This is a genomic window from Lysinibacillus parviboronicapiens, from assembly GCF_003049605.2.
Classification (GTDB): domain Bacteria; phylum Bacillota; class Bacilli; order Bacillales_A; family Planococcaceae; genus Lysinibacillus; species Lysinibacillus parviboronicapiens.
In genome coordinates this window covers 12,501-127,843 of record NZ_CP073713.1, presented here as the reverse complement: position 1 = coordinate 127,843, position 115,343 = coordinate 12,501, and the positions used below count along the sequence as shown (strand labels likewise).

Below are 115,343 nucleotides of genomic sequence, written 5' to 3'. Positions count from 1 at the left end.
ATATCCTCAATCAATCGGTCAACGCATTCTTTAGTGATTTTTGCGCTATTCATGGGTTTCCTGTTGTTAAGTCTATCATGCTCGTTATTTGGTGTTCTGTTAACGGGATTATTAAAATTCGTTGTAGTATCTTCTCCCATAAAATCACCTCATTAACAAAATAGCACAAAATACATCATTCAGCACTAAAAACTTTAGGTATTATTTCACTCTCAAAAGCAAGTACCGAATAGTCAGGGGAGGAGGAAACTCTGCTCGATACTCACTTTTCAGGGCAAAATAAAAACATCCCGAAGGATGTTATCTAGTTTTCTTCTATTTTTTTCGAATAGTGAAGTATATTCTGTGAAGCATATAGAAAAAGACATCCCCATGCTCCGAAAAGTAATAATACAATTAAAAAGTAAATCCAATTAAAAACTTCACTAGAGAATTGAACTAAATTAATCATAAATATTATCATTGTAGATAAACCGAAACCAGATAAAATAGAGCCAACCTCATGCTTCTTAGCTAAAAGGTACCTATACCTATCTTTATATTCCTGATTATCTTTAAATCGGCTATTTATTTTGTACTCGTTGTCAAAGTAAGTCTCCCAGCTTTTATTAAAAGCTTTCGGGATAACCCAAGTAATTAAGAATTGTAACTGATTTAAAAAGTAACCTACAGGTACCCCTATCAAAGCAACTGTAGTACCTACGACAAAGATGTTTTTCTCTATAAATTCTTGCGGTAATGATTCTGAAAATACTACAGTTAAAAAAGGCACTATAGTTAGTGTGAAAATCCATCCAGGAATTCCCCATCTAATTAAATATTTCGGTTCAAAATTCATATAATCACCTCCGTCTCTCAATAATAAACTAGAAGATGATTAATATGTATATATTTTGCTCTCAAAACCACACCAAACTCGGCCCTCTCATCTCGTAAGGTTTTGGCTGTTTGATGCAGTTTTCAAAATAAAAGTCGCTGGTTCATATTGAACTATCGTTTCCCTAGCTCTGGTGCATGGTGAACCTGACATAATAAAAACCCTCATCCCCGCTCAGGATGAAGGCTCGTCTATTGTGGTAAACCTATTTAGTTGTCGATAGCTCATTTCTCACACACGTTGAGCTGGACGTGTTTATTATTGCAAGCAGAATTGTATTCTAGTTTATAGTGCATTTCCGTGCACTTGTCCCAAAAGGGTAAGTTTTATTTAAGTAAGTTTGACTGAAAAATATTTGGAAAGTGGACGAAGTTCACATATTAATCAGCTCCTTTTGCCCTTTATATTATTTAGATACCTAATCTCTTAAAAAATATGGGCCGGCCGTGTTTGTCATGCCCCGAACGTGTTTATGGGGCGCAGGTCGGTCGTCGGTCTGTCTTTCCCTAATAATTAGGATTTGATAAATACCAAGAGAAGAAACATTTACCTGTCCGACCTCCCCTTCAGTTTACAAGATTAATTTTTAAATACCTAATGTGTAACATATATAACGTTTGTAACATCTATCACATTTGTAACATGCACTCAAAACGTGCAGTAGTTAATCTTCCATTTCTTCTAATTTTTCTTCATATTCATGTTGTAAATCTTCCACAAGCTGACCGATAAACTCCAACTCGTTTTCGTTCTTAGCCAATGAAAATAATTCCTCTTTAAACATATCCCAATAAGCTAAATTTTGTTGTAATACTCCTTTTTCATTTCTTGTAATAAATTTAATCGTCATTTAACCTTCTTCCTTTCCTGTGTATTTTCTTTAATAGGGGCACAAGGCCCCTACATCATGCCATCATCTGTTTTACAATGTTATCCTTAATACGTTTAATGCTCGTTGCTGATAAAGCCATGTGTTGACCTATCCAACGTTGTGACTTGCCGTCTAACATCCAATTAAGCACTTGCATTTCTCTGTCTCCAGCAACTCGATCGACCCGATTTTGAACCTCTAATAGCTTTTTCTCGTACTCTGCAACACGCTTGATGTTCTTTGAGCGTCTAATAGCCTCCTGCATAATTGGATCACCTACGCCGCCTACTGCTTTAGGTAATGTAGCTTCGATGCCGTATTGTGCCGTTTTTGCCCCGACAACCATTTCTGCTCGCATTTCTTTGATGGCGTTAACCATCCAGTGGTAGTCCGTAATCATTGCGTCTAGCTTGTCCTGTGTAAATGTTAATACTTGCCCATGTTTGCCCATATTGGTAGCCTCCTGTTATAATACTAGTAATCAAAGGGCATGAACCAATTCTGGGCTGTAGCGTCGTCATACGCTGCGGCTTTTTTAATGCATAAACAAACAAAATGTGTACAAAATATATATTGTTATAAATTTTTCTCTATTGTTTTAAAGCCACAGTCACTCCCTTTGCTGTGGCTTTTTTATGTTACATTTCCCTCAAATTGCTACGGCTTTTTTAATGTATAGGTAACCTAAATTTGCACACACTAGTATTGAGTGTATCGCACACACTTAGCTGTGGCGCTAGTTGACAGCTGCAGCTTTTCTTCAAAGGAGTGATAGGTTATGAAAATTTCACATAAAGAATTTGATAAATTTTGGAATGAATATCTAATTGAATTTGAAATAAAAAATAATAAATTTACACAGATTCAAAAAGAAACCTTAGGAATCGTTGAAAAAATAATTTCTAATCCAAGCTTATATCATAAGGGAATTGTGAATGAAGCAATAAAATTAAAAGAGAATTTAATGCGGTAGATTTCGATTACCGCATTTTTTTCTGCACAATATCTTTCTGACACTATGCTCATATTGTTCATTAGTGACTTGGTAAAATATCAACCTTATAACAAGCAACCAATCTGATACCGTTTAATTCATATTCCATTATTTCAGGATTACTACTTTTCAAGACTCTTACTGAGTAAACCCAATCACCTATAGTAGTTGGGTCATAATATTTATTCAAAACATCAACTATATCGCCCTTTTGCAATGGATTAGCTGTTTGATTTATACTACCTGTTGATGCTTTTTGATGTTGAACGTGAATATTCTGCATATCTTTCCCACCTTTATTTTTGTTATTTTTATGCTTAAAACAAACAAGTACTGCACTGATTTCTTATGTTTTTTATCATTTTAATGTACGTTTGATAATAGTAAGCTCGATAGCTTAATAGCTGCACATTTTCTTTCTAAAGTTTAGTAGTATTTGCTAAATACCGTAGTTATCAATTTGTTCTTTCAAACATTCTAGGCAGATGTTATCTACTGCTCGGCCATCAGTATTAATTGGTGATAAGTCATAAATCTTAACGTTTAAACAGAATCGCTTCGGCTTTTCGATAATTGGCATTTCGAAATGTGTTACTTCGCAATAATCACAACATAATGAGTTATTACTCATATTCATCTACTCCTTCCTGCAAAATATCTTTCAACTAACCATTTTCTCTTTCCATAACAACCCTGATTCTTTATTCTTTTTAAATCCTTCAAACCAATCATCATAATCACCATCTAACCTCTTACCAATTAACCCGTGCTTCCTTGGCTTTATTACACCTAGCAACTCCAAATCCATAGCGATAAGAGCTGCACTAACCTTATGAATATTCAACTTTCGATAAATCAGATTGATAGAGAAATCAGCTTCCCACATACCAATGAATTTTTCGATTTGTGTATGCGTGAAATCCAGTTGCACCATTTCGTGTTCTTGTTGAGAGAATAAGATGTATCTGCCTTTAACTTTCTTGAGCATTCGATAGTCACCTACCCATTAATTAATTGTTTATTTTTCAGGTCTTTACGTGCTTTCCTAGCCTTTTTAAGTTCATCGTGAGTTATCCAACCACCATCAATCTTTGAGTACGTTAAAAGCTTTAATTCGTGCGGATAACGATATTCAAATAACTTCTTTCGTAATTCGAATTGCTGCGTAACCATTCCCTTAATATCAACCACTTCTGTGTGACCGTCTGCATAATGAACTGTAAAGTCAGCACTATAACCGATTTCTCGAAATTTCTTGCCGTTCTTCTCAAACTTCGGCAATAGTACGAATCTTGGTTGTAATTCAATGGAGGCCACAACTCCTTGTGCTTGTAGGTGTTTCAAGTAATCATAATATTTCGCTTCCATTGCTGAATCAAATTCAATTCCATCACGTATAACCTTTTTGTTGCCGTATTTAGCTTTACTCATGTTTGCCCTCCTGTTAGCACTCTTAGAAGTCTGCTGATAAAACTTGATAGTGTTGTTCTACCAGCAGCGTGTATTTAATCCTCAAGTTTAATGAGTTGTAATCTGTTATTTACTTCGCTTTTCGAACGTCCTTGATAAGCTTTAGATTGGTAAAACCTAATTGTTGATGGTTTTACACCACGGTCTTGAGCTATCTCCCTCACTGTTCCTATAGCAACCATCTGTTCACCTTTGTAAAGTGCGTATTCTTTCACGTTGCACCTCAGTAACCAGTGTCTTGTCTCAAATGATTTATTTTGTTTTTTTCATAATAGCTTTCTTCGATTTGCTCCCATGTGAAACCAAAGCCATTCATACCGATGTTTAAGAACAAAATCCAAGCTGTTCTAAAGCAACATTCGTTATTTAAATATCCAAATGTCTCTTTACACTTAGTTTCTTCTTCCTCTGTAAATTTTCTGATGTATGCCATGCTTAAGAAGTAATCCATTTCCAAGAACCAACTTGTTAAATCACCATCAAATTCATCTGGATCAAGTTGTTCCTCATATACCCAAAGCGTGTCTTCCCAGCCTTTTTGATTAGCGATAGAGACAAAGAAGTGAACAACATCGACGTATTCTTCGAGCGACGGATTTCTTTCACCGATTTCACCCGTACCATTACATTCTTCACATTTCATGAATTCATGTTTAGTGCCCGATTCCGCATCTTCCTGGACCATTTCATAATTCTCATCACCTGTACCTTGGCACATTACACAAAGACAAATGACTGCTGTTCTCGGCTCCTGATCATTACTCCAATGTTTAAACCAACGTCCTTCGTTAGCAAACTCAGCTAATTCAACTTTTAAGGCTAAAAATGTGTTGGCTACTAAATCCTTGCCCTCTAGCCCTTTTTCTTTTATGATTCTCGCATCCAACTCTTTTTGTGCATCGATAATATTTTGCAAACTCATACACTCACCCTGCCTATTTTCATTTTTTGTCTGTATACAAGAACTTGGTACCCGTACTGTTCATCGAAATGTTTTACATCGCTAGCAGCGTACCAACCCTTCGATGCGTCTATGTTAAATAGTTTATTAAGTTCAGCCATTGTTCGAGCTTTGATAATCTTTTTATCAACGTTGCCCATAGCAATCACCTCTATATTCAATTTTTAGAAAGGCAAATCTGATTCATCAACCTCAATTGGTGCCTTCGAATTTGCAAACGGATCTTCATCCACCCTTGTATAACTTAGCGGTTTATTTTGACCGCCATATTGCCCTTGTGAACCGCCTTGATACGTTCCACCTGTATTTGTACTAGATTGATAGTTTGGCGCTCCCTGAGAGCTTCCTGTGCTGTTTTTTGACTCTAAGAATTGGATGCTGTCGGCTACAACATCAGTAGTGTATATACGTTTGCCAGCCTGCCCCTCGTAGCTACCTGTTTGGATTTTGCCCTCCAAACCAATTAAGTTACCTTTCTTCATGAAGTTTGCTAGGTGCTCGGCTTGTTTACGCCAAGCTACACAGCTAATGAAGTCTGCCTGCTTTTCTTCGCCCTCTTTGCTGAATGTGCGATTAACTGCCACTGTAAACCGACATGATGCAATTCCATTGGGGGTATAGCGTAATTCTGGATCTTTTGTAAGTCGGCCAACTAATACGACACGATTGATCATGCTGTTTCCTCCTGAATAAACTTCAATAAATCTTGTTTCATCACATCAAAAGCATTTGTATGTCCAACAACTTGAAAGGCGGCTTGCCATCTAACATTTCATTCATAGAACTTTTGTAATACTGACACTTCTTAATGCCTTCACCTTCTCGTAGTTCAAGACCATTTACGTATCTACCAGAAACACCTAAGTAGATAAAATATTTGATTGATGGATGGCCTGCATAGCGATTGTGTATGATGTCGCCTTTACGAAACTTAATCTCTCTACTCATGCAGCCATCGCCCCTTCCATTTTCATAATGAGATAATCCGTAGCCTCATCAGCATCTTTCAGCCCTATTAAAGCTCTTAACTGATCCAATCGTTTGTACGCCATAATCTCGTTGTATTTGCCACCGAAACGTTGGTGTTGACCAAGGTATAGAATGATTTGATCGATTAGAAATTGTTCATTCATGAGCATCACCGCCTAGTGCCTGACGTGCGATTTCGTAAGTAGATGTTTCCCAACCTTCCATGATTGGTGCTTCGGCTTCCATGATTTTTGTTAGTGCCTCACGTAACCGTTCATTTTCTAAAGCTGTTTCAGCACCGATATTGTGTAACCTGCTATGCTCGTGGTCGTACCATGTAATTGATTTTTGTAGTTGTTCAATTTCTTTTTTCTGTTCACACAATTTACTATCTGTTTCAATTTCAATCACCTGTAAACGTTCGATTTCTTTTTGTAAACTAGACTCACGTTTAAACCATCGGTCTCTATCAGCTTTTAATCGTTCAACCTCTGCAACAAGCGCTTGCACATCTTCTCGTGCATGAGCTATAAATTCGGCATCGTAGTCGAATAAATACGTTGCAATAGGCGGAATAGGATTTTCACCTACAACCACGTAATCGCCATCAAATGAAGCTCGCATTTCCCATGGTCCTTCTGTTGTGTTTTTTGTTCGTTCTTTAATAGCATCAAACTGTTTTTGATCCATCACTCATTCACCCCCACCAATTTTTCAAAAGCCACACGGTCCTTTGTTGCCAAAGCTGTATCGATGGCGTTAGCTATGTTAAATGCTTCGAGTTCACTCATAAGCTTGTCCATTTCAATTTCATGTTGCTCTCTTTCAAGTTTTTTAGCTGCCTCTGTAAAATCGTTAATAAGATTCCTAAGATCCATCCCTTCACCCTCCAATCAAGGGGCTGTGCGCCCCTCTTTATCCAAATAAAATATGTTCCAGTGATTCATTCTCACGTTTTGCTTCTTCGTCACGTATCGATTCTTCTGGCATGATGACCTCATAGCACATCTTTTTCACACGACTTTTCACACGGCCAGCTTTATATAAATTGTCGATGTCATCCTGCATGATGTTCGATGTGATCAAGGTGATATTCTTTTGCTCCATGCGGTAATCAAGAATCTTAGTGAGTAGCTCTTCCATGTAATCTGTATTATTTTCAACTGCAAAGTCATCAATGATTAACACATCAGCTTCTTTAAATGCTCGGAGCACTTCATGTTCAGATGATTCATTCTTTTTGAATGTCTTACGGACCTGTAGTGAAATATCAGCAGCTTTTATAAAAACCACGTTCAAGTCATACAAATTGATTAATGCATTCGCAATACTTGAAGCAATACGTGTTTTACCCGAACCTTTAATTTCGCTGTAGAAGTAAAGGCCTTTGCCTGCGGCTTTCATTTGTTCGTAATTAGCAACATAGTTAGCAGCGCTTTTTCTAGCAAGCTTGGCTGCTGTACGATCTACTTCACTTTGGTATATATCCGTTTTAAAATCGTTTAGCATGACGCCTTTAAAAATGGTTGGAATGCCCGACAAGTCAAGTTTTTTAGCAATCTCTTGTTCTTTTATCTTCTGTTGGTAGCACTCACAAGGTTTTTGCCATTCAGGATTTTTAGTAACTTCTTTGAGTTGTTTGTTCAACTCGTTCGCTTTAGTGTTGTCATCACTTTGTTCTGCTGCATATATCTCCTGTTGCAACCGACGCTTTTCATTAAAGTAATAGTCAGGATTCATCTTTTTGTGGTAGTCAACAAACCAACGGAAGCCACTACCATCACACAGACTTTTAGGACATTTATCGCTAGGTGTTGTAATACAAGTGATATTATCCAAGTCCAGCGAGTTTAGCGCGTCTTTCCTGTTCTGCTCGATTTGCGGATTTTTTTGCATCATCTGTTGTAGTGTTGTGCTGATTGCCTCCAAGTTGCTGCGCCTCCTTTTTAGCTAATAGTTCGATAGATGTTACACCTTCATGTTTCCAGTTGCGTAATGTGCCTAAAGCGTATTTTTCTTTAGCTTTTACACGACCATCTGCTAGTGATCTGTTAAATGCTTCGATAATTAAATCAGCATCGTTGTAAGTTTCTAAGTAGAAATTAATGTCCTCTCTTAATTGCTCACTTGGGAAACGGTTCAATCTTGTTGTAAAGAAAGTAAATAATTTTTGAGATGAAACGGACGACTGACTAACTGTTTGTTGTATGTCTTTCTCTTTATCTATATCTAAGTCTTTATCTAGTCTTGTCTTAGTCTGTTCTGTTTCGTTACTTTGCGTTACTGTAACGTTACATGTATCGTTATCATCGTTTTTTGGTAACGGTAAAGCTTGTTCAGCTTTCTTTTTCTCACGATGTTTCGCAACCCTAGCAGCCGTTTGAAGTCTGATTTTCTCCATTCCATCAACGTTTTGGTGCTTCTCCCAGTTGTGAATACGGATGATTTCATTTTCATCGACTTCTACCATGCCGTATCTCTTAAATGCCTCTAAAGCCAATCTGACAGTATTTAATGGACGGTCAAATATAACGGCCATTTCTTCAACATTCATTGGGATGTTTTCACTTAACATGATGTAACCATTGCAATTTGCTTTGCCCGCAGCTGCCAACAACTTCACCCAAATGACTAAGATTGTATCGCCCTCTGGTAGCTTCTCAATCAAACGGATTTTAGTGTTATCAAACATGTCTGTACGTAGCTTAATCCAAGTGATTTCAGCCATTTGCCCTCGCCCCTCCTAAATGCTATTCCTCAACTTTTTGGTAATCGTATACATCGATGTCATCAACCTCTGCATTACGACTTACTTCATACCAATCAATTGCAGCATCTAAAATTTCATTTTGTTTCCTCTCACTTAGCGCCTCCCATTGTTCTTCTGTATACGGAACCTCAACTGAATAACCAGCTCTCAATGTAGCTATACCTTCAACTTTTAATTTAGACATGTTTCTCATCCTCCTGACCTTTGTATGGTTGTACAATAACCTCGTCAAAATGCTTTAGTTCATATTCGTAATCGTTATAAGAAGCAACTAGTTCTACCACTTCGGCAGTACGGATTATAAGGTTTGTTTTGTCAGGTTCCGCATGTTCTATTTCCATGCAGTGTTTTAAAGTTCTTATCAAATTTTCACGGGTACGTTCTATCCATTTCAGCCTTTCGTATTCTCCTATTGGCATTGTTACTGTTATCGGGTTTTCCATATCTAGCCCTCCATATTCGCAATATTCAAATTTTTAGTCACAGACTTATTCAGGAAATCCACATTAATCGTATTCAGGATTAGATACTTCTAAATCGCAATTCTCTTCATCAATAACAAGTTTTGCACCACTCGCATAAATTTTGAATAATGTTTCTTCCAGCCCACTTAGACCTTTCATAACAGCTTTGATGTCAAATTCATCAATTGAGCGATTTCTTCCAAAATCTTTCTCATTGATTTTGATCGAGTAAACTTTACCACTTTCATCTACATGCAATCTGTATTTGCAATCATATTCACTAATATCTTCTCTTGCGTCTAAAGCAATCCACCATGCTCCGTAAGGCTTGTCTATGTGAAGCGTCATTTCATGGCTTTCTTCATAACCTAGTTCATCTAAATCTTCAATTTCCTCTTTTAACTCTTTAACAATTTCTGATAATTTGTACTCTCGTTTCGAGTCAGATAACAGACCTTCAATTTGATTCTTTATTTTGGCAACGCCTTGGTTTGTAATCTCATCATCTAATTTGTCCTTAATAGCCTGTAAAATTAAATGATTGTATGTTGGTAAATTTAAATCATCAAAATTAATTTGTAGTGCTTCTTTAGCTTTAGATTTAAGGTCTTTAGAAAAGTCACTCCAACTTCCAAATAAGTCTTTAACAACATCATTTACAGTTGATTCTACGTGTTTATCAACAATCTCCTGAACCTTTCCTTCTGATTGCATTTTCGCTAAACTATCCATCACCATTTTATTTAAGTCCATTTAATTCTCCCTCTTTCGTTTTAAGGTATAAAAATCATCTTGCCTGTTGCCTCTGCTACTACTTAGCCAACAGATAATACAAACCATCTCTCGGGTCCCATACCACGCCTGATAACTTCAATTGGTTATAGGAACGTTTGAAAATATAGTCAATGTTCTCTCCAACCTTCAAGGTCCCATCAGCTTCAAGATGTTTATTAGGTATCCAAACGTTCTGATTTGTACCATTCAACGTGAATCTTTTTGCTTTAGCATGTTTATAAGCCCTTTGAATAACTTGTAATGGGATGCCTTTGTAATACTGAACTTTTAAATTTAGTTTTTGATCTTGTCTATATCGGTTCACTGTTGCCCTCCTATAAAAGCCCTTGCTCCCTCTCACAGACCGCGAAACTACCACTAACCTTCAACACCCTATAGTTTGGGTATCTAGTCATGTATCGAAGCACCAAGCGTCTAATTTCGTCGTTATCCTTCGCCTGCTCGAATATCCAAGCAGGCAGAAGGACTTTGTGTGGTACGTTATTCATTTATACCGCCTGTGGTGGCATTTTTTGTTGTGCTTGCTGTTGAGCCGCAGCAACTTGCATCATGCCAATACCTTCTCGAATAGCAACATCAGTTTTTTCACTATCCACCAGCCATTGAATGTAAGACATATCCTCTCGCCATATTTGTCCAAGTGTTTTACCTTTATGCTTACCAAAGGCCAATTGAATAGCTCCGGCCTCTTGTGGGTTTGTCGGCATTTGAATATTGCTACGATATGGTTGTTGATTTTGTTGTTGTGCTTGGCTACTTTGCTGTGAGTGTTCGTCATGAATTGCACCGTTACCATCGTCATCTTCATCTGATGTAATCCCAAATAACGCTGACAACGAGTAACGTTTCAAATAAGTAATAACCGAACCAGCACCCTGTGCATCTTGTTTAGCAGGAGTAGCGAATATTGGTTCTGATTCAATCCACTCACCTGATTCATGCATAAGTAGGGTTGTCACTCCTACACGTCCATTTGGGTCATTTAAAGGGAATTGGATGAACGATAATCCATATTCTCCGGAAGTCGCTGTAATGGCTTCTACGACGTTTTCTAAAGGTACATATTTAGATTTAAAGAAAGGGTTGTCCTTGTCTTTAAGAGGCTGTTTTACCTTTGCTTGAAACTGCGATAACGCTTTAGCTAACGCTGCGATTGATTCCGACTTTTTCATTAGTCATCCACCTCCACTTTAAATGTTGTCGTTCGAGGTTTTACTGTTACCCCTGGTACAACTTGTCCATTTTCATCCACTACAATTTCCTCATTACCTTGTTGGACTACCTTTAATGTTTTTTTGAGTTCGCCCCACTGTAATTTTCGAGAGGTATTTACTTCTACGTAAGGCAATTTATTAGCCACTACATAATTGAATAAAGCTTCATCGTCTAGCCTTTCTGGCTGTGCTTCGTTCGTTATGGATCGCACCTTACCGTATGGAGTCACAATACTTTTTCGTTCAGAATCGTTTGTTAGAACATGTGAATGGTATTCAATTATTTTTTGTTCAAAGATTGTAATATCACTAACCAAACCAGTACTTTCCCTTTTCTCCCAAGCATTAATGCGCTCTCGTTCTGCATCAGCCAATGATTTAATTTCATTCAATTTTGCATTGGCTGCATTGATTTTTCGTAATACCCAATTCAGTCCATCAATATCCTTAATGACGAATATCTGTTTTTCTTGTGGTTGCATTTCATTAAGTTCGTATAATTCGATTTCCTGTAATCGGTTCATTGAAATCCTCCTTTGCATTTGTATTTATGAGGCCCATGCGTTATAATCTAAGAAATATTTAGGTCATGGGCCACAATCAATCCTTTCCGTTGCACCGGATAGGATTATTTTTTTGTATGAGCAAAACCATAATGCTCCTCCACGTAAGCTATAACCTCTGAATCAGACATATCGTAAGTTGAATCATCCCTATATCCAGCAACCAAGTAATCACTGATGTTGTCGATGTGTACTATTGCATCACCGATTTCAAAATAAATTTCACTACAAGCTATGAAACTCCCAAAATCGTCGTACATATCAAATGAAATAGTAGGTTCATATGAAGGTACTGGATACTCAATGCGACCAAGTACAATCGGATTTTCTACAAGTAAGTTCACGCAATCGCCTCCATCTGTTTACGTAATACTTCAGCGTATGAAGCTGTTACATAAGATGTGAAGCGAACATTATCTTCAACTGCTACTAGCGTGAGTATGATTCCGTTAAACTCGCTGATGATGTCGTACTCACTAAATCGTTCTTCAAATACGTCCGTTTCAATACGGATTTCTTTCATCTTGTGCTTAAATGGTGCAACGCTCATGTTCTCACCTTCTTTCTGATGGCATAACCACCAATCTACTTACAACACGTCATGGCGTTGGCTATTGCTGTCGCTCAGGGCTTAAATTTACCCGTCTTGGCGTACTCCGCTCGGTTTATATAAGTAGATTGCTAGTCCCATCAAGCAGCTTGTAAATTCCTTAGAGGAAACGGCTAACCAACCATTTACAAACTGCTTGACGAGAGCGAGTTTCGACTCGCAAACGTCGTAATTTGTGTTATAATAGATTTGTATATGTTGTATCCGCTGTTTAATCGTTGCATCCGATTAAGCAGCTTTTTTATTGCCAACATGTGACAATCACTGGCACTCCGATAACTATCGTTGTTATCAACGCACCGATACAAAATTTCTTGTGTGACTCTGATACATCTTCTTCCGGTAAGTAAAAATAGTTATCAAGCCATTTCCACAACCTTATTCACCACCTTCGCTAATATCCCATCTTTATTAAGAGCTTCAACAGTTGCCCATAACCCTTTTTGTCTATGAAGTGTTTCTAGTTGTATCAACGAATTATGTAGGTCTTGTTCTAGTTGTTTTGCTATGTTGATTTGACCTTTGCGTGTAAGCATTCTGATTTCAGTAGTTAGATCATCGACACAAGTTATTTCTCTACTAATCTGTTGGTTTAATTTTTCTAAAGCATCCAATTGAAAAATCCTCCTATAAACATTGGTACTGTTTGTGATAAGTGTGTAATAACATTTGCTATTTCCATTCCAAACATCATTGCTGTTCCAGCAAGCTCCGAATTGGTAATTTTCAACCATGAAGCGAAGGTGAAAATATCTATTGTCTTTCTGCCACTTTCTAATTTGCTGATAGCTGATTGTGTACTATCTAATCGCTCCGCCATTTCCTCCTGAGTAATATTTGCATCGATGCGGAATTTCTTTAGCATCTTTCCGACTTTCGCAAAATCTGTAACCATATTTCTTTGCCCCTTTATTCCAATTTCGAATATATTCATTAATCGAATACTAATTTCTACCAAGTTAACTTAATATAGTGATAAGAGGTTGATTTGCCCCAACCTCTTACTAGATTGGTAGTTTGACGAGGCCATTTGCCCTGGCCTCTCCTAGCTTGCTCTTAACTTATTAATTGATTGAACCTGATTCGTATTTTGTTCAATCCATTCAAAAACTAAATCTCTTGGATACCTTCCGTGTATGTGTTCAAACTTAGGGAAGGTTTCAATCTTGGTTAATTTATAAATTGCATTACGTTCACACTGAAATATTTCGCAAAGGTGCTCTTGTCTCAACATGTGAGGGTATTTGTTGATCGAAATATTTTTAAAAACTCGTTCAATTTCTTCGCGTATAATTAGTCGTATTTTTTCGAAAATATTAGATATGAAATTTGGGTCAAACATAATAACCCTCCTGTCTTTATTTAAATTGCAAACTCGTTATCACCACGTTTTAGCTGGTCACTTGTATACTGAAGAACGGCGATGATTTCATCTAGTTCCTCGTAATCAAGCGAGATTGTTACACCAGGTTTTTCTTCATAATTATTTTTTGAAGTTTCTTGTACTTCATTTAATTCAACCAGCGCAAGAGCGTTATCTTTATTGATATCAACAGAAATACCAAATGATTCAGTTAATAGTGTTTGTTTTCTTAGTAGCTCTAACATTAAGCTCCCAACCCTTCTGCGTTTATTGAATACTTGATAGCCATTTCTTTAACGACTGCTAGGTAGATTTCAGTTAATCGTGCATCGTCAGCAATAACATCAAGTTTTGTTACTTTATCCAACTTAGATTTAGTAATTCCGTTTAAAGCCATTTCTTTTCTACGGTTACTTAAGCGAATATCGAGCTTGCAACGACCTCGTTCTTCTAAAATTTGATAACTTTCATTGCGAACATTTCGGTATGCCTCGAATCCACCGCGTGAAAGAGCTATCTTATTAATGAGATTCGTAACCTTCTTGCGCCATTCAGTCGGGTTAAGTGCGATAATTTCAGCAATATTGTCTTGCTTTGTTTCTAATTGCAATTGTTTTTCTTCTACAGCATTTAAACGGCGTTCTTGTTCAACACCTTGCTGTGCCATCATGGCTATTAATTCGGCAGTTGTTGGTTGCATTAGTTGCCGTTCCATCTCGTTGAATGCTTGGATATATGCAAGTTTGAATTGGATAGCTTTTTGGCCGGTGAAACCCATTGCTAATAAAGTAAAACCATCACGATTCATATAAAACATGCGATATTGTTGTTTATTTTGTGGATGTTCATAGGTGCCTTCGCGGAAGTAATTATGGGCTTCCTCATTTTTGAGGAGACCCTCAATTTCACGCAAAACATTGTCGTGACGTTTTTCGAATGATTCTGCAACTTGTAACGATGTAGTTACAGCTTGTCTATTTTGAATGATTACTAGATTCATGATAAAACCTCCAGTTTTTGATTTTTTCCAATATCTGATAAATTAGCAGCAGATTGGTGATATAAGGATGTTCAAGCCGTCATTTGTGCATTTTTTGCACAGATTTCACTAAAAAAAATCGTCCAGTCTATGCCTAAAACTTTTCCTATTGCTTGTGCAACTTTTACACTTGGACGTAGACCATTTTCTATTTTTGTATAATATGAACGTTCTATACCGATTAACACAGCTACTTGTTCATGTGATAAATCAAGTATCTTTCGTTGTTTCTTTAAAACTTCAGGAAACATATCAGTACCTCCTTTGTGCATTTCTTACACATAGTATATCGTGCATTTTTTGCACAGTCAATACTTTTTGTGTAGTTTTTTCACAAATTATTTATTGTGCAAAAAATTCACTTATAATATAAACAATAGAAAGGAGCGTACTGCATGAAATATGGCGAGGTATTAAAAAAGCTACGAACAGAAAAAGGTTTATCTCAAAAAGAACTAACTGAACGCCTTATGATAAATAGATCAACATATGCTCGTTATGAAACATCATCTACTCAACCTGACTTTGATACTTTAAGTAAATTAGCTGACTTTTATAATGTATCTGTGGATTACCTTTTAGGTAGAACTGCTAATAGGGAAGCTTTACATACACAAGCTGGCATCTCAGATGATGATTACAACAATCTGAGTGCATACCAAAAGGAAGTTATTGATTTCTTTTTAAATAGAGAAGATTTGTTCTTTAAAAACCAACCTGAAAATTTACTTGATGCATTAGAACAATTTGAAGTTTTCTACGAAGTATTAAAACGACAACAAGAAAATAAGAAGTGATTTTACATTCTTATGTAGACTTTCCAGACATTTTAAAATTCGCCTTTTCAGTGGTGGATTTTTTTGTTACTATAAACAGAACATACGTTTGCAAAAGAGGGATACTATGACTTTTGTTTATACTCACTTAGAAGATTACATTAGAGACCTTTATATAAGTATTGGTGTAACTAGGCCAGAACATTTAGATTTAAAAATAATCGCAACGCGCCTTGGATTTTCTTTATTCTTTTCACCATTTGATTCAACCAATATTGGTAATGTAATTTTTATAGACACTAGATTATCAAGAGAGGAACAGTGGCAGGAGTTTGGTCATGAACTATGTCACGGAACTCAACACTCTGGTAATCAAGCAAAATCCCCTCCTTTGTTTAGGGAGTATCAAGAGTGGAAAGCTAACAATTTTATGTATCACGCATGTGTTCCAACATTTATGCTAAATAAAATTGTTCTACCTTCAAACAAAGAAAAAGCTATTTTCTTAATACAGAAAACTTTTAATGTTGAATACTGGTTTGCTGAAAAACGATTAGACCAGTATTTAAATAACCATTTTCAATCAGCAAATATAAATATAAGAATATACAGTTAGTTAATAATGGAGGAGATTGTATGGCTTCTATTCAAAAATATGAATTACAGAATGGGAAAGAACGGTGGATGTATGTAATTGAAAATGGTACAAATCCCACTACTGGAAAACGAGAACGTATTGTTAAAAGAGGTTTTCTAAAAGAAAAAGATGCTGTTAAAGCTGCTAGAGCTATGGAATACGAAATAGATAAATGGAATTTAGATTTTAAAAATAAAGCAACCTTTCGTAATCTAGGAGAAGAATGGTTTGAACGTTATGTAAAAAGTGGCGTAAAAAACAGTACTATCCGTTCGAAGGATTACCATTTAGATAAACTTTTTGAAGGTTTTGGACATGTTAAAGTTCAAAATCTAACTCAGGACGTTTATCAAAAATTCCTTTTTAAACTGCATGAGGAGTTATCTTATAACACTTTGACAAATGTTCATGGCACCGCTAAACAAGTATTCAAATACGCACGAGAGAAGAAAATCATACTAGATGACCCTACAGAATTTACAATTGTTCCAAAACGTATAAAAACTGTCGAAGAAATTGAAAACGAGGCCATCACCGATACATACTTTGAAAAACATGAATTAAAGGCTTTTTTAGACGTTTGTTATCAGAGTGGTAAAATAGGTGATTATGTATTTTTCAACACGTTAGCATGGACAGGGATGCGCCCAGGAGAGGCGTTAGCATTAAAGTGGTCTGATATAGATTTTGAACAAGGCACCATCAACATCACAAAGACACTTTATAATCCGAAGAATAAATTCGATCAATTCGAACTGACACCACCTAAAACCGAAGGATCCATTCGTAAAATCGATATAGAAGAAGAACTTGTTGCTTTGTTAATTGGTCATCAGTTAAACCAAAAAAAGATTAAAACCATTCACGAAAGACATTATAAAGATTTTGATTTCGTTTTCTCACGTCTTTATGGTGAATTCATGGGGTATCCTTGGTATTTAAGAATCGTTAACAGGCATATGAAGTTGATATTGAATAAAATGCAGAATTTTAATAAACAACTAACACCCCATTCGTTTCGACATACTCATACTTCACTTTTGGCCGAAATTGATGTACCGTTAGAATTAATAATGGATCGATTAGGTCATGATGATGAAGATACAACTAAAAAAATATATCTACATGTTACTCAAGATAGAAAAAAAGAAGCCTCAGAAAAATTTGGCAAATTGATGAGAGAACTTCAAAAAACATGATTTTTTCAGGTTTCGGCATCATTTGGGCATCATTTAGTAAATTTAAAGCCCGAGACCCTTTGATAAATAAGGGGTCTCGGGCTTTTTGTCCGCGTTTACGTCCATAATATTTCTATTGTACACAATTTTAATGCTGTATTCATCTGTTTCGGTTTAATTTCTATAAGAGCCTAAATGATTTAATAATTCAAATAATTGATATTCTCGATAAGTCTAGTGAGCTTAACTCTAAAAGTTTACATTAATTTTTTGAAAGAAGCACCTATCAGTCTTCTTTTATCACTGTCATTTAAAAAGGAGGCATCTCAAATAGAGGTGCCTCCTTTTACTTTTATAGAATCATTTCTTTCGCTGTTGGTATTAGAAGATTAGACTCGCGTTCCTCATATTCCTGCACCAGTTCGTTTAATAGGGCACGAAGTGCTACAGCTGTTTCTGTTTGGTTAATAGCATTACGTGCTTTACCGTTACCACGAATACCTTTCAAGTACCATGATGCATGCTTGCGCATTTCACGTACGGCTACACTTTCACCTTTTAATTGCATAAGACGTTCGAAGTGCAGTAGACACACATCAATTTTTTCTCGTACACCTGGCTCTTCTTTTAATTCACCTGATTCCAGATACTGCACTGTACGATAAATCATCCATGGATTTCCTAAAGCAGCACGACCAATCATTACTGCGTCTACTCCAGTAGTTTCAAGCATACGCTTCGCATCTTGCGGTGTTTCCACATCGCCATTTCCTAGCACGGGAATCGAGACGTTTTCTTTTACCTGGCGAATAATGTCCCAATTCGCTTTACCTTCGTACATTTGAACACGTGTACGACCATGCACTGCTATGGCTGATGCACCAGCACGTTCTACAGCTTGTGCGTTTTCAACAGCAAATATATGTTGGTCATCCCAACCAATTCGCATTTTTACACTAACCGGTTTTTTTACCGCATCTACAACAGCTGCTACCATCTCGTATATTTTATTTGGATCTAAAAGTAATCGAGCACCCGCTTCACATTTAATGATTTTATTAACAGGGCATCCCATATTAATATCAATAATATCCGCTGTTGTATTCTCGTCTACATACTTTGCCGCTTCTACTAATGTTGCTTTATCTCCACCAAAGATTTGCAAAGATAGGGGGTTTTCACGTTCATCGATATATAGCATGCCCAATGTTTTTTCGTTCTTTTGGACAATTCCTTTATCACTAATCATTTCAGCATATACAAGCCCTGCTCCAAATTCCTTAACTGTTAATCGGAAAGCAGAGTTACAAATTCCGGCCATTGGTGCTAAAACGACGCGGTTGTCCATGACAATATCGCCGATTTGGAATGGCTTCTCAGTTGTCTGACTCAACGTTGATTTCCTCCTTCAGTGGGTTCTCGCCCTACAATTCCTAAAATATCTATTATTAATGCTTATGTCATTATGCTTTAAATCCACTGATGGTTCCGTTTATCCTAAGGTTCACCATTGTTATCACACCGTTTATAACAAGTTTATCTTGTAGGTTATGGGATCTACTTAACGGAATACAAGATATTGTGCTCTAGTGATTCTTTCCATAAAGTTACGCCTTCTTTTTCACAATTCAACTGACTCAACGCTTCATGTGCTAGCTGTAATTGTTCACCGATTGGTGTAGGCGTGATTTCTATCAGTGGTACTAACACGAAAGCTCGTTCATACATTCTTGGATGTGGAACAATTAAGCTCTCTGTTTCAATATTTTCGTGATTATAGAGTAAGATGTCAAGGTCAATGATTCGAGGACCCCAACGAAATTCCCGAACACGCCCTAGTTCGTTTTCAACTGACTGGCAAACTTCCAACATTTCAGAAGAAGAATAACTCGTTTTAATATACACAGCAATATTTAAAAAATCTGCTTGATCTGTAAACCCTACAGCTGCTGTTTCATAAATAGAAGAAATACGGACAAGCTCAATTTCCTTTTTATCCATTAAAAGCTGAACTGCATGTTGAAGATTTTCATAACGTTCACCAATATTGGTACCAATTGATAAATAGACATGATTCATCGAAAATCACCTCGCGTCACTTCAACAGATACCTCTTTATAATAGCCATGTATCGGCGGATCCGGCTTAATAAGTTCAACGCGAACACCTTTTACTTTATCTGGGTATGCCTGTAGTATAGTGTTTGCAATTTTTGAGACAAGCGCTTCAATTAACTTAAAAGGTTCACCCTCTACAATATCACGACAAATCGCATATACCTCCGCATAATTCACTGTATATACTAAATCATCCGTTTCACCAGCTCTTGTCATATCAACCGCGAGTGAGACATTAGCACGGAAGCGCTGACCAAGCGTTGTTTCCGCCGCTAACACACCATGATAGCCGTAAAACTGCATGTCCTTTAAATGAATATAATCCATTAAGCTTCCTCCTCGTATAATCGTTTACCAACTAACACGTCAGCCATATACGTAGCACGCGCCATTTCCTTCACATCGTGCACACGGATCATATGACAACCCTTCTCAATGCCGTAAACAACTGTTGCACCGGTACCTTCTAAACGCTGCTCAACTGGAAGCTTCAACACATTACCAATCATTGACTTACGCGATGTAGCCAGTAACACAGGATAACCCATTGCCACTAAATCCACTAAATGTTGCATCATTTTAATATTTTGAGTCGTCGTTTTGGCAAAGCCAATGCCTGGATCTAAAATAATGTGGGCGTCAGGTACACCAGCCTTCTTGGCAATCGTAATACTTTCCTCTAAGTCTGCCTTGGCTGTTGCCCAAAAATCTGTGCCATAGTTCTGGTTTTCACGATTATGCATTAAAATGATAGGCACGTTTAGTTGTGCTGCCACTTGGGCGATCTCAGGCTCTGCCTTAGCACCCCAAATATCGTTAATGATATGTGCACCTGCTTCAATCGCTGCGCGTGCTACATTCGCTTTGTACGTATCCACTGAAATAATTGCTGGTACTTCCGCAAGCAATGCTTGAATAACCGGTACAATGCGTGCAATTTCATCTTCATCGGAAATACGCTCATATCCAGGCCTTGTGGATTCACCACCCACATCAATAATTTTAGCTCCTTCAGCTACCATTTTCTTCGCTTGGGCGACAGCTGATGCGACGTTATTGTACATGCCTCCATCTGAAAAAGAATCAGGCGTGACATTTAAAATCCCCATAACAAACGTTTCCCTAGTATAGTCTAAAGTAATTCCGTTAATCGTTAATGGACTTTTATATTTTTCTAGCATATCGATACTCCTTTTATCCCTGTTCCAATTCCTTTACGAACGCTTCATGTAAACGCAAATAAATAGGTCCTTTGTTACCAAGTAGCTGTGCGTTCTCTATTGCACGAATTGGAACAAGCTCTTGCACGGAATTTGTAACAAAGCATTCAGTTCCTTGCACTAGCTCCTCTTTCGTAAAAAGCCCTACCTGCACTTCTATACCAAGAGACTGTGCTCGCTCTATTACCCATGTCCGTGTAATCCCAGGTAAAATGCCTGTCTCTAAGGAAGGCGTATATAGTATATCATCTTTTACCCAAAAAACATTTGACGTTACACCTTCAGCCACATAGCCAGCATCCGTTAAAAAAAAACCTTCTTGGTCAGCCAAAGATGGCATTTCAAAGCGCCCTAAAATGTTATTGCCATAATGATGTGACTTCACACGAATACCACATTCGGGTGTATTACGACGTGTTTCTAACCACTGGGCTATTTTTTCCGTTCCACGTGAGGTATCCTGTAACTCCTTACGAAAGACGATTACGTTCGGCTTCCTATACTCCGTCGGCTGTAAACCAATTCCATGATCTCCAGCTGACACATTTATACGAAAATAACCATCTTGTCCACCAGCCTGCAAATTCAATTGCTCAATTACTGTGAGTAAATCGTCCTCTGTATAGGACATATAAATACGGTATTGCGCAAGAGTTGCCTGTAACCTTTTTAAATGTGCCTCCCAACAAAATACTTTCCCGTTGTATGTGCGAAACGTCTCAAAAAAACCAAGCCCATATAAAAATCCGTGATCAAGTGGGGAAATTTGTAAGTCCTTTGCAGCAATATAGTCTCCATTCATCCAACACAGCATCTATTTTACTCCCTCTACGTACAGTGCTATAAAATGGCGTAGCAGTTTTTTTCCCTGCTCAGTCATAATAGATTCAGGATGATATTGAACCCCTTCAATTGCATACTCCTTATGACGAATACCCATAATTTCACCTTCTGTTGTCCACGCCGTCACTTCAAAGCATTCTGGTAATGTTTCCTTCTCTACAATAAGCGAGTGATAGCGAGTTGCTTGAAATGGATTCGGCATACCTGTATGAAGGCCAAGCTCAGCATGCAATACAGGAGACGTTTTGCCATGCATTAATCGCTCAGCACGGATAACATTGCCACCAAAAACTTGTGCAATTGCTTGATGACCCAGACAAACCCCTAAAATCGGGATATTTCCCGCGAAATATTTGATGATATTTAAGCTTTCTCCAGCTTCATCTGGACTACATGGTCCCGGGGAAATAACAATCATATCAGGGGCAAGCTGTTCAATATCTTCCACCGTTAACACATCATTTCGCTTGACGATTAGTTCATGCCCAAACTCTCCAAAATACTGTACAAGGTTATACGTAAAAGAATCATAGTTATCAATCATTAAAATCATTTTGCTCGCTCCTCTGCCATCGCCTTTGCCTGCCACATCGCTTTCGCCTTATTTAAAGACTCTTGGTACTCCCTTTCTGGGATAGAATCAATTACTATACCCGCACCTGCTTGAATATGGGCTACACCGTCTTGGATAAAGGCTGTTCGTATCACAATATTAAACTCCATATCACCTGTATAGCCTAGCCAGCCAATCGACCCTGTATATAATCCTCGACGCACCGGCTCTAATTCCTCAATTATTTCCATCGTACGTATTTTAGGTGCCCCTGTAATGGTGCCACCCGGGAACATGGCACGAACTACATCAGCATTAGTTTTGCCATCAGCTATTTCACCCCGAACATTAGAAACAATATGCATAACATGTGAATAGCGTTCAATAACCATGAACTCATCTACCTCAACAGTTCCATAGGCTGCTACTCGTCCTAAATCATTACGTTCTAAATCGACAAGCATCACATGCTCAGCGCGTTCCTTCTCGTTATCAATTAATTCCTGTGCCAATGCTAAGTCTTGCTCTTGTGATTTACCTCTTGGGCGCGTTCCTGCGATTGGGCGCGTTGATAATTCTTTTCCGTGGCGTTTCACTAGCAGCTCTGGTGAACCGGATACAACAGCAAAATCAGCCCCTGCAATGTAAGCCATATAAGGTGAAGGATTAAATGCACGTAATGCCTCATATACATCCATAGCTGTAGCATTTAATTTTTTTGATTGACGTACAGACAAATTCACCTGAAATACATCGCCCTGTGCGATATATGTTTGGATTTTGCTTACCGCCGTTTCAAAATCAGTCCCTGCAAAAGACACCAGTAGTTCACTCTCATCGTTCACAACCTCTACTGCACCGGCCTTTTCAAACTTGCGTGCAGCAAAACCTTCTTGTGCCGCTACCTGCCATGCATGTGCACGCTCCTCCAAATTCACATCACTGCCTTCTAGCTTCATAAGGGTAACACTGTTTGTAGTTACATCATGTACTGCCCAGCAATCAAAAAGATAAAAGTATATGTCTGGCACAGCCAAATCATCTGCCGCTATGTCAGGCAACACTTCGATTTTGCGTGCATAATCATAAGAAACGAAACCAATTGCTCCCCCCTGAAAAACAGGGAGCTTAACATTATAAGGAATTTGATAGCTAGCTACTAATTCTTCTAGTAAAGTAAGAGGTTCACCGTATAAAACTTCGTTATTTCCATTTCTCCATCTTACTTGCAAGCCATTTTCAATCGACTGTACTGTTGCTAATGGTTGCCAAGCAGCGATGCTAAAATGTCCTCCACGCCCACTCTCTAAAAAAACATGTGCCTGCTGTTCTTCCGTTTGCTTTTTATAGCTATAAAAAAATGCGTCTGCATCCATCGTCAATGTTGTCGTATGTAATGTACTCACGTTGCAACTCCCCTTTAAATCATATGATGTGATTCCATCTTAACGTGAAATATGCAAGAGAAGCTAATTTTTTTTGCTAAATGAAAAACGAGACTCCAATTAATGGAGTCTCGTGATAAAAAGTGAGATTAGTCTTCGAATTGATATAAAGGAGTTGATAAGTAACGTTCACCGTTTGAAGGAACGATTGCAAGGACGTTTGAACCTTTTCCTAAACGTTTAGCCGTTTCAACAGCAGCGTAGATAGCTGCACCTGAAGATATACCACATAAGATACCTTCTTCACGAGCTACTTTGCGAGCTACATCAAAAGCAATTTCGTTTTCTACAGGAAATACTGAAGAATAAACATCTGTATCTAATACTTCAGGTACGAAGCCAGCACCAATTCCTTGGATTTTGTGTGGACCCGGTTGTCCGCCTGATAGCACTGGAGAATCCTTTGGTTCAACGGCAATAATTTCGATGTCTGGGTATTTTTCTTTTAATACGTCGCCAGCACCTGTGATTGTACCACCTGTACCAACACCCGCTACAAATGCATCCAATTTTAAACCTTCGAATGCTTCTACGATTTCAGGACCTGTTGTTAAACGGTGAACAACAGCATTTGCTGGGTTTGTGAATTGTTGTGGGAGGAAGTAGCCATGCTCAGCTGATAATTCTTCTGCTTTTGCAATTGCCCCTTTCATTCCTGCTGGTCCTGGTGTTAACACAAGGTCTGCACCATAAGCACGCAATAAATTACGACGCTCTAAACTCATAGTCTCTGGCATAACTAGAATCGCTTTATAGCCTTTTGCCGCAGCGATCATTGCTAAACCAATCCCTGTATTACCTGAAGTTGGTTCAATAATCGTGCCACCAGCTTTTAAAGTACCATCTTTTTCAGCAGCTTCGATCATTGCTAAAGCTAAACGGTCTTTTACTGAACTACCTGGGTTAAAATATTCTAATTTTACGTATACTGTACCTTCATTTTCACTTGTTGCATGATTTAATTTTACGATTGGCGTTTTACCAACTAATTCAGCTATTGAGTTTGCTAATTTACTCATTAATTATTCCACTCCCAATCCCTACTACTTTTATAGGTTTTACTTATTTTGTATTTTATCAAGTTTTCCATTCGATTGTCAATAAATAAAACTTATATTTTCAGAAAATTTGTTAGAAGCCAGAAAGTATGCTCTTTCTGGCTCCTCATCATTTCTTTTCTTCTCCATAGTACCAAGTTGCTTTAAATTCTGACCAAAATGCTTCTGGTGTCATAGACTGTGGTAATTGCTCTAGTGCAAGCTCACGTTCAATATGTTCTTTCACATCGTCATATGTAAAGGATTGACCCTCTATTACTTCCTGCACTTGCACAATCCCATAGTGACCATTATCTAGCTTAAATACCTTACTAACCTCTTTAGCTGATAATGCTTTAGCCGCCTTCAGTATTGCAGGCTCGATATTGTCCTGTTTGTCTGTTAAAAAGCCAATATCTCCACCTAAACTTGCAGATGCACTATCAACTGAAATTTCACGGGCTAGCACTGAAAAGTCAGAACCACTTTTCAGTTCACTTAAGGCTTCCTCAGCTGCTTTTTTGGACTCTACTTCGATAAAATTTGTACGATAGCTTGTGTCAATATTGTAAAGGGCCTTATTTTCCTCATAGTATTTTTCTATACTATCATCTTTAACGACGACATCTTTTGTAAGTACTTTATCTAAAATAAGCTGTGAACGTATTTTTTGTCGTAGTTGTTCCGCTGAGAGGTTTTGCATGGCCGTATCGAATTTATCTTGAGCTGAACGCATTAAAGCAAGCTCTAAATCAATTTCTTTATCAGATACCTTAATTTTAAATTTTTTAGCTGCCTTTTCCATGACGGATTCATTGACTAAATTTTGTAATGTCTCCTTGCCATAACGTTCTTCCATAGCAATCATCCACTCTTGGCGTGTTATAACATCACCATCAATGGTAGCGACTTGTTCGTCGCTACCAATTTCCTGAGCTTTATTGGGAATCATCCATGCAATAAACCATATAATATTTCCTAATAACAAAATAGCTAATACTATTAAAACCGGTTTCGTCTTTAAACGACGTTGCGATAAGGGCGTTTGGTTGGTTGTTGTAGATGCAAGAGGACGTCGATTACGCGTTGAGCTCATCGATGAACCCTTCTAACTCTTCTTTTGAAAAATGATATGTTTCTAAACAGAAATGACATTGTGCTTCTGCCTCGCCATCTTCATCAATCATTTCTCGAATTTCCGCTGACCCTAATCCTAAAATTGCTGCACCAAATCGCTCTTTTGAACATTGACACTTAAATTCAACCGGCATTGAATCTAAAATTTGGACATGATCTTTCCCTAAAACAGCTTCTAAAATTTGTTCGGGTGAGTAGCCTTTTTCAATCATTTTTGAAACAGGCTCTATAGTCGCTAGATGCTGCTCAATTTCATTAATCGTTTCTTCTTCACAGCCTGGCATTAGCTGAAGAATAAAACCACCTGCTGCAAGAATCGTGTTATCTGGATTAACTAATACACCCAAGCCTACTGATGAAGGCACCTGTTCAGAAGTAGCGAAATAGTAAGTAAAGTCTTCAGCAATTTCACCTGAAACGATAGGGGTTTGTCCAGAAAACATATCACGTAGGCCAAGATCTTTTACGACCGTTAATGCACCCTCTGTCCCAACACCTGCACGTACATCTAACTTTCCTTGTTCGTTCAAATCAAAATGCACATGAGGATTTGTCACAAAACCGCGAACTTCACCCTTGGCGTTACTATCAATTACTATAGGACCGATTGGACCATCACCTTCAATTTTAATGGTGATTTTTTCTTCACCTTTTAGCATAGCTCCCATCATTACACCAGCCGTCATGGAACGACCAAGAGCGGCAGATACGACCGGCCATGTATTATGACGACGTTGTGCCTCGCCCACTGTTGCTGTTGTACAGGCTGCAAAGACACGCACCTGCCCATTAAACCCTAAACCTCTAACTAAATAATCTTTCATAGATGATAGTCCCTCATTTCTTAGTAATTGCGTTTATATAGCTTATATAAACCTTTTAATGTTAAAAACGGATCGACTACATCGATAGCTTGCGTCTCCCCAGCAATTAAATTTGCTAAACCACCCGTCGCTATAACAAGCGGCTCTTCCTTACTTTGTGTCTTCATGCGGTTAACGATGCCCTCAACTTGTCCAACAAAGCCATAAAAAATTCCGGCTTGCATGGCAGAAACAGTAGTTTTCCCAACAATATGTGTAGGCTGCATTATTTCAATACGTGGTAATCTTGCTGCCTGCGTATACAACGCTTCTGTGGAAATAGTAATACCTGGGGCTATCGCGCCACCCATATAGTCACCTTTTTCATTCAAATAACAAAAAGTTGTCGCCGTACCGAAATCAACAATAATGAGCGGTGTCTGATAAGTATCCAGTGCTGCAATTGCATTAACAATGCGATCTGAGCCAACCTCTCGTGGATTTTCGTATTTAATATTTAAGCCTGTTTTTACACCTGGGCCAACAACAAGTGGTTTTTTTTGAAAGTACTTTTTGCACATCGCTTCTAATGAAAACATAATAGGCGGCACAACCGAGGATATAATAATGCCCGTAATTTGTTCAAATGAAATGCCTGCATGATTAAAAAAGGCCTGTACTTGCATTGCGTACTCATCTTCAGTTTTATGAAGATCAGTAACCATTCGCCAATGGAATGCTAGTTGTTCGTTGGTATCATAGACACCTAATACTATATTTGAATTTCCTGCATCTAATACTAAAATCATGCCTGAAGCCTCCATATCTACTACACCTTGATGAGAATTCCCTGTCTGCATTCAGTCCAAATAAACAGCTTGTTTGGACATTGTTATGCGCAAAGACAATCAATGCTATTCAAAATCTGCCACATCCGCCAGAAGTGATAACATTATTTAGTAGGCATTTGAATGTCTATTGCATAGACAAATAACAAAAAGTTGAAATATCTCGGCACAATTGAAAAGCGAGATTTCTACTGAATAAAGTTACAACACTTTAGAAAATGATACCATAATTTTAAACGAAGGAAATAGCATTCATGCTCATGTTAAAAGGAGCAAACCTACATGAATGGAAGGTTGCTCCTTGAACATTATTTAAAATCAAATTTTTCTGGGTCTGGACCACAGCGTAAGCCGTCGTTCAATGCATCCAGCTTCGCCATTTCTTCATCAGTAAGTGCAAAATCATAGACACTTAAATTTTCTGTCATACGGCTAGGTGTCATTGTTTTTGGAATTGTCACGATACCATGTTGAATATCATAGCGTAAAACAATTTGCGCAGGTGTTTTACTATATTTTGCAGCTAACGCTTGAATCAAAGCCTCTTCTAACAAGGCACCATTCATCAGCGGTGACCATGCCTCAACTTGAATACCGTGTTCCTTACAATACGATCGCACTTCTTCTTGCGTTAAATGCGGATGGAATTCAATTTGATTGATAACAGGGATAACCGTTGTCTCTTTTAATAAATTTTCTAGATGATGCACATGAAAGTTACTTACACCAATCGAACGCACACGGCCATCTTGATAAATTTTTTCTAGCGCCTTATATGCTTCGACATGGTTTTTATCTATACCTGGCCAATGGATTAAATAAAGGTCCAAATATTCTAACCCTAATTTTTCAAGACTACGATTATAGGCTGTAAGAGTCTCTTCATAGGAAAGCTTGTCATTCCATACCTTTGATGTTACAAATAGTTCTTCGCGTGTTACTAATCCTTCAGCAATCGCTGCACGAATTCCTTGCCCAACACTTTCTTCGTTGCGATAAATTTGCGCCGTATCAATGCTACGGTATCCTCTAGCAATGGCTGTTTTCACGGCCTCCGCCAAATCCTCACCTTCAGGCACACGAAATACTCCATAGCCAATTAACGGCATTTCAAGGCCATTATTCAATGTTACGTTTCCCATGTTCAACACTCCTATCCAATGTATTATGCAAAATGCATAATACATTATCTATATCCTAATGCTTTATGCTAAAAAAAGGCAAAGAAAAAGACTGTTTACGAAATTCGTAAACAGTCCACTACGTCATTAATCACGTTTTTCATCGAAACCTTTTGGTGTATCTTGTCGTTCACCATCGTCTTTAGGTAAATCAGTTATTGTTGGATTCGGTTCATCACTTAGCAGCTCTTTTTTAAGAATTGGTTGTTGACCAACTTTTTCTAGCATCGGCTGAGCCTCAGCTTTTGGTGCGTCAAGTTTCTCTACAACCTCTGGTTCTGGTAAAACGCCGTGGTCACGTAAATGCTCAATTTCTTGCGCGTTCAACGTTTCTTTGTCCATCAATGTTGTCGCAATTAAATCAAGTAAATTACGATTTTCCGTTAAAATACGTTTTGTACGCTCATACTGCGTATCGATAATTTTTTGCATTTCTTTATCAATTTCATAGGCAACCGAATCTGAATAGTTTTGATCAGAATTAAAGTCACGACCTAAGAATACATTGCCACCCTGACTTGAACCAAATTGCATTGCGCCAAGATTCTCACTCATGCCATATTCAGTAACCATAGCACGTGCTATGCTTGTTACTTTTTGGAAGTCATTATGTGCACCCGTAGATACTTCGCCAAGCACAATTTCCTCGGCTACGCGACCACCAAGAAGCCCAGCAATACGATCTAATAGCTCTTGTTTTGTCGTGAAGAAACGTTCTTCCTTCGGTAACATAATTGCATAACCACCCGCTTGACCACGAGGAACAATTGTTACTTTGTGTACTGTATCCGCTTCATCAAGTTCTAGACCAACAACAACATGCCCCGCTTCATGGAAGGAAACAAGTTTTTTCTCTTTAGCAGAGTACACACGGCTCGCTTTCGCTGGACCCGCGATTACGCGGTCAGACGCCTCATCGATATCTGCCATATTTATGGAACGTTTACTTTTACGTGCCGCTACAAGCGCCGCTTCGTTCAGTAAGTTTTCTAAGTCTGCACCTGAGAAACCAGGTGTACGTTGTGCTACAGCACCTAAATCAACTGAATCTGCTAAAGGTTTATTGCGTGCATGCACTTTTAGAATCGCTTCACGACCTTTTACATCAGGGTGTCCTACTGTAATTTGACGGTCAAAACGACCAGGACGTAATAAGGCTTTATCTAAAATATCTGGACGGTTTGTTGCAGCGATAATAATAATACCTTCATTTGCACCGAAGCCATCCATTTCAACTAACAATTGGTTCAATGTTTGTTCACGTTCATCGTGACCGCCACCTAGACCTGCGCCACGTTGGCGACCAACCGCATCAATTTCATCGATGAAAATGATACATGGTGCATTTTTCTTCGCGTTTTCAAATAAGTCACGAACACGTGATGCACCGACACCGACAAACATTTCTACGAAGTCAGAACCTGAAATCGAGAAGAATGGAACACCCGCTTCGCCCGCTACCGCACGAGCAAGTAATGTTTTACCTGTACCTGGAGGACCTACGAGTAAGATACCTTTTGGAATACGTGCGCCGATTTCAGTGAATTTGCGGTGATCTTTTAAGAAATCAACAACCTCTACAAGTTCCGCTTTCTCTTCATCTGCACCCGCTACATCTGTAAAACGAACTTTTTTCTTTTGATCATCATAAAGTTTAGCTTTACTTTTACCAAAGCTCATTACTTTATTGCCTCCACCTTGAGATTGACTCATTAGGAAGAAGAATAAGAAGATGATGATGATGAATGGGATAATTCCTGTGAAAAACTGTACCCATCCACTAGTTTCTGGCGCTTTTAAAAATTCAATATTGCTATTTTTATCTTTCGCAGCAGCATCGATTCGATCCATTAACGATTGATTTTCACGTGGTAGGTTCACTGTAAAACTGTCGCCTTTTTCATAGCCTTTCATTGAACCTTCAACGATATAAACTGATTTATCAGGTTGAATTTTTGCTTCTGTAATTTCATTCTTATCAAGAGCCTCTAAAAACTCTGGATAAGTAATTTCTTTCGTAGGTGATTTTCCACCATTGAAAGTACCAAATATACCGATAATCACTAAGAAAATCAGTAAATAAAATATGGTATATCGAAATATTCGATTCATCTCCAGCCTCCTCATTACAAACAGAAAAATTATAAGTAAAATCTTAACATATCATGATTTCATCATACAACGAAAAGCCTTACTTAAAAAAAGTTTCGTTCGATTTTTGTCAAAATCTAAACATATTTATTTGTAGCAAATTACGTTCCAGCTTAATTGTACCTAGCACTTTTCATTCGGTACAGTTAAACAATGTGTCCAGATTTCGAATTGACTGTACTTGCACAACTCAAAACCTATAACATCCGCTGGAGGCTTTAATTTTATACAGCTAGCAGTTGATATTAAAAAGAGTAGACTGCCGGCTTTAAAATACCGATATACGGTAAGTTTCGATACTTCTCTGCATAGTCTAAACCATAACCAACAACAAATCCATCTGGGACCTTAAAACCAACATAATCAGCAGATAAGTTCACTTTACGACCCGATGGTTTGTCTAGCAGTGTTACGATTTTAATGGATTTTGCCTTACGGTACTTAAATAAGTCAACTAGGTAACTCAAAGTTAAACCGCTATCGATAATGTCTTCGATAATTAATACATCACGTCCCTCAACGCTTGTATTTAAGTCCTTTAAGATTTTCACTTCACCAGATGACACCGTAGCATTACCATAGCTTGAGACATCCATAAAATCTAGCTCGATGAACGAATCGAAGCGCTTCATCAAGTCAGTCATAAATGGCATCGCACCTTTAAGTACACCAACAGCTAACGGGAATGAATCTTGGTATTCCTCTGTCAATTGAGCACCTAACTCAGCAATTCTTTCTTGCAATTGTTCTTCTGTAATCATAATTTTTTCAATGTCATTTTGTAACATATCGATTCCTCCTCGTGTGTATCAAAAATTTTCAACCTTAAAGATAAAGGTGAAATATTTTACAAAGACCATTAGTCTACGATGAGCACTGTATCATCGTTTGGCCGTGCAGTGGTGGAAAAGAAAATCCCCATACGCACACCAATTACCGCTACGACCTCATCAGATTGAGTAATCAGTAACGGCCAGCTATTTCGCTCATTTAAAGGAATCTTTTCATCTATAAAAAGGCGAGATAAGCGTTTTGGCTGATCCATTCCTTTTAACAGCATTCGGTCTCCTTCCTTACGTGCCCTAATATAGAGCGGAAGTGTAAGTTTGCTAGCGTCAAAATAAAAAAGTTGGGCAGTATCCGTCAACAATTCAGTTGATAGTTCAGTCAGCTTAACTAAGCGAAGGCGTACACCCTTTGTCACTGTTATCCATCCATTGGCAGTTGAAATTATTGGATTCTCAGCAGATGTTGGACCTTCGCATAATTCTTTCTTGTGAATCGTCAATTTTCCGTAACTACGAACTGCTATTAGACCTTCTGGCAAGTGAACTTCAGCATAACCCGCTGTCGCATCACATAGCTTTAAAAGCGAAGTTAATAAAGCATAACTTTGTATTGTATTTGAATCTTTGTAAAGATAGTTTAATAGTATTAAAATGAGTCTCCTTTGTAAAGCAACTGGTACCAATTGAAATTCTTCAATTTCCATACTATACAAATTTCTGTTGTTTCTTGTCATAATCTTTGAAAATGTGTCTTGTGCCAGTGTCATTAAGAATGCATCATCTTCTTGTAAATGCTGTGTAAAATGGCTCACCTGCTCTGCTACCCGTGGATTTTCCAGTTCCAATAAGGGTACAACGTGGTGTCTAAAACGATTTCGTACATAATCGTCTTTATTGTTGCTAGCATCTTCCCTATAATCTAAGCCTTGCTTCTGTAAATATTCCCTTATTTCGGTCTTTGTAACCGTTAAAAACGGACGAATTAATGATTTTCCCTCAAAAAAACGCTGTGGGCGAATACCTTGCATACTATTCATCGTTGCATTTTTCGTCAGGCCCATTAATACTGATTCCAGTTGGTCGTCCGCATGATGTGCAGTTACAAGCTTGGTTGCCATCGTTTTTTGTATGATTTCTCCAAAATAACGATATCGCTCTCTGCGACAAATAAGTTGTGAGTTGCCATTTTCCAAAGCCTTTATTTCGGGAATCGGGATGGCAGTTGCGTGCAAGTTAATGCCATATTTGTTGCAATATCGCTGTACAAAAGCTCTATCCTCCGCGGATGCCTCTCCTCTCAGCATGTGATCGACATGCACAGCTTCTATCCGAATTCCCCATTGATCTTTTGTTGTTACAAAATAATGGACCAATGCCATTGAGTCTACTCCGCCCGAAACGGCGACGAGAAGATGGTCGTCTTGCTGTAATAATTGCTCTTCTTCAATAAATTGTTTGACCTTTAATTCAAATGACAAACGCTTCTCCTCCCCTTTTCGTTTTTTATGATGACTTACTCATGGAGTATTGAACTGGTCTAAACACCGCCCAAGTTGGAACAACATGTGTCACTTCTAACATCAAAACTGTACAATCATCCTCTATCTCATAATAAGCTTGGAAAGACTGCATGATTGTTGTTAACTTTTCTTGTATCGATTTATTTGTGCCAGCTACCTGTTGTGCTTGCGCTAAAAATGCCTCTTCCTGTTCATCCCAATCAGCAACACTTGAAAACAAGCCATCTGAATGCATGAGAATAACATCCCCCGCCTTCAGCTTTCTTTTTTCAGCTTCGACCGCTGATATAGACAAGAATCCGACTGGTGCAGCATTACTTTCAACCTTCAACACCTCTTTGCCACGTAAGATATACGTAGACATCCCGCCAGCCTTCCATGACCATAAATCACCATGTTGCAAGTCAACCAGAGCAAAATCAAGAGTAGCATACATATCGTTTTGCTGCTTCAGTGACATTACATAGTGCAAAGTATGCATAGCCGTCTCTGGGTTCATATTGAAATTCAAGCACTCTCGCATCATGTGAATAAGTTTCCTACTCTCATGTTGAGCTTCTTTACTCTGTCCCATACCATCCGACAATAAAATGGCAAAGAGCCCAGGGTGTAATTGAAATAGGGCATGAGAGTCGCCAGAATACAATGTCGCATCTTTTGACATACTATATATATCATACTCTACTTCGAAGCTAATAGCAGACCTAAAGCTAACTTGAATGTGACGAAATGGTACATCACACGCGACTACTTTCTCAATTTCAAAAGGTTCATCGAAAATTTCATATAATATTGGCAAAATCATCCTTTCCGCTAATGTCGTATCATCCTCCCAATTGACTCGCGCAGGAGCTAGCGCACAAACAATTTTTCGCGCACCCGCCTTATTACTTAACACATCTAACTGAAAACACTCGATATGTGCATCCTTCAAACGCTGAACTATATCCTTTTCCACACTGACGAAAGAAATGGTTTCCTCCTTCATTTCCGCAATTAGTTGATTTAGATGATTGCTCATATCCCGTAATTGCAGTGCAATCATCTTCTTGCCGTGAAAATACTGTCCATTTATACGTTCTCTGTACAACTCTGTATCTAGCTCTTCGAAAATTTTCGTCGATTTCACACATCTATAACGTATTTGGTCTTCTACACGGTGAATGGAGGATTCCTTTCCCACACCCTTCATATGAAACCAATCTGTCATAAGCTTGTCCATACCATTATTTTGTGCTCCCCAACACCTATCATAACGAAAACAGCTTAAACATGTATTCATCGGTGCAACCTCTTCTTTCGTAGCCACAGGTGCCGTCATAAACCGCTCAAATACCAGTTCTTTCATGAAATGCACAAAGTGTTGGAAATGCTCTAACTTAAACGTAACATGCTCTGTCAACCAATGCTGACGTGCCAACAATATTTCTTCACGTTGTGGAAACAGCTTGTCCCTCACCTTATCCGAATAGCTTTTCGGAATGACTAAGAAAACAATACTGCCGATAACAATTGATGTAAAATACACGCTATCTAACGGCAATGTTGCATCGTAAAATAAAAAAAACACACTCGGCATAATACTGCCAATGGCCACACCAAATCGCCCTGCTCTTGCTCCCATTCCTGCGCATAGTCCGGTTAATGTTGCAACAGATAGCATACCTGTAAACGAAAGCTTCGCAACACCTATTAGTGTTCCAAGTACCGCGCCGATTACCGTCGCTAATGGCACACTTCCAACCAAGGCCCCGAAGCAAATAAGTAGCTGCAATAAAAAGATTGGCAATGAAAAATAGCTTATAACCACTGCCTGCATCCCTGTAAGCATGGCGGCAAATACCACTAACCCTGAGCCAAGCTTTTCATATGTCCAATGGCTTGTAAACCACTCATAGGAGTTTACAAATAAAACCTGCATAAATAACGTCATAATAAGGGCTAAGGCTGCTTCACACCCCACATAAAACTGGACAAGTACTGGTGGTAAGCCTTGATGCATGACCCCCTGCCACAGAATTTGGACAAGTACTACGGCCAGTGAAACGGCAATACTCTGTGGCAATCGCCAATAGCGAAAACGCATGATGCATTCATACATAACGATTTGCAGTGCCAAAATGACAACCTGTCCAAAACCAAGAAAAAAACAACCTATTAAGCTTCCAACTAACACAAACTTGGCATATTCTTTATACTTACCACGAATAATTGCCCAAAAAGGAACGGAGAAAGGTACAGCTGCTTCAAACACAACAGACTGAGCTAAAAAAAAGGATGTTAAAAAAAATAGAGAGCCTATTAGTAATTGTCTTTTTTTCGCCCCTAATTTTTGGTCTTCTACATTCTCTGTTTCATACCATTCAACACTTGTCATTTCTATATCCCCTTTCTACACTTTTGGTTATTATAAGAAATTATGTGTGGAAAGATTGTCTGACGATGACAGAAAAAAATATAAAAATTTCGACGAATACATGTGCATAAATACGAGAATTGGCAGCAACTACTATAAAAACTGTTAGATTCATACTATCAGTAGCTTTCTGCGCCGCAAGGGCTAGAAAATTTACGAGATAAAAACAAATACCTACAAAAATTGAGCAAATTTTATAAATTTAAAGTGTTCAAATAACAACCATATTACTTATCTTCCCATCTGGTGCGATACAATCTTTTTTCATTATGTAAATCTGTTTCATCATTCATCATCGCATAGTTCTAAATGAATTTAATTATTTTTCATATATCGCTTATTTTTATTAACTTCTTTTACAAATCTTCTTGACACTTATAATAATTGTTTGTATTATTTAACTTGTCCTCTAAAGAGGTATGCGGAAGTAGTTCAGTGGTAGAACACCACCTTGCCAAGGTGGGGGTCGCGAGTTCGAACCTCGTCTTCCGCTCCATCAATATTTTGGCGGCCTAGCTCAGCTGGCTAGAGCGTACGGTTCATACCCGTAAGGTCGGGGGTTCGATCCCCTCGGCCGCCACCATAAGTAGGCCCCTTGGTCAAGCGGTTAAGACACCGCCCTTTCACGGCGGTAACACGGGTTCGAATCCCGTAGGGGTCATCATATGCAAAAAAAGCGTCTCAGGAGTACTTCTGAGACGCTTTTTCTATGAAAATACAGCGTATGTTGTCAACTAAGTATGACCATCACCTGTTGCGAAGCTGGCTCGACAAATAAAAATGACAATCAGATTACTTCATTTTTTGTTATGCTATTAAGCAAACATTATGGCATACTTAGAATAAAATGCACTTGCTTGGGAGGTTAACTTTCGTTGAGTTCATTAACAAAAGCCGCTTTAATTTGTGGGAGTGGCTCGATGATTATTCTTGTATCAATCCTCATTAATTTGCCATTTGTTGTACAAATATTTTTATTGCTCACTGGTCTAGTTATAAGCATATATGGCGTATTTTTACTTGCAAAAATGGTTGTCCATCCACCTGAGAAACTGGCAAAAGATTCTATCGAACAACCAACTGGGCCAGCACCTAAAAAGAAAAAAGGGCCAACATCCACACTATAAAGTGTCGTACAACGGCAACATAATATGTACTACAAGTCACGTAACTTCAATTTATAAGTAAATTGAATTACGTGTTTTTTTATCGTGCCTTAAAAAGCTCATGTTCACGAGTCAACAACCCGTCAGCTACTTTTTGAAAAACCAAAACAAAAAGGGATCAGCCTTTGTCCTAAACAAAAACCAATCCCCACATTATTTAATACACTTTTTCTACGATTAAAACAGTCAGCAAACTACCCTCGTCTAGCTCCGCGACCACCGCGTTTTGACTCTGTTGCACGTTTTAGTGTTGTTAATCGCTCATCACTATCTTTTAAGAAACGTGCCATTTTTTGCTCAAAGTTTTCTTTTGGCTGGTGGCGTTCGTTACGATCGTTAGAGCGATTGTCACGACGTGGACGTTGAGGACGCTCAGGTCTCTCAACTTGAGGCTTTGCTTTACGGATTGAAAGACCAATCTTTCCATCCGCTTCAACATTCATCACTTTTACTTCAACTTCATCTCCAACTTTTAGATGCTCATTGATATCTTTTACATAATTATCAGCAACTTCACTGATGTGTACTAAGCCTGTTTTGCCATCTGGCAGCTCAACGAATGCTCCAAAATTTGTAATTCCTGTTACTTTACCTTGTACCTTGCTGCCTACTTCAATTGACATAAAAAAAATGCTCCTCCTTAAAAATTAAGCGACTCTTTTGAGCCATGTAATCAATTTAATCAAACTTTTTACTGCAATAAGTTTCTCTTTTCATTATATATGACTAAAAAAGAGTGTCAACAATACATAGCTTTTCAGTCGTCTTTTTTATCTTCCTCTTCTGGAATAACGAAATTAATTTCGCCGTCCTTTGTTAAGAAATATTCTTTGCGTAAAATCTTTGCAATGTATTCATCATCTTCTAATTGTTTAATTTTAAGATTTAATATCTCTTGTTCTTCTTTTAATTCTGTTAAATGCTGTTCTACTTCTACCTTTTTCTTCTCTTTTGCCTCTAACGTCTCGGATTGATTCGAAAGTATATTTAAGAGAAAAGCAATAATGACGACTGGCGCAATCGCAAAAAAGACAATACGGCGCAATTTTCGTTTCCGTGATTGTGCTTTGCGATTTATAGCTTTATCCGTGTTACGGACATAGTCATTATCAAGCTTCGTATAGTTTTGCTGTTCCTCTTTTGATGAATGACGTTTAGTCATGCCCGCACCTCCGAAGTTATTGTTGTCTTTTATTATACTTGATATATCGAAATTTTTTTAATAAAGTGTAGGACAAATACGAATAAATTTTGACAAAAGGTCTTATGACAAACGCAGCAATATTGATAAGTAGCTGCAGAATTTGTCGAATAAAGGCTATTATTAATCGGATAATGAACCACAAGGGTCTCCATGTTATATTCACCAAAATGCGGGCAACGAAACGTAAAAACGTTTGAAAAATTGTTTGATATAAAAAAATACCTGCAATTTGCGCTAGCGGGTCATAAGCCCGCCATGCGCCATCTTTTAGCCAAAATAATAAATAATATGTCAGTGCCCCAAGTAGAATCCACGTTAGTAACTCGAATAACATCATCCACTTTCGAAGGCTTGACCTTTTTGGAGTTGAAAAAACAATTAGCCTAACGCTATCAATAATAAATCCAACTGCTATACCGCTCACTACCATGACTAATAGCTGAACAAATTGCTCGCTAACAATCATCCAAATAACTTATGAAGGAAACCTTTCGAGAAGCCACTTTCCTCCTCGTCATACTGTAAAGTTTTTACAGTTCCTTCAAGTGTTAATAACCCTTTGTCTACATCTAAATGAACGATATGCAGTTCTTCTCCACGAATTAACAAATGCCCTTGGGACGTCTTGATGAAAAACTCTTCCTGATCAAAGCGTTCAATTGATTTTACAGAAGTCATGTCCATTCTTTTACGATTACGAATCGTTAAAATATGCTCACCAGATGGAATTGTGTAACGATTACTTTCTTGATGTAGCGTCATTTTTTTCCTCCTTTAGTCGTCCTAGCTTCTGTTCAATTTATGCGGACAACCTAAAAAGCATGACAACTTTATCAAAGTTGCCATACTTTTAATAAATTACGTCCTCTATATTAAGAGATTTAACAGACTAAAGTTAAGAAAGAATCAATCCTCATCGTCGATAAACTCTGGCTCAACCTTTTCAAGTCGCTCTTCTTTTAAAATTGTAAACATCTTTGCAGCATCTTCTTTTTTCACAGTATCACGTAATTCTTCTACACGCGCAGTCACAATTTTTTGCCCAAAGCGGATGGCTAACTCATCACCAGCTTTTACGCTACTACTCGCTTTTGCTACCTTACTATTAATTGTAATTCGGCCTTGATCGGCCACCTCTTTTGCTAAAGTACGTCTTTTAATTAATCGTGAAACCTTTAAAAATTTATCTAATCGCATTTTTTACTTCCTTTCTAGCTGTTTCGCTTCATCCCAAAAAGCGTCTAATTGTTCTAACGTATATTCTGTAAATGGCTTGCCACTTGCTTTCACCTTTTCCTCTACATAACCAAAGCGTCTTGCAAACTTCTCATTAGCATGTAGCATGGCTTCCTCCGGTGACAACTTATAAAAACGTGCTAAGTTAACAAGTGTAAACAAAACATCCCCAAACTCATCGAGACGTGTTGTATTAGAACCTTTCGTCACCTCTATGCGGAATTCCTGCCATTCCTCTGCAAACTTGTCCCAAGCACCGTTCACATCAGGCCAATCGAAGCCAACTTTAGCTGCCCGTTTTTGATAATTATAAGCAGTTTGTAGTGACGATGATGCACGATATTCCTCATCCAACAAAGGCTTCTCCCTAATTCCTTTTTCTTCAGCTTTAATAGCCTCCCAATTTGCAATGACACCTTCTGCATTCTCTATTGAGACATCTCCAAAGACATGTGGATGGCGACGAATCATTTTTTCACTGATTGAAGCTAAAACATCTTCTAGTGAGAAATACCCTTGGTCTTCTCCTATTTGAGCATGTAAAAATACTTGTAATAATACATCCCCAAGCTCTTCAATCATCGCAAAGTCATCTTCGGCATCTACAGCAGCCAAATATTCATGTGCTTCTTCAAGTAGATATTTTTTTAGTGACTCATGTGTTTGCTGTTGATCCCATGGACAGCCATCTGGCCCGCGTAAAGTGGCAATAATTTCGCGGAAGGTTGTCCAGTCTCGCAACGCTTCCTCCTGCGATTTCACCGGTGGTACATAGACCGTTGTTAAATTATTGACCTCAACACTTTGATCGAGCTCATAAAGCGGGACTGTCACTAACTTTTCTTGCGAAGAACCTGCAGCGGTAACAACAGTTACTGGATATTCGTCATCATACTTCTCCATCAATGTCAACTTCACTTCAGAAGCGCTGAATGTATCATATACTTGTGCTATTAAAACATGCTGGCGCATATTGATATCATTCATGGAAAAACTAGTACCATCAAGTAACTGAAAGCCCTCAATCGGGTCAATTTTTAATGCACCGAAAATTGGATCCAGAAAGCTTTGTCCGCCTTCAATGACTAACTTTACCTTTCCCTCATCAGCTGCAGCAATTAGAAGCTGCACCGTTTGCTCTGCCACAAGTGGATGTCCCGGTACAGCATACATCACGTCTGCAATGACAGTTGCTTCGATAAGCTTTTCTGCAATTTCCTCATATACAGGTTGGAATGTACCATGTTTTTCATATACTGTGTCAAAGCTTGCAAATTGCAAGCCTTCCTCAGATAATGCATTTAGTACTGGATGATCGACTGTACGAACGAATAATTGTGTTGCAGCCTTCAATTTTTTATAAACGCCCATTTGTAATTGCTCAAAGTCACCAGCCCCAAGGCCAATTACTGTTAATGTATGCAATAAATCCACCTACTTCTTTCGATTTAACCATAGTTGATATACAGCCATTCTTCTACCAAATGGCAATAAATACCACTCTTTTTCTGCAAGTACACGTAGCTTTGCTATGACTGTAATCATTACAAACGCCCCTAAACAAACTGCACTAAGGCCTGCTACCATAGCGACAAAACGCGCCGATAAAAAACTGCTTAAAAGTGTTGGTACAAATTGTAGCCAGAGTACTACTACCACAGTCATACTTAGCGATGCCACGCTAACCTTTTTATAAAAATTTGCAGGCGCTAATTCAATACCCGTCATTTTCTTTAAGTAGAAAGCAAGGGCTAGCGCCGAAAATAACAGCCCGACATTATTAGCTATAGCTGCACCTAGTACACCAATCGAACCTACCGTCAACACATTCAACAATATCTTTATGATAAAACCTATAAATAACAAAAGCGCCGGTTTTTTTAATTTTCCGTAGCCTTGCAAAATGGCAGTGAATGTTAAAATAATCGACAATGGAACAATTTGTAGCACATATAACATTAGTACATCCGATAGTGCATCTGTTTTAAAGAGCATCGTGTTAATATAGGGCATTACTAATATTAAGCCTAGAGATGCTGCCCAACCAAATAATACAGATGATCTATAGGTTAATTGAATAAACGGGATAGCACTGCGCCCCTCTTGCTTTTTAGACATATGCGCAACGAGCGGTACAATGGCAAGGGATAACGAAGAAGCAATGACAATACCTAACTGTACTAATGGTTGTCCACGATCATAGATACCCTTCGTTTCTTTTGCTAAAGTCTGGTCTACCCCATTGTCAATTAGTAGTGAATAAATGGTAAAGGAATCTACTAACTGATAGCCCAGTAATAACAAACTACTCATACTTACACTTAAACTTAGCAAAGTTACTTCTTTCAAAATTGGTAGGCTGGCTAATTGTTGTCGTTGCCTACCTTTAAATGATCCAAAGCGTTTTGTAAAGATATATGCAAGCAGGATAAAACCAAAAAATTCTCCAATGACCGTTCCGGTAATTGCCATTTGTCCGGCACCATAAAGCGACTTTGTCGTTGTCATAACAATGTATGTACCCGTCAAGATGGCACATACCCTTACAGTTTGCTCTAGTACTTGTGCATAAGCAATCGGCTCCATAATGCCTCTTGATTGAAAACCGCCCTTTAAAACAGCCAGAGCAGGCATGACAAGTACTATAAAGGAACCAGTACGCAGCAATGGTGCAAGTTTAGTATCACCCATCAAATTGGCTAGCATGTCCGCACCGACAAATAATACAGAAAAGAATAGGAACGACAGCAATGTTAAATAGCGAAAAACAATACGCATAATGCCGCTTCTTTTCAAGTTTCTTTCTATAGGGTCGGCTATACAATCATTATCGGCAAGCATCTTAGAAATCGCTACTGCAAAACCACTCGATGTCCAAATAACAAAAATAGAGATAACTGGATATACCTGTTGGTAAATATAGAAGCCTTCATCACCAACTAGATTTTGAAAAGGTACACGATAGATTGCACTTAATACTTTTACAATCAAGGCCGCAATGGTTAATAGAGCAGCGCCTTTCATGTAACTTTTCATGCCAAAACGTTCCGACATAATCTATCCTCTTTCCTTCTTTAACAATGCCAATAGTATAGCATAACTCAAAAGTTTGACGCGCCCGATTACGTCTCGATGATTGGCGCTTACAACTATGTACGCAAAAAAAAGTTATTGTTTCGCCTAGAAGGTCATCACAATAACTTTAAATATTTATTAATTATTCCATTTGCTTCGCTAAGAAGTTTGCAGCTGTTTCCACAACTTTTACTTCTACTTCACCGACAAAATGGACTTTGGATAGAACAATGATACAACCAATCGGATCTCCATTGACCATAATTGGTGTTGCACAATAAGATTTTACCTGCTCATATTGACCAGGAACAATCTCAATTGTTGTTTCCATTTTTTCAATCTTCGTTGAGCGTTCGTCCATAAAACCTTCCGCAAAAGATGTAATGCGACGATTAATATACTCTTTTTTACCGATACCGGAAACCGCAATCACTTCATCTCGGTCTGTTACAAATGCTGGCGTGCCCAACGTTTCATATAACGTTTCTACATATTCTCTCGCAAATTCCCCTAAATCATTAATCGGAGAATATTTTTTTAAAATGACTTCTCCTTCACGATCCGTGTAAATTTCTAACGGGTCACCTTCCCGAATACGTAGCGTCCTACGAATTTCTTTTGGAATAACCACACGCCCTAAATCATCAATACGACGAACAATCCCTGTTGCTTTCATCTCAATGCCTCGCTTTCGCTACAATCAAATTTGTATTCAACAATAGTATGGATTTTAAATAAACAATCTATGCAAAAACTGAAGAAAAAGGATTTCAAAGCCAACAATATTTTTCATACCAGTTATAAATGGCAATAGAATAACAAGATATAAATAAAAACTGGTCATTATCACCTATGATAATGACCAGCTTTTGTTTATTGTTCTTTTTTCGCATTATCAATAATCTGCATCATTTCTTCTAAAATATCAAACGATTGATATTTTCCGCACTTTCGTTCATCAATCGTTAATTTTAATTGCATGCCGTCCATACCAAAACCAACAGCTCGCTCAAACTTCATTGACTCTGAAACAATTTTGCTTCCATTGACTTTTGCTGTACCTTCCTCAGAAAATAAAATTGAGATAACCTTCTGCTTTTCCTTTACTGACATTACGCCTGCTCCTAAGCCCCAGACCTTCATACGAGCAATACGCAGTAAACGCTCTGTTTCAACCGGAAGATCTCCAAAACGATCCTCTAACTCCTCCGTGATCTCTTCAAAATCCTCGATTTGATCCATTGCCTTAATACGCTTATACATTTGAATCTTTTGATAGCCATCTGGTATATAGGCATCCGGTATATAGGCGTCAACATTTAATAAAATTTCTATTTCAGGCTTATCCTCTTTTTTCACACCTGTCTGGCGTTCAGCAATGGCCTCTTCAAGCATTTGCGAATACAAGTCAAAGCCAACAGAATCAATAAAGCCATGCTGTTGCGCGCCAAGCAAGTTTCCTGCACCACGAATCGATAAATCGCGCATCGCAATCTTAAAGCCAGATCCTAGCTCCGTAAATTCTTTAATGGCCTGCAACCGTTGCTCAGCAACATCTGTTAGTACCTTGTCACGTTGATACATAAAGTACGCATATGCTACTCGATTCGAACGTCCAACCCGACCTCGCAATTGATAAAGCTGTGCTAAACCCATTCGATCAGCATCGTGTACTATAAGCGTATTTACATTTGGAATATCCACACCTGTTTCAATAATGGTTGTCGTAACAAGCACATCGTAATCACCTTCTAAAAAGGCTAAAATCACAGATTCTAACTCTGTTTCGGTCATTTTCCCATGTGCATGCCCAATACGCGCCTCAGGGACAAGCATTTGGATTTCATCGACCTTACGGGCCATATCCTCCACTCGGTTATATAAATAAAACACTTGACCACCACGTGCCATTTCTCGCTCAATTGCTTCACGCACTAATGCCCCACTATGCTCCATAACATATGTTTGGACAGGGAAGCGATTTGCTGGTGGCGTCTCAATAACTGATAAATCACGTACACCAACCATGGACATATGGAGTGTTCGTGGAATTGGTGTTGCCGTTAATGTTAAAACATCGACATTGGTTTTTAGTTGCTTAATTTTTTCCTTATGGGTAACACCAAAGCGCTGCTCTTCATCCACAATAAGCAGACCGAGGTCTTGAAATGTTAAATCTTTCGATAAAATCCGGTGTGTCCCAACGACAATATCCACTTGTCCTTCTTTTAGACCTTTTAACGTTGCTGTTTGCTCTTTTTTCGTACGGAATCGAGATAGTAATCCTACATTGATGGCAAAGTCTTGGAATCGCTCTCGGATCGTCTCATAATGTTGTTGAGCAAGAATTGTTGTCGGTACAAGGAAAGCAACCTGTTTACCATCCTGAATGGCTTTAAATGCTGCACGAATCGCAACTTCCGTTTTACCGTAACCAACATCTCCACAGACAAGGCGATCCATTGGTCGTTCACGCTCCATATCACGCTTCACTTCAATAATTGAACGCAGCTGATCTTCTGTTTCTTCATAAGGGAACGATGCTTCAAACGTACGCTGATCGTCATTATCAGGCGCAAATGCATGGCCCTTTTCCGCTTCTCGCTTGGCATACAACTTAATGAGATCATCGGCAATATCTTGAACGGCAGAGGATACCTTTGCTTTGGCCTTTTTCCACTCTGCCCCACCTAATTTATGTAGCTTTGGTTCACGGTCTTCAGATGCCACATATTTTTGGATTAAATCTATTTGCTCTACTGGTACATACAATTTATCGTCAGCGCGGTAACGAATATGCAAGTAATCCTTATGTGTCCCATTAACCTCTAACGTTTCCACACCAATATATTTCCCTATACCGTGATGTACATGCACGACATAATCGCCTGGTTTAATTTCTGTATAGCTTTTAATACGTTCAGCGTTCGTCATTTTTTGAGCACGTGCTTTTTTCTTTGCCTGTTGTTTAAATAATTCATCCTCCGTTACAATCGCCAAACGCTGTAAAGGTAATTCAAAACCACTCGACAACACGCCATCTGTAATATAAATCCCAGGCTCATTTGGTTCCCCAATTGTGGCATGGATATCATATTCATCTAGCATCTGCTGTACACGTTTAACACGATCTTTATCTCTAGCAACTATCAGTACAGTAAATTTACCCATCAGCCATCGTTCAATTTCACTTTGTAACAACGCCATCTGGCCATGGAATTGCTGCATTGGCTTACAAGAAAAATTAGTCGCTTTATTAAATGAGATGCCCGCAAATGTACGAGAAAATAACGATAAAAATAGTTTCTGCTGTGAAAGCATTGCTAAAATTTCCTTTAAAGAAAAGGCTGGCTTTACATCATGCACCATCTTTCCTTCTTCAATCAGCGATAAAAACCACTCTTCTTCTTCACGCTCCCAAGCATCCATAACTTCCTGGACACGACCAAGTTCATCAAATAATACCATGCCATCCCGTGCAAAATAATCACCTAAGAAAGCAGTTTTTTCATACAATAGCGAACCAAATTTGTTCACATAATCCGGTAAATTCCCTTGTTGAAGCAATTCAATATCATATTGTATGTTTTGATAAAGCAGTTCTTTTGTTTCCTGTTTTTTTACTTTTTTCAAGCTAACCGCTAATGCTGCTCCCAAGCGACTTGCTAACGATGTTCTCTCTTCCTTTGTCAAAATTACCTCTGACGCTGGTAGAATACGAACCTTTTGCAATTTATCGATGGAACGCTGATCATCGGCAGAGAACGTACGAATGGAGTCTACTTCCGTATCAAATAGCTCAATACGAATAGGTGCTTCTAGATAGGGTGGATAAATATCTAAGATTCCTCCACGCAAGGCAAATTCACCTGGTGATGTCACCATTGAATTGCGCACATACCCCATCGCTACTAGTGTTTGTAGCCATTCCTCAATCTGAATATCCTCACCAATAGCTGTTTGTAAAAAATATTGTAGCCAATGTTCCTTAGGTGGCATTATTTTACGTAAACCCGCAACAGGGATGATATAAACAGCTTTCTCACCCCTCGCTAGACAGTCCAGTGTTGCTATGCGCTCTGCACGCAATTCTGGCGATGCAACAGATAAGTCGGCAGCAATAAATTCATCTGCGGGATAGTAATGGACATGCTCCTCACCTAATAAGCCAACAAGTTCATCGACCATCTTTTGTGCCTGCAATAAATTGGGTGACACAATATAAATAGGCTTTTGTATATAGTCAAACAACGCATCGACCAGTACTGGGCGTGCGCTCCCTGTTAATCCTGTTATAAGCTGCGACGCAGTAAGACCACTCTGAATTTCCTGTATAAATGATATGATGTGTTTGTCCTGCGACACAAGCTTTCGTAAAACTTCCACAGTCAAAAGCTCCTTTCAGCGCAAAAATTCTATTTATCCATATTCGCCTATACTATCAATCTACTATAATTATATGCATTATTATTGTCTAATTATCAATCACATCTCGGCGCAAATATATCAATCATGTGCCTTTTACAATAAATCTGCCAATTTACTTCACTGTCTATTTACGATTTTTTTTAAAAAACGACGCGTCTAGATTATGCACGATAAATGGCACAATAATTTAACACAAACTGTACTAAACTTTATAAAACTAAAACGGAAAAAGCTTTGGACGCACACAATGTGCGCCAAAGCATCCTTCCTATTATTGTATCCATTTATTGAGTGCATGATAATCTGGATATTGTTTAAGCGAGTCCTCACATTGCTCACAAATGCAGTGCACAGTCGTTTGTCCATGCTGATCTTTTTCAACATAATCATCCGCTTCACCCATCTCGAAAATATGCAACTTCCGAATTGTATCATCTGCATCAAATGGTAGTGTCCCTATTTCTACTTCACAATGCCGACATCGATAACGAACTGACATCTCCAAATCATCCTCCCTTTAAGCAACTTACTACTTAAAGTATAGACATTCCCGAAAAGGATTATGCACTATTCAATGACGCTATTGAGTTCAAACGTTCAAAACTGCATTGTATGTTCGCCGAGAAAACATTTGCGACATTTGCAAGAAAGCTTAAATAAAGTTTGATTTAAAAGCACGACTAGCTGTTAAAATGATTCATCACATCAAGGAATGGTTTTGAAAGCGCTGCTTCTACGGCATTTACACTCTTGTCAATCGCATCCTCAATAACACCCTGATCTTCTTTAGCAAATTTTGACAGCACATAATCCGCTACCTTCATGCCCGCCGGAGGACGATTAACACCAATACGTATACGATTAAACTCTTGTGTTCCTAAATGCTGTATTAATGATTTAATACCATTATGCCCTCCTGCACTACCTTTTTGACGTAAACGAAGCTTTCCTGTCTCTAAATCTAAATCATCGTAAATAACAATTAAATCTTCTACATCAATATCAAAATAATCCATGAGTGGGCCAACACATTCACCCGATAAATTCATATATGTTAAAGGCTTAACAAGTAGAACCTTTCCTTCAGGACGATGTATAGTTGCATACATACCATTAAATTTTGAATTTGTTAAAGGTGCATCCCACTTTTTCGCTAATGCATCAATAACATCAAAGCCAATATTATGGCGTGTATGCTCATAAGGTTTACCTGGATTCCCTAAACCAACGATAATTTTCATAAGTACCTCTCTTCTCAATCTAATAGTCATTATTTTACCATATCGAGCTCTAAGAAAACATTTCGATACATTTCTTCATGAAGAAATGTATGATAACCTACTAGTAATAATTTTGAAAATTCCAGTTAATCCCTAAATTTATTTTACGTCTAACTACTGAGAAATTCAAAAATTTTACTTTTTTACAACAAAAAAATGCTATCAAGACAGTCACTGACGACCATCTTGATAGCATTTCCCTAAGACATACTTTTAGTCTTATTTATTCTTCGTTCTTTTCTACTTCTTCTTCCTCTACAGAGGCAACTGGTGCCATAATAGTCACCAATGTATAATCATCTTCACTAATAATATCAAAATCTACTTGCTCGCGAATATCCGCTACCATAATAGAATCTCCAATAGCAAGTTTAGTAATATCAATTTCAATTGTTTCCGGGATTTCCGTCGGTTTCACTTTTATTTTAATTTCCAAGTTTGGTTGCATTAATATGCCACCTTCACTTACACCAACAGACTCACCAACAAGCGATACGGCTGCATCAACTTCTAATTCCTCAGACATATTAATAGCTAAAAAATCAATGTGATTCACTTCATCCTTTAAACTACATTGTTGTACTTCAGATACGACAACATTTACTCTTGTCCCATCTAACTCCATTGGAAATACACCGTTACGTCCATTTTTTTGAACGAACTTTTTAAATTCTTTCGCAGAAATAGAAATTGGGGTTGAATCTAATTTGTAGCCATAAATTACCGCTGGAATAGCTCCCCCTTTTCTAAGTTGGGTTAATGTCGAACGATGCCCAGCTTCGCGTTTTCTTACACTTAAGACTGTACTCATATCTATACCTTCCCCTTCCAAGAAAAATTACGCCTATGCAAAAATGCACCTGTCAAAACAGTACTATCTGCAAAGGGCTCTAACAATATTTACATCAATTACTAAATCTTAATGCAAATATAATTAGTAATAATTACTAGTATACCCTTTCATAGAAGTTTTCACACTTAACAGCCACACAAAAAGGACAAATCTACTAAAAAACGTAGATTTGTCCTTAATTTGTCACACATTATGCTAAGTTCTTCGATTGTTTAGCCATTGAATAAGCTATTAACGTATAAAAACAGTTATAGCATGCATGTACAATTTAATAAGAATAATTAGATATGATTAATATTAATCAAATAAAGTACTCACTGATTTATTTTCGTAAACACGAGAAATTGCATCTGCCATTAATTTAGCTACTGAAAGCTCTGTAATTTTCGGGGATTTTTTCTCATCAGAAAGCTGAATTGTATTCGTTACAACGAGTTCCTTAATTGCTGAGTTTTCGATACGTTCGATTGCTGGACCTGATAGTACAGGGTGTGAGCAGCAAGCATAAACTTCTTTTGCACCAGCAGCACGCAATGCATCTGCACCGATAGTAATTGTTCCTGCAGTATCGATAATATCATCAATCAAGATTGCCACTTTACCGTCAACATTACCTACGATGTTCATCACTTCTGCAACATTTGGTTTAGGACGGCGCTTATCAATAATAGCAATTGGTGCTTTTAAGCGTTCTGCCATTTTACGAGCACGTGTTACACCGCCATGGTCAGGAGAAACAATAACAATTTCTTCTGTAGGGATACCTTTAGATTTGAAGTAATCAGAAAGTAAAGGTACTGCCATTAAGTGGTCGATTAAAATATCGAAGAACCCTTGGATTTGTGGTGCATGTAAATCTAATACGATGACACGCGTTGCACCAGCCGTTTCAAGTAAGTTTGCCACTAATTTAGCTGTAATTGGCTCACGTGCTTTTGCTTTACGGTCTTGACGAGCATAACCATAGTAAGGCATTACAACGTTAACTGTACGAGCAGATGCACGTTTAACCGCATCTACCATTATTAAAAGCTCCATTAAATGTTCGTTTACAGGTGCAGAAGTTGACTGCACGATAAACACGTCACAACCACGAATACTTTCTTCAATACTAATTTGAATCTCTCCATCGCTGAAGTGTTTCACAGAAGATTTACCTAATTCAACACCCATTTCTTGCGCAATTTCTTGAGCAAGCGGATTGTTTGAGTTAAGTGAGAATATTTTTAATTGTGAGTTTGCATATTGATACGGCATGATGGCCTCCTGTTTAGTTGATAATTATTTTGAATTTAATTTGCTTACATAATTCGGTTTGTTTTCTTGTCTTGCACGGGCGATTGCCAATGCATCTTCAGGAACTTCTTTTGTAATTGTAGATCCCGCTGCAATAAATGAACCTTTACCAATCTTTACTGGTGCAACTAGATTAGTATTACATCCTACAAATACATCATCTTCAATAATTGTTTGGAACTTATTTTTCCCATCATAATTCACTGTAATGGAACCACAGCCAATATTGACGTTACTTCCTATTTCAGCATCACCAATATAGCTTAAATGCGATACTTTCGTGTCATTCCCTAGCTTACTTTTCTTCACTTCTACAAAGTTGCCTATTTTTACATGGCTACCTATATCAGAAAGTGGGCGGATGTTGGCAAACGGCCCAATAGCTGTATCTTCCGCTATAGCGCTTTCACGCACAACAGATGAATGCACAGAAGTTCGATCGCCGACACGGCTATCTATGATTTGCGTGTTCGGTCCAATGATACAATCTTCACCAATTACAGTTGCGCCTTCTATCATACAGCCCGGTTGAATTACCGTATCACAACCAATAACTGCATCTGAGCTAATGTACGTAGCCTCAGGGTTAGTAATTGTTACACCGTTGCGCATATGGCGTTCATTAATACGTGCGCGCATTAATGTCTCTGCTTGTGACAAAGCAACACGATCATTAACACCTAGTGTTTCCTCAAAATCTTCTGTTACAAATGCTTCGACGATGTTACCTTGTTTTTGTAAAAGTTCAATCACGTCAGGTAAGTAGTATTCACCTTGTACGTTATCGTTTTTTACAAGTTTTAAAGTCTCAAATAACATTTTGTTATCGAAGCAATAAGTGCCCGTATTAATTTCCTTCACAAGTTGTTGCTCTGTAGTAGCATCCTTTTGCTCCACAATTTGCTCCACTTGTCCATTGTCGCCACGTAAAATACGACCATAGCCTGTAGGATTTTCTGCAACAGCTGTTAAAATTGTCGCCTTGGCATTTTTAGCTTGGTGATGTTCGAACAAAGCCTTCATTGTTTCAGGACGAATAAGAGGTGTATCACCGCATACAACTAATGTTGTACCTTCTTCATTACCTAGAATAGCCTCTGCCTGTTGAACAGCATGTGCCGTGCCTAACTGTTCAGCTTGTAAAACATACTCACTTTTGTCACCAAGTTGTTGTTGCACTTTTTCTGCACCATGTCCAACAACCGTTACGATGCGATTTACACCTACGGTTTGAATGTGATCTACAACATGTTGTACCATGGGTTTCCCACAAACTGGATGTAGTACTTTATATAATTTGGACTTCATACGTGTACCTTGACCTGCAGCCAAAATGACAGCAAAAATGTTGCTCATCTGTAAGTCCTCCAATACGCTCATTTTCTCTTATGACTATATAGCAAAATTCAACTCATTTCAAGGCATGTTGACTTGACAAATCGATGAATTCCTAATTCAATCACGCCTTATGCTCGAATGTTATTATGTATGCCCTAAATTTGCACTTTTTCGTTTTTTTCGCAAAATAAAAAGAACTCCTCATTCTGAAGAATTCTTTTTATTAGCATTCACCAAAAATATGATAAATTGGCAAAAGCTCTTTAAGTGTACATTAAATATCATTTTACTAGACGCCAATTCCTTCTAATTCTTCTGTCTCTTCAGCTTCGTTAGAATTGTGATACGCATGTAAAATAATCTCTTGAATTTTATTGCGTGTAGTAGAATTGATAGGATGTGCAATATCCCTAAATTCTCCATCGGGTGTACGTTTACTAGGCATAGCGACGAACAAGCCTGTATTGCCATCAATTACACGAATATCATGTACCACGAACTCATTGTCGAGTGTAATGGAAGCAATCGCACGCATGCGGCCATCCGTTTGTACACGACGTAATCTTACATCAGTAACTTCCATTTTCTCACCACCTCTCTTCTTAGATGCCTAAATGAAAATATCATATTCTGCATTACCGAATATTTTCCTTTTCATAGTCTACCAAATTTTCTAAAAAATTTGAATACTTCATTTATAATTTGCTATAATATTTTCTCTAATTTACGGAAAGTTTGACAATTGTTTGTCAACTATCCTTCTCGTTACTAAAAAAACCCTTTGAAAGAACTTGCATTCTTTCAAAGAGTTTTCATTATTTTTACTTTACAATGGCAATAACTTCAATTTCTACTTTTACGTCCTTTGGTAAACGTGCTACTTCTACTGCTGAGCGAGCTGGCTTATGTTCTCCAAAATGACTAGCATATACTTCGTTCATCGCAACAAAATCATTCATATCTTTCATAAAGACTGTTGTTTTTACTACATTGTCTAGTGATGATCCTGCAGCTTCTAATACCGCCTTTAGATTAGCAAACACTTGGTGTGTTTGCGCGACAATATCTCCGTCCACTAATTCACCTGTTGCCGTTAGCGGAATTTGACCTGAACTATAAAACATGCCATTCACGATAATTCCTTGCGCGTATGGTCCGATTGCTGCTGGTGCATTCGTTGTTGCTACTACATTCATTTGTCATTTCTCCCTTTTTGAAAAATAATTACCTTCGCTTAATGCAATTGTACGGTCTTTTTCATTTACTTCATGAAGCTTCACAAGTGAGTAATAATCATCTACTAACGTTTCATCTGCATGTTCAGCTTCTACAAGCACGGCAATGCCTGCTAATTGGCAGTCAAATTCCTCTAATAGATTTTTCATGCCATTCATCGTACCACCGACCTTCATAAAGTCATCAGTGATAAGTACACGTTGGCCACTCTTCATGCTTCTTTTTGATAATACCATTGTCTGAATTCTTCTGGAAGAACCAGATACGTAGTTTATACTTACAGTAGAACCTTCCGTAACCTTACTATCTCTTCTCACAACGACAACAGGTACATTCAAATGTCTCGCAATAGCATGGGCAATTGAAATTCCTTTTGTAGCTACGGTCATAATAACATCTATTTGTTGATTTGCAAATGCAGATGCAAACACCTTTCCTACCCGATTAATTAAATCCGGGTTGCCCAGTAAATCTGTCATAAATAAATAACCACCTGGCAATAATCGATCTGAATGCTCTAATTCTGCCTTTAAATCCTGTATGACTAATCGAACTTCAGCTTCGGACATTTTAGGGATATACTTTACTCCCCCTGCAGCGCCCGGCACTGTCATCAATAACCCGATTCCTTTTTCTTCGAAAGTTTCTTTTACAATCGTTAAATCTTCACTAATCGAAGACTTTGCAGATTGATATAGTTCTGAAAAATAAGTTAGCGGGATCAGCTGATGTGGATGTTCTAGTAAATAGTACGTCATATCAACTAGTCGTTCACTACGTTTCCATTTCATGCGACCCTCTCCTAAACACGAATATTTATAGGTAAAATTAACACAATTATGCGTTTTTAAGCAAGCGTATTTCGCTCTCCTAATATACGCACAGCATATACTTCTTCACAAAAACCACGTAAACCATTATAAATACGGCTTACACGAGCTTCACTATCCACGAGACCAAACACCGTAGGGCCGCTTCCGCTCATTAATGTCGCATCTGCTCCAAAGCGCTTCATTTGTTCTTTTAACATAACAACCTCTGGATGCAACTCAAATGTTACAGTTTCCAAAACATTTCCTAATGATGCACAAAGTAGCTCATAATCTTCTGTCTCAATTGCTTGAATCATTTGCTTAGTATTTGGATGGGCCAACCCTTCAACTTTTAACCCACCATATACTTCTGCTGTTGATACGCCTATTTTTGGCTTAGCTAACACAACCCAACAGTTTGGTGGTGCAGGTAATTCTTGAATTTTTTCCCCACGCCCTGTTGCGAGTGCTGTGCCCCCGTATACACAAAATGAAACATCTGAACCGATTTTAGCTCCTAGCTCGGCTAATTCATCTATTGATAAATCTAAATTCCACAGCTCATTTAAGCCCTTCAATGTAGCCGCTGCATCACTACTACCACCTGCAAGACCTGCCGCAATAGGTATTTCTTTTTCAATTGTAATGGATACACCTTGTCCAATGCCGTATGTATCTTTAATAAGACGCGCTGCCTGATAAGCAAAATTACGGTGGTCATTTGGTACAAAATTATCAGTAGAGATAATTTCAATTACACCATCTTCTCGAGACTCTAAGCTAATACGATCTGCCAAATCGACAGTCGTCATGACCATCTCCACTTCGTGATAATTATCTGGTCGTTTATATAGCACATCTAATGTTAAATTAATTTTCGCAGGCGCCTTTACATAAAGCATCTTACTTCCTCCCTCATAACAACAGCACATATCAATTTCGCCGGCGTAATTATGTCCGGATTTTGAATTATGCATGCACAATTAACTCCTTTCAAAATCCGTGACATCCACGTCACTTTTGGCGCAAGATTATTTCATTTTATTTTACCATAATGGGATAACGAAAACTGAAAAAAAGAACCGTTTACCTTCTACGGCATAACGGTTCTCTTTCGTCAGTTGTTTTGTTGTGTTGACAAAGGTTGTTTTCCCCTTGTCGTAGAACGAAGTAAATTTGATAAATAGTCTAAGCTTTATTCATTAAACTACTTATTACGCTCTTGCTCACTACTTGCTCGTTCTGCCATTTCAATGGCACGTTTCACCATATTACCAGCATCTCGAGCTTTTATGCCGCCCCAGCCTTCTCTTTCCACAACATCATAAAATCCAAGTTCTTTGGCGATCTCTTCTTTTAATCGAGGTGACATGATACCTTTTCTAGGCATATAAACTCCTCCTTTTACAACTGACGAATTTAGTATGCCCGGTAAAACGAAAAACACTCATGCAGTTTTTAACATGCATGAGTGTTTCAAAATATAGAAATAAGTACTAGAAACTATTTTGCGACAGCAGCCTGTGCTTCGTCTAAAAATGTAATCTCTACTGCTTCAGTTAAAATATCTGTGTAGCTATACGATACGCGCTTGCACGTATTGTCTTCTTGATCAAGCTCGACTACGAAGATTGCACGATATGTTTCACGCAATATCCCTGCACACTCGACCGTTTTCTTGCGACCACCGTTTGCTTTCAACTGCAAACGTTTACCCAAATGACAATCCAACGACTTTTTAATGTCCGCTAAAGTTTTTGGCATTTTCGCTTACACCTCACTAATAAATAGTATAAGCGATACGCCCAAAAATGTCAACAAAATATAATATTTTATCAGTCAACAATAATTGTTGTCAACTTATTTTTAATGAAAAAATATATTTTTTTTCATATTTCATGAAAATGTTAACAAATTTTTTACTTTGCAAAGGTTGGATAAAGGCTGTCCGCTAATTTTCCAAACTCAATAATAGAAAGCGTTTCACCACGACGTGTAGGCTCAATTTCTGCAGCTGCTAATGCTTCTAATATTTTTTCTTTATGTGCCTTGCCGTTTGGTAAACCTGACTGTAAATTATTGAAAATTGTTTTACGACGCTGTACGAACGATGCACGTGTTACAACAAAAAGAAAATCTTCATTAATGACTTTTACGGGTGGTTCATTATGTTTAATAAGACGTATAACAGCAGAGTCTACATTTGGCTGTGGCATAAATACAGTTTTCGGTACCGTCATGGCAATTTCAGCCTTCACATAATATTGGATGGCAATCGATAACGAGCCGTATTCCTTCGTTCCTGGCTTAGCTGTTATACGGTCTGCTACTTCCTTTTGCATCATTACTACAAAGCCTCGAATCGGCAAACGGTCATTTAATAATTTCAATAAAATAGGTGTTGTTACATAGTAAGGTAAATTTGCCACGACCATGATATCATCAATACCCGGCATTTCCTCTTCTATTACCTTTGCCACATCCGCCTTTAAAATATCCGAATGAATGATCGACACATTATTATATGGGCTTAATGTATCTTCTAGTACTGGTAATAAACGTTGATCGATTTCAAAAGAAACAACTTTTTTGGCGCTCCGAGCTAAATGCTCTGTTAATGCACCAATACCAGGGCCAACTTCAATGGCACCACTATTTTCAGTTAAGTTTGCATGGCTAACAATGTTTCGTAAAATGTTTGGATCAATTAAAAAATTTTGTCCTAAGCTCTTTTTAAATGAAAATCCATATTTCTTTAAAATTTCCTGTGTTCGAATCGGCGTTGCTATATCCTTATGCATTATTTTCCTCCTGATCTAACTGTGCGACAGCCGCACCAAATTGCTGTTCCGTTATTTGAAACATTTTTAATCTTTTATGAAGTTGTTTGCCGTTTGTTGCGCCGATGTTCAAAATCTCACCTAGACGGTCACGGCGTGCTTTTGCCCGTGGATGGCCAATTAAATAGGCTGTCATTAAATCTTCTAGTGTGATGTCATCAGTGATTGGATTTTCAGTATTCGGGGTATAGACTAGTTGTAAAGCCGCGCGAATATCTTCATCTGCGGCATGCTCAATCCCTAAGCCTTTACCGTTTTTCGCAATGGTTTTAGCTTTTGGCAAAAAAGCATGTTTTACTCCTTCTATACGCTGCTCGATAATTGCACGAATTCGACGTCCTGGATAATCTGGGTCAGTAAAAATAATCACTCCGCGTTTATCCTTTGCATGTTGAATACGTTTTAGTGTCTCTTCTGAAATTGCAGATCCATTTGTCTCAATTGTATCTGCTTGAACAGCTCGTTTAATGGCTGTTGTATCATCTTTTCCTTCAACGACAATGATTTCTTGTATTTGCAAAAAGGCTCCTCTTTTCTACCTTATCTTCTGACCATTTTACAACTGCCCTGTAGGATTGTACAGAAATACTCAGCTCTTTGGTTATATACGTAAAAAAGCTTTCCTGCCAGTCAATACAGGAAAGCAATGCTAAGTGAATAACATTTTGATATATTTTACAAATTTTTTAATTTAATACTTTAACACGCACTTTCTTACGTCCCCACTTACGTGCTTGGGTATCTGATTGTACTAGTATATCGATCTTATTACCCTTAATTGAGCCGCCAGTATCCCCAGCAATCGCTGTTCCATAGCCCTCAACCCATACTTTTGAGCCAAGCTTAATAACAGACGGATCTACTGCAATTACTTTCAAGCCAGAATCCGATCGTAAATTAATGCCTGTAGCCGATGTTCCCGAACAACCTTTACAATAAGGCGTATAAGCTGTTGCAGTTACATAAAATTCTTTCCCACTAGCTGGCTCAGATGAACCACGTGATAAAGTCGTTGCACTCGCTACAACAGTTTTTGTACCCACTGAAACTACTTTCTTAGTTGGCTCTTTTATTACTTTTTCAGATTGTAGATTTTTCGTAACAATCTTTCCATTTTCTTTCACGACTTCATACGTTCGAGAAATAGAACCTTTCTCGCCCGCTGTTACCACCTTTTCTTTTCCCTTTTGCAAAGAAGCGTCCTGCTTCTTTTCAACTGCGAAATCTAAAGAGTCTTCCACTACATCGATAACCTTTTCTACGCGAACTATTGCGATTTTACTCTCTGGAGTGATAACGTCCTCCAGGTTATTCTCGACACGATCGAATTCATTTAACTGAACTCCCTGTTGTTTTAAAAAGTTAGCGACCGTAGTCGAAGTGGACCAAACTTGTCTTTTCTCTAAGCCATCGACAAGCGCTACCTGAAACGCTTTTTGAATTTCGATTTTGTTATCTGCTCCTACTTCTGTATCCAAACCTTGAACTAATGTGTCGTGCTCTGATACTTCGATATTGGCATCCTTCAAAATGTTCTTCACTAGTTTTTCAGTTGTCCAAACTTTTGACTGATTTCCGTCAACTGAAATGGTTACTTCTTTTGCCTGTTCCCATGTAATTGCTATTCCGTTAACAATTTTGGTGTTCAGAGAGGGTGATATTTTGTCATGCGCTGCTACATCTATGTTTTGATTTTGTAAAAATTCTTCTACAGTTTTGGCATGTGTTGCTGCTTCAATTGCTTCCCCGTTAGCGTCAAGCGTTACGGTTTTTTTGGTACCTTGAAAAAGCACGAATGCTATTACAGTTACAAACAGGACAAGTGTAGTAATTCTTATCACTGTTTGCTTACTCCTCAATGATCCTAAGAACAAGTTTTTCATGGAATTATTTGACATGAAAAAACGCCTCCTTAATACAAAGTTGGATTATACGGACTAGATTTAACACTGTCAACCCAAATGTATTTCAAAAAAAATGACTGGGTTTTTTTAAGCCCACCACAAATCCAGTATTGGAGGCATCTCAACTCGTTAAACGTCAATCCCAAAAATTTTTTTTGCATTGGCTGTAGTTTCCTTCGCTACATCCTCAATTGTTAACCCTTTTAAACGAGCGATTTCTTCAGCAACTAAAGGCACTAATGCTGGCTCATTACGCTTCCCACGATAAGGATGTGGAGCTAAATACGGGGCATCTGTTTCAATCATAAGATGCTCTAAAGGTATCTCTGTTGCGACTTCCTTTGGCATACGAGCATTTTTAAAGGTCACAGGTCCCCCTAAACTAATCATAAAATTCATAGCAATACATGCACGAGCAGTTTCCACACTGCCACTATAACAGTGCATAACTCCTCCCACAGATGCGGCATTTTCTTCACGTAAAATTTGTACAACATCACCTGTAGCATCTCTATTATGGATTACAATCGGTAATTTTACTTTTTGCGCTAAATGAATTTGTTTACGAAATAGTGCTTGTTGAACCCCTTTTGGAGATTTATCCCAATAATAGTCCAACCCAGTTTCACCAATACCAACAACTTTAGGATGTGCTGCTAAATTTTCAATCCATTTCAAATCCTCTTCGGTACAATCGACCGCGTCAACAGGATGCCAACCAATAACACCATAAATAAAATCATGTTGCTCAATCAGTTCCATTGTTTTCTCGATTGTTTTACGATCGAAACCAACCACAACCATTGTCTCAACCTTAGCTTCAAGTGCTCTATTAATTACCTCTTGTAAATCTTCTTCATACTGATCTGCATTCAAGTGTACATGTGTATCGATGAACATTGTCATTCTCCTATCACTGATTTTATTAAAAAATATTATTTCATACTTTGCATAGACATTACAAATTCGTTACAAAGAATTCGTCATTGTGACAATTCGCTTATTCAACATCAAGCTTTATATTACTATATACCCATAAAAATTCATTAAATTACGTCTGTAAATTATTTTAAAATAACAAAACAACTAATTTACATGTTGATTGGAAAGGCCTGCTGAATTTTTTCCCATTCAGCAGGCCTTTCTTGTTTTTTTACTTTACTTTTGCACCATTTTCAAGTTTTGAATCAACTGTTGCTAATTTTAAAATCCCATCTTTTTCACCAGCTAAAATCATTCCTTGCGATAATTCACCACGTAATTTAACTGGTTTTAAGTTTGTTACCACAATAACTTTTTGACCGATTAGCTCGTCTGCAGAATAGAACTTAGCAATTCCCGAAACTACTTGACGTTGCTCATATCCTAGGTCTACTTGGAGCTTTAATAATTTGTCTGCTTTCGGTACAGATTCACACGCTGTAATCGTTGCTACTCGTAAATCTATTTTCATAAAATCATCAATAGTAATTTCAGGAATTTCTGGAATCTCTTCAGCTACTTGCTCTGCTTTTGGTTCTTCGTCTTGAGAGGTTTTCACAGAACCACGCATTTCCTCTCGTATATAGGCAATTTCGATTTCACTATCTAAACGAGGGAAAATAGGAATACCTTTATCTACCACTTTAATGTTTGCTGGAATAGTATTGCCGAATGTTTCAATTGTTTCCCATGCTAAGAATTTGTCATCTAAACCGAGCTGGTCAATAATGCGTAACGGAGTAGATGTCATGAATGGTTGTAACATGACTGCAATTTGGTGCAAGCTTTCTGCCAAATTACGCATAACGGCCCCTAATTTTGGCTTGCCTGTGTCATCTTTTGCTAATACCCATGGTTGTGTTTCGTCAATATATTTATTGGTACGTGAAACGAGCGTCCATAAGTCTGCTAGTACGACACTAAATTGCATTTTTTCCATACTTTCTTCATATTTAATACGCACAGATTCTGCTTGCTCTTTTAATGCCCTATCAAATTCTGTCGGTTGTAGATTTTCTGCAGGTATAATACCGTCAAAATATTTGTTTATCATAGAAATTGTTCGGTTTAATAAATTACCCAAGTCATTAGCCAAGTCGAAATTTGTACGCTCAACAAATGACTCTGGTGAAAATACACCATCAGAGCCAAATGGTAGTTCGCGCAATAAGAAATAACGGGTAGCATCTAATCCATAACGTTCAATTAACATTTCAGGATAGACAACGTTACCCTTTGATTTAGACATTTTACCATCCTTCATCATAATGAAACCGTGTGCAAACACTTTTTTCGGTAATGGCAAATCCAATGCCATTAAGAAAATTGGCCAATAGATCGTATGGAAGCGCACAATGTCTTTCCCTACAACATGTACATCCGCTGGCCAGTATTTGTTGAATAATGTTTCATCCTCTGAAAGATAACCTAAAGATGTAATATAGTTAGTTAACGCATCCACCCATACATAAATAACGTGCTTAGGATCCCCTGGTACTTTAATGCCCCAATCAAATGAAGTTCTTGAAACAGATAAATCTTCAAGTCCTGGTTTAATAAAGTTGTTAATCATTTCATTTTCACGAGATTCCGGTTCAATGAATTCAGGGTTTTCTTCATAGTATGCTAATAGACGATTTGCGTATTTCTTCATATTAAAGAAATACGACTCTTCTTTTACTTTGTGAACAGGACGTCCACAGTCTGGACAGTTGCCCTCTACTAATTGTGTCTCCGTAAAGAATGATTCACAAGGTGTGCAGTACCACCCTTCGTATTCACCTTTATAAATATCACCATTATCCAAAAACTTTTGGAAAATCTTTTCGACAGCTTTCGTATGACGCTCCTCTGTAGTTTGGATGAAATCATCATATGAGATGTCCATCAAAGACCAAAGCTTTTTCGCAGTATCGGCAATCTCATTAACATATTCTTGAGGATGTTTACCCGCTTCAGCAGCTTTTTCTTGAATCTTTTGACCATGTTCGTCCATCCCAGTTAAAAATCGAACATCATATCCGCGTAAACGTTTGTAGCGTGCAATAGTATCAGAAGCTACTGTCGTATACGCGGTACCGATATGAAATTTCCCACTTGGATAGTAAATCGGGGTTGTTATATAGAATGTTTTGTTTTGTTCGTTCACGAGAACTGCCTCCATTGTTTCACAGTATAATATCTATTCTATCGAAGTACCAAATTCGTTTCAATGAAAGTTTATTGAATGCGAAAATTGTCGAATAATATATTAATCCATATAATGTATTTTTAAAGAAGCTTTTTTACTATAAATTTAAATCTATAATAAAAACCTTTTAAAAAAACCAAAATATCTGTTTTCTTCTCAGAAATTTTTACATTTAAAAAATTAATGCTGTATTAATTAATTGACGTTTATGGCATTACTTGGTATGATAACTATCAGACAAAGAAATAATGTCGAAATTTGACGAAACGCCAATATAACTTTTATTTTCAGGAGGAAAAAAATTATGAAATCAACAGGAATCGTTCGTAAAGTCGATGAATTAGGTCGTGTTGTAATTCCTATCGAACTTCGCCGTACATTAGGTATTGCTGAAAAAGACGCTTTAGAAATCTATGTGGATGATGACAAAATCATCTTAAAGAAATATATGCCTAATATGACTTGCGCTGTTACTGGTGAAGTTTCTGATGATAACTTCCGTCTAGTTGGAGGCAAATTAATTTTAAGTCCCGAAGGCGCAGAAATGTTAATGAATGAAATCCAAAACAACTTAAAAAAATAGTTTCTTTCATACACCTAAATCGACAACAGGGATTTAGGTGTTCTTTTTATTATTTGCTAAAAACTTCTTTTTTATATAGGTGAATCTAATTTTAATCATTCTTAAGTAGAACTACATTGACTTATATTGTCCATGTCAGACTTCTCTTACTTAACATTACTCCTTTTTACAATTATTATCAATTTAGAGTTTATCCATTTTATATAAAAGTGCAATCATATAATGTACGATTGAAGAAGAATTTCTTTAAACTAAAAAAAGTTGCCTCATTTGAGACAACTCATTCCATATTACTCGCTATGGTATTCGTTATAAATTTCACGTTTAGCAACTTGACGTAATTTCGCTACTTCTTTTATTGCTTCTTTTGAAGTCACACCCGATTCAGCTATCACATAATCGACATGTTCAACAACTGTCATTTTTTCCCAATATACTTCTTCTGTAATTTCTTCTTCTGCATTGCTATTTCCTTCAAGAACAATACAAAATTCTCCTCTGATTTCTTCAGATTGAGACCATGCTACCGCTTCTGTTAATGTACCACGTAGAAATTCCTCGAATTTCTTTGTTAGCTCCCGTGCTAGTACAATACGACGATTCCCGAGGATGAGTTCCATATCCTTTAATGTTTCCTTTATTCGATGAGGTGCCTCATAAAATAAAATAGTTTCTTGGCGTTTTTTTAACTCCTCCAATTGCTGTCGGCGTTCTTTTTTGCCACGGTTTAAAAAGCCATAAAAGAAAAAGGGTTGCGGTGTTAAACCTGAAGCAATTAATGCTGATATTGCGGCATTTGCTCCTGGTACAGGCACAACTGCAAAACCTTCTTCAATTGCTTTTTCCACAATATCTGCACCTGGGTCAGAAATACAAGGTAATCCCGCATCACTTACTAATGCCACTGTTTTTCCTTCACGTAAGAAGCCTAAAAGCTTTTCCCCTCCCACGTTTATATTATGTTCATGATAACTCACCAGCGATGTTTCAATCTCAAAATAATTGCATAGTTTTTTCGTATTGCGTGTATCCTCCGCAGCAATAACATATGCTTCCTTTAGGATACGTAGTGCACGTACACTCATATCCTCTAAATTACCAATGGGTGTCGCTACTAGATATAAACATCCACCATGATCATGCATCGTACTTTTTTGAGATTTCACGATTCATTCCTCCCTATATACTTTATCTTTTGGGTCCGTGTTAATTGCTTAAATGCATATTCGGCACGCATTGCCTCTTGTTTTGTCTCAAAGGCTTCTACATAAATACATTTCACTGGACCTCTTGCTCTTGTATATTTTGCACCCTTACCTGCATTATGTGTTGCAACGCGTTTTTCTACATTATTTGTATAGCCCGCATAATACGACTGATCCGCACATTCTAGTACGTAGAAAAAATGTCTATTGTTTTTTTCCATAAAGCATTTCATGCACTTCAATTGTATATTCATTATTTTCATTGTATACACAAACGGGTGGTAAAATTTTCAAATCTGGTTTACCATCTTTAATTCCTTCTATTAATAATGTATTGGCCTCCTTACCCTCTTTCGGATAAATAAGCTGCATACGTTTGGGCTCTAATCGGTTTGCACGCATAGCTGTGACCATATCAAGTAAACGACCCGGACGATGAACAAATGCTGCTTTTCCACCCTGTTTTAATAATTTACTTGCAGATTGCACTGCTTCTTCTAGTGTTAAATGAAGTTCATGACGTGCAATGGCATAATGCTCACTTAGATTCTTATCGCTCGCTTCATGTGCTAAGAAATATGGAGGGTTACAAGTCACAACATCATATTTTTCAATACCAAGTTGCGATGGAATTTGCTTCACATCACCAAGCACCATTTGAATTTGTTTCTGTAATTTATTGTATTGAATACTACGCTCTGCCATATCAAACAAACGAGGCTGTAGTTCTACTCCAGTAATGTGCCCCTTAGTTCGTGCACTTAAAAATAGTGGAATTACGCCATTTCCCGAGCATAAATCAACAATGTTCCCTTTATGATATGGTACATTGACAAATTTCGAAAGTAGTACTGCATCCAATGAAAAAGAGAAAACAGAAGGGCTCTGGATTATACGTAAATCCTCTGCCAATAAGTAGTCGAGCCTTTCATCATCCTTTAACCAATTTTCCATAATCCTTCCTCCTACTATACAAAACAAAAGACTGATACCACCGAAGCGGGAATCAGTCTTCCATTACACATTTTGTTTATTTAAAAATGATAGACAAAACAGGCAATCTTCACCTTTACGTGAACTACCAAAGTGCACATGACAAACATGGAAACCTTCTTGGTATAAACGTGCTAAGTTATCATATCCCTCGCCTATATCTAATGGATTCGCTTTCTTCTCATCTGCAGCTTGTACGATGTTTTCTTTCGAAAGCAGTTCTTCTAGACGTGAACGAAGGTGATGATTTTCTGTTTCGAGTGCCTTATGTTCTTCCATCATTAGCGCTACAAATTGCTTCAATGCACCAAATTGCTCCTGCATTGCTTCGAGCTGTTGTTCGAACTCCATAACGGTATCTAAGAAATTACGGTCCTTCACCCAAGCCACCTCGTTAATTCTCTATCTTAAATAAGATTTTTTTCGCCTGCTAGTAGTTCCTCTAATGTATACTCAGCTGTACGCTCTTGCTCTTGTAAATATACTTGAATGAGTCTTTCCAGCACATTTAAACCTACTACTTTACCACGGCCATCTGGTGTCATTGTTATTTCACCAATGTCCGGCATACCTTCTTTAGCTTCTTCATATTCATCATTTTCGTACTTCAAACAGCACATTAAACGACCACAAAGCCCCGATATTTTTGAAGGATTTAAAGATAGGTTTTGATCTTTTGCCATTTTTATAGAAACTGGCTCAAAATCACCCAAAAATGTTGAACAGCATAGCATACGACCGCAAGGACCAATACCACCCAATAGCTTTGCTTCATCACGAACACCTATTTGGCGGAGCTCAATACGCGTTCTAAAAACAGAGGCTAAATCTTTTACAAGGTCCCTGAAATCAACACGCCCCTCTGCTGTGAAATAAAAGATGATTTTATTACGATCAAAAGTATATTCAACATCAACAAGCTTCATTTCTAATTTATGCTCGATGATTTTTGTACTTGCTAGTTCAAATGCTCGCTTTGACTCCGCTGTATTTTCCTCAACTTGTATACGGTCACGTTCATCAGCTGGCCGTAGTACTTGTTTAAGTGGTAAGACAACATCATTATCTCCCACTACTTTTTGAGGAACAACTACTTTCCCGTATTCTACACCGCGAGCTGTCTCTACTATGACATATTGGCTGTCTTCTAGTAGAAATGATGCTGGATCAAAATAATATATTTTACCCGCTTTTTTAAAGCGGACTCCCACTACATTATACAAATGTATATCCCTCCTGCAGATTTAGCATTAGCTGCTCCATCATTAACGTCCTATTCATGTTACGCTGTAAAGATGCGCGAGCCTGTAAAATGGACTCCATTTGACTAGACAGGCGTTCGTAAGTCGAATGTAACGCAGTTTCTTTAAAGGACTGTAACATGTCTGGATAAGTACAAGCTGCTTCGGGATTAGCTTTTATTGACACTATATCACGGTAAGCAAATAGTAGTAAATCCAATGCTTGCTCCATCTCGCTTTTTTCCTTAAACAGTGGCAACCATTCTTCGTGTACAACGAGCATCGCTTCATGTACATTTTGACGGATTGCCTCTACTAATTTTAACACTGTTTTTCGAGCATGTGCAAACTGCTCATCATTTGCTAAAAAAATAGCTGTTTCGAGCTCGTTTGTCATCATGCTCACTGTAGAAGCCATCGAGTGAGGAATATTGTTTTCCTGCAAATGCTTTAGCAATACTTGGCGCGGCATTTTTTGAAATTTTATATGCTGACAGCGCGAGCGTATTGTGGGTAAAATAGACTGCATTTGCTCTGTCAATAAAATAGCTGTCACTTCTCCATCTGGTTCCTCTAAAAACTTTAATATCATGTTAGCAGAAGCAATGTTGAGACGGTCTGCATGATGAAGTACGTAGATTTTACGCCCTTCCTCAACACCCACCATCTTCATTTCTGCAATCAGTTCTCTGACTTGATCAATCTTAATAAATTGACCATCCGGATAAATTTGATGAATATTAGGGTGATTTCCCGAATCAACACGTCTGCAATTTCGACATGTTTCACATGGAACATTTTGATGTGGGTGCTCACATAGCATTAATTTGACAAAAAATTGCATGATATCAACTTTTCCTGTCCCTTTTTCACCATCAAAAATATATGCATGGGCTAATCTATTTTTGTCAAAAATAGTTTGAAGCTGTTTCATTACGACTGGTTGTAGTGTGAATAGCTCTTCAACATTCTTGGCCATTGTCATTAAATTCCTTCCTCTATCAACTACGCCTTGGCGTAATTGTACCTGTCGCTATGCTGTCGGTACAAATTCCATGTGCTACTGACGCTTTGTTATCACTTCATTGTTGCAAGGATAAGCAATATGTCAGAAATTTTAAATGTGTTAAAGTCAACACATTGTTGGCCATTTTAGTAATACTATTTTACGTGGTATTACGGTTAGCCATTGTGCCTGCCGTCAAACTAGTTTCTCGCAGTCAGACACACAACATTAATCTCTCGTTCGATAAAGTACCTTTAAACTAACTATCTCTAGCTATTTTCAAGATTCTTTACACCCCGTTGGTGGCTAGGTTTCGTCCTGCAACTGTAAATGCGTATAATTTTATAAAATCATTTAACCCCTGTGGGATTCTTGCTGAATATATTTGAAAAAAGCCCGCGCCTACAAGTGAAAAGACACGGGTTTTACATATATAAATTAATTAATAAGCCTTTAATCTCACCGATTTTATCGAGAAGGTCTATTGCTTCTTTTTCTTCATCTAAAAGGTCCTGTGCAAGCTCCACAAGGCGCGTATCGATCGTTTCGATTATTTTTAAACGCCTTCCTTCACCAAAGCGATTCCAAGTATGTGATTGTTTTAATTCCATACCATGTTCTACAGTTTCTTGTAAGAAACGCTTTACAAGCATTTTGAATCGAGCAAGTTCACGTAAATTGCGGGATCTTGCAACGCGATCTCCAGCAGTGGAAATATCTCCTAATAAACGTGTGAGCTGTTCAGTCTGCAGTTTAGAACCTTGTTTGACGACCATATCACCAAATCGGTTATTTTGATTATTATTTTGTAGTGGCTCTTTGCGATTAGTATTTAACCCAACACGTAGATCTTGATTGATTTTCAAGCTGTACTCGCCCCCACTTACTGTCTTCTCAAATTCGCTTTAGCACGAACTCGCCCTTTATCTTTACTGAATTTATCATAGAAATTCTCGCATCTTGAATTAAAACTTTTGTGACGCGCTCGGTATATGTTAAATACATTACTTAGTAAAATTAAAAATGGTGAAATTGTTCAATTGGTAAAACAAATACCGTAGCGCCCCCTACCTCTACCTCCACAGGATAAGGTATATAAGAATCTGCGTTACCGCCTAATGGCGAAACAGGTGCAACCATTTGTTCTCGTGCTCGACAATTATCACGGATTATATCTAAAACTTTAGGTATGAGGGAGTCTTCCGTTCCTATAAGAAACGTCGTATTACCAGAGCGTAAAAAGCCTCCTGTACTCGCTAACTTTGTTGCGCGAAACTGATTTTTCGTTAAAGCATTCGATAAGCGGCTACTATCCTGATCTTGCACCACAGCTACGACTAACTTCATTCGCACTCACCCCTTTTATAAAATTAACCTTAATCGGTTTTAAAATTGTTTCATGTTAATTTTGTTTTAGTAACATCTAATAAAACTTAATTAGATGTTACCATTATATCACAATACGGTAGACAACTTCACACTTTTACTGCATTGCCTCAGACAACAATGACCATACATCTTCAACAACACGCTCAATATTTTGGTCTGCATTGACTACATATATACGTTCAGGGTAACGTTCGACTAATTGTAAATACCCTTCACGAACCTTTTCATGGAAAGCCAAGCTTTCAACGTCTAAACGATTCACTTCTCGCTCTCCATGTGCATGTATACGTGCTAAACCAACCGCTGGTGCAAGATCAAATAAAATTGTCATATCCGGTAATTTCTTCCCGATGGCAAATTCATTAATAGATAGTACTTCTTCTACACCTATACCACGTGCATATCCTTGATAAGCTAATGAAGAATCGATAAAGCGATCGCATATAACCAACTTGCCAGCATCCAATGCTGGTCGAACTTTTTCAAAATAATGCTGACTTCTTGCTGCAGCATATAATAACGCTTCCGTACGTTCGTCCATCGCTGTATGTGCTGTGTTTAAAATAATGGTACGAATTTTTTCAGAAATCTCAATGCCACCTGGCTCTCTCGTCGCTAATACATCTATATTTTCTAGTGCCAATCGCTCGGCAATCTTTTGAATAACTGTTGTTTTCCCTGCACCTTCTGGACCTTCAAATGTTATAAATAAATTGCAATTCATGCTGTTATTGCCTCCAACTATTTAATGACCTCAATCATTTTTTCTTCTAAACGATGATTACCTTGGAAAGTTGCACCTGTTGCTAACAACTCTTCAAGCTGACTCAGCTTTGCCACTGTAATTTTTTCTCCTGGCACTAGTAATGGAATACCGGGAGGGTAAGGTATAATCATACTTGCAGCAATTCGCCCCATTGCTCGCATATATGGAAGCCATTCCTTATCTATATGAGCGATTTCTTCAAACGTGTGGATAGGCTCGGATATCGCTATAAAATTATAAGCCGTTTGCGTAGCGGTAAGTATATCCGTTTTTTCCGTCGATAATAACACGGTCACGGCATCTTTAATACGCACACGTATTTCGGCAAATGGATAGATATGTCCGTGCTTCAAGAGTGGTAATATGAGTAATACTTGATGAGCGTCGGCTAGCTCTGAATAAACCCGTTTCGTTTCTAATGCCTCTTGTAATTGAAAGCCACTATAACCATCCACACGAAGCAATAGCTTTAGAGGATCATCTACTTCAATGACTTGAAGCGAGCCAATGGCACGTAATGCTTCAACCCACTGATTTTTTTTCTCTATTATATATGCACCATCACTCTCCATATATGTCTGTACATAATAGCGTGCATCGTCTAATGATGCTAACAATAAATAAGACGGACTGCTAGATTGTAGCATACGTAAATAGTGATTAATTTTATCAACATCAACTAATTCTGAGTTAACATGCATAAACGCTGCCATGGTCATGGCAGGCAATGTTTTATGAGCTGACTGTACAACAACATCTGCCCCGTATGTTAATGCAGAGGGCTGAAATAGTGCACAAGCGCTAAAATGCGCTCCATGTGCTTCATCTACCAAGACTGGTATCCTTTTTTCGTGACAATATGCAATCTGTTGTTGTATTTCTTTAGAAACCATACCGTAATAAGTTGGGTACGTTAAAACAACTGCCTTTGCCTCTGGATAATTATCTACTGCTTCTTTAAGATGTTCAAAGGAAATATGCGTGGCTGTTAATGTTTGCTCATCCCAAAACGGTGAAACATATACAGGCTTTGCTCCAATCAGCTCAATCGCATGAAAAATAGATTTGTGGGCATTACGTTGGACAAGTACTCGATCACCTTTTTTACATGTGGCATAAATCATTGCTAAATTCCCAACAGTCGTGCCTCCTACTAAAAAGAAACTCTTCATAGCTCCATATGTATCAGCTAGTAAATGTTCTGCCTCTAAAATCATTGTCTCTGGATTATGTAAATCATCCAGACCTGTTAATTCGGTCACATCATAACGCATTACATCTTTAAAAGCTTGAGGTAAGTGTGACAATTCTCCATGCTTATGACCTGGCACGTGAAAAGAAACATTTTGTTGTTGTCGAAAACGCTCTAATCCTTCCACAATTGGCTTTTTCTTTTGCAAAACTAGACACCCATTTCCGTTATATTGTCCTTTAATTATACGGGATTCCCGCAGGATAAAAAAGCTATCCTACAAAATAGGTAAGATAGTTCAATATACAAAGTAGATACCATTGTCGGCATATGTTTCTTTAAATGTAGCATTGACTTATACTTTTGCCATTCCAAGGGTAATGATTCTATTTCACTCAAGTATTGTATCGCATAGCTTTCTACTAATTTCTCTCTTTAGCTTATGCCAATAATCTACTTTTCAAACTTCGTTAATAGCAAACTCTCCTCATCCATTTCTTGATTTAAATGTAGGTTATTTATTATTTAAAACAAAAAAAAGATCAAAGATTTCTCTTTGATCTTTTCACATGTGCCTAGCGACGTCCTACTCTCACAGGGGGAAGCCCCCAACTACCATCGGCGCTAAAGAGCTTAACTTCCGTGTTCGGTATGGGAACGGGTGTGACCTCTTTGCCATCATCACTAGACTATTGTTGGCTTTCAATATACGTCGTCTTTCTTTGTCAGCTTCATTCGTTCAGTCAGTCACGTACTTAGGTACGCTCCTTCCTTCTCTCAATTGCTTCCTTGAACTACTCGTATCTTGAAACCCTCTTTTAGAAAGATGTTGTTCTTTCAAAACTGGATAAACGGTGCATTGAATGTTTCAAACATTTTGGTTAAGTCCTCGATCGATTAGTATTCGTCAGCTCCATGTGTCACCACACTTCCACCTCGAACCTATCTACCTCATCGTCTTTGAGGGATCTTACTTACTTGCGTAATGGGAAATCTCATCTTGAGGGGGGCTTCATGCTTAGATGCTTTCAGCACTTATCCCGTCCACACATAGCTACCCAGCGATGCCTTTGGCAAGACAACTGGTACACCAGCGGTGTGTCCATCCCGGTCCTCTCGTACTAAGGACAGCTCCTCTCAAATTTCCTACGCCCACGACGGATAGGGACCGAACTGTCTCACGACGTTCTGAACCCAGCTCGCGTACCGCTTTAATGGGCGAACAGCCCAACCCTTGGGACCGACTACAGCCCCAGGATGCGATGAGCCGACATCGAGGTGCCAAACCTCCCCGTCGATGTGGACTCTTGGGGGAGATAAGCCTGTTATCCCCGGGGTAGCTTTTATCCGTTGAGCGATGGCCCTTCCATGCGGAACCACCGGATCACTAAGCCCGTCTTTCGACCCTGCTCGACTTGTAGGTCTCGCAGTCAAGCTCCCTTGTGCCTTTACACTCTACGAATGATTTCCAACCATTCTGAGGGAACCTTTGGGCGCCTCCGTTACCTTTTAGGAGGCGACCGCCCCAGTCAAACTGTCCGCCTGACACTGTCTCCTGCCCCGCTAAGGGGCATGGGTTAGAATTTCAATACAACCAGGGTAGTATCCCACCGACGCCTCCTTCGAAGCTGGCGCTCCGAGATCTCTGGCTCCTACCTATCCTGTACAAGTTGTACCAAAATTCAATATCAGGCTACAGTAAAGCTCCACGGGGTCTTTCCGTCCTGTCGCGGGTAACCTGCATCTTCACAGGTACTATAATTTCACCGAGTCTCTCGTTGAGACAGTGCCCAGATCGTTACGCCTTTCGTGCGGGTCGGAACTTACCCGACAAGGAATTTCGCTACCTTAGGACCGTTATAGTTACGGCCGCCGTTTACTGGGGCTTCAATTCGCAGCTTCGCTTGCGCTAACCACTCCTCTTAACCTTCCAGCACCGGGCAGGCGTCAGCCCCTATACGTCACCTTACGGTTTTGCAGAGACCTGTGTTTTTGCTAAACAGTCGCCTGGGCCTATTCACTGCGGCTCTCATGCGCTTGCACGCTCAAGAGCACCCCTTCTCCCGAAGTTACGGGGTCATTTTGCCGAGTTCCTTAACGAGAGTTCTCTCGCACACCTTAGGATTCTCTCCTCGACTACCTGTGTCGGTTTGCGGTACGGGCACCTCTCACCTCGATAGAGGCTTTTCTTGGCAGTGTGAAATCAGGAACTTCGTCCTTAAAGGACTCGCCATCACAGCTCAACGTTACAGTGTGCGGATTTGCCTACACACACGCCTTACTGCTTGGACGCGCACAACCAACGGCGCGCTTACCCTATCCTACTGCGTCCCCCCATTTCTCAAACGGTGAGGAGGTGGTACAGGAATATCAACCTGTTGTCCATCGCCTACGCCTATCGGCCTCGGCTTAGGTCCCGACTAACCCTGAGCGGACGAGCCTTCCTCAGGAAACCTTAGTCATACGGTGGACGGGATTCTCACCCGTCTTTCGCTACTCATACCGGCATTCTCACTTCTAAGCGCTCCACCAGTCCTTCCGGTCTGACTTCAACGCACTTAGAACGCTCTCCTACCACTGACATCGTAGATGTCAATCCACAGCTTCGGTGAATCGTTTAGCCCCGATACATTTTCGGCGCAGCGTCACTCGACCAGTGAGCTATTACGCACTCTTTAAATGATGGCTGCTTCTAAGCCAACATCCTGGTTGTCTATGCAACGCCACATCCTTTTCCACTTAACGATTACTTTGGGACCTTAGCTGGTGGTCTGGGCTGTTTCCCTTTTGACTACGGATCTTATCACTCGCAGTCTGACTCCCGTGTATAAATATCTGGCATTCGGAGTTTGTCTGAATTCGGTAAACCGGGATGGCCCCCTAGTCCAAACAGTGCTCTACCTCCAGTATTCTCATCACGAGGCTAGCCCTAAAGCTATTTCGGAGAGAACCAGCTATCTCCAGGTTCGATTGGAATTTCTCCGCTACCCACACCTCATCCCCGCACTTTTCAACGTGCGTGGGTTCGGGCCTCCAGTAAGTGTTACCTTACCTTCACCCTGGACATGGGTAGATCACCTGGTTTCGGGTCTACGACCACGTACTAATTCGCCCTATTCAGACTCGCTTTCGCTGCGGCTCCGTCTTCTAAAACTTAACCTCGCACGTAATCGTAACTCGCCGGTTCATTCTACAAAAGGCACGCTATCACCCATTAACGGGCTCTAACTACTTGTAGGCACACGGTTTCAGGATCTCTTTCACTCCCCTTCCGGGGTGCTTTTCACCTTTCCCTCACGGTACTGGTTCACTATCGGTCACTAGGTAGTATTTAGCCTTGGGAGATGGTCCTCCCAGATTCCGACGGAATTTCACGTGTTCCGCCGTACTCAGGATCCACTCAGGAGGGAATGAACTTTCGACTACAGGGCTTTTACCTGCTCTGGCGGACCTTTCCAAGTCGCTTCATCTAACTCATTCTTTTGTAACTCCGTATTGAGTGTCCTACAACCCCAAGAGGCAAGCCTCTTGGTTTGGGCTCTTCCCGTTTCGCTCGCCGCTACTCAGGGAATCGATTTTTCTTTCTCTTCCTCCAGGTACTTAGATGTTTCAGTTCCCTGGGTCTGCCTTCAAGACGCTATGTATTCACGTCAAGATACTACGCGATTAAACGTAGTGGGTTCCCCCATTCGGAAATCTCCGGATCAAAGCTCACTTACAGCTCCCCGAAGCATATCGGTGTTAGTGCCGTCCTTCTTCGGCTCCTAGTGCCAAGGCATTCGCCGTGCGCCCTTAATAACTTAACCAAGTTATTAAGCCTATAAAAAACTTAAAAAATAAATGTGTTTGTTACTATTTCAATGTCGTTTTATCCAGTTTTCAAAGAACAAGTTTTGAAGTTATTCATTCAGAAGAATGAACCTTCAAAACTGAACGCAAAACGTAATCTTACAAACCCAAGGTTTGTATTCCGAAAATATCCTTAGAAAGGAGGTGATCCAGCCGCACCTTCCGATACGGCTACCTTGTTACGACTTCACCCCAATCATCTATCCCACCTTCGGCGGCTGGCTCCAAAAGGTTACCTCACCGACTTCGGGTGTTACAAACTCTCGTGGTGTGACGGGCGGTGTGTACAAGGCCCGGGAACGTATTCACCGCGGCATGCTGATCCGCGATTACTAGCGATTCCGGCTTCATGTAGGCGAGTTGCAGCCTACAATCCGAACTGAGAACGACTTTATCGGATTAGCTCCCTCTCGCGAGTTGGCAACCGTTTGTATCGTCCATTGTAGCACGTGTGTAGCCCAGGTCATAAGGGGCATGATGATTTGACGTCATCCCCACCTTCCTCCGGTTTGTCACCGGCAGTCACCTTAGAGTGCCCAACTAAATGATGGCAACTAAGATCAAGGGTTGCGCTCGTTGCGGGACTTAACCCAACATCTCACGACACGAGCTGACGACAACCATGCACCACCTGTCACCGTTGTCCCCGAAGGGAAAACTGTATCTCTACAGTGGTCAATGGGATGTCAAGACCTGGTAAGGTTCTTCGCGTTGCTTCGAATTAAACCACATGCTCCACCGCTTGTGCGGGCCCCCGTCAATTCCTTTGAGTTTCAGTCTTGCGACCGTACTCCCCAGGCGGAGTGCTTAATGCGTTAGCTGCAGCACTAAGGGGCGGAAACCCCCTAACACTTAGCACTCATCGTTTACGGCGTGGACTACCAGGGTATCTAATCCTGTTTGCTCCCCACGCTTTCGCGCCTCAGTGTCAGTTACAGACCAGATAGTCGCCTTCGCCACTGGTGTTCCTCCAAATCTCTACGCATTTCACCGCTACACTTGGAATTCCACTATCCTCTTCTGCACTCAAGTCTCCCAGTTTCCAATGACCCTCCACGGTTGAGCCGTGGGCTTTCACATCAGACTTAAGAAACCACCTGCGCGCGCTTTACGCCCAATAATTCCGGACAACGCTTGCCACCTACGTATTACCGCGGCTGCTGGCACGTAGTTAGCCGTGGCTTTCTAATAAGGTACCGTCAAGGTACAGCCAGTTACTACTGTACTTGTTCTTCCCTTACAACAGAGTTTTACGAACCGAAATCCTTCTTCACTCACGCGGCGTTGCTCCATCAGGCTTTCGCCCATTGTGGAAGATTCCCTACTGCTGCCTCCCGTAGGAGTCTGGGCCGTGTCTCAGTCCCAGTGTGGCCGATCACCCTCTCAGGTCGGCTACGCATCGTTGCCTTGGTGAGCCGTTACCTCACCAACTAGCTAATGCGCCGCGGGCCCATCCTATAGCGACAGCCGAAACCGTCTTTTAGTCTTTCACCATGAAGTAAAAGAGATTATTTGGTATTAGCCCCGGTTTCCCGGAGTTATCCCAAACTATAAGGTAGGTTGCCCACGTGTTACTCACCCGTCCGCCGCTAAATCAGAGGAAGCAAGCTTCCTCATCATTCGCTCGACTTGCATGTATTAGGCACGCCGCCAGCGTTCGTCCTGAGCCAGGATCAAACTCTCCATAAAAGAAATTTGATTAGCTCAAATTGTTTTGCTGGCATCAATTTTGATGTCCAAAATTTTGTTTTGTTCACTAACCGAAGTTCGTTACTAAAAACGTTATTGATTACGTTTTGCTTGTTCAGTTTTCAAGGTTCATGTTATCGCCGCTTTGTTTCAGCAACTTTTATATCATATCACATCGCGCTTCTCGATGTCAACAACTTTTTTGAAATAAAAATTGTTTTATGAAGTTGTTTTCAACAGTTATCTTAACGACTCTTATTACTATACCACAATATTTTCAGTTTGCAAGCCATTTATAAAAAATAGATTAAAAAAGTTATTCCTAGCACCCCAGGAATGCCTAACACCGCAATTGTAATAACTGAAAATAGATTGATTGGTACATTGTAGCCACTATAGCCAACAGCTAAATGAATAATGAATAGGAGTAAAAAGGCAAAAGCGAATCGAAACCAAAAAACCGATAAACCTTCTAATACTTTTCCTAACTTAATGTGCTTTCCTACTATATAAAGAAATAGAAGCACTACAGGTACACTAATACTAACTATTACAATCCACGGCATAAACTTGCCCCCTTCAATAATAATTATGTAAGTGTATGATTTCTGTATCGCTTCTATAACTCTAACAACTATTTTTTAATTAACACTCGTCGAATTCTCGCTTCTTTGAACAGATAATAATGAATACTCTCCGCTGCTTTTCGTTGTGCAATTATTTCTAGATCATAATCATCTAATAGTTCTTCAATTATTTTCGTTTGTTGTAAATCTTCTTTCGTTTCTTTAATAAGATCTACAAGCTTTTCATCAAATTCCTTTTTTAGCTTTCCTTTATTGCGGAAGAACATCTCAATCCCTCACTCATAACTCTCGACGGCCTTCCATTGCCTTCGATAAAGTTACTTCATCAGCATATTCTAAATCTCCACCCACAGGTAGTCCATGTGCAATACGTGTTGTACGGATGCCAGATGGTTTCACTAGACGTGATATATACATAGCTGTCGCTTCGCCTTCAATAGTAGAGTTCGTTGCTAAAATAAGCTCTTGTACCGTTTCATCTTGCAAGCGTACTAAAAGTGAAGCTACATTGATATCCTCTGGGCCAATCCCATCCATCGGCGAAATGGCTCCTTGCAGTACATGATACATACCGTTGTAATCACGCATTTTTTCCATCGCAATAACATCTTTTGTATCTTGTACAACACAAATAACAGAAGCATCCCGTTGTTTGTCTGTACAAATATGGCATGGATCTACATCGGTAATATTGCCACAGACAGAACAGTAGCTTAAATTACGCTTTGCATCAATTAAAGCCTTCGAGAAGGCAAGTACGTCTTCTTCCTTCATTGTTAACACAAAAAACGCCAGTCGAGCCGCGGTTTTCGGCCCGATCCCTGGCAATTTCATAAAACTATCGATTAGTTTAGATATGGGTTCTGGGTAGTACATGTTTTTACCTCCTAGAACGGAAGGTTCATGCCTTGTGTGAATTTGCCCATTGTTGCATTTGTTTTTTCATCTACTTTTTTAAGTGCTTCATTTGTTGCAACAACGATTAAATCCTGTAGCATTTCGATGTCGTCTGGATCTACTACCGAGGCATCAAGATTCACTTCAACTACTTCACGTTGACCTGTTACAGCTACTTTAACCATACCGCCACCAGCAGTACCTTCAAATTGCTCAGCATTTAAAGCCTCTTGAGCTTCCATCATTTCTTTTTGCATCTTTTGCATCTTTTTCATCATACCTTGCATATTTCCCATTCCACGCATAAACATATTCCTCCTAAGTATTAGTCTTCAATTATTTCAACAAAATCTTTACCGAACAGCTTTTCCGCTTCCGTCACAAGTGGATCCTGTGATGCAAGTGGTTGTGAATCATCGATAAAGGGTTCTTCTGGCATTTCTGCCGGTGGTGGTTCTAATAACTCTACATCCTGATCATTTGCTGGCTGGGCTTGCTTTTGGTGCATACCATGATCACGAATGAACTCTTCACGCAACTTTAACCAAGTTTCTTCAGGCGTACAAAGCATTTCATACATGGTGCCCGTTTGCCCTGCAATTAATTGTGTGAAGTGTGCTTTTAACGCATGATTATCAGCAACCATTTGACAATGAATATCATACTTGAATTTTAACACAAAAGCACTCGAAGATGCGGCAACAGGTTCAGCTTCTGCTAATAGAGCCGATTGAGATTTTTGCATTTGGTTCAATGCTTGCGCCCATACAGCTTTAATACGTTGCACATCCTGCTTTGTAGCGTCCTTTAATATTTCTTGAATACGTCCAGTAGGTGCCTTGTAGCCATTTGGATTTTTCACACGCGGTCGTTGCTCTTTAGCAGCCTGCGGCGTTTGCGCCGGCATACCATTTTCCAATTGGGCCGATAATTGCTGAACCAATTGTTCAAGTGCCACTATTTTTTGCGCAAGCTCAGGACTCACCGTTGTTTCTCCCGTAGTGCTCACCTGATGAACTACTCCACCTGAAAATTGCGTCATTTTTAGCAAAGCTGTTTCTAAATAAATTTTTGTATGATGCGAGAACCGCATTTCTTGCTGTGTTTTCGCTAAGATGTCAATATAACCGTAAAGCATATCAGGCGCAAAATCATGTGCCAAAGCAAACACACGCTCCTCCGGCGATACTAGCTCTAATAATTCTGCTAATCCATCACTCGTTTGTAATAGCAATAAGTCGCGGAAGAATGTAATTAAATCCTCTGATAGACGAAGCGGGTCCTTCCCATCGGCAATAAGTTGTTCTAATAATGCTAGCATTTGTGCCACATCTTTTACCTTTAAAGCATCTGCTAAATCATAAAAAACTTCTTGGCTGATTGACCCCGTAACAAGTAGCGCATCTTCCAGTTTTAAAAGCTCACCACTGAAGGAAACGACTTGGTCTAATAAACTTAGGGCATCTCGCATACCACCTGCTGCAGATTGCGCTATAACCTTTAAACCCTGTTCCTCATATGGTAACTCAATGTCTTCTAATACAACCTTCATCCGTTCAATAATATCGTTGGTTGAAAGCCGTTTAAAGTCAAAGCGTTGACAACGAGAAATAATCGTCGCTGGCAATTTATGCGGCTCTGTCGTAGCTAAAATAAATACAGCGTGTGACGGTGGTTCTTCTAATGTTTTTAAAAGGGCATTGAAGGCACTCGTCGAAAGCATATGCACTTCGTCAATGATATACACTTTAAACCTGCTACTCGCAGGAGCAAAACGAACTTTTTCAATAATGTCACGTATTTCTTCAACGCGCGAATTGGATGCAGCATCAAATTCTATTACATCTGGATGAGAACCATCTGTAATGCTTAAACAAGTTGCACACTCATTACAGGGCTCATTTGACGGTGCACGCTCACAGTTTAATGCCTTCGCAAAAATTTTAGCCGTACTCGTTTTCCCAGTACCACGTGGACCAGAAAACAGATACGCATGTGTCGTTTTATTCGCTAGGAGAGCATTTTGTAGCGTTCTTTTGACATGCGCTTGACCTGACATCTCACGGAATGATTGTGGTCTATACACACGATAAAATGCTTGATACGTCAATGAATTCCTCTCCTCTTCTTTTTAAATATGATAGCTCTATTATAGCATTGGCTGCTTTATTAATAAAACCGCGTCATCACTTTTTACATAGAAAAAACGCATCCGCCTACAATAGACGAATGCGTTTGAATTGGCAATTAATGCCGTGCACCTTTCTTCGACAGCCGCACATAAGCGTTACTCTTGTCGTTAGCTCAGATTAGGCAACCCCGCGGCACATGAATAATACCACTTAATGCTGCTTCCTTCCGGACCTGACATAGTTCATGGGTATCCATTGCGCAGGACCCAATCGTCAACACTACGTGCAAAAGGCAGACCAAACAATACGGACAGCCTCAATAAAGGAATTCAGTCTCGCTAGAGCGGATTGCGAGTTACAGGACACCGCTACCTTCCCACCTAGCACGGCAATAACTAGTATACTTTCAGTCTTCATAAATTGCAACGAATTGCACTAATTATTTATATTTTAAATATTTCTCCTCAACATAAAAAAATTATTTTTTTTAAAATCTAAAAAAGTTTTAGAAAAAGATTGACGTGGAAATCAATATATGATAAATTAGTTCTTGTCGATAAGACATTGCAACAATATACTTTGGAGGTATACCCAAGTCTGGCTGAAGGGATCGGTCTTGAAAACCGACAGGCGGGTAACACCGCGCGGGGGTTCGAATCCCTCTACCTCCTCCAGTTTTTAAATCCGACTACATGATGTAGCCGTTTTTTTTTGCCTAAAATTTGCAACTCATACTTCTAGATGCCACTTCCACTTAGGTTGTGGTATTTTTTTATTAGATATCTCACTCGACTAATATAGATTAGGGAGGATACTTGAAAATGTATACGAAAATTCTTATGTCTCGTGGTACTCTCACATGGGTTTTTATGATTGCTTTATTTACTGCCGTCGGTAGTGAAATAAAAATTTTGCCATTCTACGATACAACTTTTCGCTTTGGGTTAGGGAGTATCATCTTCTTTTTATGTACTCTACTTAAACCTACACCCATTATCTTAGCAGGTGTGATGACAAGTATAGTGACTACAATCTTTCGAGTCACAATTAATTACAGCACGCAAGATATTTCATTAATTGATAGTATTTTTGCCCATGTGCCTGCAGCTATATTTTACTTATTGTTTGCTATATGCCTACATCAATTAAATATTCATCAATTTCGTGAAAAACCGTTAAAGCTTGGGCTCCTTGTAGCCTTTAGCGAGGTCATTAGTAACCTAGGTGAACAGCTAGCACGTTTTCTTGTACAATCGTATAACTTTGTTTTTATACACGACTTTCTCATACTGTTAGCCGTTGCCCTGCTTCGAAGCTTTTTTGTGGTTGGAATCTATAGCTCCATTTTAATCGCTGAGCAAAAGAAACGTGTACAAGAAATGCTGAATGTTGGCTCTGATTTATATGTAGAAACTTTATATCTAAAAAAATCAATGAATCATATTGAAACGATTACAGCTAGTGGTTTTGATTTATACCGACAATTAAAAAATCAGGGCTATCGTGCGGAAAGTTTACAAGCTCTTCATATTGCCCAGGAAATTCACGAGGTAAAAAAAGATTCACAACGCATTTATGCAGGTATTTCAAAAATTGTCGGTGAGAAGAGTTACGGCTCCATCCGATTGTCAGAATTATTACATTATATAGAGGACGGTAATCGTAAATATAGTGAGTTGCTTGGTAAAGACATACTATTTAAAATCAATTTTGATATAGATTTTCAAACAGAGGAGCATATTGCATTGCTCGCTCTATTAAATAATTTAACAGCTAATGCTATAGAAGCAATTGAAGAACATGGCGTTATTTCTATTGCTATTCAACAGCAAGAGGATGATACTGTAATAACCGTATGTGATAACGGTAAAGGTATTTCACAAAGTGAGCTCTCTATTATTTTTGAGCCTGGCTATACGACTAAATATAATGTTGAAGGTGTGGCAGCAACTGGTATTGGGCTCTCACATGTAGCCACACTAATAGCAAAATTAAACGGTACAATTACTGTAGAATCACATAACCAAAAAACAATGTTTAAAATTATTATTCCTACACAAACTATTCAAACGGGAGAGACTTAAATGAGGTATTTTATTGTAGATGATGACCGTGCAAGTCGGGTCATGCTAAAGCAAATTATTGAAGATAGTAGTTTAGGTACCGTCATTGGGGAAGCGCGTAATGGTGAAGATGCCATACCGCAGATATTAATGACGCAGCCTGAGTTTGTGTTAATTGATTTACTTATGCCAAAGTTAGATGGTATTGCAACAGTAGAACATCTCATTCAAAATCGCTTTGAGGGACAATTTATCATGATTTCTCAGGTAGTGAATAAGGAAATGGTCGGTGAAGCGTATGAGCAAGGTATTGATTTCTTCATTCATAAGCCCATTAACCGAATTGAAGTCGAAAACGTTTTACGTAAAACAACAGAGCAATTTCGGCTAAAAAACTCACTGTTGGTGATACGGCAGTCACTTACTAATATTGAAATAAGTGAACAAAAAAATCATAAAGCGACATCCCGTGATCATATTCAATCCATTTTAAATGATATGGGTATTGTCGGAGAAATTGGCAGTGAAGATATAATTGCCATTATTGAGACGCTGTTAGCACATCAGCACAAGATTGCACCCCTACCTCCTTTAAAGGAACTATATGAGGAAATTGCAGCTGTCACCAAAACAACTCCTGATGATATATTGAAGGAAAGTAAAGCTATAGAACAGCGGGTTCGTCGTACGATTTTAGCAGCGATGATAAACTTGGCCAATTTAGGTGTTGTTGATTACACAAACTCGGAATTCGAATACTATGCACCACGATACTTTGATTTTAAAGAGATTCGTCAGCTTATGAAGCAAATTGAAGATCACGGAAATCGGAAGGCAAAGGTGAATATAAAGAAGTTTATTCAAGTGTTATATTCAGACATCTTAACAAAAATAAATTAAATTTATCGGATTTTGTCGGATTTCATAAGTCCTCCGTATTATTAAAGTAAGGCGTGTCCTAAAAATTTTAATATTAGGAGGAACGGAGATTTTGAAAAAGAAATTTAAGATCAGTTTAGCCACTCAAATTCTAATCGGTTTGACTTTAGGAATCATTGTTGGTGGTATTTTTTACGGAAACCCCAATATTGAAAAATATCTACAACCACTAGGAGATATCTTTCTACATCTGATTAAGATGATAGTTGTTCCGATTATCATTTCGACATTAATCGTAGGTGTTGCTGGAACAGGCGACATGAAACAGCTTGGACGATTAGGTGGGAAATCACTTATTTACTTTGAAGTCATTACAACAGTCGCAATTGTTGTAGGACTACTTTCAGCAAATCTATTCCAACCAGGTGCTGGTGTGAATATGAACGAACTTTCTCAAGGGGATATCTCGAAATACGTTTCGACAACTGAGGAAGTACAACATGAAGGACCTTTCGATATTATTGTAGGTATTGTACCAACAAATATTATCCAATCTATGGCTGAAGGCGATATGCTTGCCATTATCTTCTTCTCTGTCATCTTTGGTCTAGGTGTTGCTGCCATTGGGGATCGAGGTAAACCAGTGTTAGGCTTCTTCCAGGGTGTAGCGGACGCTATGTTCTGGGTAACAAACCTTGTTATGAAATTCGCGCCAATTGGGGTATTTGGTTTAATTGGTGTAACCGTTTCCAAATATGGATTTGCTTCCCTAGTACCACTTGCTAAGCTCGCTATACTTGTTTATGGAACGATGCTATTTTTCATTTTTGTCGTTCTTGGCATTGTAGCAAAGATTGCAGGTATCAGTATTTTCTATTTAATCAAGGTATTAAAAGATGAGTTAATTTTAGCATTCTCCACAGCGAGTTCGGAGGCTGTATTGCCACGAATTATGATGAAAATGGAGAAATTAGGCGCACCGAAAGACATCGTATCTTTTGTTATTCCAACAGGTTATTCCTTTAACTTAGATGGATCAACACTGTACCAAGCAATTGCGGCATTATTCATTGCACAAATGTATGGAATACACTTAAGCATTGGTGAGCAAATTACATTAATGCTAGTATTAATGGTTACATCTAAAGGGATTGCAGGTGTACCAGGCGTATCATTCGTTGTACTTCTAGCAACTTTAGGTACTGTCGGCATTCCGCTTGAAGGCTTAGCATTTATTGCTGGTATCGACCGTATTCTTGATATGGGACGTACAGTTGTAAACGTAATCGGTAACTCACTAGCATCATTAGTAATGGCGAAATGGGAAGGCCGTTTTGATAAAGAAAAAATGAAAAATTACTTTAAAGAAAATGAAAATTTAGCATAAGCTAAATAAGAAAATCCTCACGATGTAGATGGGAACTGCCCCCAAAAGTATAGACAAATAAAAAAAGCATCTTCGATTGAATTCGGGTTTAGATACCTAAACTTCAATTAGGAGGTGTTTTTTCTATGGGAACAAGAGTGAGTTATCCATACGAAGTAAAAATGAAGGCTATTGAGATGCGATTGGCTGGTATACCAACGAAGCAGGTTTTAATTGAATTAAATATAAGGCATAAAACACAAGTGGAAACATGGATGCGTTGGTATAGAAACGGAGAAATACACCGATTTGAACAACCTGTAGGTAAACAATATACCTTTGGTAAAGGTCCTGAATATGAGAATGAACAAACAAAATTAGTAATGGAGAACCGTTATTTAAAGCAACAAATTGAGGTTTTAAAAAAGTACGCAGAGTTGGAGAGGAAGTGGTTGGAGAAGTAGCTGTACAGTTAGTAGAGACGCTAAAAGAAACGTTGTGCGTGAAGGATATATGTGCACATTTAGGAATTGCACGATCTACCTACTATCGTTGGAAACAGGCATCTGCGGATGCAAGGTCTCGTCAGGCGATTGAACGACATATTGGAGAACTCTGTCGTGCGCATAAATTCCGATATGGTTATCGGAAAATTACTGCACTCTTACGCCAAGAAATACGCGTGAATCATAAAGTCGTGCAACGTATCATGCAAAAATATGGTTGGCAGTGTCGAGTAAAAGTAAAAAAACGGAAACAAACTGGACAACCCTACTATATCGCAGATAATTTATTGAACCGTAATTTTGAGGCAACTGCACCTTTACAAAAGCTCGTTACCGATATTACTTACTTGCCATTTGGTCAGAAACAATTGTATCTTTCAAGTATTCAAGATTTATATAATGGCGAGATTATCGCCTACTCGATTGGTGATTGCCAAGATACTGATTTTGTGTTGAATACCTTATCCCAACTAGGTACTTTACCCGATGGGTGTACACTACACAGTGACCAAGGTTCGGTGTACACGTCTTATCGATATCAACAGGCCGTAAAAGGGAAAGGCATTATCATGAGCATGTCCCGTAAAGGTACGCCCGCTGACAATGCCCCAATTGAATCATTTCATTCTGCATTAAAGTCTGAAACATTTTACTTAGACAATTTAAGGCGTACTACGACGGCAATCGTAGAACAAACTGTCAAAGACTATGTAAAGTATTATAACTATATCCGAATACAAGCGAAACTAAACAACCAGTCGCCGGTACAATATCGACAACTGGTTGGGTAAATGCTTTTTTGATCTCTGTCTTATATACAGGGGTCAGTCCCATGTGCATCGTGAGGATTTTTTTATTTGGCTAACACTTTATCTAAATATGCTAGGATGGACTCTTTACCTTTTGAATGCGCTTCTTGAGCTCGCACTTCGTCCTTTTCAACTTTTGCCTCTGCAGCGACAACGATATGCTCCGCATCTTCCTGTGGTACTACAAGGACACCATCGACATCTCCAATAATATAATCACCCGGTTGAACAGTTACGCCACCTATAGCAATGGGTACATTTACTTGACCGCCACCATTTTTATTGCCCGCTGCTACTGTTGTTCCAAGTGAAAATACAGGGAAATCTAGCTCCCGAATAGCTGCAATATCACGAATGACACCATCCACTACAAAGCCTTGTACACCAATACCTTTCGCTAGCGAAATAACAAAATCGCCTGCCACTGCGCGATTCCTATTTCCCTTTGCATCGATCACTAAAATATCACCCTTGTTCGCAGCTCGAATGGCTTCTAGTACGGCACCATTTTCGCCATCGGGTAATCGAACAGTAATAGCACGTCCGGCAATTTTAAAATGATCTGCTAATGGTTTAATATCACTACCTAGATTCGTATGCCCTCCTGTTGCATCAGAAATCGCTGTTGTCGGTAAATGCTTAAAACTTACTTCCACTTTTGTCATACATAACACCCCTATTATGAATTTATAAAAGTCTTACACAAATATTGTAAATAATACATGCCCACATTTACTAGTGTATTTTATCCTCTTCTATATTTAGATTCATACAATATGGCGGAAACAGATGGAAATAAATCATTTGTATATGTTACTGTTAGGAGTAAATGAAAACTAAAGAAAAAGAGGGTTATATGGATAGTCAAAAGTTATATGAACAACGTAATCAAATTATCGCTGCTTTTCTAGTCGCTGCTTTCATTGGTTTATTTAATGAAACAGCTCTTAATATGGCCTTTGCACAGCTAATTGTAGATTTTAACACCGATGCTTCAACTATTCAGTGGTTAACAACTGGATATTTATTAACGCTAGGTATATTAGTACCTTTATCAGGATTTCTTATGCAACGTTTCACAACGAGGCATTTATTTATTGTTTCATTGCTATTTTCAATTATTGGTACTGGCGTTTCGGCCATTTCGCCAACATTTGCAGTATTACTCACTGGTCGGATTATTCAGGCTATAGGAGCGGCCATTATTTTGCCCCTTATGATGCAAGTCGTACTAATGATTTATCCTATTAATCAGCGTGGAGCGGCAATGGGGAAAATCGGCTTAGTGATTATTTTTGCACCAGCAATCGGCCCAACTATTGCTGGCTTCGTTATGGAACATTTCTCATGGCATTATATCTTTTTAATGAGTCTACCGTTTCTATTCATTTCGTTTATACTTGGCTTAAAATTTGTGCAAAATGTTAGTGACGTACATCCCGTTAAATTTGATGTATTGTCAATCATTCTTTCAACGATTGGTTTTGGCGGAGTAGTCTACGGATTCAGTATTTCTGGTAAGCTTGGCACATTCATATCAGCTGAAGTAATGGTTGCTATTGGCATTGGTGCTATCGGCATTATACTTTTCTGTTTGCGCCAATTTAAAATGGACCAGCCTATGCTAAATTTAAAAGTTTTTTCTTTCCCTATGTACAATATTGGCCTATTGATGGTCATTCTTGTGCATATGACTATCTTAGCAACGATGGTTTTACTTCCAATCTATCTGCAAAATATTTTACTTCTTGCACCAATGATTGCTGGACTTTCACTACTTCCTGGTGGTGTTATCAATGCCTTCATGGCTGTCGCTTCAGGTCATATTTTTGATCGTTTTGGTCCACGTGTTATGGTGCCAGTTGGTTTATTGTTGGAGATTGTGGCGCTGTTTGCATTACGAACAATTGATGCAAATACATCGGTCTACTTTATCGTAGTCTTTCATATTCTGATGTTTATCGGTATTTCACTTGCAAGTATGCCTGCTCAAACAAATGGCTTAAATCAACTACCACGTCATTTGTATCCTGATGGTACAGCGTTTATGAATACCTTACAACAAGTTGCAGGTGCAATCGGCACAGCAGTATCTATTACAATTATGTCAATTAGTACAGCCAATTTTGTTAAAGTAAATGGAACAACTGATGACAATACTTTTACTGGTTCAATTATAGGTGTACAACATGCTCTAACATTTGCATTAGTACTGGCAATTATTGCGCTTGTTTTATCATTCTTTATGAAACATGTGCAAGAGGAAAAATAACAAGAAGCATGCGGCACTTAATTTTTGCCACATGCTTCTTTTATATTAATTCTGTAAATTGGTTCCGAGCGTTCATCCAGTGCTTCTGCGGCAGAAGCTATTTCAACAAAGTCACTAGAAGCCACATTAATTTGTGCATTTGTTTTCTCAACTTTTTCAGCTATGCGTGTAATACTTTCTGTGACCTGTCCAATTTCACGTACGATACCCTCAACATTATCTTCACTTCCGAGATAGATTGCTCAACCCTTACTGAAAGCTTTCTAACCTCTTTATCTACAACATGAAAAACCTCGCCCATATTCGAAAGCTCTTGCCGCTTTAATTGCTGCATTTAATGCCAGGAAATTGGTTTGAGAAGCACTGTCTTGAATAGTTTTGACTATACCTTTAATGGATTCAGCCTGATTTTGCAACTGGGCAAGATTCCTCAGATTTTTGTGAAACTTGGCGTATTGTTTCTAGCAAACCCTCACTATTTTTATGCCATTGCATCCATCTCAATCATTCATTTTTTGACAAATTTCCCTTTATGTACATTCGCGATTTTCATTATAATCTAACTTAGCGTGGAAACATCATAAGCTTTAATAATTATTTTTGCACAAAAAAACATGAGCAATATTTGCCCATGTCTATTCAATAATAGCCAATACTTCTTGTGGTGTCGTTGCTACCCGAATAAGTGACTTTTGCTCTGTACGGATAAATCCTTCCTCTAACATTCTATTAAAATGTTGTAGAATTGCATCATAAAAGCCATTCACATTATATAAAATAACGGGTTTTTCATGGAGTCCAATTTGTGCCCAAGTAAACACTTCAAAATATTCGTCCATTGTACCACCTCCACCTGGCAAAGCTATAAAGGCATCTGCTAATTCTACCATTTTTGCTTTACGAACATGCATGGTCTCTACGAAATGTATTTCTGTCAAAGAGGCATGAGCGACTTCTCGCTTCTGTAAATGAGTCGGCATTACACCAATTACTTCCCCACCCGCTGTTAGTACCGCATCTGCCACTTTTCCCATTAATCCTGTTTTTGAACCTCCATATACAACACCATGTCCATTTTCTGCTAATACAATTCCTAACTCTGTTGCCTTCTCTGCATAAATTGGGTTAGTGCCTAATCCAGAGCCGCAATATACCGCTATTCTCATCATCATTCCTCCTACTACAAAAGACGTGGAACAATAGGCTTCTTATTGTCGCACGTCTTTTGCTCATGTTATTTTCTTAAAACATTTACTCTTGCTATTATCTCCGAAAGCCAAGCTTATTTTACATAATTTTTACGTAAATCATCTGTTTATGGCTACCACTTCATTGTCGCACAGAACGCAAATTTTTGTTGGTTCTCCATCAGAGATTCGTATTCTACTTTATATAACTGGCTTATTTGTGCCTGCTACTCTAAGAGACTCTTATTTACGTAAATGACTTGTTTGTTTTAGCATATGACTGATGCGGCTCACAATTGATTCAATTGCGTCCGGATTTTTCAATAAATCATAATCATTAATATCTAATCGAAGCACTGGGCATGAATTAAAATTATTAATCCAACCTTCGTAGCGTTCATGCATCTCAATCCAATAATCATTTGGCGTTTGTTGCTCCATCTCACGACCACGCTCTTGTATACGACCTATTACATCATCAATAGGTCCCTCTAAATAAACAAGTAAATCTGGGTGTGGGAAGTATGGCGTCAGCACCATTGCTTCGAATAAATTTGTATACGTCTCATAATCAGTCGGATTCATCGTTCCTTTATCGAAGTGCATCTTTGCAAAAATCCCTGTATCTTCATAGATTGACCGATCTTGGATAAAACCGCCACCATATTCAAAAATACGTTTTTGTTCCTTAAAACGTTCAGCGAGGAAGTACACTTGAAGATGAAAGCTCCATTTTTCAAAGTCCTCATAAAATTTATCTAAATACGGATTTGTATCCACCTTTTCAAAAGAAGTACGGAAGTTTAATGCCTCCGCTAGCGCCTTCGTCATAGTTGATTTTCCAACGCCAACTGTACCGGCGATTGTGATAACCGTATGTGGTGGAATATCGTATTTTTCTCTCAAATTCATTGTTGCAAGCTCCTTTGTTGTAACGTATCCTTAATTATTTTTAGAATATATTGTAAATCACTAGGGTTTTTCACGAAGTCTAGCTGATCACCGTTAAAGCGAATAACAGGAATTTGTGGATGCTTCTTCTCAAAATGCTCAATAAAAGAATGATAATCTGCCACTAGCTGCTCCATATATTCACGTGAAATCATTTTTTCAAATTCACGACCACGCTGTGCAATTCGTTTCATTAATGTATCAACACTCGCATATAAATAAACGACCATGTTTGGGACTGGCATGTCCTTCGTCAAAATTTGATAGATTTCTTCGTATTTATCATACTCAGTAGGTGGTAACGTACGTTTAGCAAATATTAGATTTTTAAAGATATGATAGTCTGCCACAACAGGGGTATCATTTGCTAAACGAAATTTTTTTATATCCGTTAATTGCTTATAACGATTACATAGAAAAAACATTTCCGTCTGGAAGCTCCATTCCTCAATGTCTTCATAAAACTTATTTAAAAAGGGGTTTTCGTCTACTATTTCTTTTAATAGATGGTAATTAAATGTCGCCGCAATCTCTTTTGACAAAGAGGTTTTACCAACACCAATCGGACCTTCTACCGTAACAAATGGGACCGTCACTAGAAGCTCCTCCTTTACATGCTATGAATAAAGTTAAAATTAATCAGTGCCTTTCATTGTATCATAGTGAGAAAGTGAAAAACAGAATCAACATATACCGCAATTACAATAGACAGTAAAAAAGCCCACCGAAGTGGGCCGGATTCATCACTATAATTTTACTCGCTGTAAACGTAAAGCATTTAAGACAACTGATACTGAACTAAAAGCCATAGCTGCACCAGCAACCCATGGTGCCAGTAGTCCAATTGCTGCAATTGGGATACCTAGCGTATTGTAAGCAAAAGCCCAGAATAAGTTTTGTTTAATATTACGCATTGTCTTACGACTCATAATAATGGCATCAGCAATACTGTTTAAGTCACCTCGAATTAGTGTAATATCCGCTGCTTCCATAGCTACATCTGTACCTGTTCCAATTGCCATCCCAATATTGGCTATTGCAAGTGCGGGCGCATCATTAATACCATCACCGACCATCGCCACCTTTTTACCAGCAGCTTGTAGTTTTTTCACCTCTTCTGCTTTACCTTCAGGTAGCACCTCAGCAATAACATCATCGACTCCAACTTCTGCACCGATTGCTTTTGCTGTACGTTCATTGTCACCCGTCATCATCATGACTGTAATACCCATGTTTTGTAAACGACGAACAGCTTCTTTCGATGTATCTTTAACAGTATCTGCAACTGCTACTAGACCAGCATAGTGTCCATTAATGGCTGCTAACATTGCTGTTTTACCGTTCTCTTCTAATACTTCCATTGCTGGGAGAACTTCTTCTATATCGATGCCATATTGTTTCATTAATTTACGTGTCCCAATAATAACTCCCTGACCTGATACAGTCGCTTGAACGCCATAGCCAGGAACTGCTTCAAAAAATTGTACATCTCCAAGCTCAATGTTACGATCTACAATTCCCTGTACAATGGCTTCTGCCAGTGGATGCTCAGATTGTTTTTCTGCTGCACCAATCAACGCTAAGAATTGTTCTTCGTTTTGATTTGCTGCTACCATAACATCCGTTAGTACCGGTTTACCATGTGTAACTGTACCCGTTTTATCGACAACTACTGTATCAATGCTTTGGGTTTGCTCTAGATGCTCGCCACCTTTAAATAAAATACCAAATTCAGCTGCGCGACCTGATCCTGCCATTATAGATGTTGGTGTTGCTAAACCAAGCGCACATGGACAAGCGATAACCAGTACGGCAATTAATACTTCAAGTGCAGGTGTAACTTCACCTGGTTGAACCCAAATAATCCAAATGAGGAACGTTACAATCGCAATACCAACAACGATCGGTACAAATATGCCCGAAATTCGGTCTGCTAAACGTTGAATTGGTGCTTTTGAACCCTGCGCATCTTCAACAACTTTAATAATTTGTGCAAGTGCTGTGTCACGGCCAACCTTTGTGGCTAACATTTTTATAAAACCATTCTTATTAATTGTTGAACCGAATAGTAGTTCACCTTGCTTTTTATCAACAGGTAAACTTTCCCCGGTTAACATGGATTCATCCACAGCTGTTGTCCCCTCTAATACTTCACCATCTACTGGGATTTTTTCACCTGGTTTAACTAAAATGATGTCACCAATTACCACTTCTTCTAAAGGAACTTCTTTTTCAACTCCGTCGCGCACGACAATTGCCGTTTTTGCCTGAAGGCCCATTAATTTTTTAATAGCTTCAGATGAACGACCTTTGGCTTTTGCTTCAAATAATTTACCTAAAAGAATTAAGGTAATTAATACAGCACTTGTTTCAAAATATAAATGTGGCCCATGATGTGAACCTGCTGTCACAATAGCCTGATAAACACTGTAAAAATAGGCTGCTGATGTCCCCATCACTACAAGTACGTCCATATTGGCACTACCATTACGTAATGCTTTATATGCACCAACATAAAATTGTTTTCCTATCATAAATTGAACTGGAGTTGCTAGCACCATCTGCACCCATGGATTCATTAGCAATTCTGGAACATATAAAAATGAAGTAAATGAAAAATGTCCTACCATCGTCCAAAGTAATGGAAGCGATAGAATCGCCGATAAAATAAATTTGTGTTGCTGTTGCTTAATGGCTTTTTCACGATGATCTGCCGTTTCTTGGTCATCCGCTTTTTGGTGTGCAACATATCCTAATTTCTCTACTTTTGCAATAATATCTGTAACTGCAACTTCAGATGGATTAAATTCAACTGTTGCTTTTTCAAGTGCCAAGTTAACATTCGCAAATGATACACCTTCAAGCTTATTTATGCCTTTTTCTATACGTGTTGCACAAGCTGCACATGTCATACCGGTTATATCTAATTCTGTTTTTTGTTTTACGACGCCGTAACCAAGCGCTTCAATTTTCTTTTGGAAATCTCCCTCAGATAGCTTCGTTGGATTATATTTAATAGATGACTTTTCAAGCGCTAAATTAACCGTTGCTTGCTCAACGCCCTCCATTTTATTCAAACCTTTTTCTATACGCGTTGCACAGGCTGCACACGTCATACCTGTAATTTGTAGATTGGCTTCTTTCAATTCAGAACTCATGTACTTTTCCACCTCTCTCCTATACCGACGGGGGGTATATAAAATTGAAAATAAGAGAGTGCTACTTGAGCACTCGCTTTTTTACTTTACCTCATAGCCTTGATCATCAATCGCTTCTTTGATTTGTTCAAGCGTTACTTGTGTTTCATTGAAAGATACATCTACTAAACCTTCTGCTAAGTTTACTTTTACTTGTTCTACACCAGCTAGAGTTCCAATACCCTTTTCCACTGAGTTTACACAGTGGCCACATGACATTCCTTGCACATTTAATGTTACGTTTTGCATAAAAAATCTCTCCTTTTATAGGTGTAATATTTTAGTTGAAAAACTGTTAATTTCTCAAACATTATGGTTTAAATCATCTATAAAATCTTTTATTTTTTCATTAATTTTTGAATGGTCACTATTAATTCATCTAACACTGCTTCATCACCATCTGACAGACGATCTACAACACAACCTTTTAAATGACCTTCTAATAAAATCTTCGCTACACTGTTTAAAGCCGACTGCGTAGCAGATAATTGCGTAATAATATCATCACAGTAAACGTCTTTTTCAACCATGCCTTTAATGCCTCGTATTTGACCCTCGACTCGATTTAAACGAGTAGTCAAATCTTTTTTGACACGCTCAGGGTGATGACTTTTTCGACACGACGCCCCTTCCGCTGTATGACAAGCATCTTCTTTCACTGTGTCCTCCATCATATTCACCTCCTATTTCACAATTATCATACCATACCCAACAGGGGTATGCAAAGCAGAAAGATTTAGTACAAAAAGTCCTTTGTTAATGGTGATGATCCGATTGTTCATTTTTTATCTTGCATAAAATTGAATCATCATGTTTATGTGCTGCTGTCTCCAACTGTATCGTTACATGTTTTATTCCCTTATGCTCAAGATTATGTTCAATTTCACGTAATATATGCTCACTGTCCGCGATTTTTAGCTGAGCATCCACAACAGCATGGCAAGAAAGTGCATTTGTTCCACTCGTAATTGTCCAAATATGTAAATCATGGATACTTTGGACACCTCCAGTTCGCTCAATTGTTTGAATAATTTCCTCTACATCAACATTTGAAGGCGTTCCTTCCATTAGAACATGAATAGCAGCCTTTGTTACATAGTAACCGCTTCTTAGAACTAATAATGCGACAATTACACTTGCCAGTGGATCAGCCCAACCCCAACCAAAAAACATAATTAATAATGCAGCTATAATTGCTCCTACAGAACCAAGCATATCACTTAGAACATGTAAAAAGGCGCCACGCATATTTAAATTGTCCTCTGTATCACCGCCACGCATCATAATCCATGCAACTAATATATTAATTGCTAAACCAATGACGCTAATAATAAGCATGCCCGTAGTTGCTACTTCAGGTGGATTTGCAAAACGTTCAATTGCTTCATAGAAAATAAATAAAGCAATCAAAATCAATGTAACGCCATTTAACACTGCAGCCAAAATTTCGAAGCGTTTATAACCGTATGTTTTACTATAGCTAGCTGCTTTTTCTCCAAACATAAAAGCGAGGAGTGCTATTGCTAACGAGATGGAATCACTCAACATATGACCAGCATCCGATAAGAGTGCCAGACTATTTGTTAAATAGCCTCCTATCGCTTCAATAACCATATAACTCGTTATAATTATAAATGACAGTAATAATACTTTTTTATTTGCGCCATGTGTATGGTCATGGCCATGGTCGTGATTATGCCCCATGTCTATCCCTCCATTATTTATTTTCGTCTTAGTCAATATGATTTGCGCCTCTGCTAATAAAGATTATCTAGTTGTGCGTAGCGTGTTCAATTGCTTGCTTCAATAAATTCATAATGTGATCATCGTCTTTTGAGTAATATAACGAAGTGCCCTCTCTTCTAAATTTCACTAATCGTAAATTTTTTAAAAAGCGTAGTTGATGGGACACTGTTGATTGGCTCAGGTCTAAAATTTCAGCTATGTCGTTAACCGCATGTTCGTCTGTACATAATAAGTTTAAAATACGTATTCTCGTAGGATCACTTAACGCTTTAAACGTTTGAGACACAACAAATAATGTCTCTTCGTCTAAATGTTGTTCCTTCTCAAATTGTACTTCTGCATTGTTCTTTTTAATTTCTTCAGTCATTTATACTATCCCCCCCAAAAACAATATTTATATATGAGCATGTGTTCATATATAAATATAAATGGTTATTTAAGGAATGTCAATTTAAAAAGAAAGAAATGGAAATCTACTCAAAATACGGATTCCACAATAGGTTATTTCTTATTCAATTTGAAAATAAATTTAAACGCATGATACACTTACTTTTAAGGAGAGATACTAGTGGATATTTTTGAAACAGATCGCACATTTATGCGAAGTGCCTTAGAAGAAGCAAAAAAAGCGGCTATGCTTGGAGAAGTACCAATAGGAGCCGTACTTGTATACGATGGAAAAATTATTGCACGTGCCCATAATTTGCGTGAAACAACTCAAAATGCGACAACTCATGCTGAATTAATGGTGATTCAAGAGGCATGTGAAAAAATAGGTAGCTGGCGTCTAGAAGAAACAACTCTTTACGTTACACTTGAACCTTGCCCTATGTGTGCAGGCGCTATCTTACAGTCTCGCGTACCTCGTGTTGTGTATGGTGCAAGAGATATGAAAGCGGGCTGTGTAGATTCCCTCTATCGCCTATTAAATGATGCTCGCTTTAACCATGAGTGTGAAGTGACAGAAGGTATTTTAGCTGAGGAATGCGGCCAAATTTTAACAGAATTTTTCCGTGCATTACGTGAACGAAAAAAGGCTGAGAAAAAGGCACGAAAAGAAATTGAACGCCAAAAATCGGAATAAATAAAAACAGCCAAAAACTCTGAAGTAGCTATAACTAAGTGATAGATTAAAAGAGTTCCTGGCTGTTTTTTGTTATGAGAAAAGCATTATATAGGTTTAAATCAAACTATTGCTTCTTGTTGGACGATGTTATTAAATTGATTCAAATAAAAAATATCTTAAAAGAACATTATTAACACAAAAAACTACTTTAGGTAACTCCGAAATAAGCACACTAAAGTAGTTGTTGTATCACTTGTGAAGTTATTACTTCTTTTCGCCCATCTATACTCCTTTGCTTATTACACTGCTCTCAAACTGGAGTGTGAGCTGTTCCTTGCCACTGACATTATTTAGGGGCAATAATGTCTTTTCCGCCCATATATGGTCTTAACACTTCTGGCATTACTACGCTTCCGTCAGCTTGTTGATAGTTTTCTAAAATCGCTGCTACGGTACGACCAATTGCCAGACCTGAACCGTTTAATGTGTGTACAAACTCTGGTTTTGCATTTGGCTCACGACGGAATCGAATATTTGCACGACGCGCTTGGAAATCCTCAAAGTTTGAGCAAGAAGAGATTTCACGGTACATATTTTGTGCTGGAATCCATACTTCTAAATCATATTTTTTCGCAGCTGTGAAGCCTAAATCAGCAGTACACATTTTTAATTTACGATATGGTAAGCCTAATAATTGCAATACCTTCTCAGCATGACCTGTTAATAGCTCTAGTTGATCATAAGATTCCTCTGGTTTTACAAAACGCACTAATTCCACTTTGTTAAATTGGTGCTGACGAATTAAACCACGAGTATCACGCCCTGCAGAGCCCGCTTCTGAACGGAAGCAAGCACTGTAAGCTGCAAAGCCCTGTGGTAAAGCTTCAATAGGGAGAATCTCATCTCTGTAGAAATTTGTCACTGGCACTTCAGCTGTTGGAATCATGAAATAATCTGTGTTATCTAATTTGAAGACATCCTCTTCAAATTTAGGGAGTTGCCCTGTACCTGTTAAGCTATCACGATTTACAATGACAGGTGGTAGCATTTCTTCATAACCATGCTCTTCTGCATGTAAATCCATCATAAAGCTCATTAATGCACGTTCCAAGCGAGCGCCAAGTCCACGATAGAATAAGAATCGGCTACCCGTTACTTTTGCGCCGCGTTCAAAGTCTACAATTTGAAGATCTGTAGCAATGTCCCAGTGTGCTTTAATTTCAAAATCAAAAGTTGGTACTTCGCCCCATTTTAATACTTCAACATTGTCATCTTCTGTTGTCCCTACAGGCACAGATTCGTGCGGAACATTTGGTAAGCGCATCATCATATCTTTGAAGCGATCTTCTACATCATTTAACTGTATGTCTAGCTCTTTAATTTCGTCGCCTACCTGACGCATACGTGCAATTACTGCATCTGCATTTTCTTTGTTACGCTTCATCACAGAAATTTGCTCAGATACTTTATTACGTTCAGCTTTAAGTTCTTCTGTTTTAGCGATTAACTCACGACGTTTCGCGTCTAAGCCATCAAAGTCGTCTAAATTTCCTAAATCTTCATTACGTGTTAACAACATTTCTTTAATTTCCGCGAAATTGTCGCGGACGCGTTTAATATCTAACATAGTTCATACCTCCAGTAGATTAATAATGATGGGAGTAGGTTTTATAAATGAACACAAAAAAGCCCTCATCCCATGAAAGGGACGAGAGCTACCCGCGTTGCCACCCTAATTGATTAGACATTTGCCTAATCCACTTATTTCATAACGGCATTTCAACCGGCGACAGCCTACTTTACTCACTTCGACTGCGCAACTCCAGGACGGATTCACAAGTGCTTTTATCAGCTTCCACCAACCGCTGACTCTCTAAAAAAAACGTGCTTGCTACTATTTCCCATCATCGTGTTCAGTTATTTAAATTTTAACCATACTGTACTATATGAAACGATATTTTGCAAGTCACACCATAGATGTCACAAAATATTCGAGGATACGTGAATCCGTCGTTAATTCTGGATGGAATGAGCACCCTAGTAGATGACCATCACGAGCTAACACGATTTTCCCATCATACTGTGCTAGAATTTCAATACCTTTGCCAACCGATACAATATGCGGTGCACGAATAAATACTGCTGATATTGCGTCACCGATTGTAGGAATATCAAGTTTAATCTCAAAGCTATCTACCTGACGTCCATAAGAATTGCGCTCCACCACTACATCCATCACACCTAAATGCGGTTCATAATCAATTACTTCTTTTGCCAACAAAATGAGTCCCGCACAAGTACCAAACATCGGCAAACCTTGTTGCGCAAGTACACTGATTGGTGCAAGAAGCTCATAACGATTTAGTAACTTCCTCATCGTTGTACTTTCTCCACCAGGCAATATAAGCGCATCCAGCTCTGCTAAATCCTTTACATGTTTTACTAATACAGCTTCACAACTAAGTGCCTCTAACATTTGTACATGCTCTCTTACCGCACCCTGTAAGGCTAATATACCAATCTTTTTCATCTTACCAGCCTCGTTCTTGCATACGTTCATTCAGACTTAACTGTGCAATATCAATACCTTTCATCGGTACGCCAAGTTCTTTGGAAATGTCCGCAATTATCTTATAATCCTTGTAATGTGTTGTAGCTTCTACAATGGCACGTGCAAATTTTTCTGGATTTTCGGATTTAAAAATACCTGAGCCAACAAATACTCCATCTGCCCCTAACTCCATCATCAACGCCGCATCCGCTGGTGTAGCAACACCTCCAGCTGCAAAGTTAACGACTGGTAAGCGACCAATTCTTTTAATTTCTCGTAATAACTCAAATGGCGCTCCAAGTAATTTAGCTTCTGTCATTAATTCGTCCTCTGTCATACCTACGACTTTTCGCACCTGTGCATTTACCTTACGAATATGTCGTACTGCCTCTACAATATTCCCTGTACCAGGCTCACCCTTCGTACGTAGCATTGAAGCGCCTTCTCCAATTCGACGTGCCGCTTCCCCTAAATCACGACAACCACAAACAAAAGGCACTGTATAATCACTCTTTAATAAATGGTATTCCTCATCTGCTGGTGTTAACACTTCACTCTCGTCAATATAATCAACACCCATCGCTTCTAACACACGTGCTTCTACAATATGACCAATACGCGCCTTTGCCATCACAGGAATTGAGACCGCTCCCATTACTTCTTCTACGATGCGTGGATCGGCCATCCGGGCAACACCACCCGCCTTACGTATATCTGATGGTACTCGCTCTAAAGCCATAACAGCTACAGCACCCGCCGCCTCAGCGATTTTTGCCTGCTCAGCATTAATAACGTCCATGATGACACCACCCTTTTGCATTTCAGCCATGCCACGTTTTACTAACTCTGTCCCAGTTTGTTTCATTTTCTAAAACCTCCACCTTCATGATGAAATTTAGTATAATAGAAATTGACCATATAAAAATATTCAGTTTATAAAATAATCATAAGGTCAGGTGAATTATTGAACATGGACATGTTATTATTTGAACTTGAAAAAGATGGCGGTAAACCGCTCTACGATCAGCTTTATAGTGGTATAAAAGAAGCCATTATTACGAAAAAAATTGCCGTCGGTGAAAAATTGCCGTCGAAACGAAAATTGGCAGATTTTTTAAATATTTCTCAAACAACAATTGAAATTGCCTATGCTCAACTGCTTGCTGAAGGCTATATTATGTCAAAATCACGGGTTGGTTATTTTGTAGAGGAAATTGACGACCTCCCGTATATTCAACCAGATACAACAGCTTTCATAAACGAACAACCCAAGAAAAAATCCTTTAACATTGATTTTAATCCTGGTTCTATTGATATTGATGCCTTTCCCTTCCAAACATGGCGTAAATACGCAAGAGATCTTTTTGATGATGCTTCAAAAGAATTATTATTAACAGGGGAGCCCCAAGGAGAACCAGCATTACGGACAGAAATTGCGAATTATTTATACCAATCCCGTGGGGTTGTTTGTAGTCCAGGGCAAATTGTCATTGGCTCTGGTACAGAGCAGCTTCTCCCAATGATTTTACGTCTCTTTTGCGAAGATACTTGCTTTGCACTTGAAAATCCGGGTTATCCTACAGTGCATCGTATGTTTTCACAATATAAGCGTAAGGTTTTACCAATTGCTGTCGATGATGAAGGGATCGTAATTCATGCACTCGAAAAAACAAGTGCGGATGTTGTTTATATAACACCCTCTCACCAATTTCCAACAGGCGCTGTATTATCTGCCACAAGACGAGCACAAGCTTTGAATTGGGCTGCGCAGAGCCCTTCTCGTTATATTATCGAGGATGATTATGACTCTGAATTTCGCTATACCGGAAAACCTATTCCTGCCCTTCAAGCGTTAGATCGTAACGATAAAGTTATCTATATGAGTACCTTTACAAAATCTTTAATGCCTTCCTTACGTGTTGCTTATTTTGTGCTGCCACCAAAATTGCTTGCTACTTATAACGATGTTTTTAACTACTATTCATCAACCGTGCCAAGATTCGATCAGCATATCGTAGCAAATTTTATGCGCGATGGTCATTTTTCTAAGCATTTAAACCGCATGCGGAAAGTGTACCGAAAAAAGCATGATAAGTTAACTACTATTTTAGAAAACTATTCCTCACAAGTTAAGATAACAGGGGAACAGGCCGGAATGCATGTCCTACTCAACGTTCAACATCCTTTATCAGAACAACAATTACAGCAGCATGCCAACAATGCAGGGATTGGTATCTATCCTTTATCGGATTATCGCCTGGATGGACTCTTGTCTACACAAGCACAGTTTTTACTAGGCTTTGGTGGTATCCCCGTTCATCAGATTGAAGCTTCAATTGAGAGACTAATGGATTGCTGGAATATACCAAAAATTACTTTAATGGCAGATAATCACTAACTAAGATGCCTTAATATAAAAGAAAACAACCATCTATCTCGCTTTATAAGCGAATGGATGGTTGTTGCTTTTTAAGATTCCTTCAGTTGAATATTATAATGCTCAAACCATACATGTATCTGCCCTAAATAGGCAAGTAACTGAGGACCTGCCATTAATTGTCCGTACCAAGGAACCTTAAAGGTTTTGCCTCCTGTTTCAATAAGCTCTGATAATTTTTGTCGTTCAAATAATTCATGTAATATAGAATTTTTATCGCTCAATATATCTCTCAACCATTTTTGAACACCAGTTGTATACACAGGATGATAGGTTTTCGGATAGGGGTTCTTTTTTCGATATAACACTTCCTCAGGCAATAAATGTTCCATTGCTTTTCGAAGTAATCCCTTTTCCTTGCCATCTAAATTCTTCATTTCCCAAGGAATATTCCATGCATATTCTACAAGACGATGATCTGCAAACGGTACACGCACTTCCAGACTCGCACCCATACTCATACGGTCTTTCCGTTCGAGCAATGTTTGCATAAACCAAACCATGTTTAAATAAAACATCTCACGTCGCTTTGACGCCTCAATGCTTTCCCCATCTAGGTGTGGTACTTCGCCAATTGTTTGTGCATATACTTGCTGTGCATAGGATTCGACAGATAACTTTTTACGCCATTCCTCTCGCAACATGGCCGTTCTTTCAGGTAATGATCGTATCCATGGAAAACCTTCAGTACTCTCTGTAAACCATGGATAGCCACCGAAAATTTCATCCGCACATTCACCTGATAACGCGACAGTAAAATCTTTTTTAATTTCCCTGCAAAACCATAACAACGAGGAATCTACATCAGCCATACCTGGTGAATCTCTTACAATTACTGCTTCTACTAATAAAGCAATTAACTGTTGTTGTGAAATTTCTTCTGCATGGTGGGTTGTATCAAATGTTTCTTTCATTTTTTGAATCCAATATGTGTCCGTTGACACTTGAAAAGAATGCGGATTAAAGAAGCGTTCATTGTCCTCATAGTCAATTGAGTACGTATGAAGGTTGCCTTTATTTTGTTGTTGGAACGTATTTGCGGCAATACCTGTAATTATACTTGAGTCTAAGCCACCTGAAAGAAAAGTACAAATGGGTACATCTGATATAAGCTGACGTTCAATTGCATCCGTTAGTAAAAAACGTACTTGATCAATAGTATCTTCTAGCGATTCCTCATGTTTTTTGCTTTGCAACTGCCAATACTGCCATATGCGTACTCCCTCTCTTGAAAAGCGCATAGCATATCCGGGGCGCAATTCATTAATATTGTGGAACAATGACTTCCCTGGTGTTCTTGATGGTCCTACAGCCATAATATTGGCTAGCCCCTCCGTATTAACGATTGGTTGAACCGTTGGGTGTGCCAATAATGCCTTCACTTCTGACGCAAACAGCAAACCACCCTGCTGCTCCGTATAATACAACGGTTTTACACCTAAGCGATCCCGGCATAAAAAAAGTGATTGTGCTTTTTCATCCCACACACCAAAAGCAAATATCCCATTTAAATAATCTACACATTGCTCTTGCCATTCTATATAAGCAGTTAAAAGTACTTCAGTATCTGAATGTGTTGTGAAAATATGCCCTCTCTTTTGCAACTCTTTGCGAATTTCCTCTGTATTAAATAGCTCGCCATTATATGTAATGACATAGTTTACACCATCGTGTATTTTTTTCATCGGCTGCTTCCCACCGATTAAATCTATAACCGCTAACCGTCGATGGCCAAATGCAACATGTTGACTACACCAAGTATTTTCATCATCTGGTCCTCTTTTATTTAACGTTTGCGTCATAGACTTCAATATTTGATCACTATTACGCAAATCCTTTTGAAAGCTAGCCCACCCTGTAATGCCACACATTTAGCCACATCCTTTCGACTAATAGCGTATGCAAATCACTCATGAAACGTGAAAAAAGAACACGCTATGTTTTTTTAACATCTGCGTGCTCCTTCTACATTAATTTTTAAAATAAACCGCCCACGAAGTCAGAAATGCCGCCCCATAGATTACCGAAGAAGCTTCCGATCCCTTGGAAGAATAGTGAGATACCGCTAGCGCGTTCCACAGCTCCTGTTGTGACTACATCGGATGAAAACTCCTTGCCATCAATAAAGCCGTAATCTGTGCCTTCTGTGCGCTCAATAACGACCTTACCCACAACAGTATCTTTTTTCACTTCTGCTTCCAAACTCTTTTTATCTAACTCTAATTTAGGTTTATATAAATCTTTTTCTGATGACTTCACCATAAATGAAATTGGCTCTTTCACAGCGATAGCTACTTTGTCTTCTTTCCCTTTCGTAACTTTCACTGTTTTTTGATCTTTGAATTTATAGTCTGCTGGAATAATTTCATGTTTTGAAAACTGTGTGAAGCCATAGTCAAATAACTTTGCTGTAGCATCAAAGCGGGCTTTATATGAGCCTTGACCACTTGCATCTACGGCTTTCATCACTACTGCTATTAAACGTGTACCATTGCGCTCAGCAGTACCTGTGAAACAATGCCCTGCGAAGTTTGTTGTACCTGTTTTTAAACCGTCTACACCTTCATATTGGAATACTAGCCCAGGTAACATAAAGTTCCAGTTAGACATTTCAATTGCATCATCTGTACCCTCACGGAACGTCTTTTTCGTAATTTTAGACGTATCTAATACCTTAGGATGATCTTTTAGCAGATGGTACGCAAGCTTTGCTACAGATTTAGCAGGCATCACATTTTCATCTTCTGGGCCTGTCCCTGATGGATGCATGCCAAATAAATCTGCATTATTAAGGCCTGTAGAATTTACAAATTTATAATCTTTAAGACCAAGCTCTTCCGCTTTTTTGTTCATTAGTTTTAAAAATTCAGTTTCAGTTCCTGCAATGGTTTCTGCAATAGCCACTGTTGAAGCGTTAGCAGAATATATAGCCATTGCTTCATATAATTCACGAATCGTGTAAGAACCATCTGCACGTAATGGTACATTACTTAAAGCGCGGTTTTGAGACATACGATACGTATAATCTGTTACACGGTATTCCTGATCCCACTTCACCGTACCCGCATCAATTGCGTCTAGAAGTAAGTACTCTGTCATCATTTTAGTCATACTCGCAATACCTAACGAAGTATTTGCATTTTCTTCATATAGAATTTTTCCTGAGTCTGCGTCAATTAATATCGCAGCGTCTACTGTTAGTCCTAAATCTGATTCCGCATTTGCCTTCGCAGGAATTCCCGCAAACATACTAAATAACAGAGCAGGAATTAGGAGCAAACGTAATACGGTGTTCATTGTCTTTTTCACCTTCAAAGCCCTCCAATAAATAATCTTGTCCTCGACAATTTTATCATAGATACTATCGTCCGTGCGCAATCTCTATCATAAAAAAATGCTCTCGTGCCATCTTTGTAGACGATACGAGAGCATAAAAGTTGCTAACAATATATTACATTGAATAGTTTGGTGATTCTTTAGTAATTTGTACATCATGTGGGTGTGATTCACGAAGACCTGCACCTGTCATACGGATGAACTGAGCGTTATCACGTAAATATTCAAGGCTAGGTGCTCCACAGTAACCCATACCTGCACGAATACCACCAATAAGTTGATAAATTGTATCTGCTAGTGGACCCTTATATGGCAGACGGCCTTCAATACCTTCTGGTACTAGTTTCTTCGCATCCTCTTGGAAGTAACGATCTTTTGAACCTTTTTCCATTGCTCCAATTGATCCCATTCCACGATAAACTTTAAAGCGACGACCTTGGAAAATTTCAGTATCTCCAGGAGATTCTGAAGTACCCGCTAGAAGTGATCCAAGCATAACGATGTTACCACCAGCTGCAAGAGCTTTTACGATATCACCAGAGTACTTAATTCCACCATCCGCAATAATTGTTTTACCAACTTCACGAGCAACTGTCGCACAATCGTAAACTGCTGTAATTTGTGGTACACCAACGCCCGCAACAACACGTGTTGTACAAATAGAGCCTGGTCCGATACCTACTTTGACAACATCTGCACCAGCATCAAATAATGCACGAGCGCCTTCGCCTGTTGCCACGTTACCAGCAATGATTTCTAATTCAGGGTAAGTTTCACGAATCGAACGAATTGTTTGAAGCACACCCTCTGAATGACCATGTGCTGTATCAATAACTACGATATCTACTTGTGCCTCCACAAGCTTCTCAATGCGAATCATAGTATCTTTTGAAACACCTACCGCTGCACCAACTAGTAAACGTCCATGTACATCTTTTGCAGCGTTCGGGAATTCAATAACTTTTTCAATATCTTTAATTGTGATCAAACCAGTTAATTTACCGTCTTCATCAACAATTGGTAGTTTCTCGATTTTATATTGTTGAAGAATCTTTTCAGCATCCTCTAAAGTCGTACCAACAGGAGCTGTAATCAAGTCTTCTTTTGTCATTACATCTTCAATTTTTAAAGAGTAGTCAGAGATAAAACGTAAATCACGGTTTGTAATAATTCCTACGAGCTTTTGGTTTTCCATACTATCCACAATTGGTACACCTGAAATTCGGTATTTACCCATTAAATGCTCTGCATCGAAAACTTGGTGAGTCGGAGTTAAGAAGAATGGGTTTGTAATAACACCATTTTCAGAACGTTTTACTTTTTCTACTTGTTCAGCTTGCTCATCAATACCCATATTTTTATGGATAATACCGATACCACCTTGGCGCGCCATAGCAATAGCCATTTTAGATTCTGTTACAGTATCCATACCTGCACTGACCATTGGAATATTTAATTTAATCTTTGGTGTTAGTTGAACTGATAAATCAACATCTTTCGGTAATACTTCTGAATGAGCCGGTACTAATAATACATCATCAAAAGTTAAACCTTCTTTGGCAAATTTAGTTTCCCACATTATCGTAACTTCCCCCTATAGTTAAAAGAATATTAATTGTAAGATTAACAACGTGTCATGCTACTGTCAAGAAACTTATAAAAGAAAGACAATTCAGACTTTTAATTATATCAATTTGTATCCCTTAATTTCCAATTGTAAGAGAAAGAATTTCTTTACTTACAGGTATAATATTGCACGTGAAATACTTACTTATGGAAAAAACAAGAACCTCAAACCGCAACATCTAACTTTAATAACACTACTTTTTTATCAACTTATAGTATCACAAAATTATAATGAATAGCTGATTATCATCGGATAGCAGCTTTTTATAGAAGTTTTGCACACTTTTCTTTTAATTATTTGATTTTTTCATTAGTATTTTCATAAATAAAAAAACAGCCAGCACTCAGCTGACTGTTTTGTGTGCCTAGCGATGTCCTACTCTCACAGGGGGAAGCCCCCAACTACCATCGGCGCTAAAGAGCTTAACTTCCGTGTTCGGTATGGGAACGGGTGTGACCTCTTTGCCATCATCACTAGACTATTGTTGGCTTTCAATATACGTCGTCTTTCTTTGTCAGCTTCATTCGTTCAGTCAGTCACGTACTTAGGTACGCTCCTTCCTTCTCTCAATTGCTTCCTTGAACTACTCGTATCTTGAAACCCTCTTTTAGAAAGATGTTGTTCTTTCAAAACTGGATAAACGGTGCATTGAATGTTTCAAACATTTTGGTTAAGTCCTCGATCGATTAGTATTCGTCAGCTCCATGTGTCACCACACTTCCACCTCGAACCTATCTACCTCATCGTCTTTGAGGGATCTTACTTACTTGCGTAATGGGAAATCTCATCTTGAGGGGGGCTTCATGCTTAGATGCTTTCAGCACTTATCCCGTCCACACATAGCTACCCAGCGATGCCTTTGGCAAGACAACTGGTACACCAGCGGTGTGTCCATCCCGGTCCTCTCGTACTAAGGACAGCTCCTCTCAAATTTCCTACGCCCACGACGGATAGGGACCGAACTGTCTCACGACGTTCTGAACCCAGCTCGCGTACCGCTTTAATGGGCGAACAGCCCAACCCTTGGGACCGACTACAGCCCCAGGATGCGATGAGCCGACATCGAGGTGCCAAACCTCCCCGTCGATGTGGACTCTTGGGGGAGATAAGCCTGTTATCCCCGGGGTAGCTTTTATCCGTTGAGCGATGGCCCTTCCATGCGGAACCACCGGATCACTAAGCCCGTCTTTCGACCCTGCTCGACTTGTAGGTCTCGCAGTCAAGCTCCCTTGTGCCTTTACACTCTACGAATGATTTCCAACCATTCTGAGGGAACCTTTGGGCGCCTCCGTTACCTTTTAGGAGGCGACCGCCCCAGTCAAACTGTCCGCCTGACACTGTCTCCTGCCCCGCTAAGGGGCATGGGTTAGAATTTCAATACAACCAGGGTAGTATCCCACCGACGCCTCCTTCGAAGCTGGCGCTCCGAGATCTCTGGCTCCTACCTATCCTGTACAAGTTGTACCAAAATTCAATATCAGGCTACAGTAAAGCTCCACGGGGTCTTTCCGTCCTGTCGCGGGTAACCTGCATCTTCACAGGTACTATAATTTCACCGAGTCTCTCGTTGAGACAGTGCCCAGATCGTTACGCCTTTCGTGCGGGTCGGAACTTACCCGACAAGGAATTTCGCTACCTTAGGACCGTTATAGTTACGGCCGCCGTTTACTGGGGCTTCAATTCGCAGCTTCGCTTGCGCTAACCACTCCTCTTAACCTTCCAGCACCGGGCAGGCGTCAGCCCCTATACGTCACCTTACGGTTTTGCAGAGACCTGTGTTTTTGCTAAACAGTCGCCTGGGCCTATTCACTGCGGCTCTCATGCGCTTGCACGCTCAAGAGCACCCCTTCTCCCGAAGTTACGGGGTCATTTTGCCGAGTTCCTTAACGAGAGTTCTCTCGCACACCTTAGGATTCTCTCCTCGACTACCTGTGTCGGTTTGCGGTACGGGCACCTCTCACCTCGATAGAGGCTTTTCTTGGCAGTGTGAAATCAGGAACTTCGTCCTTAAAGGACTCGCCATCACAGCTCAACGTTACAGTGTGCGGATTTGCCTACACACACGCCTTACTGCTTGGACGCGCACAACCAACGGCGCGCTTACCCTATCCTACTGCGTCCCCCCATTTCTCAAACGGTGAGGAGGTGGTACAGGAATATCAACCTGTTGTCCATCGCCTACGCCTATCGGCCTCGGCTTAGGTCCCGACTAACCCTGAGCGGACGAGCCTTCCTCAGGAAACCTTAGTCATACGGTGGACGGGATTCTCACCCGTCTTTCGCTACTCATACCGGCATTCTCACTTCTAAGCGCTCCACCAGTCCTTCCGGTCTGACTTCAACGCACTTAGAACGCTCTCCTACCACTGACATCGTAGATGTCAATCCACAGCTTCGGTGAATCGTTTAGCCCCGATACATTTTCGGCGCAGCGTCACTCGACCAGTGAGCTATTACGCACTCTTTAAATGATGGCTGCTTCTAAGCCAACATCCTGGTTGTCTATGCAACGCCACATCCTTTTCCACTTAACGATTACTTTGGGACCTTAGCTGGTGGTCTGGGCTGTTTCCCTTTTGACTACGGATCTTATCACTCGCAGTCTGACTCCCGTGTATAAATATCTGGCATTCGGAGTTTGTCTGAATTCGGTAAACCGGGATGGCCCCCTAGTCCAAACAGTGCTCTACCTCCAGTATTCTCATCACGAGGCTAGCCCTAAAGCTATTTCGGAGAGAACCAGCTATCTCCAGGTTCGATTGGAATTTCTCCGCTACCCACACCTCATCCCCGCACTTTTCAACGTGCGTGGGTTCGGGCCTCCAGTAAGTGTTACCTTACCTTCACCCTGGACATGGGTAGATCACCTGGTTTCGGGTCTACGACCACGTACTAATTCGCCCTATTCAGACTCGCTTTCGCTGCGGCTCCGTCTTCTAAAACTTAACCTCGCACGTAATCGTAACTCGCCGGTTCATTCTACAAAAGGCACGCTATCACCCATTAACGGGCTCTAACTACTTGTAGGCACACGGTTTCAGGATCTCTTTCACTCCCCTTCCGGGGTGCTTTTCACCTTTCCCTCACGGTACTGGTTCACTATCGGTCACTAGGTAGTATTTAGCCTTGGGAGATGGTCCTCCCAGATTCCGACGGAATTTCACGTGTTCCGCCGTACTCAGGATCCACTCAGGAGGGAATGAACTTTCGACTACAGGGCTTTTACCTGCTCTGGCGGACCTTTCCAAGTCGCTTCATCTAACTCATTCTTTTGTAACTCCGTATTGAGTGTCCTACAACCCCAAGAGGCAAGCCTCTTGGTTTGGGCTCTTCCCGTTTCGCTCGCCGCTACTCAGGGAATCGATTTTTCTTTCTCTTCCTCCAGGTACTTAGATGTTTCAGTTCCCTGGGTCTGCCTTCAAGACGCTATGTATTCACGTCAAGATACTACGCGATTAAACGTAGTGGGTTCCCCCATTCGGAAATCTCCGGATCAAAGCTCACTTACAGCTCCCCGAAGCATATCGGTGTTAGTGCCGTCCTTCTTCGGCTCCTAGTGCCAAGGCATTCGCCGTGCGCCCTTAATAACTTAACCTACGTCGGCTTCCAATACACTGCGTATTTCGTTGTCAGCTTCACTCGTTCAGTCAGTCACGTACTAAGGTACGCTCCTTTCCTCTCTCGCTTGCTTCCTAGAACTACTTGTGTCTTGAAACCCTACATTATCTGTTATTAAGCCTAAAAAACTTAAAAAATAAATGTGTTTGTTACTATTTCAATGTCGTTTTATCCAGTTTTCAAAGAACAAGTTTTGAAGTTATTCATTCAGAAGAATGAACCTTCAAAACTGAACGCAAAACGTAATCTTACAAACCCAAGGTTTGTATTCCGAAAATATCCTTAGAAAGGAGGTGATCCAGCCGCACCTTCCGATACGGCTACCTTGTTACGACTTCACCCCAATCATCTATCCCACCTTCGGCGGCTGGCTCCAAAAGGTTACCTCACCGACTTCGGGTGTTACAAACTCTCGTGGTGTGACGGGCGGTGTGTACAAGGCCCGGGAACGTATTCACCGCGGCATGCTGATCCGCGATTACTAGCGATTCCGGCTTCATGTAGGCGAGTTGCAGCCTACAATCCGAACTGAGAACGACTTTATCGGATTAGCTCCCTCTCGCGAGTTGGCAACCGTTTGTATCGTCCATTGTAGCACGTGTGTAGCCCAGGTCATAAGGGGCATGATGATTTGACGTCATCCCCACCTTCCTCCGGTTTGTCACCGGCAGTCACCTTAGAGTGCCCAACTAAATGATGGCAACTAAGATCAAGGGTTGCGCTCGTTGCGGGACTTAACCCAACATCTCACGACACGAGCTGACGACAACCATGCACCACCTGTCACCGTTGTCCCCGAAGGGAAAACTGTATCTCTACAGTGGTCAATGGGATGTCAAGACCTGGTAAGGTTCTTCGCGTTGCTTCGAATTAAACCACATGCTCCACCGCTTGTGCGGGCCCCCGTCAATTCCTTTGAGTTTCAGTCTTGCGACCGTACTCCCCAGGCGGAGTGCTTAATGCGTTAGCTGCAGCACTAAGGGGCGGAAACCCCCTAACACTTAGCACTCATCGTTTACGGCGTGGACTACCAGGGTATCTAATCCTGTTTGCTCCCCACGCTTTCGCGCCTCAGTGTCAGTTACAGACCAGATAGTCGCCTTCGCCACTGGTGTTCCTCCAAATCTCTACGCATTTCACCGCTACACTTGGAATTCCACTATCCTCTTCTGCACTCAAGTCTCCCAGTTTCCAATGACCCTCCACGGTTGAGCCGTGGGCTTTCACATCAGACTTAAGAAACCACCTGCGCGCGCTTTACGCCCAATAATTCCGGACAACGCTTGCCACCTACGTATTACCGCGGCTGCTGGCACGTAGTTAGCCGTGGCTTTCTAATAAGGTACCGTCAAGGTACAGCCAGTTACTACTGTACTTGTTCTTCCCTTACAACAGAGTTTTACGAACCGAAATCCTTCTTCACTCACGCGGCGTTGCTCCATCAGGCTTTCGCCCATTGTGGAAGATTCCCTACTGCTGCCTCCCGTAGGAGTCTGGGCCGTGTCTCAGTCCCAGTGTGGCCGATCACCCTCTCAGGTCGGCTACGCATCGTTGCCTTGGTGAGCCGTTACCTCACCAACTAGCTAATGCGCCGCGGGCCCATCCTATAGCGACAGCCGAAACCGTCTTTTAGTCTTTCACCATGAAGTAAAAGAGATTATTTGGTATTAGCCCCGGTTTCCCGGAGTTATCCCAAACTATAAGGTAGGTTGCCCACGTGTTACTCACCCGTCCGCCGCTAAATCAGAGGAAGCAAGCTTCCTCATCATTCGCTCGACTTGCATGTATTAGGCACGCCGCCAGCGTTCGTCCTGAGCCAGGATCAAACTCTCCATAAAAGAAATTTGATTAGCTCAAATTGTTTTGCTGGCATCAATTTTGATGTCCAAAATTTTGTTTTGTTCACTAACCGAAGTTCGTTACTAAAAACGTTATTGATTACGTTTTGCTTGTTCAGTTTTCAAGGTTCATTTACCTTAACTCTTTCGTTAAGAGTTAACTTTTATATAATAACATGTTTTTAAGATAATGTCAAACAGTTATTTTACTTTTATATTTTCGTAGTTGCATGTCGTAACAGCAACTTTTATATAATAACATCTACATTGTTGCACGTCAATAGTTTATATCATTTTTTTATAATGATAATAGTTTTTCATATTCTGAACCTCGGCCAAGTCTTTAGAAATTGGATAGTACGATTTCTTCCTATCTCTAGTAAGGTTTCCTTTGTCTCTTCATTTAAATCAAATTGAGTAGCACTATAATCATCTACAGGAATAAAAATAATATCCCTTTCGTGTCTTCTAGAAATATATCTTTCATCATGTGCTCCCTTCATTGTAGCAAATAGCGCTTCAAATAAATTTAAACCATTTTTTATTTCTTGTGGGCATTGTTCTTCGCTACGGCGACTTAGTTTAAGACCTATTATCGGCCTCACTTTACGCCCATTGCCATCATCAAATATCCATAAAGGAAAGTTACTTAATACCCCGCCATCAACAATAACAGATTCACCCTTGCCGGTCTTTAAAGTAACTGGCTCAAAGAAGAAAGGGATTCCACAACTCATACGTAAAGCACATGCAACTGAAAAATTTTCTGCATCGATATGATATTTGTGCAAATCATCTGGTAATACAATCATTCTACCATTGGTTAAATCTGATGCCACTAATTTCAATGAACCTTTAGGCAAATCGCCAAAGGTATAAACACCTTTAGCCGCTAATTTTTGAAAGAACCATTTTTCTAAGGCTTTTCCTTTATATAAACCTAAATGATTATATACATTAACCCATTTCATAAATGGAAGTGGTAGAAATGTTTTTCGAGGATCTAATAGTGAAGGCACATCTAATTCTTCTAGCATTCTTTCAATCTCTTGTCCACTATATCCAGCAGCAATAAATGCTGCTAATATGGCCCCTGCACTTGTTCCGGCTACTCTCTTAAAACGGAAATTTTGATCTTCTAATACTTGATAAGCCCCAACCAATGCAAAACCCTTTAAACCTCCGCCCGAAAAAACGCCATCAATCCACAAAATTCCCTCTCCTTTTTCAAGTAATCTTTACATTATAAGAATTATGTAATGGAATTAGAACTTAAAACGGAGATTGATGTCAAATTAACGATAGTTTCTACTTTTCTAGAATTTATGATAATCAAAAAAATTTCAGCACGGTTAAGTACACTTTCCAATCCTATTTACTTATTAATTGATAAAGATTAACTCTATTTTAAATTATGCAGTTACCTTTTAGGTTTAAACATTTTATTTACTTTAAACACCTTACATTTCCATAAAGTCCAAGCTCTCATGCTTAGCTAGTTGTGGTAATGCTTTTGTTTCCAATTCGATTGATCTATAGATTCAACTGTTGTAACTACTTTTCTCAAACTACAATTTATAAAAATACCTTTCGTAATTGTTTCACAGATTACACATTTCAACAAAATTCCTATAAATGACCCTAATTGTAATAACTTAATTTAGATTTACTAAATGAACATTCTACTAAGTCAGGTCCCTTATATAAAACAACAACAACGTGCACTATCACTAATACAAATTAGCCGATATACTAGAATTCCCTCAAAATTTAATTTAAATCTTTTCGGATTAATTGATTCTACTTTTCTATATCAAATTAATAGAAACAATTGCTGTACAATACTATAAGGTGCATTGACCCCTTATTAGTCATTGTAGAAAAATATATATTTACACATATACATTTAAACCAAGTTCTTTAAATTGGCGTGTAAAATAAAACAAGAAGAAACTATACAATTATAGTTTCTCCTTGTTTTAAAATAGCCTTTTATGTTTTTAAACAACAAAAAAACAGCCAGCACTCAGCTGACTGTTTTGTGTGCCTAGCGATGTCCTACTCTCACAGGGGGAAGCCCCCAACTACCATCGGCGCTAAAGAGCTTAACTTCCGTGTTCGGTATGGGAACGGGTGTGACCTCTTTGCCATCATCACTAGACTATTGTTGGCTTTCAATATACGTCGTCTTTCTTTGTCAGCTTCATTCGTTCAGTCAGTCACGTACTTAGGTACGCTCCTTCCTTCTCTCAATTGCTTCCTTGAACTACTCGTATCTTGAAACCCTCTTTTAGAAAGATGTTGTTCTTTCAAAACTGGATAAACGGTGCATTGAATGTTTCAAACATTTTGGTTAAGTCCTCGATCGATTAGTATTCGTCAGCTCCATGTGTCACCACACTTCCACCTCGAACCTATCTACCTCATCGTCTTTGAGGGATCTTACTTACTTGCGTAATGGGAAATCTCATCTTGAGGGGGGCTTCATGCTTAGATGCTTTCAGCACTTATCCCGTCCACACATAGCTACCCAGCGATGCCTTTGGCAAGACAACTGGTACACCAGCGGTGTGTCCATCCCGGTCCTCTCGTACTAAGGACAGCTCCTCTCAAATTTCCTACGCCCACGACGGATAGGGACCGAACTGTCTCACGACGTTCTGAACCCAGCTCGCGTACCGCTTTAATGGGCGAACAGCCCAACCCTTGGGACCGACTACAGCCCCAGGATGCGATGAGCCGACATCGAGGTGCCAAACCTCCCCGTCGATGTGGACTCTTGGGGGAGATAAGCCTGTTATCCCCGGGGTAGCTTTTATCCGTTGAGCGATGGCCCTTCCATGCGGAACCACCGGATCACTAAGCCCGTCTTTCGACCCTGCTCGACTTGTAGGTCTCGCAGTCAAGCTCCCTTGTGCCTTTACACTCTACGAATGATTTCCAACCATTCTGAGGGAACCTTTGGGCGCCTCCGTTACCTTTTAGGAGGCGACCGCCCCAGTCAAACTGTCCGCCTGACACTGTCTCCTGCCCCGCTAAGGGGCATGGGTTAGAATTTCAATACAACCAGGGTAGTATCCCACCGACGCCTCCTTCGAAGCTGGCGCTCCGAGATCTCTGGCTCCTACCTATCCTGTACAAGTTGTACCAAAATTCAATATCAGGCTACAGTAAAGCTCCACGGGGTCTTTCCGTCCTGTCGCGGGTAACCTGCATCTTCACAGGTACTATAATTTCACCGAGTCTCTCGTTGAGACAGTGCCCAGATCGTTACGCCTTTCGTGCGGGTCGGAACTTACCCGACAAGGAATTTCGCTACCTTAGGACCGTTATAGTTACGGCCGCCGTTTACTGGGGCTTCAATTCGCAGCTTCGCTTGCGCTAACCACTCCTCTTAACCTTCCAGCACCGGGCAGGCGTCAGCCCCTATACGTCACCTTACGGTTTTGCAGAGACCTGTGTTTTTGCTAAACAGTCGCCTGGGCCTATTCACTGCGGCTCTCATGCGCTTGCACGCTCAAGAGCACCCCTTCTCCCGAAGTTACGGGGTCATTTTGCCGAGTTCCTTAACGAGAGTTCTCTCGCACACCTTAGGATTCTCTCCTCGACTACCTGTGTCGGTTTGCGGTACGGGCACCTCTCACCTCGATAGAGGCTTTTCTTGGCAGTGTGAAATCAGGAACTTCGTCCTTAAAGGACTCGCCATCACAGCTCAACGTTACAGTGTGCGGATTTGCCTACACACACGCCTTACTGCTTGGACGCGCACAACCAACGGCGCGCTTACCCTATCCTACTGCGTCCCCCCATTTCTCAAACGGTGAGGAGGTGGTACAGGAATATCAACCTGTTGTCCATCGCCTACGCCTATCGGCCTCGGCTTAGGTCCCGACTAACCCTGAGCGGACGAGCCTTCCTCAGGAAACCTTAGTCATACGGTGGACGGGATTCTCACCCGTCTTTCGCTACTCATACCGGCATTCTCACTTCTAAGCGCTCCACCAGTCCTTCCGGTCTGACTTCAACGCACTTAGAACGCTCTCCTACCACTGACATCGTAGATGTCAATCCACAGCTTCGGTGAATCGTTTAGCCCCGATACATTTTCGGCGCAGCGTCACTCGACCAGTGAGCTATTACGCACTCTTTAAATGATGGCTGCTTCTAAGCCAACATCCTGGTTGTCTATGCAACGCCACATCCTTTTCCACTTAACGATTACTTTGGGACCTTAGCTGGTGGTCTGGGCTGTTTCCCTTTTGACTACGGATCTTATCACTCGCAGTCTGACTCCCGTGTATAAATATCTGGCATTCGGAGTTTGTCTGAATTCGGTAAACCGGGATGGCCCCCTAGTCCAAACAGTGCTCTACCTCCAGTATTCTCATCACGAGGCTAGCCCTAAAGCTATTTCGGAGAGAACCAGCTATCTCCAGGTTCGATTGGAATTTCTCCGCTACCCACACCTCATCCCCGCACTTTTCAACGTGCGTGGGTTCGGGCCTCCAGTAAGTGTTACCTTACCTTCACCCTGGACATGGGTAGATCACCTGGTTTCGGGTCTACGACCACGTACTAATTCGCCCTATTCAGACTCGCTTTCGCTGCGGCTCCGTCTTCTAAAACTTAACCTCGCACGTAATCGTAACTCGCCGGTTCATTCTACAAAAGGCACGCTATCACCCATTAACGGGCTCTAACTACTTGTAGGCACACGGTTTCAGGATCTCTTTCACTCCCCTTCCGGGGTGCTTTTCACCTTTCCCTCACGGTACTGGTTCACTATCGGTCACTAGGTAGTATTTAGCCTTGGGAGATGGTCCTCCCAGATTCCGACGGAATTTCACGTGTTCCGCCGTACTCAGGATCCACTCAGGAGGGAATGAACTTTCGACTACAGGGCTTTTACCTGCTC

The 115,343-nt window shown here is 39.3% G+C and carries 117 protein-coding genes, 4 tRNA genes, 8 rRNA genes, 1 other RNA gene and 1 other annotated feature (1 of these 131 only partly in view); of the genes, 17 read left to right on the top strand and 113 right to left on the bottom strand.

From position 1 onward, the window contains the following. Window positions 1–304: 304 nt before the first annotated feature. The 3 genes from C9J31_RS00695 to C9J31_RS00685 all read right to left on the bottom strand — a co-directional run bounded on the left by C9J31_RS00695 (window position 305) and on the right by C9J31_RS00685 (window position 2,199). A complete protein-coding gene (locus C9J31_RS00695) occupies window positions 305–838 on the bottom strand; it encodes a BA5345 family protein (protein WP_107950928.1) in 534 nt (177 codons plus the stop codon). A 703-nt stretch (window positions 839–1,541) separates the two neighbouring features. Further along, window positions 1,542–1,727, bottom strand: coding sequence for a hypothetical protein (locus tag C9J31_RS00690; RefSeq protein WP_107950926.1), 186 nt, complete (start codon window positions 1,725–1,727; stop codon window positions 1,542–1,544). A gap of 55 nt (window positions 1,728–1,782) precedes the next feature. Next, window positions 1,783–2,199 carry a LuxR C-terminal-related transcriptional regulator gene (locus C9J31_RS00685; RefSeq protein WP_193767139.1) on the bottom strand — a complete coding sequence of 139 codons (417 nt, stop codon included), beginning with the start codon at window positions 2,197–2,199 and terminating at the stop codon, window positions 1,783–1,785. A 327-nt stretch (window positions 2,200–2,526) separates the two neighbouring features. Here C9J31_RS00685 and C9J31_RS00680 point away from each other — a divergent pair, with 327 nt between their 5' ends. Beyond that, the gene (locus C9J31_RS00680) at window positions 2,527–2,721 is read left to right on the top strand and encodes a hypothetical protein (RefSeq protein WP_107950924.1); all 195 of its coding nucleotides are present in this window, start codon (window positions 2,527–2,529) and stop codon (window positions 2,719–2,721) included. 61 nt (window positions 2,722–2,782) lie between these two features. On the opposite strand, the gene C9J31_RS00675 is transcribed toward C9J31_RS00680, so the two are convergent. The 28 genes from C9J31_RS00675 to C9J31_RS00545 all read right to left on the bottom strand — a co-directional run bounded on the left by C9J31_RS00675 (window position 2,783) and on the right by C9J31_RS00545 (window position 15,211). Next, window positions 2,783–3,025 (bottom strand): hypothetical protein, encoded by a 243-nt coding sequence (locus C9J31_RS00675; RefSeq protein ID WP_107950922.1) that lies wholly within the window; start codon window positions 3,023–3,025, stop codon window positions 2,783–2,785. A gap of 156 nt (window positions 3,026–3,181) precedes the next feature. Continuing rightward, on the bottom strand, window positions 3,182–3,373 hold the full coding sequence (locus tag C9J31_RS00670; RefSeq protein ID WP_107950920.1) for a hypothetical protein: 192 nt from the start codon (window positions 3,371–3,373) through the stop codon (window positions 3,182–3,184). Between the two features lie 30 nt (window positions 3,374–3,403). Beyond that, a complete protein-coding gene (locus tag C9J31_RS00665) occupies window positions 3,404–3,730 on the bottom strand; it encodes a hypothetical protein (protein ID WP_107950918.1) in 327 nt (108 codons plus the stop codon). Between the two features lie 11 nt (window positions 3,731–3,741). Then, window positions 3,742–4,173, bottom strand: coding sequence for a DUF1064 domain-containing protein (locus tag C9J31_RS00660; protein ID WP_107950916.1), 432 nt, complete (start codon window positions 4,171–4,173; stop codon window positions 3,742–3,744). A 74-nt stretch (window positions 4,174–4,247) separates the two neighbouring features. Beyond that, entirely contained in the window at window positions 4,248–4,427 is a 180-nt protein-coding gene (locus C9J31_RS00655) for a helix-turn-helix transcriptional regulator (protein WP_107950914.1), read from the bottom strand. A gap of 8 nt (window positions 4,428–4,435) precedes the next feature. After that, window positions 4,436–5,134, bottom strand: coding sequence for a dUTP diphosphatase (locus C9J31_RS00650; protein WP_107950913.1), 699 nt, complete (start codon window positions 5,132–5,134; stop codon window positions 4,436–4,438). A gap of 203 nt (window positions 5,135–5,337) precedes the next feature. Further along, window positions 5,338–5,847, bottom strand: a complete 510-nt coding sequence (ssb, locus tag C9J31_RS00645) for a single-stranded DNA-binding protein (protein ID WP_107950911.1) — start codon at window positions 5,845–5,847, stop codon at window positions 5,338–5,340. 40 nt (window positions 5,848–5,887) lie between these two features. Further along, on the bottom strand, window positions 5,888–6,121 hold the full coding sequence (locus tag C9J31_RS00640; protein WP_107950910.1) for a hypothetical protein: 234 nt from the start codon (window positions 6,119–6,121) through the stop codon (window positions 5,888–5,890). Further along, window positions 6,118–6,306, bottom strand: coding sequence for a hypothetical protein (locus C9J31_RS00635; protein ID WP_107950909.1), 189 nt, complete (start codon window positions 6,304–6,306; stop codon window positions 6,118–6,120). The genes C9J31_RS00640 and C9J31_RS00635 overlap by 4 nt, the downstream gene beginning before the upstream one ends. After that, complete coding sequence (locus C9J31_RS00630; RefSeq protein WP_153062541.1) at window positions 6,299–6,835, bottom strand: hypothetical protein; 537 nt, start codon at window positions 6,833–6,835, stop codon at window positions 6,299–6,301. Before C9J31_RS00630 ends, C9J31_RS00635 begins: the two co-directional genes overlap by 8 nt. Next, window positions 6,832–7,020 (bottom strand): hypothetical protein, encoded by a 189-nt coding sequence (locus C9J31_RS00625; RefSeq protein WP_107950907.1) that lies wholly within the window; start codon window positions 7,018–7,020, stop codon window positions 6,832–6,834. The genes C9J31_RS00630 and C9J31_RS00625 overlap by 4 nt, the downstream gene beginning before the upstream one ends. A 37-nt stretch (window positions 7,021–7,057) precedes the next feature. Continuing rightward, entirely contained in the window at window positions 7,058–8,071 is a 1,014-nt protein-coding gene (locus C9J31_RS00620) for a DnaA ATPase domain-containing protein (RefSeq protein ID WP_153062540.1), read from the bottom strand. After that, on the bottom strand, window positions 7,974–8,870 hold the full coding sequence (locus C9J31_RS00615) for a phage replisome organizer N-terminal domain-containing protein (RefSeq protein WP_107950903.1): 897 nt from the start codon (window positions 8,868–8,870) through the stop codon (window positions 7,974–7,976). The genes C9J31_RS00620 and C9J31_RS00615 overlap by 98 nt, the downstream gene beginning before the upstream one ends. A 22-nt stretch (window positions 8,871–8,892) precedes the next feature. After that, complete coding sequence (locus C9J31_RS00610) at window positions 8,893–9,096, bottom strand: hypothetical protein (RefSeq protein WP_107950901.1); 204 nt, start codon at window positions 9,094–9,096, stop codon at window positions 8,893–8,895. Continuing rightward, complete coding sequence (locus tag C9J31_RS00605) at window positions 9,089–9,355, bottom strand: hypothetical protein (RefSeq protein WP_107950899.1); 267 nt, start codon at window positions 9,353–9,355, stop codon at window positions 9,089–9,091. The genes C9J31_RS00610 and C9J31_RS00605 overlap by 8 nt, the downstream gene beginning before the upstream one ends. A 63-nt stretch (window positions 9,356–9,418) precedes the next feature. Beyond that, window positions 9,419–10,129: a hypothetical protein gene (locus tag C9J31_RS00600; protein WP_107950897.1), complete on the bottom strand. Its 711-nt coding sequence runs from the start codon at window positions 10,127–10,129 to the stop codon at window positions 9,419–9,421. Between the two features lie 58 nt (window positions 10,130–10,187). Then, complete coding sequence (locus tag C9J31_RS00595) at window positions 10,188–10,475, bottom strand: hypothetical protein (protein WP_107950895.1); 288 nt, start codon at window positions 10,473–10,475, stop codon at window positions 10,188–10,190. A 184-nt stretch (window positions 10,476–10,659) separates the two neighbouring features. Continuing rightward, on the bottom strand, window positions 10,660–11,343 hold the full coding sequence (locus C9J31_RS00590) for an ERF family protein (RefSeq protein WP_107950893.1): 684 nt from the start codon (window positions 11,341–11,343) through the stop codon (window positions 10,660–10,662). After that, the gene (locus C9J31_RS00585) at window positions 11,343–11,909 is read right to left on the bottom strand and encodes a host-nuclease inhibitor Gam family protein (RefSeq protein ID WP_193767138.1); all 567 of its coding nucleotides are present in this window, start codon (window positions 11,907–11,909) and stop codon (window positions 11,343–11,345) included. The genes C9J31_RS00590 and C9J31_RS00585 overlap by 1 nt, the downstream gene beginning before the upstream one ends. A 104-nt stretch (window positions 11,910–12,013) precedes the next feature. Next, window positions 12,014–12,292, bottom strand: a complete 279-nt coding sequence (locus tag C9J31_RS00580) for a YqaI family protein (protein ID WP_107950889.1) — start codon at window positions 12,290–12,292, stop codon at window positions 12,014–12,016. Continuing rightward, window positions 12,289–12,498: a hypothetical protein gene (locus C9J31_RS00575; RefSeq protein ID WP_107950887.1), complete on the bottom strand. Its 210-nt coding sequence runs from the start codon at window positions 12,496–12,498 to the stop codon at window positions 12,289–12,291. Before C9J31_RS00575 ends, C9J31_RS00580 begins: the two co-directional genes overlap by 4 nt. A 301-nt stretch (window positions 12,499–12,799) precedes the next feature. Beyond that, window positions 12,800–12,934, bottom strand: a complete 135-nt coding sequence (locus C9J31_RS23905; RefSeq protein ID WP_274520192.1) for a hypothetical protein — start codon at window positions 12,932–12,934, stop codon at window positions 12,800–12,802. After that, complete coding sequence (locus C9J31_RS00570; protein WP_107950885.1) at window positions 12,918–13,172, bottom strand: hypothetical protein; 255 nt, start codon at window positions 13,170–13,172, stop codon at window positions 12,918–12,920. The genes C9J31_RS23905 and C9J31_RS00570 overlap by 17 nt, the downstream gene beginning before the upstream one ends. Next, the gene (locus tag C9J31_RS00565; RefSeq protein ID WP_193767137.1) at window positions 13,160–13,453 is read right to left on the bottom strand and encodes a helix-turn-helix domain-containing protein; all 294 of its coding nucleotides are present in this window, start codon (window positions 13,451–13,453) and stop codon (window positions 13,160–13,162) included. Before C9J31_RS00565 ends, C9J31_RS00570 begins: the two co-directional genes overlap by 13 nt. Window positions 13,454–13,603: 150 nt before the next feature. Beyond that, window positions 13,604–13,900: a hypothetical protein gene (locus C9J31_RS00560; RefSeq protein WP_107950882.1), complete on the bottom strand. Its 297-nt coding sequence runs from the start codon at window positions 13,898–13,900 to the stop codon at window positions 13,604–13,606. A gap of 20 nt (window positions 13,901–13,920) precedes the next feature. Continuing rightward, window positions 13,921–14,166, bottom strand: coding sequence for a hypothetical protein (locus C9J31_RS00555; protein WP_107950880.1), 246 nt, complete (start codon window positions 14,164–14,166; stop codon window positions 13,921–13,923). After that, window positions 14,166–14,921 (bottom strand): Rha family transcriptional regulator, encoded by a 756-nt coding sequence (locus C9J31_RS00550; RefSeq protein ID WP_202973813.1) that lies wholly within the window; start codon window positions 14,919–14,921, stop codon window positions 14,166–14,168. Before C9J31_RS00550 ends, C9J31_RS00555 begins: the two co-directional genes overlap by 1 nt. Window positions 14,922–14,992: 71 nt before the next feature. Then, the gene (locus C9J31_RS00545; protein WP_107950877.1) at window positions 14,993–15,211 is read right to left on the bottom strand and encodes a helix-turn-helix domain-containing protein; all 219 of its coding nucleotides are present in this window, start codon (window positions 15,209–15,211) and stop codon (window positions 14,993–14,995) included. Between the two features lie 144 nt (window positions 15,212–15,355). On the opposite strand from C9J31_RS00545, the gene C9J31_RS00540 reads away from it, so the two are divergent. From C9J31_RS00540 to C9J31_RS00530, 3 genes are all read left to right on the top strand, one after another. Continuing rightward, window positions 15,356–15,757, top strand: coding sequence for a helix-turn-helix domain-containing protein (locus C9J31_RS00540; protein ID WP_107950875.1), 402 nt, complete (start codon window positions 15,356–15,358; stop codon window positions 15,755–15,757). Between the two features lie 106 nt (window positions 15,758–15,863). Next, the gene (locus C9J31_RS00535; protein WP_107950873.1) at window positions 15,864–16,352 is read left to right on the top strand and encodes an ImmA/IrrE family metallo-endopeptidase; all 489 of its coding nucleotides are present in this window, start codon (window positions 15,864–15,866) and stop codon (window positions 16,350–16,352) included. Window positions 16,353–16,372: 20 nt separating this feature from the next. Continuing rightward, a complete protein-coding gene (locus C9J31_RS00530; RefSeq protein WP_107950871.1) occupies window positions 16,373–17,572 on the top strand; it encodes a site-specific integrase in 1,200 nt (399 codons plus the stop codon). Window positions 17,573–17,903: 331 nt separating this feature from the next. On the opposite strand, the gene dusB is transcribed toward C9J31_RS00530, so the two are convergent. The 16 genes from dusB to C9J31_RS00450 all read right to left on the bottom strand — a co-directional run bounded on the left by dusB (window position 17,904) and on the right by C9J31_RS00450 (window position 35,571). Further along, on the bottom strand, window positions 17,904–18,944 hold the full coding sequence (dusB, locus tag C9J31_RS00525) for a tRNA dihydrouridine synthase DusB (protein WP_107950869.1): 1,041 nt from the start codon (window positions 18,942–18,944) through the stop codon (window positions 17,904–17,906). Between the two features lie 164 nt (window positions 18,945–19,108). Then, window positions 19,109–19,630 carry a 2-amino-4-hydroxy-6-hydroxymethyldihydropteridine diphosphokinase gene (folK, locus tag C9J31_RS00520; protein ID WP_107950867.1) on the bottom strand — a complete coding sequence of 174 codons (522 nt, stop codon included), beginning with the start codon at window positions 19,628–19,630 and terminating at the stop codon, window positions 19,109–19,111. Then, window positions 19,627–19,995: a dihydroneopterin aldolase gene (gene folB, locus C9J31_RS00515; protein WP_054768436.1), complete on the bottom strand. Its 369-nt coding sequence runs from the start codon at window positions 19,993–19,995 to the stop codon at window positions 19,627–19,629. Before folB ends, folK begins: the two co-directional genes overlap by 4 nt. After that, entirely contained in the window at window positions 19,995–20,849 is an 855-nt protein-coding gene (gene folP, locus C9J31_RS00510) for a dihydropteroate synthase (RefSeq protein WP_107950865.1), read from the bottom strand. Before folP ends, folB begins: the two co-directional genes overlap by 1 nt. A 13-nt stretch (window positions 20,850–20,862) precedes the next feature. After that, a complete protein-coding gene (gene pabC / locus C9J31_RS00505; RefSeq protein WP_107950863.1) occupies window positions 20,863–21,702 on the bottom strand; it encodes an aminodeoxychorismate lyase in 840 nt (279 codons plus the stop codon). Next, a complete protein-coding gene (gene pabA / locus C9J31_RS00500; RefSeq protein WP_107950861.1) occupies window positions 21,703–22,284 on the bottom strand; it encodes an aminodeoxychorismate/anthranilate synthase component II in 582 nt (193 codons plus the stop codon). Beyond that, entirely contained in the window at window positions 22,281–23,660 is a 1,380-nt protein-coding gene (locus C9J31_RS00495) for an anthranilate synthase component I family protein (protein ID WP_107951001.1), read from the bottom strand. The genes pabA and C9J31_RS00495 overlap by 4 nt, the downstream gene beginning before the upstream one ends. A gap of 158 nt (window positions 23,661–23,818) precedes the next feature. Continuing rightward, a complete protein-coding gene (cysK, locus tag C9J31_RS00490; RefSeq protein WP_054768434.1) occupies window positions 23,819–24,748 on the bottom strand; it encodes a cysteine synthase A in 930 nt (309 codons plus the stop codon). Window positions 24,749–24,896: 148 nt separating this feature from the next. Then, complete coding sequence (locus C9J31_RS00485; protein WP_107950859.1) at window positions 24,897–25,862, bottom strand: peptidyl-prolyl cis-trans isomerase; 966 nt, start codon at window positions 25,860–25,862, stop codon at window positions 24,897–24,899. After that, a complete protein-coding gene (hslO, locus tag C9J31_RS00480; protein WP_107925788.1) occupies window positions 25,846–26,727 on the bottom strand; it encodes an Hsp33 family molecular chaperone HslO in 882 nt (293 codons plus the stop codon). Before hslO ends, C9J31_RS00485 begins: the two co-directional genes overlap by 17 nt. Before the next feature lie 20 nt (window positions 26,728–26,747). Beyond that, entirely contained in the window at window positions 26,748–27,515 is a 768-nt protein-coding gene (locus C9J31_RS00475; RefSeq protein ID WP_107925790.1) for a type III pantothenate kinase, read from the bottom strand. Between the two features lie 347 nt (window positions 27,516–27,862). Further along, window positions 27,863–28,696 (bottom strand): aldo/keto reductase, encoded by an 834-nt coding sequence (locus tag C9J31_RS00470; RefSeq protein ID WP_107950857.1) that lies wholly within the window; start codon window positions 28,694–28,696, stop codon window positions 27,863–27,865. Between the two features lie 126 nt (window positions 28,697–28,822). Next, window positions 28,823–30,847 carry an ATP-dependent zinc metalloprotease FtsH gene (gene ftsH, locus C9J31_RS00465; protein WP_107950855.1) on the bottom strand — a complete coding sequence of 675 codons (2,025 nt, stop codon included), beginning with the start codon at window positions 30,845–30,847 and terminating at the stop codon, window positions 28,823–28,825. 284 nt (window positions 30,848–31,131) lie between these two features. Continuing rightward, window positions 31,132–31,674 carry a hypoxanthine phosphoribosyltransferase gene (gene hpt / locus C9J31_RS00460; RefSeq protein ID WP_010857043.1) on the bottom strand — a complete coding sequence of 181 codons (543 nt, stop codon included), beginning with the start codon at window positions 31,672–31,674 and terminating at the stop codon, window positions 31,132–31,134. Between the two features lie 71 nt (window positions 31,675–31,745). Then, window positions 31,746–33,152 carry a tRNA lysidine(34) synthetase TilS gene (gene tilS / locus C9J31_RS00455; protein ID WP_107950854.1) on the bottom strand — a complete coding sequence of 469 codons (1,407 nt, stop codon included), beginning with the start codon at window positions 33,150–33,152 and terminating at the stop codon, window positions 31,746–31,748. A 25-nt stretch (window positions 33,153–33,177) separates the two neighbouring features. Then, a complete protein-coding gene (locus C9J31_RS00450; RefSeq protein WP_107950852.1) occupies window positions 33,178–35,571 on the bottom strand; it encodes a SpoIIE family protein phosphatase in 2,394 nt (797 codons plus the stop codon). Between the two features lie 460 nt (window positions 35,572–36,031). Here C9J31_RS00450 and C9J31_RS00445 point away from each other — a divergent pair. The 4 genes from C9J31_RS00445 (at window position 36,032) to C9J31_RS00430 (ending at window position 36,737) form a co-directional block, all read left to right on the top strand. Continuing rightward, window positions 36,032–36,106: transfer RNA gene (locus C9J31_RS00445), tRNA-Gly, on the top strand. 10 nt (window positions 36,107–36,116) lie between these two features. Further along, window positions 36,117–36,193: transfer RNA gene (locus tag C9J31_RS00440), tRNA-Met, on the top strand. 6 nt (window positions 36,194–36,199) lie between these two features. Further along, a tRNA-Glu gene (locus tag C9J31_RS00435) sits at window positions 36,200–36,271 on the top strand. A 214-nt stretch (window positions 36,272–36,485) separates the two neighbouring features. Continuing rightward, window positions 36,486–36,737, top strand: a complete 252-nt coding sequence (locus tag C9J31_RS00430) for a hypothetical protein (RefSeq protein WP_107950850.1) — start codon at window positions 36,486–36,488, stop codon at window positions 36,735–36,737. Window positions 36,738–36,970: 233 nt separating this feature from the next. Here the strand turns inward: C9J31_RS00430 and C9J31_RS00425 are convergent, their stop codons facing one another. From C9J31_RS00425 to metG, 25 genes are all read right to left on the bottom strand, one after another. Beyond that, window positions 36,971–37,399 (bottom strand): S1 domain-containing RNA-binding protein, encoded by a 429-nt coding sequence (locus C9J31_RS00425; RefSeq protein ID WP_054768432.1) that lies wholly within the window; start codon window positions 37,397–37,399, stop codon window positions 36,971–36,973. A 134-nt stretch (window positions 37,400–37,533) separates the two neighbouring features. Further along, complete coding sequence (locus tag C9J31_RS00420) at window positions 37,534–37,938, bottom strand: FtsB family cell division protein (protein WP_107925802.1); 405 nt, start codon at window positions 37,936–37,938, stop codon at window positions 37,534–37,536. A gap of 16 nt (window positions 37,939–37,954) precedes the next feature. Beyond that, a complete protein-coding gene (yabQ, locus tag C9J31_RS00415; RefSeq protein WP_107925804.1) occupies window positions 37,955–38,446 on the bottom strand; it encodes a spore cortex biosynthesis protein YabQ in 492 nt (163 codons plus the stop codon). Beyond that, window positions 38,443–38,742 carry a sporulation protein YabP gene (yabP, locus tag C9J31_RS00410; RefSeq protein ID WP_004229167.1) on the bottom strand — a complete coding sequence of 100 codons (300 nt, stop codon included), beginning with the start codon at window positions 38,740–38,742 and terminating at the stop codon, window positions 38,443–38,445. Before yabP ends, yabQ begins: the two co-directional genes overlap by 4 nt. 144 nt (window positions 38,743–38,886) lie before the next feature. Continuing rightward, the gene (locus C9J31_RS00405) at window positions 38,887–39,177 is read right to left on the bottom strand and encodes an RNA-binding S4 domain-containing protein (RefSeq protein WP_107925806.1); all 291 of its coding nucleotides are present in this window, start codon (window positions 39,175–39,177) and stop codon (window positions 38,887–38,889) included. A gap of 3 nt (window positions 39,178–39,180) precedes the next feature. Beyond that, on the bottom strand, window positions 39,181–40,641 hold the full coding sequence (gene yabN / locus C9J31_RS00400; RefSeq protein WP_107950848.1) for a bifunctional methyltransferase/pyrophosphohydrolase YabN: 1,461 nt from the start codon (window positions 40,639–40,641) through the stop codon (window positions 39,181–39,183). Window positions 40,642–40,650: 9 nt separating this feature from the next. Beyond that, window positions 40,651–42,270, bottom strand: a complete 1,620-nt coding sequence (locus tag C9J31_RS00395) for a putative polysaccharide biosynthesis protein (RefSeq protein ID WP_107950847.1) — start codon at window positions 42,268–42,270, stop codon at window positions 40,651–40,653. A 163-nt stretch (window positions 42,271–42,433) separates the two neighbouring features. Continuing rightward, window positions 42,434–42,967, bottom strand: coding sequence for a stage V sporulation protein T (gene spoVT, locus C9J31_RS00390; RefSeq protein ID WP_107925812.1), 534 nt, complete (start codon window positions 42,965–42,967; stop codon window positions 42,434–42,436). Window positions 42,968–43,164: 197 nt separating this feature from the next. After that, window positions 43,165–46,677 carry a transcription-repair coupling factor gene (mfd, locus tag C9J31_RS00385; RefSeq protein ID WP_107950845.1) on the bottom strand — a complete coding sequence of 1,171 codons (3,513 nt, stop codon included), beginning with the start codon at window positions 46,675–46,677 and terminating at the stop codon, window positions 43,165–43,167. 313 nt (window positions 46,678–46,990) lie between these two features. Beyond that, window positions 46,991–47,218 (bottom strand): anti-sigma-F factor Fin, encoded by a 228-nt coding sequence (locus tag C9J31_RS00380; RefSeq protein ID WP_010857031.1) that lies wholly within the window; start codon window positions 47,216–47,218, stop codon window positions 46,991–46,993. Between the two features lie 181 nt (window positions 47,219–47,399). Continuing rightward, a complete protein-coding gene (gene pth / locus C9J31_RS00375) occupies window positions 47,400–47,960 on the bottom strand; it encodes an aminoacyl-tRNA hydrolase (RefSeq protein ID WP_107950843.1) in 561 nt (186 codons plus the stop codon). A 262-nt stretch (window positions 47,961–48,222) separates the two neighbouring features. After that, on the bottom strand, window positions 48,223–48,810 hold the full coding sequence (locus C9J31_RS00370) for a 50S ribosomal protein L25/general stress protein Ctc (protein WP_107950841.1): 588 nt from the start codon (window positions 48,808–48,810) through the stop codon (window positions 48,223–48,225). Window positions 48,811–49,149: 339 nt separating this feature from the next. Further along, window positions 49,150–50,109, bottom strand: coding sequence for a ribose-phosphate diphosphokinase (locus C9J31_RS00365; RefSeq protein ID WP_107925817.1), 960 nt, complete (start codon window positions 50,107–50,109; stop codon window positions 49,150–49,152). Window positions 50,110–50,133: 24 nt separating this feature from the next. Continuing rightward, complete coding sequence (gene glmU, locus C9J31_RS00360; protein ID WP_107925820.1) at window positions 50,134–51,504, bottom strand: bifunctional UDP-N-acetylglucosamine diphosphorylase/glucosamine-1-phosphate N-acetyltransferase GlmU; 1,371 nt, start codon at window positions 51,502–51,504, stop codon at window positions 50,134–50,136. A 271-nt stretch (window positions 51,505–51,775) separates the two neighbouring features. Next, window positions 51,776–52,069: a septation regulator SpoVG gene (gene spoVG, locus C9J31_RS00355; RefSeq protein WP_054768430.1), complete on the bottom strand. Its 294-nt coding sequence runs from the start codon at window positions 52,067–52,069 to the stop codon at window positions 51,776–51,778. A gap of 238 nt (window positions 52,070–52,307) precedes the next feature. Beyond that, window positions 52,308–52,682, bottom strand: coding sequence for a RidA family protein (locus tag C9J31_RS00350; protein ID WP_054768429.1), 375 nt, complete (start codon window positions 52,680–52,682; stop codon window positions 52,308–52,310). Between the two features lie 3 nt (window positions 52,683–52,685). Then, window positions 52,686–53,513 (bottom strand): pur operon repressor, encoded by an 828-nt coding sequence (gene purR, locus C9J31_RS00345; RefSeq protein ID WP_107950838.1) that lies wholly within the window; start codon window positions 53,511–53,513, stop codon window positions 52,686–52,688. A 56-nt stretch (window positions 53,514–53,569) separates the two neighbouring features. Further along, complete coding sequence (ispE, locus tag C9J31_RS00340) at window positions 53,570–54,436, bottom strand: 4-(cytidine 5'-diphospho)-2-C-methyl-D-erythritol kinase (RefSeq protein WP_107925822.1); 867 nt, start codon at window positions 54,434–54,436, stop codon at window positions 53,570–53,572. Between the two features lie 305 nt (window positions 54,437–54,741). Next, window positions 54,742–54,924, bottom strand: coding sequence for a small, acid-soluble spore protein, alpha/beta type (locus C9J31_RS00335; protein WP_010857022.1), 183 nt, complete (start codon window positions 54,922–54,924; stop codon window positions 54,742–54,744). A 113-nt stretch (window positions 54,925–55,037) separates the two neighbouring features. Then, window positions 55,038–55,298 carry a biofilm formation stimulator Veg gene (veg, locus tag C9J31_RS00330; RefSeq protein ID WP_010857021.1) on the bottom strand — a complete coding sequence of 87 codons (261 nt, stop codon included), beginning with the start codon at window positions 55,296–55,298 and terminating at the stop codon, window positions 55,038–55,040. 155 nt (window positions 55,299–55,453) lie between these two features. Then, window positions 55,454–56,335: a 16S rRNA (adenine(1518)-N(6)/adenine(1519)-N(6))-dimethyltransferase RsmA gene (gene rsmA / locus C9J31_RS00325; RefSeq protein ID WP_107950837.1), complete on the bottom strand. Its 882-nt coding sequence runs from the start codon at window positions 56,333–56,335 to the stop codon at window positions 55,454–55,456. Continuing rightward, on the bottom strand, window positions 56,328–56,894 hold the full coding sequence (gene rnmV, locus C9J31_RS00320; protein ID WP_107950835.1) for a ribonuclease M5: 567 nt from the start codon (window positions 56,892–56,894) through the stop codon (window positions 56,328–56,330). Before rnmV ends, rsmA begins: the two co-directional genes overlap by 8 nt. A 166-nt stretch (window positions 56,895–57,060) precedes the next feature. After that, window positions 57,061–58,272 carry a resuscitation-promoting factor gene (locus C9J31_RS00315; protein ID WP_107925828.1) on the bottom strand — a complete coding sequence of 404 codons (1,212 nt, stop codon included), beginning with the start codon at window positions 58,270–58,272 and terminating at the stop codon, window positions 57,061–57,063. A gap of 135 nt (window positions 58,273–58,407) precedes the next feature. Further along, on the bottom strand, window positions 58,408–59,178 hold the full coding sequence (locus C9J31_RS00310) for a TatD family hydrolase (RefSeq protein WP_107950833.1): 771 nt from the start codon (window positions 59,176–59,178) through the stop codon (window positions 58,408–58,410). Window positions 59,179–59,431: 253 nt separating this feature from the next. Further along, window positions 59,432–61,423: a methionine--tRNA ligase gene (gene metG, locus C9J31_RS00305; RefSeq protein WP_420798441.1), complete on the bottom strand. Its 1,992-nt coding sequence runs from the start codon at window positions 61,421–61,423 to the stop codon at window positions 59,432–59,434. 331 nt (window positions 61,424–61,754) lie between these two features. Between metG and C9J31_RS00300 the strand changes: the two genes are divergently transcribed. Beyond that, window positions 61,755–62,033, top strand: a complete 279-nt coding sequence (locus C9J31_RS00300) for a transition state genes transcriptional regulator AbrB (RefSeq protein ID WP_010857015.1) — start codon at window positions 61,755–61,757, stop codon at window positions 62,031–62,033. A gap of 290 nt (window positions 62,034–62,323) precedes the next feature. Here C9J31_RS00300 and rsmI read toward each other — a convergent pair whose 3' ends face one another. From rsmI to ffs, 19 genes are all read right to left on the bottom strand, one after another. Next, window positions 62,324–63,199: a 16S rRNA (cytidine(1402)-2'-O)-methyltransferase gene (gene rsmI, locus C9J31_RS00295; protein ID WP_107950829.1), complete on the bottom strand. Its 876-nt coding sequence runs from the start codon at window positions 63,197–63,199 to the stop codon at window positions 62,324–62,326. Continuing rightward, window positions 63,196–63,459: a GIY-YIG nuclease family protein gene (locus tag C9J31_RS00290; protein WP_107925836.1), complete on the bottom strand. Its 264-nt coding sequence runs from the start codon at window positions 63,457–63,459 to the stop codon at window positions 63,196–63,198. The genes rsmI and C9J31_RS00290 overlap by 4 nt, the downstream gene beginning before the upstream one ends. Then, the gene (locus C9J31_RS00285; protein WP_107950827.1) at window positions 63,443–64,192 is read right to left on the bottom strand and encodes a tRNA1(Val) (adenine(37)-N6)-methyltransferase; all 750 of its coding nucleotides are present in this window, start codon (window positions 64,190–64,192) and stop codon (window positions 63,443–63,445) included. The genes C9J31_RS00290 and C9J31_RS00285 overlap by 17 nt, the downstream gene beginning before the upstream one ends. Before the next feature lie 63 nt (window positions 64,193–64,255). Then, window positions 64,256–64,612 carry a DNA replication initiation control protein YabA gene (yabA, locus tag C9J31_RS00280; RefSeq protein ID WP_054768426.1) on the bottom strand — a complete coding sequence of 119 codons (357 nt, stop codon included), beginning with the start codon at window positions 64,610–64,612 and terminating at the stop codon, window positions 64,256–64,258. Window positions 64,613–64,638: 26 nt separating this feature from the next. After that, a complete protein-coding gene (locus C9J31_RS00275) occupies window positions 64,639–65,454 on the bottom strand; it encodes a PSP1 domain-containing protein (protein ID WP_107925840.1) in 816 nt (271 codons plus the stop codon). Next, entirely contained in the window at window positions 65,447–66,451 is a 1,005-nt protein-coding gene (gene holB / locus C9J31_RS00270; protein WP_107950999.1) for a DNA polymerase III subunit delta', read from the bottom strand. Before holB ends, C9J31_RS00275 begins: the two co-directional genes overlap by 8 nt. 452 nt (window positions 66,452–66,903) lie before the next feature. Continuing rightward, complete coding sequence (locus C9J31_RS00265) at window positions 66,904–67,344, bottom strand: YaaR family protein (protein WP_054768425.1); 441 nt, start codon at window positions 67,342–67,344, stop codon at window positions 66,904–66,906. 151 nt (window positions 67,345–67,495) lie between these two features. Further along, the gene (locus C9J31_RS00260; protein WP_010857007.1) at window positions 67,496–67,825 is read right to left on the bottom strand and encodes a cyclic-di-AMP receptor; all 330 of its coding nucleotides are present in this window, start codon (window positions 67,823–67,825) and stop codon (window positions 67,496–67,498) included. 136 nt (window positions 67,826–67,961) lie between these two features. Further along, on the bottom strand, window positions 67,962–68,591 hold the full coding sequence (gene tmk, locus C9J31_RS00255; RefSeq protein WP_107950825.1) for a dTMP kinase: 630 nt from the start codon (window positions 68,589–68,591) through the stop codon (window positions 67,962–67,964). Between the two features lie 17 nt (window positions 68,592–68,608). After that, window positions 68,609–70,033: an aminotransferase class I/II-fold pyridoxal phosphate-dependent enzyme gene (locus C9J31_RS00250; protein WP_107950823.1), complete on the bottom strand. Its 1,425-nt coding sequence runs from the start codon at window positions 70,031–70,033 to the stop codon at window positions 68,609–68,611. A gap of 365 nt (window positions 70,034–70,398) precedes the next feature. Continuing rightward, a 5S ribosomal RNA gene (gene rrf / locus C9J31_RS00245) occupies window positions 70,399–70,514 on the bottom strand. 188 nt (window positions 70,515–70,702) lie between these two features. Then, window positions 70,703–73,631 (bottom strand): 23S ribosomal RNA (locus tag C9J31_RS00240). Between the two features lie 180 nt (window positions 73,632–73,811). Beyond that, window positions 73,812–75,363: ribosomal RNA gene (locus C9J31_RS00235) — 16S ribosomal RNA — on the bottom strand. Together the 16S, 23S and 5S rRNA genes form the textbook arrangement of a ribosomal RNA operon. A gap of 293 nt (window positions 75,364–75,656) precedes the next feature. Next, the gene (locus tag C9J31_RS00230) at window positions 75,657–75,929 is read right to left on the bottom strand and encodes a pro-sigmaK processing inhibitor BofA family protein (RefSeq protein WP_107951705.1); all 273 of its coding nucleotides are present in this window, start codon (window positions 75,927–75,929) and stop codon (window positions 75,657–75,659) included. A 68-nt stretch (window positions 75,930–75,997) separates the two neighbouring features. After that, a complete protein-coding gene (locus C9J31_RS00225) occupies window positions 75,998–76,216 on the bottom strand; it encodes a YaaL family protein (RefSeq protein WP_107951704.1) in 219 nt (72 codons plus the stop codon). A gap of 13 nt (window positions 76,217–76,229) precedes the next feature. Next, window positions 76,230–76,826, bottom strand: a complete 597-nt coding sequence (recR, locus tag C9J31_RS00220; RefSeq protein WP_107926820.1) for a recombination mediator RecR — start codon at window positions 76,824–76,826, stop codon at window positions 76,230–76,232. An 11-nt stretch (window positions 76,827–76,837) separates the two neighbouring features. After that, entirely contained in the window at window positions 76,838–77,152 is a 315-nt protein-coding gene (locus C9J31_RS00215) for a YbaB/EbfC family nucleoid-associated protein (protein ID WP_107926818.1), read from the bottom strand. A 20-nt stretch (window positions 77,153–77,172) separates the two neighbouring features. Further along, a complete protein-coding gene (dnaX, locus tag C9J31_RS00210; protein ID WP_107951703.1) occupies window positions 77,173–78,957 on the bottom strand; it encodes a DNA polymerase III subunit gamma/tau in 1,785 nt (594 codons plus the stop codon). 143 nt (window positions 78,958–79,100) lie between these two features. Continuing rightward, window positions 79,101–79,368: signal recognition particle sRNA large type (gene ffs, locus C9J31_RS00205), an RNA gene on the bottom strand. Between the two features lie 192 nt (window positions 79,369–79,560). Between ffs and C9J31_RS00200 the strand changes: the two genes are divergently transcribed. The 5 genes from C9J31_RS00200 to C9J31_RS00180 all read left to right on the top strand — a co-directional run bounded on the left by C9J31_RS00200 (window position 79,561) and on the right by C9J31_RS00180 (window position 84,584). Further along, window positions 79,561–79,653: transfer RNA gene (locus C9J31_RS00200), tRNA-Ser, on the top strand. A gap of 147 nt (window positions 79,654–79,800) precedes the next feature. After that, window positions 79,801–81,063 carry an ATP-binding protein gene (locus C9J31_RS00195; RefSeq protein ID WP_107951702.1) on the top strand — a complete coding sequence of 421 codons (1,263 nt, stop codon included), beginning with the start codon at window positions 79,801–79,803 and terminating at the stop codon, window positions 81,061–81,063. Further along, window positions 81,064–81,942, top strand: a complete 879-nt coding sequence (locus C9J31_RS00190) for a response regulator (RefSeq protein ID WP_107926812.1) — start codon at window positions 81,064–81,066, stop codon at window positions 81,940–81,942. Between the two features lie 91 nt (window positions 81,943–82,033). Further along, complete coding sequence (locus C9J31_RS00185; RefSeq protein WP_107951701.1) at window positions 82,034–83,308, top strand: cation:dicarboxylate symporter family transporter; 1,275 nt, start codon at window positions 82,034–82,036, stop codon at window positions 83,306–83,308. 125 nt (window positions 83,309–83,433) lie between these two features. Continuing rightward, window positions 83,434–84,584, top strand: a protein-coding gene (locus tag C9J31_RS00180; RefSeq protein WP_211634924.1) for an IS3 family transposase whose coding sequence is annotated in 2 segments (ribosomal slippage) — window positions 83,434–83,707 and window positions 83,707–84,584 — 1,152 coding nt in all. Because the reading frame shifts where the segments join, the coding sequence is not laid out codon by codon here. 62 nt (window positions 84,585–84,646) lie between these two features. Here the strand turns inward: C9J31_RS00180 and C9J31_RS00175 are convergent. After that, a complete protein-coding gene (locus tag C9J31_RS00175; RefSeq protein WP_107951673.1) occupies window positions 84,647–85,267 on the bottom strand; it encodes an RraA family protein in 621 nt (206 codons plus the stop codon). 191 nt (window positions 85,268–85,458) lie between these two features. Here C9J31_RS00175 and C9J31_RS00170 point away from each other — a divergent pair, with 191 nt between their 5' ends. Further along, window positions 85,459–86,874: a DHA2 family efflux MFS transporter permease subunit gene (locus C9J31_RS00170; RefSeq protein WP_107926829.1), complete on the top strand. Its 1,416-nt coding sequence runs from the start codon at window positions 85,459–85,461 to the stop codon at window positions 86,872–86,874. A gap of 272 nt (window positions 86,875–87,146) precedes the next feature. Here C9J31_RS00170 and C9J31_RS23455 read toward each other — a convergent pair whose 3' ends face one another. The 9 genes from C9J31_RS23455 to C9J31_RS00125 form a co-directional block, all read right to left on the bottom strand. Beyond that, window positions 87,147–87,290 carry a methyl-accepting chemotaxis protein gene (locus C9J31_RS23455; protein WP_238602234.1) on the bottom strand — a complete coding sequence of 48 codons (144 nt, stop codon included), beginning with the start codon at window positions 87,288–87,290 and terminating at the stop codon, window positions 87,147–87,149. Between the two features lie 219 nt (window positions 87,291–87,509). Next, the gene (locus tag C9J31_RS00160; RefSeq protein WP_107951674.1) at window positions 87,510–88,040 is read right to left on the bottom strand and encodes an LOG family protein; all 531 of its coding nucleotides are present in this window, start codon (window positions 88,038–88,040) and stop codon (window positions 87,510–87,512) included. A 264-nt stretch (window positions 88,041–88,304) separates the two neighbouring features. Beyond that, a complete protein-coding gene (locus tag C9J31_RS00155) occupies window positions 88,305–88,973 on the bottom strand; it encodes a deoxynucleoside kinase (RefSeq protein WP_054768649.1) in 669 nt (222 codons plus the stop codon). After that, window positions 88,970–89,608: a deoxynucleoside kinase gene (locus tag C9J31_RS00150; protein WP_107951675.1), complete on the bottom strand. Its 639-nt coding sequence runs from the start codon at window positions 89,606–89,608 to the stop codon at window positions 88,970–88,972. The genes C9J31_RS00155 and C9J31_RS00150 overlap by 4 nt, the downstream gene beginning before the upstream one ends. Window positions 89,609–89,758: 150 nt before the next feature. After that, a complete protein-coding gene (locus C9J31_RS00145) occupies window positions 89,759–92,170 on the bottom strand; it encodes a heavy metal translocating P-type ATPase (protein WP_107951676.1) in 2,412 nt (803 codons plus the stop codon). 81 nt (window positions 92,171–92,251) lie between these two features. Further along, entirely contained in the window at window positions 92,252–92,458 is a 207-nt protein-coding gene (gene copZ, locus C9J31_RS00140; RefSeq protein WP_107951677.1) for a copper chaperone CopZ, read from the bottom strand. Between the two features lie 89 nt (window positions 92,459–92,547). Beyond that, window positions 92,548–92,880, bottom strand: coding sequence for a metal-sensitive transcriptional regulator (locus C9J31_RS00135; protein WP_107951678.1), 333 nt, complete (start codon window positions 92,878–92,880; stop codon window positions 92,548–92,550). Between the two features lie 85 nt (window positions 92,881–92,965). Further along, window positions 92,966–93,913 carry a cation diffusion facilitator family transporter gene (locus C9J31_RS00130; protein ID WP_107951679.1) on the bottom strand — a complete coding sequence of 316 codons (948 nt, stop codon included), beginning with the start codon at window positions 93,911–93,913 and terminating at the stop codon, window positions 92,966–92,968. A gap of 67 nt (window positions 93,914–93,980) precedes the next feature. Next, a complete protein-coding gene (locus tag C9J31_RS00125) occupies window positions 93,981–94,322 on the bottom strand; it encodes an ArsR/SmtB family transcription factor (RefSeq protein ID WP_107926798.1) in 342 nt (113 codons plus the stop codon). A gap of 201 nt (window positions 94,323–94,523) precedes the next feature. Between C9J31_RS00125 and tadA the strand changes: the two genes are divergently transcribed. Next, entirely contained in the window at window positions 94,524–95,039 is a 516-nt protein-coding gene (tadA, locus tag C9J31_RS00120) for a tRNA adenosine(34) deaminase TadA (protein ID WP_193767211.1), read from the top strand. Between the two features lie 328 nt (window positions 95,040–95,367). Here the strand turns inward: tadA and serS are convergent, their stop codons facing one another. The 3 genes from serS to pdxS all read right to left on the bottom strand — a co-directional run bounded on the left by serS (window position 95,368) and on the right by pdxS (window position 98,437). Then, window positions 95,368–96,648, bottom strand: coding sequence for a serine--tRNA ligase (serS, locus tag C9J31_RS00115; protein ID WP_211634928.1), 1,281 nt, complete (start codon window positions 96,646–96,648; stop codon window positions 95,368–95,370). Window positions 96,649–96,722: 74 nt separating this feature from the next. Further along, window positions 96,723–96,938: a binding site (T-box leader), on the bottom strand. 49 nt (window positions 96,939–96,987) lie between these two features. Beyond that, window positions 96,988–97,551: a pyridoxal 5'-phosphate synthase glutaminase subunit PdxT gene (gene pdxT, locus C9J31_RS00110; protein ID WP_107951692.1), complete on the bottom strand. Its 564-nt coding sequence runs from the start codon at window positions 97,549–97,551 to the stop codon at window positions 96,988–96,990. Between the two features lies 1 nt (window position 97,552). Then, window positions 97,553–98,437, bottom strand: a complete 885-nt coding sequence (gene pdxS / locus C9J31_RS00105) for a pyridoxal 5'-phosphate synthase lyase subunit PdxS (RefSeq protein ID WP_054768653.1) — start codon at window positions 98,435–98,437, stop codon at window positions 97,553–97,555. A 105-nt stretch (window positions 98,438–98,542) separates the two neighbouring features. Here pdxS and pdxR point away from each other — a divergent pair, with 105 nt between their 5' ends. After that, on the top strand, window positions 98,543–99,970 hold the full coding sequence (gene pdxR / locus C9J31_RS00100) for a MocR-like pyridoxine biosynthesis transcription factor PdxR (RefSeq protein WP_107951693.1): 1,428 nt from the start codon (window positions 98,543–98,545) through the stop codon (window positions 99,968–99,970). Between the two features lie 71 nt (window positions 99,971–100,041). On the opposite strand, the gene asnB is transcribed toward pdxR, so the two are convergent. The 9 genes from asnB to C9J31_RS00055 form a co-directional block, all read right to left on the bottom strand. Beyond that, a complete protein-coding gene (gene asnB, locus C9J31_RS00095; RefSeq protein ID WP_107951694.1) occupies window positions 100,042–101,880 on the bottom strand; it encodes an asparagine synthase (glutamine-hydrolyzing) in 1,839 nt (612 codons plus the stop codon). 106 nt (window positions 101,881–101,986) lie between these two features. Then, window positions 101,987–103,318 carry a D-alanyl-D-alanine carboxypeptidase family protein gene (locus tag C9J31_RS00090; RefSeq protein WP_107951695.1) on the bottom strand — a complete coding sequence of 444 codons (1,332 nt, stop codon included), beginning with the start codon at window positions 103,316–103,318 and terminating at the stop codon, window positions 101,987–101,989. A 142-nt stretch (window positions 103,319–103,460) separates the two neighbouring features. Further along, window positions 103,461–104,924 carry an IMP dehydrogenase gene (gene guaB / locus C9J31_RS00085; RefSeq protein ID WP_010856978.1) on the bottom strand — a complete coding sequence of 488 codons (1,464 nt, stop codon included), beginning with the start codon at window positions 104,922–104,924 and terminating at the stop codon, window positions 103,461–103,463. A gap of 410 nt (window positions 104,925–105,334) precedes the next feature. After that, a 5S ribosomal RNA gene (gene rrf, locus C9J31_RS00080) occupies window positions 105,335–105,450 on the bottom strand. A 188-nt stretch (window positions 105,451–105,638) separates the two neighbouring features. Beyond that, window positions 105,639–108,567 (bottom strand): 23S ribosomal RNA (locus C9J31_RS00075). A 309-nt stretch (window positions 108,568–108,876) separates the two neighbouring features. Then, a 16S ribosomal RNA gene (locus C9J31_RS00070) occupies window positions 108,877–110,428 on the bottom strand. A 317-nt stretch (window positions 110,429–110,745) separates the two neighbouring features. After that, window positions 110,746–111,639: a patatin-like phospholipase family protein gene (locus C9J31_RS00065; RefSeq protein ID WP_107951744.1), complete on the bottom strand. Its 894-nt coding sequence runs from the start codon at window positions 111,637–111,639 to the stop codon at window positions 110,746–110,748. A gap of 834 nt (window positions 111,640–112,473) precedes the next feature. Next, window positions 112,474–112,589 (bottom strand): 5S ribosomal RNA (gene rrf / locus C9J31_RS00060). Between the two features lie 188 nt (window positions 112,590–112,777). After that, window positions 112,778–115,343 (bottom strand): 23S ribosomal RNA (locus C9J31_RS00055); it runs 363 nt beyond the window's last position.

Coding starts and splice junctions, on each gene's coding strand:
- C9J31_RS00695 (WP_107950928.1), bottom strand. CDS start 838: ATGAATTTTGAACCGAAATATTTAATTAGATGGGGAATTCCTGGATGG.
- C9J31_RS00690 (WP_107950926.1), bottom strand. CDS start 1,727: ATGACGATTAAATTTATTACAAGAAATGAAAAAGGAGTATTACAACAA.
- C9J31_RS00685 (WP_193767139.1), bottom strand. CDS start 2,199: ATGGGCAAACATGGGCAAGTATTAACATTTACACAGGACAAGCTAGAC.
- C9J31_RS00680 (WP_107950924.1), top strand. CDS start 2,527: ATGAAAATTTCACATAAAGAATTTGATAAATTTTGGAATGAATATCTA.
- C9J31_RS00675 (WP_107950922.1), bottom strand. CDS start 3,025: ATGCAGAATATTCACGTTCAACATCAAAAAGCATCAACAGGTAGTATA.
- C9J31_RS00670 (WP_107950920.1), bottom strand. CDS start 3,373: ATGAGTAATAACTCATTATGTTGTGATTATTGCGAAGTAACACATTTC.
- C9J31_RS00665 (WP_107950918.1), bottom strand. CDS start 3,730: ATGCTCAAGAAAGTTAAAGGCAGATACATCTTATTCTCTCAACAAGAA.
- C9J31_RS00660 (WP_107950916.1), bottom strand. CDS start 4,173: ATGAGTAAAGCTAAATACGGCAACAAAAAGGTTATACGTGATGGAATT.
- C9J31_RS00650 (WP_107950913.1), bottom strand. CDS start 5,134: ATGAGTTTGCAAAATATTATCGATGCACAAAAAGAGTTGGATGCGAGA.
- ssb (WP_107950911.1), bottom strand. CDS start 5,847: ATGATCAATCGTGTCGTATTAGTTGGCCGACTTACAAAAGATCCAGAA.
- C9J31_RS00640 (WP_107950910.1), bottom strand. CDS start 6,121: ATGAGTAGAGAGATTAAGTTTCGTAAAGGCGACATCATACACAATCGC.
- C9J31_RS00635 (WP_107950909.1), bottom strand. CDS start 6,306: ATGAATGAACAATTTCTAATCGATCAAATCATTCTATACCTTGGTCAA.
- C9J31_RS00625 (WP_107950907.1), bottom strand. CDS start 7,020: ATGGATCTTAGGAATCTTATTAACGATTTTACAGAGGCAGCTAAAAAA.
- C9J31_RS00615 (WP_107950903.1), bottom strand. CDS start 8,870: ATGGCTGAAATCACTTGGATTAAGCTACGTACAGACATGTTTGATAAC.
- C9J31_RS00610 (WP_107950901.1), bottom strand. CDS start 9,096: ATGTCTAAATTAAAAGTTGAAGGTATAGCTACATTGAGAGCTGGTTAT.
- C9J31_RS00605 (WP_107950899.1), bottom strand. CDS start 9,355: ATGGAAAACCCGATAACAGTAACAATGCCAATAGGAGAATACGAAAGG.
- C9J31_RS00600 (WP_107950897.1), bottom strand. CDS start 10,129: ATGGACTTAAATAAAATGGTGATGGATAGTTTAGCGAAAATGCAATCA.
- C9J31_RS00590 (WP_107950893.1), bottom strand. CDS start 11,343: ATGAAAAAGTCGGAATCAATCGCAGCGTTAGCTAAAGCGTTATCGCAG.
- C9J31_RS00585 (WP_193767138.1), bottom strand. CDS start 11,909: ATGAACCGATTACAGGAAATCGAATTATACGAACTTAATGAAATGCAA.
- C9J31_RS00575 (WP_107950887.1), bottom strand. CDS start 12,498: ATGAGCGTTGCACCATTTAAGCACAAGATGAAAGAAATCCGTATTGAA.
- C9J31_RS00565 (WP_193767137.1), bottom strand. CDS start 13,453: ATGGTTACAGATTTTGCGAAAGTCGGAAAGATGCTAAAGAAATTCCGC.
- C9J31_RS00560 (WP_107950882.1), bottom strand. CDS start 13,900: ATGTTTGACCCAAATTTCATATCTAATATTTTCGAAAAAATACGACTA.
- C9J31_RS00555 (WP_107950880.1), bottom strand. CDS start 14,166: ATGTTAGAGCTACTAAGAAAACAAACACTATTAACTGAATCATTTGGT.
- C9J31_RS00550 (WP_202973813.1), bottom strand. CDS start 14,921: ATGAATCTAGTAATCATTCAAAATAGACAAGCTGTAACTACATCGTTA.
- C9J31_RS00545 (WP_107950877.1), bottom strand. CDS start 15,211: ATGTTTCCTGAAGTTTTAAAGAAACAACGAAAGATACTTGATTTATCA.
- C9J31_RS00540 (WP_107950875.1), top strand. CDS start 15,356: ATGAAATATGGCGAGGTATTAAAAAAGCTACGAACAGAAAAAGGTTTA.
- C9J31_RS00535 (WP_107950873.1), top strand. CDS start 15,864: ATGACTTTTGTTTATACTCACTTAGAAGATTACATTAGAGACCTTTAT.
- C9J31_RS00530 (WP_107950871.1), top strand. CDS start 16,373: ATGGCTTCTATTCAAAAATATGAATTACAGAATGGGAAAGAACGGTGG.
- folK (WP_107950867.1), bottom strand. CDS start 19,630: ATGAATCATGTCTATTTATCAATTGGTACCAATATTGGTGAACGTTAT.
- folB (WP_054768436.1), bottom strand. CDS start 19,995: ATGGATTATATTCATTTAAAGGACATGCAGTTTTACGGCTATCATGGT.
- folP (WP_107950865.1), bottom strand. CDS start 20,849: ATGCTAGAAAAATATAAAAGTCCATTAACGATTAACGGAATTACTTTA.
- pabC (WP_107950863.1), bottom strand. CDS start 21,702: ATGCTGTGTTGGATGAATGGAGACTATATTGCTGCAAAGGACTTACAA.
- pabA (WP_107950861.1), bottom strand. CDS start 22,284: ATGATTTTAATGATTGATAACTATGATTCTTTTACGTATAACCTTGTA.
- C9J31_RS00495 (WP_107951001.1), bottom strand. CDS start 23,660: ATGGATGCAGACGCATTTTTTTATAGCTATAAAAAGCAAACGGAAGAA.
- cysK (WP_054768434.1), bottom strand. CDS start 24,748: ATGAGTAAATTAGCAAACTCAATAGCTGAATTAGTTGGTAAAACGCCA.
- C9J31_RS00485 (WP_107950859.1), bottom strand. CDS start 25,862: ATGAGCTCAACGCGTAATCGACGTCCTCTTGCATCTACAACAACCAAC.
- hslO (WP_107925788.1), bottom strand. CDS start 26,727: ATGAAAGATTATTTAGTTAGAGGTTTAGGGTTTAATGGGCAGGTGCGT.
- C9J31_RS00475 (WP_107925790.1), bottom strand. CDS start 27,515: ATGATTTTAGTATTAGATGCAGGAAATTCAAATATAGTATTAGGTGTC.
- C9J31_RS00470 (WP_107950857.1), bottom strand. CDS start 28,696: ATGGGAAACGTAACATTGAATAATGGCCTTGAAATGCCGTTAATTGGC.
- ftsH (WP_107950855.1), bottom strand. CDS start 30,847: ATGAATCGAATATTTCGATATACCATATTTTATTTACTGATTTTCTTA.
- hpt (WP_010857043.1), bottom strand. CDS start 31,674: ATGTTACAAAATGACATTGAAAAAATTATGATTACAGAAGAACAATTG.
- C9J31_RS00450 (WP_107950852.1), bottom strand. CDS start 35,571: ATGACAAGTGTTGAATGGTATGAAACAGAGAATGTAGAAGACCAAAAA.
- C9J31_RS00425 (WP_054768432.1), bottom strand. CDS start 37,399: ATGTCAATTGAAGTAGGCAGCAAGGTACAAGGTAAAGTAACAGGAATT.
- C9J31_RS00420 (WP_107925802.1), bottom strand. CDS start 37,938: ATGACTAAACGTCATTCATCAAAAGAGGAACAGCAAAACTATACGAAG.
- yabQ (WP_107925804.1), bottom strand. CDS start 38,446: ATGATTGTTAGCGAGCAATTTGTTCAGCTATTAGTCATGGTAGTGAGC.
- yabP (WP_004229167.1), bottom strand. CDS start 38,742: ATGACGCTACATCAAGAAAGTAATCGTTACACAATTCCATCTGGTGAG.
- C9J31_RS00405 (WP_107925806.1), bottom strand. CDS start 39,177: ATGCGATTAGATAAATTTTTAAAGGTTTCACGATTAATTAAAAGACGT.
- C9J31_RS00395 (WP_107950847.1), bottom strand. CDS start 42,270: ATGTCGGAACGTTTTGGCATGAAAAGTTACATGAAAGGCGCTGCTCTA.
- spoVT (WP_107925812.1), bottom strand. CDS start 42,967: ATGAAAGCAACAGGGATTGTTCGTCGTATTGATGATTTAGGGCGTGTG.
- C9J31_RS00380 (WP_010857031.1), bottom strand. CDS start 47,218: ATGTCAGTTCGTTATCGATGTCGGCATTGTGAAGTAGAAATAGGGACA.
- pth (WP_107950843.1), bottom strand. CDS start 47,960: ATGAAAATTATCGTTGGTTTAGGGAATCCAGGTAAACCTTATGAGCAT.
- C9J31_RS00370 (WP_107950841.1), bottom strand. CDS start 48,810: ATGAGTACAGTCTTAAGTGTAAGAAAACGCGAAGCTGGGCATCGTTCG.
- C9J31_RS00365 (WP_107925817.1), bottom strand. CDS start 50,109: ATGCCGTATCAATATGCAAACTCACAATTAAAAATATTCTCACTTAAC.
- glmU (WP_107925820.1), bottom strand. CDS start 51,504: ATGAGCAACATTTTTGCTGTCATTTTGGCTGCAGGTCAAGGTACACGT.
- spoVG (WP_054768430.1), bottom strand. CDS start 52,069: ATGGAAGTTACTGATGTAAGATTACGTCGTGTACAAACGGATGGCCGC.
- C9J31_RS00350 (WP_054768429.1), bottom strand. CDS start 52,682: ATGAATGTAGTAGCAACAACGAATGCACCAGCAGCAATCGGACCATAC.
- purR (WP_107950838.1), bottom strand. CDS start 53,513: ATGAAATGGAAACGTAGTGAACGACTAGTTGATATGACGTACTATTTA.
- ispE (WP_107925822.1), bottom strand. CDS start 54,436: ATGCTTTATGTAAAGGCGCCTGCGAAAATTAATTTAACATTAGATGTG.
- C9J31_RS00335 (WP_010857022.1), bottom strand. CDS start 54,924: ATGCCTAGAAAAGGTATCATGTCACCTCGATTAAAAGAAGAGATCGCC.
- veg (WP_010857021.1), bottom strand. CDS start 55,298: ATGCCAAAAACTTTAGCGGACATTAAAAAGTCGTTGGATTGTCATTTG.
- rsmA (WP_107950837.1), bottom strand. CDS start 56,335: ATGCATAAGGATATAGCAACGCCGATTCGAACACAGGAAATTTTAAAG.
- C9J31_RS00315 (WP_107925828.1), bottom strand. CDS start 58,272: ATGTCAAATAATTCCATGAAAAACTTGTTCTTAGGATCATTGAGGAGT.
- C9J31_RS00310 (WP_107950833.1), bottom strand. CDS start 59,178: ATGTTCATCGATACACATGTACACTTGAATGCAGATCAGTATGAAGAA.
- metG (WP_420798441.1), bottom strand. CDS start 61,423: ATGGAGGCAGTTCTCGTGAACGAACAAAACAAAACATTCTATATAACA.
- C9J31_RS00300 (WP_010857015.1), top strand. CDS start 61,755: ATGAAATCAACAGGAATCGTTCGTAAAGTCGATGAATTAGGTCGTGTT.
- C9J31_RS00290 (WP_107925836.1), bottom strand. CDS start 63,459: ATGGAAAAAAACAATAGACATTTTTTCTACGTACTAGAATGTGCGGAT.
- C9J31_RS00285 (WP_107950827.1), bottom strand. CDS start 64,192: ATGGAAAATTGGTTAAAGGATGATGAAAGGCTCGACTACTTATTGGCA.
- holB (WP_107950999.1), bottom strand. CDS start 66,451: ATGGCCAAGAATGTTGAAGAGCTATTCACACTACAACCAGTCGTAATG.
- C9J31_RS00260 (WP_010857007.1), bottom strand. CDS start 67,825: ATGAAGTTAGTCGTAGCTGTGGTGCAAGATCAGGATAGTAGCCGCTTA.
- tmk (WP_107950825.1), bottom strand. CDS start 68,591: ATGAATTGCAATTTATTTATAACATTTGAAGGTCCAGAAGGTGCAGGG.
- C9J31_RS00230 (WP_107951705.1), bottom strand. CDS start 75,929: ATGCCGTGGATTGTAATAGTTAGTATTAGTGTACCTGTAGTGCTTCTA.
- C9J31_RS00225 (WP_107951704.1), bottom strand. CDS start 76,216: ATGTTCTTCCGCAATAAAGGAAAGCTAAAAAAGGAATTTGATGAAAAG.
- recR (WP_107926820.1), bottom strand. CDS start 76,826: ATGTACTACCCAGAACCCATATCTAAACTAATCGATAGTTTTATGAAA.
- C9J31_RS00215 (WP_107926818.1), bottom strand. CDS start 77,152: ATGCGTGGAATGGGAAATATGCAAGGTATGATGAAAAAGATGCAAAAG.
- C9J31_RS00195 (WP_107951702.1), top strand. CDS start 79,801: ATGTATACGAAAATTCTTATGTCTCGTGGTACTCTCACATGGGTTTTT.
- C9J31_RS00190 (WP_107926812.1), top strand. CDS start 81,064: ATGAGGTATTTTATTGTAGATGATGACCGTGCAAGTCGGGTCATGCTA.
- C9J31_RS00175 (WP_107951673.1), bottom strand. CDS start 85,267: ATGACAAAAGTGGAAGTAAGTTTTAAGCATTTACCGACAACAGCGATT.
- C9J31_RS00170 (WP_107926829.1), top strand. CDS start 85,459: ATGGATAGTCAAAAGTTATATGAACAACGTAATCAAATTATCGCTGCT.
- C9J31_RS00160 (WP_107951674.1), bottom strand. CDS start 88,040: ATGAGAATAGCGGTATATTGCGGCTCTGGATTAGGCACTAACCCAATT.
- C9J31_RS00155 (WP_054768649.1), bottom strand. CDS start 88,973: ATGAATTTGAGAGAAAAATACGATATTCCACCACATACGGTTATCACA.
- C9J31_RS00145 (WP_107951676.1), bottom strand. CDS start 92,170: ATGAGTTCTGAATTGAAAGAAGCCAATCTACAAATTACAGGTATGACG.
- copZ (WP_107951677.1), bottom strand. CDS start 92,458: ATGCAAAACGTAACATTAAATGTGCAAGGAATGTCATGTGGCCACTGT.
- C9J31_RS00135 (WP_107951678.1), bottom strand. CDS start 92,880: ATGGAGGACACAGTGAAAGAAGATGCTTGTCATACAGCGGAAGGGGCG.
- C9J31_RS00130 (WP_107951679.1), bottom strand. CDS start 93,913: ATGGGGCATAATCACGACCATGGCCATGACCATACACATGGCGCAAAT.
- C9J31_RS00125 (WP_107926798.1), bottom strand. CDS start 94,322: ATGACTGAAGAAATTAAAAAGAACAATGCAGAAGTACAATTTGAGAAG.
- serS (WP_211634928.1), bottom strand. CDS start 96,648: ATGTTAGATATTAAACGCGTCCGCGACAATTTCGCGGAAATTAAAGAA.
- pdxT (WP_107951692.1), bottom strand. CDS start 97,551: ATGAAAAAGATTGGTATATTAGCCTTACAGGGTGCGGTAAGAGAGCAT.
- pdxS (WP_054768653.1), bottom strand. CDS start 98,437: ATGAAACAAACTGGGACAGAGTTAGTAAAACGTGGCATGGCTGAAATG.
- pdxR (WP_107951693.1), top strand. CDS start 98,543: ATGGACATGTTATTATTTGAACTTGAAAAAGATGGCGGTAAACCGCTC.
- asnB (WP_107951694.1), bottom strand. CDS start 101,880: ATGTGTGGCATTACAGGGTGGGCTAGCTTTCAAAAGGATTTGCGTAAT.
- guaB (WP_010856978.1), bottom strand. CDS start 104,924: ATGTGGGAAACTAAATTTGCCAAAGAAGGTTTAACTTTTGATGATGTA.